Below are 115,343 nucleotides of genomic sequence, written 5' to 3'. Positions count from 1 at the left end.
ATATACGCTCCAAATAATCTTCCATACTGGGCGTTGGCATCTGCTTCCCTCTTTTCTCTCTGACCGGCCCCTATTCGTGCCTGGTCCCTATCTTATAATGATACATGTTATCAATACGCATTGGCAAGTCCTGCACAGTTCGCAGGAGCTGTTACACAAGTAATTGGCAGGCGTGACTTCTCCCCAATCGAGGCAAACTAATCAAAGTTCCGCATCGAAAGGAGTGATTTCGTGAGTACAAGTGTAGCCTCACCACCAGTTCGTAAAGCAAAAGGCACTAAACCCTTTATTCCCGATTTGGTGTATTTTGAACCCGGTGCGTTGGAATATGATAAAGGTAAACGAATTATGGAGTGGGTGACATCCAAAAACATCCCTTATCAGATGACCACATCCCATAACCGAATCACAAACCTGCCCGGTGAAACCGAACAGGAAAAGTACCGGATGGCAAAGCGTACTCTGGTCGTTGGTGTACGTAAAACACTCAAGTTTGACCAGTCGAAACCTTCAGCGGAATATGCCATTCCCATCTCAACTGGCTGTATGGGGCACTGCCATTATTGTTATCTTCAAACGACGCTTGGTGCAAAACCTTATGTCCGTGTCTATGTTAATACCGAGGAGATCATTCAGGCTGCAAAAGGATACATTGAAGAACGCGCGCCTGAAATCACACGATTTGAAGCTGCCTGTACGTCTGATCCCGTAGGACTCGAGCATATCACGGAGAATTTAAGTGACCTGATCCGTTTTATGGCGGAAGAAGAATATGGACGCTTGCGGTTTGTAACCAAATATCATCACGTTGATCCGTTGCTGAACATTAAGCATAACGGCCACACCCGTATCCGGTTTAGTGTCAATTCGGATTATGTCATCAAAAACTTTGAACCGGCTACCTCCAGATTTGAGGAACGCATTGAAGCTGCTGGCAAAATTGCACACGCCGGTTATCCCCTGGGATTCATTATCGCTCCTATTATGTGGTATGAAGGCTGGGAAGAAGGATACTCGGATCTGTTGCAGAAGCTGGCAGATACACTTCCAGAGGAAGCAACCAAGGATCTTACCTTTGAGATGATCCAGCACCGTTTTACCAAAACGGCCAAAGCAACCATTGAGAAACGTTATCCCAAGACCAAGCTGGAGATGGATATTGAGAAACGCAAGATGAAATGGGGCCGCTGGGGCCAGTACAAGTATGTGTATAAGGATGACCAGCAGGATGCGCTCCGCGAATTCATTACGGAACGGATCTTTGAACATTTTCCACTAGCCAATATTGATTACTTCACCTAAACGAAAAACAGAACTGTCCATAATGATATGCTGGTATAAGCATTCCTAACAAACGATTAAAAAGCAGGTTACATGACCCAGAATATCTCTGGTAACTCATGTAGCCTGCTATGCCATACATAATAATACTCGAATGCAGTCATCCGTTTAAATAATCATCCAGTCTGGTGTGATCTGCTGCAACCAGATGGTAATCTTCGTCATCTGATCTGTAAAAAGCAATACCCCAAGAAACAACATCAATGCTCCTCCGACTTTCATCATGACATTGGAATACCGTAAGATCCAGCGTGTCGAACCGATGAAAAAAGCCAGAATGAAAAACGGGATTGCAAACCCTGCTGTATAACCTGTAATCAGCGCCAGCCAGGTTGTGGGCTCACTTGCAGCCATAGCAATGATCGCTGTTAGAATGGGACCAATACAAGGCGACCACCCTGCTGAGAAACCAATACCAAATATAAAAGAGCCTAGATATCCTGCTGGCTTCCATTTCATATCCAGCTTGCGTTCCTTCATCAGAAACTGCGGCTTGAACACCCCAAGCAAAAATAACCCCATAAGCATAATCAAAATCGCAGACAATTGACGAATCAATTCACGGTTATCATTGAAAAATTGGCCAAACAGTCCGGCACCAAGACCAAGCGAATAAAATACAGCCGAGAAGCCTAAAATAAACGCCAGCGTATGCGTCATGGTCTTAAATCGCACTTCGCGCTGATTGCGGTCATCCTTTAATTGTTGCACCGTCATTCCTGTAATGTAAGAGAGGTATGATGGATACAGCGGAAGACAACATGGTGATATAAATGAGACTAAACCTGCTACAAAAGCCATCCATACATTAACATCAGGCATGAAGCGGATGTCTCCCTTCCCCGGGCTCACGTGCTTGCTCGTTCAGTCGTCAGGCTCGGAACCCTTTTTTTCCAATCATCGTCAGAATCAGCATCATGATCAGCAATAATACAATTGTTGCACCAGGAGCGAGGTTCCAGATGCCTGCTACGACCAGTCCAAGGACTACGGCAATTTCGCCGATAATCACAGACAAAATAATGGCGGATTTGAAACTTCGGGCCATCAACAGGCTGACCGCTACCGGAATGGTCAATAGCGCTGACACCAGAAGCGCACCAACAATCTTGATCGCCGTGCTAATGACAAGTGCTGTCATTACCGTGATTAACATGTTCAGAATTCTCACAGGCAACCCCGTAACCGCTGCCGCATCTTCCTCAAAGCTCAGCAGGAAAAATTCCTTATGTAACAATGCCACTACAATCACCACGATCAGCGTAACCACACCTACGAGCTTCAGATCCGTAGCGTCTAATGTATATATACTGCCGAACAGATAACTCATGACATCTGCATTATATCCTTTGCCCAGCGTGAAGAACAAGGAAGCAAGAGCCACGCCACCGGACATGATAATGGCAATTGATAATTCGGCGTAACTCTTGTACGCTTTGCGCAATTTCTCTATTGCAAATGAAGCAAGCACGGCAAATATCAAGCCCACCGCAATCGGATACACTTCAATCAGAAATCCAAGTGCAACGCCGGCAATGGTCACATGAGACAAGGTGTCTCCGATCATGGATAACCGCCGTAAGACCAGGAACAGTCCGATTAACGGAGCGGTAATACCAATTAGCAACCCACCCGCCAGCGCACGCTGGAAAAAATCACTCATTAATATTTCCAAAACAAACACGACTCCTTCGGCCTTACTCTAATCTATTGGGCCATAAATACAGCTAGCGTACCTGTGCAGTGGTATGTTGCAGATTGGTCTCAGCACAATCCTGTACCTCATGCGAATGACGGACATGAAAATTAATTTTGCCATTCGTTACCACAGCTTCAGAACCCAGATAACTCTCCATCCGATCCATATCATGCGACACCATTAGAAAAGTCATGCGATGATGTTCATGCATATGAGTAATCAGTTCAAAGAAACTGGCCTGTGATTCAGCATCAATACCTACGGTAGGTTCATCCAGAATCAACAGATCCGGGTGATTGATAAGCGCTCGTGCCAAAAATACACGTTGCTGCTGTCCGCCGGACAATTGACCAATACGTTTGTTCGCCAGATCCTCGATCCGCATGACCTGCATCGCATCCGTGCACTGTTGCTGGCATTTGCGAGACATACGACGGAACATGTTTTTGTTATTATACAAGCCTGACATGACCACTTCACGAACGGTCGCAGGGAACAACGGGTTAAATGCATTCTTTTGCGGCACATAACCGATTCGGTCCCAGTCCTTGAACCTGCGGATCGACTGTCCAAATAGTTTGATATCTCCCTGCGCAGGAGGAAGAAGTCCTACCAGCATGCGCAGCAATGTCGTTTTACCCGCCCCATTGGAACCGATAATCCCGACAAAGTCCCGTTCCTGAGCCATAAAATCGAGATTCTCAATCACTCGTTGGTCCCCATAGGAAAATGATAGTTTCTCGATCTCTATAATTGGATCATGACATAGTGGCATGATTTGCTGCATGGCAAAGCCGCCCTTCATTATATATAAGGATCTTCATAGCGTCATAAAAGCCTTCACCGTGAACGGTAAAGACTCTTCGATCTGAATCCTTCATTCTATCTTATTTTAATGCGATCAGCAGATTTTGCAAATTTTTCTCCATGAGGGTGAAATAATCATCCCCGTTTGTTGCCTGCTCCTTGGTCAATCCCTCAACCGGATTAAGGACCATGGTCTCCACGCCTGCTTCATTTGCCAGTGTTTTCGCCAATTTGTCAGATACCAGCTCTTCGAAGAAAATGTACTTAATGCCTTCATCTTTAACCAATTTCGCAAGCTTCACAATATCCTGTCCTGTCGGTTCAGCATCCGGGGAAAGTCCCATAATGGCATGCTGAGTTAATCCATAATCACGTGCAAGGTAACCAAACGCTTGGTGCGAGACTACAATTTCGTTGTTCGGTACGTTGGCCAATTCATTTGTAAAACGCTGATCCAGCGTCTCAAGCTTCGTACGAAGCTCTTCATAACGTTGTTCGTAACCTGCTTTGTGATCAGGATCTGCCTCGACCAGACTATTTTTGATGTTTTCAGCCATGATCATGGCCGATTTCGGACTAACCCACGTATGTGGATCAATATGATGATCAGCGACATCTTCACTGGTAGCCTCATCTGTGTGTTCATCTGCATGCTCGTCTTCATGCTCTTCGCCGTGACCGTGCCCATCATCACCCTCAGCGGTTAACAGCTTAACACCTTCGCTGACGGCAACAGACTTCACCTGTGTATCGCTATTCAGCGACTTCAGGAAATTCGGCACCCATCCTTCCAATCCAGCTCCATTATAGAGAAACAGCTGTGCCTTGGACGTATTAACGATATCCTGACTCTTCGGAGTCCAGTCATGTGGCTCTACTCCCGTTGGCAGCAGGTTAATGACATTGGCATCCTCACCACCGATTGCAGTCGTAAAAGCATATACAGGATAAAATGTCGTCACAACGTTTACCTTGCCTTCCACTATCTTCGCACTATTGGAACTATCCTGCCCACACGCTGACAATACCAGCAAAGTGAGAATAAGCAAACCCGTCCACAGTAACTTCATGCTGCCTCTTTTGCTCGTCTTCCCTGTCCGGTTATCCTGAGCTTGATGTTGCACTTTATAAAATGTCATTATGATTCACTCCGCATCTCTTAATCGTAAACATTACTGAAAGAATTATAGGTAACCTGAACCTTCTTGTCAAGCCATCCCGTCCTATTCATTCTTTCCTGAAGTACGGAGTTCATAACCGTATATGCTTGTTCTCTTCCCTTAAGATGCGATTTATATTAACAAAAAAAGGGACCCGAATTAATCGGGCCACCTTGAGTCATAGTTACGACAGAATATATTCTTATTTTACTTGTGCGCCATTAGGCATGTTGTCTGGTACTGTAGCAAGTGTAAGCTGGTCGCCATGCGATGCTGCAAGGATCATACCCTGAGACAGTTCACCACGAAGTTTCACCGGTTTGAGGTTCGTCACACAGATGACTTTGCGTCCAACCATCTCTTCTGGCGAATAGAACTTCGCGATTCCAGATACGACCTGACGCTGCTCATAACCCAGATCGAGCTGTAATTTCAGCAATTTATCCGCTTTTTTGACAGGTTCGCAGGCAATGACTTGAGCCACACGCAGTTCAACTTTGGCAAAATCATCAATACCGATCTCTTCTGTACCCTCAGGCGCAGTTACAGGTTCAACAGCTGCCGAGGCTCCTGTATCTGCTTGACTTGCTTCAGGCTGTGCTGCTTTTTGGCCACCAGTCATTGCTTCTGAGATATAAGCAATCTCCTGTTCGGAATCCAGACGCGGGAAGATTGGATCACCTTTTTGCAAGGCGTTTCCAGTTGGAACCAGACCCCATTGCTTGGCTGTATCCCAAGCCGTAAGTTCACCTTCCTGAATGCCGAGCTGTGCCCAGATTTTATGAGGAGCACGTGTCAGGAACGGTTGCAACAGAATGGAAGCAATTCGCAAGCTTTCGATCAGGTGAGCCATAACGGATGCCAATTCATCGCGTTTCGCTTCATCACGAGCCAGCGCCCATGGCTGCGTCTCATCAATATATTTGTTGGTGCGGCTGACAAACTGGCTGATCGCTGTCAGTGCTACAGAAAACTGCAGGTTTTCCATCGCCTGTTCCACTTTTTCCACTGTAGCATGGCCCGCTTCTTCCAGCGAAGCATCAAATTCCGTTACATTCGATGCAAACGCCGGGGCTTTGCCTTCAAAATATTTATCTACCATCGCAACGGTACGGTTCAACAGGTTACCCAGATCGTTTGCGAGGTCGGAGTTAACACGTTCTACGAAGCTCTCCGGTGTAAACGTACCATCGGAACCAAACGGTACTTCACGCAGCAGGTAATAACGCAGTGCATCGAGACCGTAACGGTCAATCAGGGTAACCGGATCAACAACATTACCTTTTGATTTGGACATCTTGCCATCCTTCATCAACAACCAGCCGTGTGCAAACACTTTCTTCGGCAAAGGCAAGTCCAGCGCCATCAACATAATTGGCCAGTAGATCGTATGAAAACGAACAATTTCTTTCCCTACCAGATGAACATCCGCAGGCCAGAACTTGTTATACAGGGATGCATCGGATGAACCGTAGCCCAGTGCTGTAATATAGTTGGACAACGCATCAATCCACACGTAAACCACGTGTTTTGGATCGCCTTTAACTTTGACGCCCCATTCAAATGTAGTCCGCGATACGGCCAAATCTTCAAGACCTGGCTTGATGAAGTTGTTGATCATCTCGTTCTTACGGGATTCCGGCTGAATAAAGCCCGGGTTCTCTTCATAATATTGGAGCAGACGATCTGCATATTTGCTCATACGGAAGAAGTAAGATTCTTCTTTGACCAATTCAACCGGGTGTCCGCTATCCGGGCTCTTGGCCGAGATAATCTCACCCTTCTCATTCTTCTCTACATCCACCAGTTGAGTCTCTGTGTAATACGTCTCATCCGGAATGCTGTACCAGCCTTCGTACTCACCTTTGTAGATATCTCCCTGTTTCAGCAAACGGTCAAAGATATCCTGAACAACGGTTTTGTGACGTTCTTCGGTTGTACGGATAAAGTCGTCATTGGAAATGTCCAGCTTGTTCCACAGTTCCTTGATCCCCACAACGATATCGTCGATAAAAGCTTGCGGTGTCTGTCCTTTCTCTTGTGCCTTGCGCTCAATCTTCTGGCCATGCTCATCCGTGCCTGTCAGATAATGAGCATCATAACCGCGTAGACGCTTGTAACGAACCATCGCATCTCCCGCAACAGTTGTATACGCATGCCCAATATGCAATTTGTCACTCGGATAATAAATCGGGGTTGTCAGATAAAATGTTTTTTGGTCAGCCATGAATGACTTCTCCTCCTTCAAATGTTCCTGCTTCATGTGATCCCTTCGTCCAAAACAACTAAAAAAGAACACAAAAAACTCCCGCCCCTATGGGACGAGAGTTGCTCTCACGTGTTACCACCCAAATTCCCCATGTTTTTCGCAAAACACAGGCTCTGTCGGTCCTTCGACCGCCCATTAACGCTGGATCACGCCTCAGCCTTACGACAGCAGCTCTGTAATCACTGTCTGCACGCTCGAAAGAGGTTCCTCCGGGACCATATTCCATCCTCCTCCCAGACCGGTTCTCAGCTCATCCGGCTCTCTGCACTAGGGGTGTGTCTGTACTTATCCCTTCACTGGAAAATCATATAGGAAAAATATACTGAAATGCGGACCCCTTTGTCAAGGGGACAGCATCCTCAAGTCAATCCTGGCCTGCTTCAAGCTCATCCGAATACTTCAATCTACATCGTTACTCTGATACCATCATGGATTTCTCCGCCTTTGGTGGTACCAGATCTACACCACCTGGATGAAACGGGTGACATTTGGCAATACGTTTCGCTGTTAACAACGAGCCTTTGAGCGCACCGTGCACTTCAATCGCCTCCATGGCGTAAGCCGAACAGCTCGGATAGAACCGACATGTTGGCGGTGTTAATGGAGAGATATAGTTGCGGTACACCCGAATGGGTGCCTGAGCAATTCTGCGCGATAACTTCATGGTCAGTGCTTCCCATGAGCGTGTTGATGTCCCGACACTGCTTTGGCCGGAGCATGCTCAGCACAGTCCTTGCAATACCCAAATACCTCGAACTTGTGGTCCACAACCTGAAATTGCTCAGGCGCATCCGCAAGCTGCATCGGGCAAAAAATAATAGGATATGTCTTCTGACACTTCAGACAGATCATATGATGGTGATGATGATCTTCACTACAGTGCGCTTTGAATTTAACGCCATCTTCGAAGATGACCTGTTCCAATACACCCAGTTCCTGCATCACCCGCAAATTACGATATACTGTGTCAAAACTCAGTCCGCTGTAAGTCTTACCCATATATTCATAGACGTCCTTGGGTGTAAGATACCCCGGAGACTCGGCAAATAACCGGGCCAGTGTTTTCCGCTGATCGGTAATGCGAAGCCCCTGTGAGGACATGGTCGAAATAATCTGTTCTGTCGACAGCATGATCTAAAGCACCTCCTGTCATACGAGCATTTTGCATCATTCATAGAGCGACAGTTTATTCAGCAAAAGCGAAAACTTTTGCTTTCTTGTATACCTCTAATAATGCATCAAATTACGATTAGAGTCAACGAAGACACCGGGTTAGGTCATTCCAACATCACATAAAAAGGACTCCATGCACATGCATTGCCATTAGTCTAGCTTGAGCTAATGACATTACATTTTGATGGAGTCCCTTCCTGACGGTTCAGATGATCAATCGTTCGGGCGACTTTTGGGGTGAACGGGTATATATGATATAAGCTTTCACTCCAAACCGTCCGTGCAGGTTCATGATATTACTTTTCAACCGGAAGCGGCGTGAACAGCAGGTTAACAGGCAGGTTACTCCCTGGTGCCGCCGAGAAGAGAATGGTTACACTCTCGCCGTACGAACCTGTGCGATACATAACGCTTTGCTCATTAGGTGCAGTTACAGATTTACCAGTGGAAATCTGAACGACCTGTCCATTCACGAGTGCCACACCTGAATATCTGCCTCCACGAGGGTTGAATGAAATCAACGTGCGCGGAGCAACATTATTCAATGTAATTTTGTACAATACACCGAAGTTACCTGCGTTGGAAGCTTCCGTGTAAGCCATAGGGTCCGTTCCCACAAGGTTTGGATCACTTGCATTGTCTCCAAGTGGAAGACGTACAGGCTTCGAGCCTATTTCTTGGTCATACGTAATGATCCGTGTTGCATTTGGGTACGTTCCGCGGTTGTGAACCCCATCACGATCCAGAACTGGCAGGCTCGACAACACTTCCATCGGGTCCTTGTTTTCTTCAATCATGATTATGTTGTAATCCAGTTCATAGTCACTGAATACATCCGAATACAAGGAAATGACTTGTCCCTGTTGCATCGGGAGAACGCTCAGATCATTGAGAATCAGCTTGCTTTCTCCTGGCTGGATGTACACTTTCTTTTGTCCGGTACCATTCTGCATGGACTGGAACCAGCGGTCAATCGACAGCTTTCCAGCTACCGTTGCAAAAGGAGACGGTCCTGCAAAGCCCATGTTTTGCTGTTCAATGGATGCCGTGTAAGCATTGTTATTTGTCGCTACAACATACATTTTTACGTTTTTGCCCGTGTTGTTCACATGGTGAATCATGAAGCGTGTCTGTCCAAAGGAAGATTCCTTGTACACAATACCTTCTGTATTCACGGTTTCCGGGCTGTTACTGCGGATCAGCAGACTTGGTTCATCATAATAAGTGAAAGGTACTTTCTCCAATGCCGGTACTCCACCACCGTCAAAAGTGAACTTCTCACCGACTGGTGTGAACAATTGATTGAAGTCAGTCACACTATAAAGTGTTTCTCCTGTAATACTGATTATCTTGGTGTAGCTATCGGTAGCACCATGTTTATCGGTAACTGTAATCGTTACGGTCTTCGGTCCTGGAACAAAGAATGCAAGTGCATTGTTATCCCATTCTGTTTTTACAATTGCATTCTCATCATCTGTACTTTGATCAATATAAGTGATTTTCTCACCCATTTTGTATTCTTCTTTATCTGTCGTAAACATTGCGACAGGAGGCAGATTAGGTCTTTCAACCTTAATCGTAACCGAATACGGATCACTCCATTGACCACTTGAATCCTGGACAGCATAGGTTACTGTGTATACACCTGGTTGGTCGAATGAATCCTGACGGCCTGTCCAACGCTCATCTACAATGCTGAGTCCCTTGGGAGAGCTGGATCTGGTTGTGTAGGTTACCTGGTCTCCGGCAAAAACCTCTTTTTGTACCGTGAAGCTCGCCACCGGTTTGGTACTCAGATTCAATACAACCGTTTTGGCAGACTGATTTACTTTATACGTAATGTCCAGAGCCTGTGTAATTGAAGTCAACGGCACCATGAACGTATTTTTTTGTTGATAAGCCGCGCCCTTCATCGTTCTGGACACACCATTAACGGTATAGATCTTGCTGTTTGTTTTGAAACGCAGCTCATCTTCACCACTAATAATAATCGTTTCTTTAGTTGTGTTATCATATTTGACATCATAGCCAACCCGATCAACGAGAGCACGGATCGCTACATAGGATACACCATTTTTAACAGCCATTGGCTGTCCGGCAAGATATGTTTTGCCATCTTGCATCATTTTATTACTGTTCATATAAAGAGTGAGGTCTCCACCGCGGCCTCCAGCAACAGATGAACCGCCTGTAGATGGTTGCTCCACTTTTACTGGTGCAGGTGCTGGTGTTTCCTCAGCTGTACCTTCTTCTTCCGTCGGTTCCGTTACCGGATCAACTGGAGTAACTTCTGTTCCTGCAGGAACATTGGTTTCGGAATTCACTTCTTCAGTTGTTTCATTATTTGATGTTGGAGTGTTTGTTCCGGATTTCACTTCGGATTCCGCGATGGTTTGTTCTTTCTTCACAACCTCCACGGATTTAACTTTGGCTGTATTCACTGATGTAGTATCGCTCTGATCTGCTGACTGTGCATTCACAGGAATCACTGCAAACGCCTGAAACACAGCAAAAGCGGTAAGTATGGACAATTTCTTCTTCAAATTCATTCTTTGTCTTTGGCTCCTTCTGCTCCCATTTTATAAATATCCCCCTCAAAAAGTCATATTATTAGACGCTTGGGACCGGGAAAAGTTGCTAAAAAGTTAAGAGGAGAATTGTAAACTTTTAATAGAAGGAAAATACTATGAAAATAGTTATCTATCAATTATCTTTTTGGCATCAAAACCCAAAATTACCCAATAGAAAATACCAACAAAAAAATCTCTCTGCGATATGGTCAATCAGCACCATATCGCAGAGAGATTTAAGGATTGAATAGGTCTATCGCAAACGGACAGGAAGACTTCCTGTTGGCTGCAGTCCACCGGTTAACACATGGGACAGTGCCCGGACAACTGCAGGTGTATTCTCATACGTACACACATAACTTCCCGGCCTCGAAATCTCCAGCAGGTCATATGGATTGCGCAGAGCAATGACAATCAGGGGATGATTCTTACTAAGCTTTTCAACCAAATACTGTTGCCCTTTCGGAAGATGACCTGCCGATGTGTAAGTACATACGATAACTTGTTCACTATCCCACACATCCGCCAATATCCGATCTGCTTCATCATAAGTGGGCTGAGTGGTAATGATGTGCTCACGAACTCTGCCTCGCAGCTGCGATAGCGCAATACCCAGCGATTCTGTATGAGACCATGGTTCATCCACCTCTGTCCGTTGCGCAACCTCAGGCCAGATGACATACACATCCTTCTCTGGGTCCAACGGCAGCAGCCCATCATTATGAACGATGGTAATACTGCTTGAAGCAATCTTGAACAGCGTTAATTCGTTTGGTTCACTGGGATCACTGGGTTCAGTGAATTCATTGTTTTTAACAGGTTCAACATCTGCTCCTTCGACCGTTTCACTCGCTTTCGGCGAAACAAGATGATTATTCTGCTGCCCGCAGCGCTTTTTTTTCCATGTCATAATGCGTTCAACCGCCTGATGAATCACCTCTTCCGAAATGCGCCCCGTTCGAACTGCTTCCACAATGGCTTCAAGCGCAGCAACCTGATCTTGCAAGGTATGACTCACCAGAATCAGATCTGCTCCTGCTTCCACAGCACGAATGGCAGCTTCAGCTACTCCATAGGGTTTGGATATCGCATGCATTTCAAGACAGTCAGTAATAATAATGCCTTCAAAACCCATTTCCTCACGTAGCAGGCCCGTTAACACCTTATGAGACAACGTTGCCGGAATGGGCTCGGGCTCAATCGAAGGGAACATCACATGAGCTGTCATAATAGCATCAACCCCGGCCTCAATCGCCCGGCGGAACGGTAACAGCTCCATCTGTTCCAGCCTGTTTCGATCATGAGGTACTGTAACCATACCAAGATGAGAATCTACAGCGGTATCTCCGTGTCCCGGAAAATGTTTCGCAGTAGCAGCTAGGCCCTGTGATTGATATCCGGTGATGGCTGCTACGCCATGAGCGGCCACACTTTCAGCATGTTCACCATATGAACGCACTCCGATGACCGGGTTAAGCGGGTTGTTATTCACGTCGACTACTGGCGCAAGGTTCATATCAATACCGATGCTCTTTAACTCACGACCCAGAATTTGAGCACACTCCAGGGTATATTCCGGATTGCCTGTCGCACCAAGCGCCATATTACCCGGCACTTGGGTCATTCCCTCTTTGTCAATCCGTGCAACCATGCCACCTTCCTGGTCCACCGAAATCATGAGTGGTAAGCCCCCCGCTTCAGCAGCCATATCTTGCAGTTCGGCGGACAGCCGTGTCAATTGATCTACACTTTCGACATTGCGCCGGAAATAAATGACGCCCCCAATATGATAGTCACGAATTAAGTGAGTAATCTGTTCATCTACGTGCTGACTGTGAAATCCACACATCAACAATTGACCTACCTTTTGCTCCAATGTCAGATCATTCAAGGATTTCATATTCGACCTCTCCTCCCGTTTCCCTTGCCACTACGAACCCAATCGTTTACTCTGCCTGTACTCCGAGGGTTTCATGTGAAAGTGTTTATGAAACACCTTGGAGAAGTAACGGCGCTCCTTGAAACCTGTTGCTTCCCCAATCGCTGTAATACTCCATTCGGTTGTACTCAACAATAAAGCGGCACTTTCCATCCGTTTCTGCGTCATGTATTCTACAAAAGTAACACCCATTTGGGTTTTAAATAGCTGGCAGAAGTAGCCTGGGCTGATTCCGAGCCAATCTGAGACTTCATCTATTCCCAAGTCCTGTTGCAGCCGTGCGTCCATATACTCACATGCAGACAGGATCAGTTCCGATACGGAAGGACGTGGCTGCGTTTGTTTGCCCTGACAGGCATGGGTAACGACCTCTGCAAGTTCAAGGAGTTCCCTCATGGATACAGCCCCTTGCAGTGCATTCCAATAATTCACTTCGTGCTCTTCAGCGATCGACTGTACTTCACGAAGTTCCCGAAGCATGTGTACAAGCATAAACCGAAGATTGGTTTCATCTATCTTGCTGAAGGATTGTCCTGAATTCCCCATTCGCTGTTTAAGCCGCTCCAATACATCACATAACCCCTGCTTGTTCCCTTGACGAATCCACCGAGTAACAAGCTCCAAATCTTCTCTTGTAATCCATGAGTTAGCCCCTTTGGAGACCGTATGATCAACCGATAAGGTGGTTTCGGGACAACTCGCCTTCAGCACTCTGTCTTCACTCTCCGAATGGGACATCAGTATTTTTTGACAATGCCGGTATCGCTCCTGAATTTGACTTTCCAGACTCACGGGCACAACATCCTGAACAACCCTGACCTTCACACATGAATCAAGGGACAGTATCGCATTTAATTCGAGACACAGTTGATGAGCGAGTTCCTCTGAGCGACGTTTCCACTCACCCGACGCCTCCAGCAGGATACACCACTCACCCTTGCGGGTCGAAAGAATCTGACAATCCACCGCAATTCGATCTGCCACATCCCTAAGTCTGGAACTTACGGTCTCATGCCATCGCTCATGCTGAAGCTCGGACCAGCCGATAGAATGGCGAAAATAACCGACTGCATCCACCAGCAGCAACGTATACGGTACAGCAGATGTTATGAATTCAGGAACAGAGGCAGGATAAGCAATCTTCAACGGTTTTTCTCCTCGTAACAGGTCAATCAACTGTTTGTGTCTGATCCAGCTTTCCATCTCTTGGCTGCGATAACGTTGCGATTCGTTTTCCAGACGTCTCTTCTGGATCTGCCCGGCAAGCTCACGCAGTTTATGCTCCAGATTCAAATAATCAATTGGTTTGCATATGTATTCATGTACATTATATTTTATAGCGGTCCGAGCATACTCAAACTGCTGATACCCGGTCAACAAAATAATTTCACACGTTTCACCCTGCTCTCGCAGCAAACGAATAAGTTCCAATCCATCCATAGACGGCATCCGAATATCGCACAAGAGAATGTCTGGATGACTTTCTGTTACTTTCCCCAGCGCTTCTGCCCCGCTTCTAGCTGTACCTGTAATATCAATCCCCATCTCTTTCCAGGGTAAAATGTAGTTCAGATTCTCCAGAATCGGCAGCTCATCGTCAACCAACATTGCAGTCAGATTCATCCGGCTTCCTCCTGCTCATATAATGGAATGATGCATCGAATAATTGTGCCATACCCCCGTGCTGAACATATAAATATGCCATACCCGGCCCCGTATTGAATACGAATTCGATCTGCCACACTTCGTAATCCCAATCCCCGGCGTTCCGTTATGGACGATAATGATTCCGTCCCTTTCACCAGCATATCTTCCGGCGGATCTGCTGCCATATACTCAAATCGTGCGAGCATTTCCTGGGGAATACCGATCCCATTATCCTCAACACATAACACCAGATGACCCCGTTCTGCATACGCGCTTATTCGAAGTACACCTGGATAGGTGATCCCCTCAAACCCATGTTGAATGCTATTTTCCACCAGAGGCTGGAGGGTCAGCTTGAGCAGGATTGAGCTGTATAGATGGGGTGGAATGTCAATCTCATAGGTGAACAAATCACTGAACCTGTACTGTTGAATCTCCAGATAACTCTGCAAATGCCTTATTTCCTCACCCAGCGGAATCTCCTCCTGATCCTGAATGCTGATACGAAGCATATTGCCAAGTCTGGTTACCATCTCGCTTACTTTGCGGCCCTCCCCACGCAGCGCTAATCCATTAATGGATTCCAATGTGTTGAACAAAAAATGGGGTTTGATCTGAGCTTGTAGTACACGTAGTTCCGCTTGGGCCTTCTGCTCTTGCTCTGCCCGAACACGACGGAATAATCCCCCGATACGATCCAATAGCTCATTGAACCCTTGCGCAAGCAGCTGCATTTCATCGAATCCTTTTCCTTCCACCCTCGCATTAAAATCACCATCATCCACACGACGCATAAACCTTACAAGTACAGCAATGTTACCCGTGATGCGATTCATGAAAAAAAGATTAAAGATCATCGCTGCGAGCAGGCATAACAGAATAATGATGACAGACCAGCCTGCAAAGGCATTGGTTTCTGCAGATAAGGCTTCCCATGAAGTCACACTGACAAGGCTCCAGTTATAGTTCTTCAGATGATATTGCGAAATAATGCTCTCCTTGCCGTCAAAGACCGTTCTGACGCTGCTAAAGCCAGGACCGTAACTGCCGGATTCAGCACCAAGATTTTGCATGTTCTCACCGTTATAGATACCTGCAGGATCATAGACGATCAGCCCTTCTTCATTAATTAACAGGAATGATGTATCCTGTGCAGAATCGCTGATTTGCAGGTGACGGAAGATCCGGTCAATCTCACCTTTTTTGATCTGAACAACAAGCACACCGATATTTTGAAAATAACTGAGTTCTTTGACCAGTCTGATCTGGGTGAAGACAGGTTCTACCCCGGTTAATTCGGGGTATTCCAGAGGTGCGAGCCATTTAGGCACGCCATTGAGTTGCTGAATTTCGTTGAATAACGGATGCACTTTGAATTGCTGAAAAGGAAGGGCTTGAAAGTTTTCTTTGGTGAAAATGGAGACAATCTGGTTGTTCTCGGACGAACGCAAATCATATAAAAAGGCATAACTGATGAACGGATAATTATATAGAAGGGAACGGAAATTGCGCTGGCTGGCATTCAGGGATAACTGATTACCGGTTCCCAGATCCTGCTTGGTCGGATCTTTGGCGTTCAACGCCATTTGAAAAACCGATGTCGCTATCCCGTTGTCGGTCACATTGTTAATCTGCTGAAATACATTCTCGATATTGTAACTGATAGCCTGAAGCGCATACTCGGCCTGTTGATTGTATTTTTTCTCAATCGTATGTGATGTGACCAGAAACATGCCTATGCCCAGTGCACACATCGGTACAATAATCAGCAGCAGAAATGCCAAGGCCAGCTTCATTCGCAAGTTCATATCCCGTTCTCCCTATCAACTGGTTCTTGGTATTAACCTTTGACACCACCTGCAGTTACTCCTTCTATAATTTTCTCCTGGAGTATAGCGTAGATCACAAGTACAGGTACAACGCTGTATACAATACCTGCCGACATCTGGGCATAGTTCATCTGATATTGATCCCGAAACTGGACCATGCCCACTGGCAGCGTACGCAATTTATCGGTGGATAAGAAATAGTTGGCAAGTAAAAATTCGTTCCAGTTGCCGAGGAAATTAACGATAAAAACGGTAACAATAGCCGGAACCGTAAGAGGTATCACTATTTTAGCAAAGATACCTGGGGCCCTCAAGCCGTCCATGACCGCCGCTTCCTCAATTTCTCCAGGCAGAGAACGCATAAAAGCCGCCAGTATAATAATGGTAAACGGGATCGCATTGGCCACATAGGGCACGATTAATGCCAGATGCGTATCCAATATGCCCATTTTGCGTACAAGCAGATAGATCGGCAGCATGAGTGCATTGTTGGGAATAAGCATACCTGCCAGAATCAGACTGTACAGAAACAGACTCCATTTCCGGTGTCTCATCCGGGTTACGGCAAAAGCAAACATGGCACCGAGCACAATCGTACACGCCGACGATAAAACCGAAATGTACAGGCTGTTCCAGAAATACGTGCCAATCTTGGCATTCACCCAAGCCTCCACGTAATTGTTAAACTCCCATGTTGTAGGCAAACTGAATGGATTCAGGGCGATTTCATTGTTATCTTGCTTGAAGGAAGAGAAAATGACAAATAAAAAGGGAAACAAAATCGCGATCAAGTACAACATTAACAACACATGAGGTATACTGCTTTTTAAGCTTTTTGCCATCAATATTCCACCTTCTCGCTCCGCCTCGCTACCAGCAGTTGATACACCGCAGTGAGCACAAGCGTCAGAGCAAAGATCAGTACTGCAATCGTATTGCCATAACCATATTTGAAATTGGTAATCGCGTATTTGATCATGTAAGTCGCCAGAACCTCAGTGGACCCAGCGGGCCCACCTTTGGTCATGACAATCACGATGTCGGCTGCTTTCATGGCACCTGCAATGGACAACATGATCACCACTGAAATGATCGGCCGGATCAGCGGCAACGTAATTCGCATTGCACGTTGTACCGCCGTTGCCCCATCGATTGCGGCCGCTTCATCCAGATCACGGGGAATCGCCAGTATGGCCGCCAGCACCATGACAATGTAAAATCCCGTCCACTGCCAGGCGTTGGTCACCAAGATGGACAACATGGCAAATCGGTTATCCGATAACCAGTAGATTGGATCGATGCCCAGCACATGAAGCATTTTGTTTAATAGTCCGATATTGGGCTCATAGATGAACCCCCACAAGATACCGATAACGGCTGTCGACATGATGGATGGTAAAAAAACAGCGGTTTTATACAGACCTTTCAGCCTTTTCACATTGGCAATCAGAAGCGAAAACAGGACGATCAGGGGTACCTGAATCAGTACCGAAAATCCGATGAAAAAGCCGTTATTCCTTGTGGAAATCCAAAAACGTTCATCGGTCAGTGCCTTCATATAGTTGGATAAACCCACAAAACGTGGCTCAGCCGATACCCCATTCCAACTCGTCAGACTGTAATACAGGGAGCTACCAATAGGATATAGAAAGAACATCACAAACAGAATTAGGGCTGGCATTACAAACAACGTATAGATTAACGGGCTGCGGAGTGAAGTATTCATGGTCAGCCTCCTTCAGTCACTTCAACGATCGCAGTTTCGACTTGAATTGGTTTATTCCACTGAAGCGTTTGCTTCCTCTTGCACCTTTTGCAACTCTTCTGCCATTTTCTCTGGCGTGGTCTGCCCACCAATCAACTTCTGGATTTGCAGATTGCTGATCTCTGTCGTCACATCGGCCTGAACGAGTGCATCAAATGCCGGGAATGACGTCTTGGACGCATTGAGCACAGCCACGATTTCTTTCATCAGATCATCGGTAATGCTATCGGTCAGTACTTTCTCATCCAGCTTCATGGCAGGCAAAACACCATCTTCCACAAGGCCGCGAACCTGCATATCTTCATTATAGAAATTTTTGATAAAAGCTTTCACTGCTTCCAGCTTCTGCGGGTCATCCGCCACTGCTGCCGAGAATCCGTATCCATTGTTCACATCACGCATCAAAGACGTCTGATCCCCTGCTCCGTTCTCTACCGGAGGCATATTGAAGAATCCAACCTTGCCAATGAGCGATTCACCGCTCTGACCTTCCTTAAATACAGATGATTTCCATGTTCCGTCATACATTAATATCGCTTCGCCGCTTGTAAATTGCGTAGTATATTCGGCATACTCAAATCCCAGTTCACCTTTTTTGAAATAACCCTTATCCACCCATTCCTTATGTTTGGCAAAACCTTGCACAACACCCGGATCGGTCCACTTCGCTTCACCTGTTGCAAACTTTGCGGTAATCTCCGGCCCGGCATACCGGGACCACAGGTGGTTGGTTAACATAAGCGGTACCCAGCCCGCCTTGGATGCGGAAGCAAGCGGCACTTTGCCATCGGCCTTGATCTCGGCCAGTATATTGTCCAGTTCAGCCATGGTGGTTGGGGCTTTCCATCCTTTTTGTTCAAAGTACTCTTTATTATAGAAAAAACCTTCGCCTGAACCGCCAATCGGCAGTCCATATACTTTGCCTTCATACGTAAATGGTTCAAGGGATGTAAACTGGTCCTGAATACCCAGCTCTTGCAGGATCGGGGTCAGATCAAGCAGCATACCTTCCTTGGCATAAACTTTGGAATCCGGGCTACCGAACAGTTCAAATATATCCGGCGGGTTGCCGGCAGCCATCTCTCCGCGAAGCTTTTCCTTACGATTCACATCGGATTCGACGCCATCCAGCGTAAAGGTCAGATTGGGTACTTCACTCTCAACTTTGTCCACAACATCCTGCAGAATGGCCAGTCTTTTCTGTTTGTCGGCTCCCACCTGCGTGTGGCGGAGAAGCATTTCAACCGGTTCCTTACTTGTTTCCTCCACAGGTGTATTGCCTGCGCCTTGCTGTGGCTCGTTACTTGAGCTTGCACATCCCGCCAAAGTCCATGAAGTGATAAGCAATAATGAAAGCAGCAATGTCATTCTTTTTTTCATCGGGTTGACCCTCCTCAAGATATTGAGCATTTGGCTTTACACTCTGATTATAAAAAGCCGGAGCTTACATCGTAAGGATGACAATTCATCAATGGAGGGATAAAATCCTTCACTGAACAAAAAACAGCCCCTGCGAAGTATATTCGCAAGGGCTGCTTAAGCTCTTGGTTTCTACGTTATTTATAACTGTAGTTTACTTACCTGAACAAGCCATGCCAGCCGTTTCCTGGCGACCTTGTTCAATCAGGCGATACGCTCGCTCCACTTCTTCTTCACTTGGTGAAGGAACTCCATCCAGTGGATATGCTTTGCCGAGTGCTTCCCATTTGTAGATCCCCATCTGATGGTATGGAAGAATTTCGAACTTCTCGACGCCATTTAATGTTCCGATAAACCGTCCGAGGTTAAGCAGATCCTCTTCCTCGTTATGAATGCCAGGCACATACACGTGGCGTATCCACATTTTCCGGCCTTGATCCGATAACCACTGGGCCGTTTTCAACGTTCTCTCATTGGATTTGCCTGTCAGCTTGATGTGTTTCTCGTCATCAATATGCTTGAGGTCCAGCAGAACCAGGTCTGTGTGATCCAGCAGATCGTGAATCCGTTCCGGTTCGTTAAATCCGTTGCTGTCCAGTGTTGTATGCAATCCCCAGCGGCGCTTCACTTCTTTGAAGATTTCGCCTACAAAGTGGGCCTGTAACGTTGGTTCTCCACCAGATATCGTGAGTCCGCCTCCAGAGCTGCGGTAGTAGGATAGATACGGCTCAATTTCAGCCAGTACCTCCTCAATCGTCATTTCTTTTCCACCATCCAGCGCCCAGGTATCAGGGTTGTGGCAATACTGACACTTGAGTAGACATCCTTGCATAAAAAGCACAAAGCGGATGCCTGGGCCGTCAACCGTCCCGAAAGTTTCGAGTGAATGAATATGTCCGTTAACCATGCTGCCTCTTCCTTTCTGTATCCGCATCCGCTGTGCGTTTAATATGATTTGGAATGCCTTGCTCTAGCGGTCTTCTACTTGCAAATTACTTACATGGAGCCATGGAACGTACGGTTGATTACATCCAACTGTTGTTCACGAGTCAGTTTAATGAAGTTCACCGCATATCCGGATACCCGTACAGTCAGTTGCGGATAGTTTTCCGGGTGATCCATCGCATCAATCAATTGCTGACGATCAAATACGTTAACGTTCAGGTGATGAGCGTTTTGACCGAAGTACCCATCCATCATCGCAGTCAGATTGGATTTACGTGTAGTCTCCTCTTTACCCAATGCTTTTGGCACGATGGAGAAGGTATTAGAGATCCCGTCAAGACTGTGTTCATAAGGCAATTTGGCTACAGAGCCAAGGGATGCCAGTGCACCTTTTTTATCACGACCATGCATTGGGTTCGCACCTGGAGCAAATGGTTCACCTGCTTTACGACCATCCGGTGTAGTCCCTGTTTTCTTACCATATACCACATTGGATGTGATCGTCAGAACCGATTGTGTTGGCACTGCGTTACGGTAAGCTTTGTGCTTGCGAATCATGCCCATGAAGTTCTCAACCAGTTCAACAGCAATGCTGTCTACGCTATCTTCATTGTTACCGTAACAAGGGAAGTCCCCTTCGATTTCGAAATCAACAGCGATGCCTTGTTCGTTACGAATTGGTTTTACTTTGGCATATTTGATAGCACTCAGTGAATCTGCTGTAACCGAGAGACCGGCGATACCACAAGCCATCGTACGTACAATGTCACGGTCATGCAATGCCATTTCGATCCGCTCATAGCTGTATTTATCGTGCATGTAGTGAATGACGTTGAGAGTGTTCATATACAGCTTCGCCAGCCACTCCATCATTGGTTTGAAGCGTTTCATAACCTCATTGTAATCCAGCACTTCGCTTGTAATGGCAGGATACTCAGGTCCGACCTGTGCTCCAGATTTCTCGTCACGACCACCGTTGATCGCATACAGGAGAGCTTTTGCCAGGTTGGCACGAGCACCGAAGAATTGCATTTGTTTACCGATCTTCATCGCCGACACACAGCAAGCAATACCGTAATCGTCACCGTAGATCGGGCGCATCAGATCATCATTCTCATACTGAATTGAACTTGTTTCAATGGATACTTTACTGCAATAATCTTTGAAAGCTTCTGGAAGTTTCGTGGACCAGAGAACAGTCAGGTTCGGCTCTGGTGCAGGACCCAGATTGTGCAGTGTATGCAGGAAACGGAAGCTGTTTTTGGTTACGCGTGTTTCGCCATTCACGGACATACCACCGATGGACTCAGTCACCCATGTTGGATCTCCACTGAACAGTTCGTTGTAATCTGGTGTACGCAGGAATTTGACAATCCGCAGTTTCATGACGAAATGGTCTACCAATTCCTGAGCCTGTTCTTCGGACAAAATACCTTCTTGCAAGTCACGTTCAATGTAGATATCCAGGAAAGAAGATACACGTCCCAGGGACATCGCAGCACCGTTCTGTTCTTTGATCGCAGCGAGATAACCGAAGTACAACCATTGGAATGCTTCTTTGGCTGTAGTCGCTGGCAAGGAAATATCGAACCCGTGCATATCGCCCAATTGTTTCAATTCTTGCAATGCACGAATCTGCTCAGACAATTCTTCCCGCAGACGAATGACATCTTCATCAATGACATCAACTTCGAGTGCGTTCAATTCGCCTTTTTTGTTACGAATCAGGAAATCTACCCCGTACAAAGCTACACGACGATAGTCACCGATGATCCGGCCACGGCCGTAAGCATCTGGCAGACCTGTGATAATTCCTGCTTTACGCGCTGCACGCATGTCGGAAGTATAAGCATCGAAAACCCCTTGGTTATGCGTTTTGCGAATGTTTGTAAATATATCAATGACACCTTGTGGCATTTCAAAGCCATATGCCTCACATGCGTCAATCATCATGCGGATTCCGCCTGTTGGTTGAATGGAACGTTTGAACGGAGCATCGGTCTGAACGCCGACAATCTGCTCTTTGGATTGATCCAGATAACCGGGTTGGTGAGAGATAATAGTACCTGGTGTGTTCACGTCTACATCAAGGACACCGCCGTTATCACGTTCTTTTTTGGTCAGATCAGATACGATCTCCCACAATTCTTTGGTATTCTGGGTTGCACCTGCGAGAAATGCTTCATCACCGTAATACGGAGACAAGTTGTGTGCCAGAAAATCATTCACGTCTACGGATTTGGTCCATGTTCCTTTGGTAAAGTTTCTCCAGCCTGTTTGTTGTTTGACATCTTTTTCAATCACCGACATCTTAATCCCTCCACTAATTTGGATTTCTGGACATATAACATGTTTATTCATTCGTAGCATTGTGTGCCCAGAGCCGCGATTAATGTGAATTGTTTCACATAAACCGGAACATGTTCTCTCTACTTGGGAACCGGAACCGCGGGATGAATGTTTTTCTTACATTTTCAGTATACGTCTTAGGGCTTTCATTATCTGTGATTTTTGTCACAAAGCCAGTGAACTAACTCACTCCACCTGTGCTGTGTCTTATTAAACACCTGTGGTAATTCACACTTTTTCACTCCGTGGAGAGAATAACCTTCCGATCGCTGTTATCCCCGGATTTTTTGATTCACTTTTTCCAAGGTGAAAATCCGGGGATAAAGGCGAGCGCTTCGCTTCTTCAGGTTTTTTCTCTCCCCTCCGTTATCGTGTGAATGTTTGGCAGTTCAAACAGCCGCATCTCGCTTTCGTCTCACCTCCTTTAAGAAAAAGGCATTTGCATTTAGACCTCTACGTCTGGGGGCAAAACTTAATAAAGAGAGAAGACCATAACCTCTGAAAAGTGGTTGCTTGCTCTTCCCTTTTTCTGCCCTCACTGCCCTCTTCGTTCTGCTGTAAAAACATACGGCAATCGGGGCTCCCCTCTCGGGGAACCCTGAACATATTGCCTCAACCTCTAACCACTGATTTGCTATTTTGTACTATTCGTTATTCAAACTTTCCGTAGAAAGCGTTGCGGTACACGTCTGCCAGTTCAGTCACCAGCGGCATTTTTGGATTGGCTGTTGTACATTGGTCTTCAAAGGCACGATCTGCCAGATAATCGACATGTGCTTCAAAGTCTTTGGCATCAAATCCGATTTCCTGGAACGATTCTTCAATGCCCAGTGTTTTGTTCAGTTTACGGATCGCATTGATGAGACTGGTTACCCCTTCTTCTGTGGTGCGAGCAGGCAATCCCAAGATGCGGGCAATTTCTGCATAACGCTCATCCGCTACAAAGTGCGAATATTTCGGGAACGATGCAAATTTGGTCGGTTTTTTTGCATTGTAACGAATGACGTGTGGCATCAGGATTGCATTGGTGCGTCCGTGTGCGGTGTGATACTGACCGCCCCATTTGTGCGCCAAGCTGTGGTTAATGCCCAGGAATGCGTTGGCAAACGCCATACCGGCAATTGTGGAAGCATTATGCATTTTCTCACGTGCCAGTTTGTCACCTTGCAGCGCAGATTGCTCCAGATATTGGAACACCAGTTGGATTGCTTTGATCGCAAGTCCATCGGTATAATCATTCGCCATCACAGACACATAAGCTTCAATCGCATGAGTCAGTACGTCCATCCCTGTATCCGCTACAGCCGTTTTAGGCAGGGAGTATACGAATTCCGGATCGACAATCGCTACGTCTGGAGTCAGCTCATAGTCAGCCAATGGATATTTGGTGTTACCCTGTTCTTTGTCTGTAATAACCGCGAACGATGTAACTTCAGAACCTGTACCCGATGTGGTTGGAATCGCTACAAATTTCGCTTTTACGCCGAGACGTGGATATTTGTAGATCCGTTTGCGGATATCCATGAATTTTTGTTTCAGATCGTTGAAGTCCGTGTCCGGATATTCATAGAACAACCACATGGCTTTAGCAGCATCCATCGGTGATCCACCGCCGAGTGCGATAATGCAGTCCGGTTGGAAGCGGCGCATCATTTCGGTTCCGCGATCTACCGTTGTTGTGGATGGATCTGGCTCTACATCAGAGAATACTTCGATCGCTACCGGCATTTGGCGTTGACGCAGATAGTGTTCTACCTTTTCAACATATCCAAGCTTCACCATCATGGCATCCGTAATAATCGCCACACGTGTGATGTCAGGCATTTTGGCAAGATACTGCGTTGCCCCTTTTTCGAAGTAGACTTTGTTCGGCACTTTGAACCATTGCATATTCACGGTACGGCGAGCCACCCTTTTCACATTGATTAAGTTCACAGCGGTTACGTTGGAAGAAGTCGAGTTACGTCCATATGATCCGCATCCTAGTGTCAACGATGGCATGTTTGTGTTGTAGATATCCCCGATGGCACCGTGTGTGGATGGTGAGTTCACAATAATCCGTCCGGTTTGCAGACGATCTGCGAATTTGCCAATTACTTCTTCATTTGTTGAATGGATAACCGAAGAGTGACCCATGCCGCCAAAAGCAACCACTTCTGCTGCACGCTCAATTCCCTCTGCTGCCGTTTTAACTTTGTAACAAGCCAGTACCGGACTTAATTTCTCAGCCGACAATGGAAATTTGGTACCTACGCCTTCAATCTCGGCTACAAGAATTTTGGTGCCTGCAGGAACTTCAATACCGCACAACTTCGCAATGCTCACCGCAGATTGACCCACAATCGCCGGGTTCACCGCACATTTCTCGGCATTAATCGCACCTGCTGTCAATTTTGCTGCTTCATCTTTGTTAACAAAGTAACAGCCATTTGCAATCATTTTTTTCTTCACTTGATCAAAGATCGGTTCTTCAATAATTACCGCTTGTTCGGAAGCACAGATCATGCCGTTATCGAAAGACTTGGACAGAATCAAATCCGTTACTGCCTGATTGATATCCGCGCTTTTCTCGATAAAGCAAGGTACGTTACCCGGTCCTACGCCCAGTGCAGGTTTACCACAGCTGTACGCTGCACGTACCATGCCAGATCCGCCTGTTGCCAAAATGAGAGCCACATCATTGTGATTCATCAGTTCATTCGTACGATCCATGGAAGGATCATCAATCCACTGAATACAATCTGCTGGTGCACCATGTTTCACCGCTGCATCACGCAGGATTTTGGCAGCTTCCCGGCTACAATTCTGTGCAGATGGGTGGAAACCAAAGATAATCGGATTACGTGTCTTGATGGAGATCAGTGCTTTAAACATCGTTGTTGATGTTGGGTTCGTTACTGGGGTGATCCCCATGATGATCCCAACCGGCTCCGCAATTTTCTGGAAGCTTTCGTACTCATTATCTTCAATTACACCTACCGTTTTGTCATATTTAATGCTATGATACACATATTCTGTAGCAAATATATTCTTGGTGATTTTATCCTCATATACTCCGCGGCCTGTTTCTTCTACGGCCATCTTGGCGAGCATCATGTGTTTATCTAGCCCCGCAAGCGCCATTGCTTGCACAATCCGGTCAATCTGCTTCTGATCCATCTTCATGAATGCGGCGTGTGCTTTATTCGCTTTGTCAATTAACGTTTGAATATACTGACCTGCTGTCGGTTCTTTTGCTGGGGCGACTTCGTTCTTTACAGCCATCTCCCTCATCCTCCTAAAGGTTCGTATTGGTTTGTCTCTCTTCTTTACATTCACATCGTACCATGGGTAAAAGGTTAAATATGTGATTTTTTTCACAAAGTATAACAAATTTAATTTAAGTTTTGTAGTGTCCTTCATACGACCATTTTCACTTCATATTTAAAATATAGAGCTATACAATTCATCCTCTCCATCAAAAGTGAATTTAATCACAATGTTTGAAATTTCGTCATTTTTGCCCCCTTTCCTCCCCCCTCAAACGGTAAGATTAGGTATATACTGAACTTAAAAAATTGAACCACCGCAATTTGTACCGTCCTTCCTCCCGGCCGAGATGACCCTGATCAGGACGGCAACGGTTTGCGGCGAACCTCGGAGGCTACTGCTTACTACAGAAGGTCGTCCGATGGACATAAAGGGGAGATAGACTTATGAGAGAACTAACGACTGTACTGGAAAAACGCGGCAATACCAACTGTTTCTCGGAAGCGAATTTCAACCATCTGCTGGTTACCATGAAAGATAGAACCTATCCGGAAGGTACACATCTGTACTGGGAAGGTGACATCTCTGACAAACTTTATTATATGAAACGAGGTCGTGCCCAGATCACCAAATCCACGGATGAAGGCAAGGAACTGATCATGTACATGTATCAATCCGGTGATATGATTGGGCAGGCCGATCCCTTCTTTGGTTCTAAACACAGCTTCTCAGCGGAAGTATTAGAGGACAGTGAGATCGGTGTACTGGAACATAAAGACCTGGAGATGTTAATCTGCCAGCATTGTGACTTTGCGATCGACTTTATGAAATGGATGGGCATCCACCACCGGTTGACACAGACCAAGTTCCGGGATCTCATGTTATATGGCAAACCGGGTGCACTCTGCTCCACCCTCATTCGGTTGTCGAATTCGTATGGTGAGCCTCATGGAGAGCATGTCATTATTCACAAAAAAATTACCCACACGGACCTGTCCAATATGATTGGAGCCACTCGTGAAAGTGTGAACCGCATGTTAAGCGACCTGCGTAAGAAAGATGCAATTGAATATGACAATGGCATGATTGTTATCAAAGATCTGAAGATGCTGCAAGGGATCTGTCACTGTGAACTTTGCCCGAACGAGATCTGTCGTATTTAATCTTTGAGTATGCTATGCAGATGTTGGTTATATATTTAATGAAAAAAAAGCCCATTTCTCTGCAGAGAGATTGGGCTTTTTGGTATACTTAGGATGCATTGGTCAATTCAAGCTTTACCGCATCACGTGGATTCAATTTCATGTCCAGACCATTTTCCATTAATTCCTTGTCATTCACCATAATGACCCACCGCTCATTCATACGAGGTGTGACATTCTCGACCGAAACGACAAATTTGTTATTCTCCGACATTCTTACAATGCCGCTGGACTTCAACACATCCCGAACTGTGCACTCTTGAACGTAGACGCCGGCATATTGACGATTAAGGGTTGGCATAATGTTTCCACCGCTAACCTTGAGTAACGTTGTCTGATATGCAACGCCATCCCCCCCACTGTCAGCGGCTTTCACGTAAATGATCACTTCATCTTTGGCATGAAGCTCCATGTCCCAATCTTCTTGTTCAATATCCTTGCCATTCAATTTGACAGCCCAGCTAAGCGAAGAATCCAGAGAAACTTCACCGACGGATTGAATCCGTTTGCCATCTGCCGTAAAATCAACCAGTCCGCTATTGAGTAATGCCTTTTTGAGTGTCAAACCCTCACTGAAATCTCGCTTAATGGACTTTGTTGCATCAGGCAAAAATGTACTGCCATCTACAGCTACTGTGATCGTATTCGCTGTTTCTGTCTCTTTGACAATTGGCTGCTCAGAAGGCTGTGTCTCACTACAACCAGCCAAGATCGCCAGTAGGAGCACGCATACACCTATGTAACCGGGGATTTTCTTCATCATGTAGGTAACACCACCCTGCGTAAAATCATTCACCCTGTTGTCCATAACCTCTATTATGGCACAACCTTCGGCAAAAAAAAGTGTCAAAGCCGTTACTTTTATAGGGTACCGCCTCCAAATAAGGCTTGTACAAGAAAGAGAGCCTGCACACAGGCTCTCCAATCTAATTCATTTCCAAGTTAACATTGGTTACGTTATCACTGCACACTAGCCTGCATGTATGTCCGTCCTCCATCGCCATCTTTCAGATATGGATTAAGCCCGAAGAACTGCTCCTCAGATACATATACACCTGTCAGCAATCGCCCTTCAAGCAATCCACCGTCTACCTGCACGCAACATGAAGGTGCGTCTACATACTCCTGATATAGCGGAATCTGCCCATATTGTTGATGGACCTTGAATACCTTCCCTTGCTCATGCAAAGGCCGTTCCGAGAAATAGGTAGGCACAATATAACGGGCAATGACATCCAGTTCCTGCACGCTATAAAAGGGTTCATCACCAAGCCATGGTGCAAACATTCGAATCTTCTCATATTGAGACCAGACAACCGCTTGAATCAGCATTTCTGCCTGAACCAGCCGACCTTCTCCCATATCCAGAACCAACCGCTCACCATGGATGGTATCTTCCATCTGAGAAGTCGTTGAATCAGGTTGTCCCAGCTCACATCCGATGCACTTCCAGCCCCTGGACGTTTGAATCCATTTTTGCAGCACCGCCGGAGCTAATCTCGGACCATCGCTGTTCACAGAATGCGTGTTCAATTGGGCAAGGTCATTCTTAATCGATCGCGAATATGCTGTGCGCTTGAATAACTCTGCAGCTTTTTTGTAAATTAGATGGACCTGAATGGATGCGCTCTCAAGTTCTGCAATATCTTTCTTGCCGTAGCGTACTTCACGGGATAAGCTTTCTTCTCTCATGACAAGTGGGCCTCCTTCGCTCCGGCCGTCTGTGGCCATTTTCTATAGATTATACTACAACTCATGACAACATGTGCATAGCCCAAGAGAAAAACGCCGATCCACGTTATACTTAAGACAAAAACCCCTGATTTCCACAGAAATCAGGAGTCTATGTCATTCATGCAAAAAGTGGGTGATGTTATACGTTAATCAACCCACTTCTCAGCCCAGTCTTGAATTTGATTCATGACAGGCTGCAGCGCTCTACCTTTATCCGTCAGTTCATATTCAATACGAACCGGCGTCTCGGGATAGACATGACGAACCAGAATACCTTCACTCTCCAGATCTTTCATCCGTTCGGACAACATCTTGTCACTCATGGATGGAATCAGATTGGAGATATCCTTGAATCGCTTCGAACCACTCATCAACGTTTGAATAATTAAACCATTCCAGCGCTTGCCCAAAAAAGAAAACGCCGTCTCAAAACGCGGACACATCCGCAAGTCTTGACCTTCCACATTAATCACCTCTTTAGAGATCACTCAACTTACATTTTGTTAGTATATTTCATAATAACATATTTAAGCTTCAAAGAAAACGCCTGCAACTAAAAAGTTTGAATTTTAGAAGCGTAACATCCAAAATGGTTCATACATCCCAGTATACATTACATGCTGCGTCGTAACCATGGGAAATATCGTATAACTTCCCCACAGTACTATCTTACCCAAAAAGAACCCAACTGCCACAGTCATCATTGACTTGCGAAGGGTTCTTTTTTGAATATAGCTTATAATATCCATTTCACGAAGCAGTTAATGAATTAGACCAGCACGCCACCAAATGGTCTTACAGGTTCGCTCTTGCCAAATTCCGGCTTAAAGCTGCGGGCAGGATATGCCCATTTCACAGCGTTGCTGATCACTCTTAATATTTCCGGTTTGTAATAGGTCGGATACGTCTCATGACCTGGTCGGAAATAAAAGATTTTACCTTCACCACGCCGAAACGTGCATCCACTCCGGAATACTTCTCCACCCTGGAAGTTGCTCACAAACACCAGTTCATCCGGTACTGGAATATCGAAGAATTCACCGTACATCTCTTCTTTTTCCAATACAATCTTGCCCTCGATGCCATCCGCAATCGGATGAGATGGGTTAACACACCATACAATTTCCTGCTCGTCAGCTACACGCCACTTCAGATCACAGCTGGTTCCCATCAGTGCTTTGAATGGTTTGGAGAAATGACCTGAATGGAGCACAATCATTCCCATCCCGTTCAGCACTCGCTGCGCGACCTTCTGTGAGATCTCATCGCTTACGCGATCATGTGCCATATGTCCCCACCATATAAGCACATCTGTGGAATTCAGCACTTCATCACTTAATCCGTGTTCAGGCTGATCCAGTGTAGCTGTACGAATAGCAAAGCCTTCGCCGCCAAGTCCGTCAGCCAGTGCTCGATGCAGACCATCCGGGTAGACTTCCCTTACTTCATCGTGAATTTTCTCATGGACAAATTCATTCCAAATGGTGACGTTGATCATATTCAATTTCCCCCTAGTGTAGCTCTAAACCCACCACATATCGCCCAGCGGCTCTTCGATCAATACTTGCTGGAGATTTTGCACGGCTTTAGAGAATCCTTCTTCAACCGACATCAGACCGTCTTCGTGCTCAATACTTACTACATAATCATATCCGACCAGACGCAAGGCACTCATAATGTCTGCCCATGTCTTGTTATCATGTCCATAACCGACCGAGCGGAACTGCCAAGCCCGATCCAGCATATTTGTATAATCTTGCATATCCGTCACACCGTGTTTGTTCACGTTTACCGGATCAATCGTTGTATCTTTTGCATGGAAGTGATGGATGGCTCCTTCACGTCCCAAGATGTGAATGGCCTGAACCGGATCAATGCCTTGCCACCACATGTGACTTGGGTCCAGATTGGCTCCGATCACTTCACCTGCTGCTTCACGCAATCTCAGCAAGGTTGCTGGAGTATGAACGGAGAATCCACCGTGCAGTTCCAATCCAACTTTTACGTTACGATCTGCTGCAAATTTACCCCACTCTGTCCAGTAAGGGATAACTTTGTTCTCCCACTGCCACTTCAGGATCTCCTGGAAGTCATTTGGCCATGGTGCAACAGGCCAGTTCGGATATTTGGCATCCTCATGGTCCCCTGGACAACCGGAGAATGTATTCACTACAGGTACTTCCAGCTTCTCAGCCAGTTCTACCGATTTAACAAAATCATCGTGAAATCCTTTGGCGATATCCTTTTGCGGATGCAGCGGGTTACCGTGACAGCTCAGTGCACTGATCGTCAAACCACGTGATTCCACTGCATTTTTGAAGTTTTTCAATGCTGTAGGATTGCTTAACAACTCATCTGGCTTACAATGTGCATTGCCTGGATGTCCGCCTGTTCCGATCTCTACTGCTTTTAATCCCTTGGATGCTACATAATCAAGAGCATCCTCCAATTTACGTCCTCCGAATAGTACCAAAAATACGCCGAGTTTCAAGTGCGATTCCTCCCTGGATTAGATATCGTATGATTGCTGAATTCATGAATATTGAACTGTATACAATTACCGTTCAGATCACATGCCTGTTTGATTAGTGTGGAAAATCGAGAGTGTTTCTATCCTGAAATTGAACGTAAGAATACTGGTTATTCTGCTTCACTCGTAGGAGCATCAAGCTTCGAACACTTTTTACTCAGACTAGTGTGATTCCACGGTTTCAATCTCAGTTTGAACTGAGTGAGTTACTGCAAAAGAATCATAGCTGCTCTCCAGATGTATGTGCTTGCCTTCAAGTGAAGAACGCTGGAATGAATGCATGGCTTCCAGTACGTGATATGCAAGCTTGCCACTGGCTTTGTGTTCCCGTCCGGCACGAATGGATCCAACCATTTCCGTTACGCCGATGCCTCGTTCGTTTTGTCCACTTTCGAAGACTGGTTTGACCGTCTCCCACGTGTCTTGACCGTATCTGCGAACCTTCACTTCCCCGTTAAAATAATTGGGGTCCGGTACACTAAGCGTACCTTCTGTACCATAGATTTCAATACGTGGCAGATCCGAAGCTCCGCGAATATCGAAACTGGTGATCATGGTTGCAATGGCACCTTCCGCAAAATCAATGGTTCCTGCCAAGTGGGTAGGCGTCTCTACTTGCAGCGCTGTCCCTTCCTTCGGCCCGGAGCCAATCTTGCGATCTGCAATCTGTATCCCTGCCGAGGCGCTGATTCTGCGTATCGGTCCAAGCAGCGTAATCAGAGCGGTCAGGTAGTAAGGTCCCATATCAAACATGGGTCCGCCGCCTGCAACATAAAAGAACTCCGGATTAGGATGCCAAGCTTCTGGTCCTCCACCCATGAAGAATGAAGTCGCTGCAATCGGCTTGCCAATCAGCCCATCCTCAATGGCTTTACGAGCTGTCTGTATGCCTGAACCAAGGAAGGTATCCGGTGCAGAACCCACATACAATCCCTTTTCCTCAGCCAGCTCAACAACCTTGCGACCATCCTCGAGAGAAATTGCCAGCGGCTTCTCGGCATACACATGTTTGCCTGCTTCAAGTGCAGCCAGATCGGTCATGGCGTGACTGCCAGGAACCGTAAGGTTCAACACAAGTTCAATTTCGTTATTTTGCAGCAACTCATCTACATTGTAAACGTTTGCGATATTAAATTCATCTGCCCGTTCCTGAGCGCGTTCACGAATCAAATCCGCAACAGCCACGACTTCAATGACCGGGTTGTTTTTGAGATTTTCCAAGTAGATGGCGCTGATGTTACCACACCCGATGATGCCTGCTTTCATTTTCTCCACTGTGACGTTCATCTCCTTAGCATGGTGAAAATCTGCGTTTGAATGGTTGAGAATTATATGTTTAGTTGGATGTTTCCTGTTCCTTAATCTAATACTATGGTATTCCCTTTCAGCTTCAATTAAAATGAATAATATGATTAAAACATGAACTATCTGGTCATAATTTTCAAATTGCAAGGAGTATGCCCATGCCGACAGATCAATCCTGCCAAGTTCTTACAGCAGGCTTTTCATTTCATCGTAAACCCTACGCTATGGTGCAGCCTGAAGGTGTGAAGAACTACCTGTTAAGACTGCAAACAGACGGACGTTGCCGTGCACGCATTGACGGGGACATGTCCCTGGTGGATGCGGGTGATCTGCTTCTTTTTGATCCTGACGAGCCTTATGAGCTGAGAATAGACAATGAAACCAACCCGATGGGAGAACGACTGGTGGAGAGTGGCGACTATCACATCTTCTTTAATGGCTCCTGGGTGGATGAATGGTGGAAGCGTCACAAACGGCCGACCCGGATCAAAGTCGAACTGACGGAAAGCCTCTTGGTCCTGTTTCGACAGCTCGTACTGGAGCAGCGCCGCATCTCCAATCCTTATCCGGAAATTTCAAGTTATTATATGCGAATTTTATGCCTTGAAGTGGATCGTCTGCTCGCGGAGCATCCCACGATAACCAACACCAATTATGTGGCTTATGAGATCAAGAACTACATTGAAGAAAACGCTTCCTCTTTATTCAAGCTGGATGATGTGGCAACACATATTGGCATCAGTGTCTCACGGGGTGTTCATCTCTTCAAAGAAGCGTTTGGCAAAAGCATCATGCAATACACGCTTGACGTACGGCTTAACATGGCCAGGGAACGGATTATTTTCAGTCTAATGACCCTGGAGCAAGTGTCTGAGTCTTCCGGCTTTAACAACTATACCTATTTCCATCGGGTATTCCGTTCCCGATTCGGCATGTCCCCGAAGGAATTCCGCGTCATTCACCGGGAACAGATGTAATCATACCAGTATACGTAAGTTGAACTTATTTGCGCGCGGCTATGGCCTCGGATACAACCATCGCCAGGTCTTCATTGCCAAACATGGACAACACGCCAAGTACCGTATCATCCGGGATCTCACCGGCTTCCTCCTTGGATACAATCAGCTTCTGCACCTGCTGCAAACGCTCGTTGCTCTGCTGATCCGGGTAGGCTTGCCGGTACAACTCTTCCGGGTCCAAACCATTATTAACACACCACTGGGCGAATACGAGGATCATCATCTCTTCTTCCTGTTTATAAGTTTCAATAACGGCTTCCTCGATCTGTTTATTACGTTCCTTTTCATATTCATCCATGACTTGTATTCCTCCGTATGTGTATTCTGCAATTATTTGCGAATCAATTGTTCCGCCAGTTCATGACTGTCCATAACATGACTTGCACTGATCAGGCAATCATCAGGTGAGTCCAGACAAGCCAGGAAATTGTCCACTGCTCCGCTAAAACCTCTGCGTGCTAACACGGTGTCCCAGCTACCGAACGTTTCTTTGGTTTCCAGACTCCCCTGTTCCATGCAGCTGATCGTGTCCATGTTCACCACTTCAACAGATCGTCCACCACCATGCAATTCGATCTTCTCCAGATCTGCCCCAGCTTCACGCACCATATCGAATCGACCGTAGGCTGTTCTGCCCAGCTTGGCCGTTCCGGTTGCATGCAGCAGTCTGTCCAGATCATTCTTCCGAATCCATTGATGAAGCAACTCCACATTATGATTCGAGTACCACAACATCAGATCCAGCATATGGATGAGATCATCATAGATGGTTTCTGCCGCAGGACGCTCCTGAATACCTGTACGATGTTTGGTCACTGTCAGGGATTCAAAACCCTTTCCACCCTGCATCCATTCTTTCGCTTTTTGGTACATCGGTGCGAATCTGCGGTTGAAGCCCACTGCCAGTAACAGCCCTTGCGCCTCGGCAAAAGCAGTCATCTCTTCCGACTCCCGAATCGTATAGGATAACGGCTTGTCTACGTACACGGCTAATCCCTGTTCCAGACATTGCATGACAATGTCAAAGTGCGCTTCCGTTGCTGTATGTACAAACACCGCATCCAGATCCCAGGACAACAGTTCTTTCAGATCCGTTGTTCCCCGTTCTAATCGATACGCCTCCTGAACGGCTTTGACCGGCTCCGGAGATCGGTTCATAATGCCTACAATCTCCACGTTGGGATGAGCTGTTAACAGCGGCAAATATACTTTACGTGCAATATCGCCGAGGCCGATAATTGCAACTCGTTTACGTTGGGTTGTTTCCATGATGATCATTCCACCTTCAGTTCGGTTCTATATTTCCACGTCCTATAGTGTAACCCTTCGGACAGCAACTTGCCAATGATTGCAGCAGACTTCGATCGAATTGTTCAGACAATGGGCGAACGTGGTAAACTTAGGAGGAACAGCAGTACAGATCGGGACACGACTAGACCTGCCTGATCTGAAAGGAGCGTTTGGGATTTTGCGAAAATGGTTATGGCTTCTGTTATATGTTTTACTTGCAGGAGTCACGTTTATTTACAGATATGATCTGCTGGCCTGGACCGATCTTCATCAGTCCATTCCGCTGTTACTCGCCATGGCAACATTGTTTGCTCTTGTGCCTGTAATTCCTTATAAGTTTGTTATTATCGCCTTTGGCTTCAGTTACGGTACCACCACGGCAGCCTGGATATGCTGGCTTGGCACCACAATGGCAGCCATGCTCGTTTATGGCGGAGCAAGAACAATCTTCAGACATCAGGCGAGATCGTACCTCGAACGCATTCGGGGTTTGAACCGTTTTACGACATGGATGGAAGCACATCCGTTCATGGGTGTCATGTCGATGCGGCTGCTTCCGATCGTGCCTCAGATGGCCGTTAATATCTATGCAGGTATAACGTATACACCATTCTGGGTTTTCATGGTCGCTACAGCCATTGGCAAAATGCCAGCGATTTTTGTTTTTGCCTATGCAGGTGCACAGGCTGAAACCTCCATCTGGCTGAGCCTGACCATCCTTGCCGGATATCTGGTGTTCATGGCCATTGTATTGCTCTTATTTCGCTTTCGGTCACGCAACAAAGCCTGAATTCAGAATTCGCAAACCGTTCAGATTCAGCTTGTTTTCATTCCGGCTTGGTTGGCTTGCCAATTCAGGATATAATAGAAGAGCAAGCCTAATGCTTGTGTAACAAGTTTTAATAAAACGGTAGATTGTTGGAGCTCGAACACGAGCGCTAAATCTTCATCAGAAATGGAGTGACTATAGCATGGAACAACATTCAAGTGAGTTAGCAACTTTTGCAGGCGGATGCTTCTGGTGTATGGTATCCCCCTTTGAAGAACTGCCCGGTATTCATAAGATCGTATCGGGTTATACAGGAGGACATACCGAGAATCCAACATATGAAGAGGTCTGCTCGGAGACAACAGGACATGTAGAGGCTGTGCAAATAACATTCGACCCTGCCATCTTCCCTTATAAGAAACTGGTTGAACTGTTCTGGCAGCAGATTGATCCTACGGATACAGGCGGGCAATTCCATGACCGTGGATCTTCGTATCAGACCGCCATCTTCTATCACAGTGAAGAGCAGCGCCAGATTGCGGAAGCTTCCAAAGCGGAGCTGGGACAAAGCGGGCGTTTTGACAAACCAATCTTCACGCCGATCTTGCCAGCCAAACCGTTCTATGAAGCGGAAGAACATCACCAGAATTATCACCGGAAGAACCCAGCCCACTACAAACGCTACAGCAAAGGTTCTGGACGCGTAGACTTCATCGAACGCAACTGGTCCGGTAACGTGGATAAAGACGGGCTGAAAGAGCGTCTGACGCCGCTTCAATATGAAGTTACCCAGAACAGCGCGACCGAGCCTGCATTCCATAACGAATTCTGGGATCACCACGGTGACGGTATCTATGTGGACATCGTATCCGGCGAGCCATTGTTCAGTTCTACCGACAAATACGATTCCGGTTGCGGCTGGCCGAGCTTCACACGTCCATTGCGTGACCACAACGTGAAGGAAAAAACCGATCTCAGCCACTTCATGATTCGTACCGAAGTGAGAAGTCGTGAGGGTGATTCCCATTTGGGTCACCTGTTCAACGATGGTCCTGCCGAAGCAGGTGGAATGCGTTATTGCATCAACTCTGCGGCACTTCGTTTTGTACCCAAAGAAGACTTGCAAAAGGAAGGATACGGTGAGTACGCCGTCCTTTTCCAATAAGTTATAATACAAAAAGAGCAGTGGGATGATCCCGCTGCTTTTTTTGTTGTACATTCCTTTTTTAAATAAACATGTAGGAGTCTCAATAGTCAAAGACTCACGTTACAGGGACCCTACTTGATCATGCTTTTTGTTATTTATAGGGATTGAGTTAAGGTCTATAATACTGCAACTTGCCCAACCGATAAGCTTACGCTCTCGTCATACATGATACTCACTCAGTACACGGGCGATCTGCTCCGTGATCCGGTTATACTGCTGATGAATGAAGAAGTGGTCACCCGGATAGACACTTACTGTACAACTCCCTTTCGTTACTTGGTTCCATGCATGCATGTGTTCCATGGGAATCAGGTCATCAGCCCCCGCAAGAACAGTTATATCTGTATTTAAAGGCTCTCTGGACCCTGCCCACTGGTAGCTCTCAACGATCTGCAGATCTGATCTGAGCAAGGGAACGAAGATCTCAGCTAATTCTTTATTCTTAAATACTTCTGGTGACATGCCGCCAAGTTGAAGCATTTCCTGTATAAACTTATCGTGAGGCAATGCATGTATCGCTTTTTTATGATTTTTTATATGTGGAGCCTTTCTCGCAGCCACAAAAAGATGCGCTGGATCTCTGCCCTGTTTATCCTTGATGTAATGAGCCAGTTCATAAGCAATAAGACTTCCCATGCTATATCCAAATAGAACAATCTTCTCCTCGAACAAGTGGGACGGAATAGATAAATAGGCATCCTCGACAGCCTGTTCCATGGATGTGTACAGGGGTTCGTTCATTCTTCGACCTCTCCCGGACAATTCAACCAGATGTAACTGAATATGAGAAGGAAGGTTATTACGCCAGCGATAATATACCATGGATGAACCTCCAGCATAAGGAAAGCAGATGAGATGTATGCAATTCATGACCTTCCTCCAATTTCCTAGTCTGCGGCCTGATGAGCAACTTCCGGATTCAATGTGTTCACTGGAGCAGTCTGCTCATTGCGAAATTGAATTCTCATACCTGGAAGGATACTCAAGATCATCACGGTAACCGAGATGATATAGACGATAAATAAGGATGTGTTATTCATGAGTACACCTGCCATGGAAGATCCGAGAAGCATGGCCCCCATGAATAATGGTGTGATGGTACCATTGACTCTCCCAATCAAGTGTTCATCAATCTGGGTAACTAAGTACGTCGAGATAATGACGTTGATAAAAGCCAGACTGATAGAGCTCAGGAAACTTATCACAAGAGTCAGCCAGAACCAACTGGATAACACTTCCCCCATCGTGGTTACAGCCAGACACAGCACCCCTACCATTAGAGTCAACGTTTGATTCAACTTGCCACTCAAAGCAGCAGCGATTCCCCCACCGATCAACAGACCTAATCCAGATACACCAGACAGGAACTGTAATGACGTCTGCTCAAGTCCCAAACGTTCAGTGATCAGAAATATTTCAAGTGGGCTGATCAGACCTGAAGAGAGTCCCACACAGACGAATACCAAACTAAGCATTTTTAATGAACGGGATTGCCCGACATACTGCCATCCCTCCTTGATATCCGCCAGTAATGAGGTGTCTGTTTCCCGCTGGGCGGAATCCTTCGGCAAAAACGTAAGAAGAATAGCGGAGGTTATGAACAGAATAAGTAAAGCATACATCGAAGTTTGAATCCCCATAACGGTATATATAAAAGTTCCGACGATAGGCCCGAGTATTAAGAAAAGAGATTGACCACTCTGTGTAATGGCAATTGCAGACTGCACATGCTCCTCCTCTACATTTCGCTTCACAATTTTCACGGATGATGGCTGTGAAAACTGACTAACGATAGAGGATACAAAAGTGGCGACATATAAAATCTGCCAATAACCAGAAGACAAGACAGCAATAATCATTACAATGGATAATGCACTGAGCATATCGCCCAGTATCATTGTACGTTTGGGATTCCAGCGATCAGCAAGTGCACCGCCAATAACGGAGAAAACGAAAATCGGAGCGTACTCAAGGACCGTTATAAGCGAGACCGCTATGGGATTGCCCTGAGTTTGATCCATCACATAATAGAGGATCGCCATATTCCGTATCCATATAGCCAGATTTTGCAGTAGATCAGACCCAGTGACGATAAGAAAAGCTTTATTCCTGAACAATGTGCTCATTCTCCATCTCCCTTTAAACCGACTGTCCGGTTTATTAATTTTCAAAAGAAAAACTGATTATACATCAGCTTTTCATTGTTGAAGTTGTTGGATGCCCACTAGCATACTGGCAATACCTTTTTTGTAGAGTCGTCTGATATCGGTCAGATCCTTTTCATAATAAAGTGTGCTTAATCCGTTAAAAAGACCGTTAATAATGTGCATTAAGTCCTGTGGATCTTCCGGTTTCAATTCGCCATCCTCAATCCCTCTAGAGATGATCCGCTCATAAGTCATATAAGGAATTCGGATCAGGGAAAGCATCTCATCCAGCATCTCTTGACTGACCACCTGACCTGAGACAAACTCGTTAATCGAATGATTGAGCGGATTCGCCAAATCATCAACATAATGATCTGCAAGACCATATAGTTTATCTACAGACGTCTCGTACTGATGTTCCTTTTCCAGCCATGAATCCATCCACTCTTCGTTATTGAGTTTGATGAGATACATGAAGAGTTCTTCCTTACTTTTGAAATGATAATATATACTGCCTTTACTTCGATTGTTGATTGTACATATGTCCTCCATGGAGGTTGCACTATATCCCTTTTGGGCAAATAACTCTTTGGTATTACGAGCAATATCTTTCTTGATCTGAGCAACATCTTTTCTCCGTTTGACTTCGATTGAAGACCCCTCCATCAAAAGACTGACCATTCAGTCTAATAGTATCACACCCAATTTTTTCCGTCAATGCACTTTATGTATGTACCCTCTTACATATCTCATATTTTCCTGAGATTTGCAAGAGGGTACATTATGAAAACTTAAATTATTATCAATTTATTTATTTTTATCTTCATCTTCTTCTTCTTTGAAAGCGTCGCTTAATTCCTGTCTAATCGTCTCGGGCAGTTTCTCTGTTTCTTCCACCAATTCATTGATCTCTTCGGGTACTTCCTCGTCCCTTACAACTCCGAATTTGAAAAATTTGCTCATGTTTTTCTCCTCCTATGAATGGTTTATACTAGTGTATCACAGAATCTTTCCAATGGTTCATCTGATTCAGATGATCAATAAGAATATGAGGCTCCTCCACAATATGTTCGAATAACCTCAGATACTGATTGGTAAACTGCTCCATTTCCTCCCGGGTGAAACTTGCCACCCGATAGTCAAAGTGGATACTGAAATGTTCTCCAACTTTCTGAGCTGTAACATAGATCTCATACTCACTGAACTTCCATTCATACTTGAATGGAGTAATCTGAATTTCAGAATTTTCTACAGAGCGCTGAGCAAAATTGTTGAGGTTAAACATGGTATCAAACAGCAAATCCCCATCGGGTGCAGAAGAGAAACCTGCATCTTCCATCATTTTTTCAAATGGATAATCCTGATGATCAAATGCATCTATTTGGTTAGCCTGGAGCTTAAGAAGATATTGGTGATACGTATCACCTGTTGATATTATATTTCGCAAGGGAATTGAATTAATAAACAAACCAACCATGTCCTGCAATTCAGGTCTTCTTCTGCCAAATGCATACGTTCCTACAATCAGGTCCGTTCTCTCCGTCTTCTGATGCAACGTAAGCAAATATACCGAAAATAAAATAGCGTAGTCCGTTAAGCTTGAATCATGGAGCTTTTCTCTAAGTTGCACGAGATGGCTTGCAGGCAGCTTCACAACTATCTGATCGCCCACATAAGAAATGATGTCCTTGTCACTTACACGTTCGCTACTTATCGTAAAAGGTTGGTAGCCGCGAAGTACTTCCTTCCAGAAGATTTGGGATTCTGCATATCCTCCCCGAGCAAGCCTGTCTTTTTGCCAAACAGCATAATCTTTATATTGTAACTGGACAAGCGGAAGCGTTATCCCCTGATAAAGCTGAATCAACTCGTGCATCAGAATGCCTACGGATGTACCATCCGATATGGCGTGATGCATATCCATCAGAAGCACATGCTCCTCTTCTCCCATATGGAGAAGCTTCGCACGAAGAAGTGGTGCCCGTGCTGTATTGAACGGTTGAATAAAAGATTCCATGATACGTATTCTGTCTGACTCTGACTCAACGTTCTCTTGAATCAGGTCAAAAGGAGTCCTTTGGTGAATACACTGAACCACTTGTCCTCCCTCGTTGTGCAATGAGGTACGCAGAGCTTCATGGCGTTCAATTAAGGCCCTAAAACTATTCTCCAGCTGCTTCGCCTGAAGTCTTCCCTTGATATGGAATGCCATTGGCATATTCCAATGATTATTGCCCTCGCTTGCTTCGTAACCGTAAGCTTGATAAGGCGTTGCAGGATAGGTGCTCTGTTCAAGTGCAGGCTGAATAGGTTCATATTCGTCATGATAAAGGGCTGCTCCTTGCTGCTGGATATAAGCGGCCAACAACTTTATCGTCGGATACTTAAATACATCCTGCAGATCTATCCGGATATGAAGCTGCTCTTGGATAAGTGTATTTAACATCATGGCTTTCAGTGAATGTCCACCGTGTTCAAAGAAATGATCCTCTGTACCTGCACGTTCAATGCCAAGTACCTCTGCCCAGATCAATGCCAAATCCTGTTCAAGCGTATTTTTGGGGGCACAATAGCCACTCGTCAGTTGATTGACTGGCTCTGGCAGGGCTCTTCGATCTATTTTTCCATTGGAGTTGCGCGGCAGATTATTCAGAAACTCAAATCTAGACGGGATCATATACTGTGGAAGCATTGAACTTAACTCTTGCCTGATATGAGCCAGCTGTTCCTGTGCAGCCTGTTCTTCCCATTGCAGTACAACATAGGCTACAAGATAGGAATGGCCTTGTTTGTCCCGTTTGGGAACAACTACAGCCTCCCTCACTTCAGTTAGGGATATCAAGTGATCCTCGATTTCTGGAAGTTCAATGCGATTGCCACGAATTTTGAATTGCTGATCCAGGCGATCCAAATATTCCAGATTTCCATCAGGCAACCATCTGACCAAATCGCCAGTGCGATAAATGATCTCTCCAGGTGTAATAACACTTTCAATGAATCGTTCTGATGTCTGCGCAGGCTGATTGAGATATCCCAAGGCCAGGCCATCTCCACCAACATAGAGTTCCCCTGGAACACCAATCGGCTGTCTTTGTCCCCAACGGTTAAGCACGTAGACTTTGGTATTGTGAACCGGACGCCCAATAGGTACATTCCGTCTATCTCTCAGCGTTTCATCCACAGTATAGGTTGCAGCAAAAACGGTCGTCTCTGTAGGTCCGTAGCCGTTAGCCAATCGGTGTGGACCCAGATAATCCAGAGCCTTTAGAACATGACTTCGAGAGGCTGCTTCGCCGCCAAAAAACAGTTTGCGAACATGTGTCAGACTGGTCACATCATAATCCACAAGGGTATTGAACAGTGCAGCCGTCATAAAAGCAGAGGAAATCCGCTCTTCTTTCAGCGTTCTGGCAAGTTCAGCTGTGTGTACAACGTCCTCCCTGGGAATCAGCACCAGAACAGCCCCATTAAGCAATGCGCCAAATATTTCATAGGTTGATCCATCGAATGCATAGTTGGACAACTGCAAAACCCGATCTTCCGGCCCCATATCCATGAACCCATTATTCACACTTGTTCTCATGATATTCCGATGCGTGGTGACGACTCCTTTGGGTGCACCAGTTGATCCAGAAGTGTACATGACATAGGCAGGTGAATCAGCCGTCCACGTTTGAACCCGGTTAGATACAACCTCTTCCTTGGCCATCTCATCCCATAAGCGTTCGTCTAGCAATATCGTTTGACCCTGAAAATCATGTACGCCCAGATTAACTTCAGATATCAATAGTTGGGCTTGGCTATCTCTCAGCATGTAGGCTAACCTGTCTTCCGGGAAAGTCGGATCAAGCGGTACATATGCAGCTCCCACCTTCAAAATCCCCATAATGGATACGATCATGCCTATAGAGCGATTAGCCAGTAACCCTACCACTCCACCCGATGCGATTCCCTTCAGTCGGAGTATCTCTGCAAGCTGATTGGCCCTTATCTCCAACTCTCCATAGGTTATCTCCTCCGTACCCATCACAACGGATGGTCGATCCCCATATTGCAGCACTTGCTTTTCAAACCTTTGTGATATCGTTTCTTCCCTCGGGTAATCTACGATCTCTCCTTCGAGACTCGCCAGGTGCAGCCTTTCCTCCGGAGTACACAACTCAATCTTCATGATTTGCTCATAAGGGCGAATCACCATTTGCTGCAAAATATGTTCATAATGATGCATCATGCGTTCAATCGTTTCCGAAGAGAACAGATTTTCATTATATTCAACGGTTAGGCTCAAGCCTTCAGCGTGTTCAACACTTCCCCATGTCATATCAAACTTGGGCTCACTCGAGCCAGAAGGTATCTGACGTATGGAGATCGAACTCGCTTCAGGTGATGAGTGCTCCATGTTCTGCAACACAAACATCGTATCAAATAGCGGATGACGGTTCAGTTCTCTGGGCAATGCCAATTGTTCAATTAACTCCTCAAGAGCATACATCCCATGTTCGTATCCCTGCAGCAACAGGTTGTGAACCTGTTGAATGTATCTCTGTACTTCGATCTCTCCCTCGGGCCTCAATCTCAATGCCAAAGTATTCACGAACATGCCAACCACGGATGCAGTATCTGCATGTTCCCGCCCGGCTGTAGGTACACCGATGACGATATCCTCCTGTCCGGCATATTTGGACAACAGGATGGAATAGCCCGCCATCATTACCGTATACAATGTTGTTTTGTTCTCTTCTGCCTGCATCTGCAGCTGTTCAGTCAGCTCTGCTTCAAGCCGCATCTCTACTCGCGCCCCAGTTGGTCTATCCGTTCTGCCATAAGAATTGTCATAAGGAAGATTTAGCACCGAGAGTTCACCTTGGAATTGATTCAGCCAGTACTCCCCACTGCTTCGATAGCTTTCCGCGTGCTTCTGTTCCTGTTCCCAGACAGCATACTCCTTGTACTGAACAGGAAGCGGCTCAAACTTTTGTTGTTCATACAACTGAAACAGTTCACTGAAGATAATACCGGTCGATGTACCATCAGAAACAATATGGTGAGTATCCACAACCAGAATATGTTTATTTGCTGAAGTACTTAACAAGCCTGCACGAATAAGCGACTTGTGATCTCTCAGATCAAAGGGGCGAATGAACGAATGAACGTACGTCTTTGTATCAGCAATAGCTGTTTCCTTCCGTTCAACCAATGTACGCTCCATCCTCCACTCCAAGTCTTCTGCAGGCCATATACGCTGTCTGAGATCCCCTTGAACAAGTTCAAAAGACGTACGCAAAGATTCATGTCTATGGATCAGGGAGACAAAAGCTTCCTCGAGTCGCTCAGTAGAGAGTTCACCTTCAATTTCAAATATCATTGGCATATTGTAGCTGGTACTTTGCTGATCCATATGCTGAAGGAAAAATAGTCTCTTCTGAGCCGACGAAGCAGGATAGGTATCTTGAACCGTCACAGGTTGCAGCGATGCATAACGATGGGTCCCTCTAGCTTTTTGAATAAACTTGGATTGATCCAGCACGGAAGTGTAGGTAAACACATCCTGTACCGTCAACTTTACATCAAAAGCTTTATGGATCTGGGCAATAAGAGACATAGCCTTGAGAGAATGTCCTCCAAGTTCAAAGAAATGATCGTAAATGCCTACTCTTGATAACCCCAGAACATTGGTCCAAATTTCGGCCAGTTCAGCTTCGAGCGGATTGGTTGGTGCAACATAACTCTCGGTTAACAGGGGTTGTGGATTCGGAAGCATTCTCTTATCCACTTTGCCATTGCTGGTGAGCGGAAAAGAGTCAAGCAAGGTGTATGTGGAAGGCACCATATAATCTGGAAGATCGTGAACCAACTGTTCCCGAATAATACCCGCCAGCCTAGGCTCAGATGTCGAATGAGGAACGATATATGCTGAGAGAAAGGAGTGCCCTTGCTCATCCCGTCCAGATGTTACCATCGCCTCTTTAACTTCCGGTAATACAAGAAGCCTGCTTTCGACCTCTGTCAGCTCCACTCGATTGCCACGAATTTTGACCTGCTGATCCAAACGATCCAGGAATTCCAAGTTTCCATCAGGTAACCACTTCACCAAATCTCCTGTACGATAGAGTCTTGTTCCTGACTTCAGCGGATTCTTACCAAATCGCTCTTCCGTCAATGCTGGTTGATTCAAATAACCTAGTGCCAGTCCTTCTCCCCCGATATAGAGTTCTCCGGGTACCCCAATCGGCTGTCTCTTTCCCCACGGATTAAGCACATATACCTGTGTATTGTGAACTGGGCAGCCTATAGGCACATTGCTTCTGTCCTGCATACTCTCGTCCACAGAGAATGTTGTTGCAAAAACAGTCGTTTCCGTTGGGCCGTAACAATTAATAATGCGATGGGGACCAAGATAACCCAGTGCCTTCAGGACATGTTTTCTGGAACCGGGCTCCCCACCAAAAAACAGTCTTCGCACATGTTTCAGACAACTCAAGTCGTAATCTACCAGCGTATTAAACAGAGCCGTCGTCATAAAGACAGTTGTAATCCGCTGTTCATCCAATGTACGGGCCAGTTCTGTAATATGCAGCATGTCCTCTCTGGAAATCAAGATAAGCGCGGAACCATTCAGCAAAGCACCGAAAATGTCATAAGTCGATCCGTCAAAAGCATAATTGGACAACTGCAGCACCCGGTCCGCAGGCATCATGTCAATGAACCCATTCCGGATACTGGTCTTCATAATGTTACGATGTGTGGTTACAACTCCTTTTGGCTTCCCGGTTGAACCCGATGTATACATCACATAAGCTGCATGATCCGGTTGGGATTTTTGATCCCGCTCGAACTCTTCATTAAAAGGTCCACTCCAGCTCTGTTCATTCAACACCATTGTTTTCCCAGAAAATCCGTGAACAGCATGACCTTGTTCAGCAATGAGCAATTGTGCCTGGCTATCTTCAAGCATGAAGGCCATGCGCTCTTGTGGAAAGCCCGGATCAAGTGGAACGTATGTGGCTCCGGATTTTAGAATGCCGAGAATGGACACGATCATTCCCATGGAGCGATCCGTTAACAATCCGACTCTGTCTCCCGGACGAACCCCTTCCTGTTTTAACGTTTCAGCCATCCGTTTAACATTCATCCCCAACTCACTATAAGTCATGCTCATGGATCCCATGATCAACGCAGCACGATCTCCGTGCTGTCTCACTTGTTTTTCAAACCGCACTGGTATTGTTTCTTCCCTTGGATATTCAACAACCTGTCCTTCATGCTTCTCCAAGTACAAGCTTTCCTCCAATGTACATAATTCAATGTCTTTTAGACTCAGATTGGGATCATTGACCATCTGTTCAAGAATGTGTGCATAATGGGAAGACAATTGTAGGATCCTGGCATGGGAAAATAAGTCGGTATTGTATTCAATCGTCATGGAGATGTCTTCTTTCAACTCATGTCCAGCCCAAGTCATCTCAAACTTGGATCGCCCTGTTGTTGTCTCCATCTGATCAATAGTTAGCTGATTCGCCTTTAGCTGAGCCATGTTCATGTTCTGTAGTACAAATAACGTTTCAAATAGGGGATGGCGACTCGGCTCCCTGACCATTTGCAGATGATCCAGCAGCTCTTCAAGTGGGTACAGCGCATAATTGGAGCAATCCAGTACACGTTGCTTCAATGAAGCCATGTACCCTGCAACCGTAAGTTCCGGCTTGATTTCGCTGCGCAAGGGCAACGTTTTAACAAACATCCCTACCATGGAAGCCGTTTCGGCATGATCTCTGCCTGCGATCGGTGTACCCACAATGATATCTTCCTGTCCGCTATATTTGGATAGCAGAATGTAATATGCGGCTAACAGCAGTACATACAAGGTTGTATCCTGGCTCGCCGCGAGATCGGTCAGGCGCTTGGCAAGAACGTCACCCAGCAGGAATGTATGCTGCGCTCCTTCATAGCGTTGTACTCGTGGACGCACATTCTCCAGAGGGAAGTCCAATATTGGCAGCTCTCCCTCATACAATCGATGCCAATAATCACGAGCAGCACTGTAGGCTTCTGTTGATTGCTGTAGCTGCTCATAGGCAGCGTAATCTTTATACTGTTTTTGCAGAAGTGGCAGCTCTTCATCTTCATATATTCTGAATAATTCATCGTACATTATCGCTGTTGATATTCCATCCGAAACGATATGGTGAACATCCAGCAATAATAGATGCTGCATATCCGATTGCTTGCGGACATAAGCTCTAAACAAGCTTGGAGCTGACAAATCAAAAGGAATAATACATGACGCAACCCATGACGCCTCGTCATGATCTATAGCCCCGTATTGCGATGTGGCATCATTTACTTCTGTCATATCAAGTTTCCAGTCCAGTTCGTCCAGCGCGTGTACCTGTTGTCTAACCTCATCATCTTCCACCAAGAAAGAGGTTCGTAAGGACTCATGGCGCTCAATCAGCTGAATTAGAGCGTTTTCGAGTCGTTCAATATTCAGATGACCTTCGATTCGTAATACCATGGGCATATTATAACTGGTACCCATATTTTCATTTTGCTGAATGATATACAATCTTCTCTGAGCAGAAGTCACATTATAACTTGTATCCTGATTCACAGTTGGCAGGGAAACATGCCTGTGAAGCTTGTAATTGCCCTGGATAAGCATCGCCTGCTCCCGGATGGTAGGATGGCTGAAGATATCCTGAAGGCTTAGTTTAACATCAAACATCTGGTGTATTTTGGCTACCATGGTCATCGCTTTAAGCGAGTGTCCTCCAAGATCCAGAAATGATTCCAGCATGCCCGGAGAATCCTTCCCGAGAACTTCGGACCAGATATGCTGCAACTGCTCTTCATACGGATTCTCAGGCTGTATGACTTCCGCCGTATTCCATTTAGACGAAGGCTTGGGAAGAGCAGCATGATCCACCTTACCATTGGATGTCATCGGTATGGTGTCCACAATAAGAATAAAAGCAGGAATCATATATTCCGGAAGTGACTGTCTTAATTCATCCTTCCACTTAGAAACCAGATCGGAGCTGTCCATCTGCTTCGTAGCAAGATCTTCGGGCACTACATATGCACATAGGAGGGAACCTTCGCCGCGCTCCTCTTTGCGTGCAATTAACACTGCTTCATTCACGGTGGGAATTTCTTTCAATCTGGTTTCAATCTCACCAAGTTCTATCCGGTTGCCCCGAATTTTGATCTGATTGTCCATTCTTGCCAAGTACTCCAGTTGGCCATCCTCTCTCCAAACCACCAAATCTCCTGTCCGATATATCGTTTCTCCAGGGATAAATGGATCTGGAACAAAGCGTTCTTCCGTCAAACCAGGCTGGTTCAGATATCCCTTCGATACACCTTCGCCCCCGATGTACAGCTCGCCTGGAACCCCTATCGGCTGCAGTTGGTTCCAGCGATTAAGCACATATAGTCGTGTATTGTGTATCGGCCTTCCGATGGGAACCCGAACATGTTGACGCAAACTGCTTTCAACCGAATATGTGGCAGCAAAAACAGTGGTTTCTGTCGGTCCGTACCCATTCACAACACGATGCTCACCCAAGTAATCCAGTGCTTTCAGTACATGTTTAATCGATGCGCTCTCTCCACCAAAGAATAGTTTTCTCACATGCTTGAAGCATGTAACGTCATAGTCGACCATCGTATTGAACAATGTCGTCGTCATAAAGGCCGACGTAATTCGTTGTTCATCCATCGTTCTGGCCAGTTCGGCAGCATCGAGTAAAGTATGTTTGGCGATTAATATGAGTGATGCACCATTTAATAGTGCCCCAAAAATCTCATAGGTTGAGCCATCGAATGCATAATTGGATACTTGAAGTACCCGATCGGCAGGGGATAGTTCACTGAAGCCATTGTGAATGACTGTCTTAATAATATTTCGATGACTGGTTATAACCCCTTTGGGCTTACCGGTCGAGCCCGAAGTGTACATCATATACGCTGTTGCTTCCGGTGGGATTGCTGGCAACTTCCAATTTCCGAACTGTTGCTTCGTCCTTGCTGCCTCTTGAAGTATTGCATCAAGTGACAACTGATGTGTTGTACATCCAGCCATAGTTAATTCATTGGCTGTGATCAGCCAATTGGCCTTGCTGTCTTCCATAATGAAACGCTTGCGTTCTTCGGGAAAGGAAGGATCAATAGGAATATACATAGCACCTGTCTTGAGAATCCCAAAAATAGCTATGATCATTCCCAGAGAACGATCGGTCAACAGACCTGCAACATCTCCTTGCTTCATTCCTTTTTCCATCAGTACCCGTGCAAATTGATCTGTCACTTCGTTGAATTCCTTGTATGTCAAGCTCTGATATTTATCCATGACCGCAATCTGATCAGGAGTTCGGGCAGCCTGCTCCTCAATTGCTGACGAAATACTGGATTGACGTGGATATTCTGCCTGAGTTTCATTGCAAGCAAGCATAGCGGATTGCTCATCGTTCGTTAACAAATGGATTTCCTTCAGCCTCATGTAGCGGGCATCACCCATTTGTACAAGTATGTTTTTGAAGTGATCAATCATCTTCTGAATGGTTGACTTTTTGTAGATGGAGGAAGCATACTCCACTGTCCAGTTCAATCCATGGCGATCCTCTTGGCATCCCCATGTCATATCAAATTTGGCATGATTCCAGTCCCACTCTGCTACAGTAAATGTAGTTCCCGTCAGTTGGATTGGGTGAATATCCATATTTTGCAGTACAAAAAGGGTATCGAACAACGGATGCCGGCTAAGATCCCTTGACAGTTGAAGATGCTCAAGCAGGTCCTCCAGTGGGAACTCTCCATGCTCTTGCGCCTCAACAAAATTGGACTTCACCCGACCTATGAATTCATCCACTGTGAGTTCACCTGGCACCTGATTACGCAGGGCCAGCGTATTGACGAACATGCCCACCATAGGCTGAACATCTTCGTGATATCTTCCGGCAGTGGGTGAACCGACCACAATATCCTCTTCTCCGGTATATTTGGATAACATGATATTATAGGCGGCCAGCAAGACAACATATAGTGTGGTTTTATGCTTAGCAGCAAGACTTTTTAGGCGATCGGCGAGCTCAGATTCAAGTTGAAATGAGATCGAATGCCCCTCATAAGATCGAACGGAAGGCCTGATATAATCAGGTACAATCTCTGTACTCGGAAGTTCACCTTCGAATTGAGCACACCAGTATTTCCGATTATCCTCATATCTCTGACTTGTTCGCTCATTCTGTTCGTATACGGAGTAGTCTTTATAGTGTAGGTTTACGGGTGATAGCTCTTCGCCCTCGTATAATTGGGTCAATTCTTTATAAATGATTCCGGTGGATACACCATCAGATACGATGTGATGAATATCAATGAACAAGAGACTTCGATCGGATGTTATTTCAGCAAGGGCTGCACGGATCAACGGACCGGTTGAAAGATCAAATGGCTGTACAAATGTCTCAAGACGTGAGGCAATCATCGTTTTTTGGTCATACAGATTATCGGTGCTGAGATACGCACCCTCTTGTTGCTCTTGCATCTCATAGTTGATTAGACCCCAGGTTAGTTCCGCGGGTTCCAGAATATGTTGCCGCAAGTGTTCACCAGACCAGATGAAACGCGTTCTTAGAACCTCGTGCCGTTGTATAAGCTGTATGAAGGCCTTCTCAAGCTTATCCCGGTTAAGCTTACCTTCAATCTCCAGGACCATCGGCATATTGTAGCTGGTCTCCATTGGAGCCAGCTGTTGTGCAATGTAGACTCTTTTTTGCGATGCGGATACCGGGTACGATTCTTGTACTCCCGCGGCAGGGATAGCCTTATATACACTTTTGCGAGAATTTTCAATGCATACAGACATGTCCCGCAGTACTGCTGCACGGAACACTTCATGCAAGGAAAGTTTTACGTCCATCTCCTTATGTATTTTGGCTACCAGCATCATAGCTTTTAACGAGTGCCCCCCAAGTTCAAAAAAGTGATCCCCGGCACCTGGTTTAATGCCCAATACATCTTCCCAGATCTGAGCCAGCTTCTGTTCGGTATCTCCAGACAGTGGCTGATTTTTGGGTTGACCCATCACCTTTGGAATAGGAAGGTTTTTCCGATCGATTTTGCCATTAGAATTAAGCGGAAATGCACGAAGAATCTGGAATTCAGCAGGAATCATATATTCTGGTAAGCGGGCTTTCAACGCCAACTTCCAATCCTGAATTTGCTGATTCTGCTCCACATGAGCATCTGCATATTGAACAGGGATGATATATGCACTTAAGTTGGAACTCCCCTGCCCATCCCGCCATGTTGTAACAAGAACATCTTCCACTCCGGAAAGAGCCCTCATCTTCTCCTGCACCTCTCCCAGCTCAATGCGGTGACCCCTGATTTTGACCTGATGATCCTTACGGTCTACAAACTCCAAATTTCCATCAGGCAGACGTTTAACCAAATCCCCAGTTTTATACATTTTCTCATTCGGAGCATATGGGTTATCCACAAAGCGTTCCAGCATCAATTCTGGAGCATTCAGGTAACTGGCCAACCCTTCACCGCCAATGTATAATTCTCCAGTCACACCAATAGGCATCGGATTACGTTTGGAGTTCATGACATAAGCAGTTGTGTTGTGGATTGGTTTGCCTATGGGTACGAGATCAGGCTGCGTAATCGGATAATATGTCGCATACACCGTCGTTTCTGTCGGCCCATACATGTGCAATAATCGTTCTGGTCCCAAGACAGCAAATGCTTTGTTCAGATGCCTGATTGAAGCTTTCTCACCGCCAAACAAAAGATGCCTTACCTTGCTGAAACAGCTCGGGTTCCAATCCACCATCGTGTTAAATAGCGCAGTTGTCATAAAAGCGACCGTAACCTTTTCCTTGATGAACATATCGGCAAGCGAAGCTACATTCTGCATCTGTTCTTCAGTAGTCAGTACAAGCGTCGAGCCATTCAACAATGCCCCGTATATATCGAAGGTAGCCCCATCAAAAGCATAATTCGAAATTTGCAGAATCCGGTCTTTGGAGTTCAGTTCCACATAACCATTATTTCGCACAGTCTTGATGATATTTTGATGAGTTGCAACCACACCCTTAGGTTTTCCAGTCGAACCTGAAGTATAGATAATGTACGCGGCATCCCGTGGACCCGAAAGAAAATCAATCTCATGGTGATTGTTCGGTTTGAATGAACGTTCATGCATCATCAACATATCCAAGGTTAAGATATGTCCCTCATAGTTGGGCAATTCTAATTCAGTGAAACGAAGCAGGGATCGTGCGCCACTATCGTGAAGCATATGGGTCAATCTATCGGCCGGAAATGTGGGGTCAAGTGGAATATAGGCAGCGCCAGCCCGAATAATAGCCAACATGCCTGCAATCATCTCCATGGATTTCCGGGCAACCAGACCTACCTTGTCTCCTGGCTTTATGCCATGCCATTGTATAGCTTTGGCCCAATCTTCAACCAGAGCATGGAGTTCTGCATAAGTCCACGTCTGGTAAGCTAATTGAATCGCTGGATGATCAGGATATAACTCCACCTGTCGAATAAATAATTCTGAAATGGACTGGTTCCTCGGATAGTCTGCTGTGGTCTCGTTCCCTATCGCCAACATATTGTTTTCTTCCGGGGTCAGGATACGAATATCTGAAACACCTATCTCAGGTTCTCGCGCGATTATTAGACAGGCTTGTTTCAGGTGTATAAACAATCGCTCGATAAAAGAACCCGAATATACCTGCTGGTTGTAATTGATCTTGACCCGAATCTCCTCACCTGGACCTATGGAAATGTTCAGATCATAATTGGTATGTTCATAGGCTTCAATGGAAGTAATATCAAATCCCAGTTCGAACTGTTTGGTATCAAACATGCTGGCACTGGACGGGTAGTTTTCATACACCATGATATGATTAAAAAGCTGACCATTCTGACCCGCTTCCGCCTGCACTTCAGCGAGAGACAGATAGCTAAACTCCTCGGACAAAATGGCATTTTGATGTGTCTCTTTCAGTAATTGGGCAAATGACTGTTTCTCATTCTTCGACGTTATTCTTACGGGTACAGCGTTAATGAACAAACCTACAATTTTCTCCACATTCGGTATGGCAGCCGACCTTCCAGACACTACGGTTCCAAATACCACATCGTCAGAATTGCTGTAGTATTGAAGTACTACTCCCCATAATGTCTGAAAAAGACTGCTCATCGTGACCTGATATTTACGGCTAACATCCATTAATTGATCTGTCAGCCCCTTGCCCAAATTAAACGTAATCTCCTGAATCGACGGTGGTTCCGCTGAATCCGAAGCTATTTCCGCAGGGAAGTCCGCTCCGATCTCATAACCAGCGAGATAATTCTTCCAATAGGTTCTGGCTTCCGACTCCTGCTGTTCACCCAACCATTTAATATACCGTTTATAGGGAATAACACGATCAAGTTGTGCAGGTGTTCCGTGAATCTCCTGTTTGTAGAGGGAGAACCATTCCTGAAAAATGATACCCAGGCACCATCCATCAATAAGAATATGATGATTGCTCCAGATCAGCGTATATGCCGCCGGGCCGGTTTGGATCATTTGCAAGCGTAGCAGGATATCTTTGGACAAATCAAAAGACCGCTGGCGATCTTCTTCCGCTATCTGCCGGATCATCTTCCGTTGCTCGATAGGATCAGGCTCAGTCAATTGAATGTATTCCAATTTAACTTTTCTGTTTCGCAACACGATTTGTCTCGGCTTGTTGATTTTGTCGTGAATAAAGATCGTCCGCAGCGTATCATATCTCTCGATAACTTTGTTCATGGAGCGTTCCAATGCCTTAACATCGACGAACCCATCAATCGTAAAAGTCATTTGCTCGAAATATACGTCTCCCTGGTCGTAAAGCGAATGAAACAGCAGTGCTTCTTGCATTGGAGATAATGGATAAATATCAGCAATTTCCGGTTTGTTCATCATCCCTTATGTCCTCCCCTTAAATCTATAGATAGCCGAAGGAGCCCCGGAGATCCCCTGTTCATTCTCAGGAATCACCGGAATGCTCACAGCTTGCCAATGATATCCGAGATATCATCAAGTTCATCCAACGTGAGATCTGCATCGCTAAAGTCGCTGGGTGTAAATTCCTCGGCTTCACGAGTCAGGCAGTGTACAATCAATCTCTCCAGATTCGAGCCATAGCGGGTAACTTGCTCCATAGCCTCTCTCTCATCCATTCTTGAAGGATCATAGCGAAGGATCAATTGGAATTTCCCCTGATCGACAACACAGTTCCACTCTTCAAAATGGGACATTCGGTTAAGTGGACTGATCAACTCCCCCATAGGCAAGGGTGACATGGCGAACGACTCGCCTTGTGTATCTCCTCCAAATTGCCCCAGATAATTAAAGACAATGTCGGGATCACACGCCGCCCCCTCAAAAGCGAACCCGGTAGTCAGATATTTCAGGATTGAATACCCGGTTCCCTTGCCAGGAATGCCACGAAGCATTTCTTTCGTATGACGCAGCGCTTCACCAAGTTCTTCATGAGTTGTAAGGAGAAGCACAGGATAGATCGTGGTAAACCAGCCTACGGTCCTTGTGGTATCCACATGGTCCAGTATGCCTTCTCTACCGTGTCCTTCAAGATCGATAACAATGTCTTTTGCATACGTCATGGAGAGGGCTGTCAAAAGAATATCCATAACTTCGGTGTGATACGCACGATGAACTTCAGTCAATAGCTGTCGCGTTCTGTAAGGTTCCACTTCCAAAGTCACTATTTTGCTATGCTTGAGCAAACCAGGTTTATCGTGATGATCGCGAAGTTGTAGTGCTTTCTGATTTAGCTTGTGCCAGTATGCTTGTTGACGCTTCATCTCTTCCGCTGTGGCTACGTTCTGAAGTTCACGACTCCAGAAGGCATAAGAATCCGTCTTCTCAGGCAACTTCACCATCTTGTCACCCAGGAGAATAGCCTGATACATGCAGTGGAAATCTTCCAGCAGAATTCGCCACGATACACCGTCAATAATAAGGTGATGCATAGCAATAAGCAGATGGTCACCTTCAGGTGTTCTGAACACACCAAGCTGAATTAAGTCATGTCCCAGGTTCACCCTGGATTGAATCGCTGTTGCAAGACGTTCAAGGTGGGCATGATCCCCGTCAGCTTCCACTTCATGTATTTCCACAGGGAAATCCTTATCCTTGTCTATTGGGGAAACACGCTGTACCACACCATCCGGCTGGATATCGAATCGGATACGTAGCGCATCGTGGTGCTCACAAAGTTTATGGAACACCTCATTTACCGTGTACGTATCCCACCCTTCTCGGTTGTATAGCATCATGGATTGATTCCAGTGATTCATGTTGCTGTACCCCTGTGCAAAGAACCATTGTTGTATTGGAGTGAGAGGGATGTCTCCTTCAATGATGTCTCGTTGCTCTTTCCTCGTTTCCATAGGTTCCAAAAACTCGGCACACTCCGCGATTGTCGGATACAACATCAAATGCTTGACCTGTAGTCGAATCTGATGACGAGTGAGTCTTGAAGCAATCTGTATGGATTTAATGGAATCCCCTCCGAGGACAAAGTAGTTGTCGTCGATTCCCACACGTTCCACACCCAGTACTTCTGACCAGACTTGGGCCAATATTTCTTCTTCTTGAGTTACAGGTGCACGGTAATCCCCTTTTATGATGTTCAGATCCGGTGCCGGGAGAACTCCTCGATCCAGCTTGCCGTTACGCGTTACCGGGAGCTTGGCGATCGATACAAAATACGACGGCACCATGTATTCGGGCAAACTCTGCTGAACGTACTTTCTGAGCTCTTGTTCTTGGAATCCTTCCGATGAAACGATATAAGCACACAGATAATGTCCTGTATTGTCCTGACGGGGAACAACGACCGCTTCCTGTACGTCAGAATGTTGTATCAGCCTAGACTCAATCTCTCCCGGTTCAATTCGGTGTCCGCGAATTTTGACCTGATGATCGATCCGTGTAAGAAATTCTATACAGCCATCAGACATCCAGCGGACTCTGTCCCCTGTCCGGTACATTCGTTGACCGGGACAGAATGGATCTTCCAGAAACTTGTTCAGCGTCAGATCCGGATCCCCAACATATTTCTCTGCTACACCCTCACCGGAAATGTACAGTTCACCGGCTACACCCACAGGTAAAAGATGGCCTTGCGCATTGAGAATATAGGCTTTCGTATTATGAATGGGTCTTCCAATAGGAACTGAACTGTGACCTGCCAGATTACGCCTAACATTATATGTCGTTGCAAAAACAGTTGTTTCGGTCGGACCATACCCATTCGCGATCCGGTCGTCTCCCAGATATTGATGAGCTTGCATGACATGAGATTTGGAAAGTGCCTCTCCTCCAACGAATAATCGATGCACATGTTGCAGACAGGTTACATCATGATCGACCAGCGCATTAAACAGTACACTAGTTACAAAGGCAGATGTGATCCGTTGCCCCTTCATAATTGAGGAAAGCTTGTTGATATCCAGCATGTCCTCTCTGCTGATCAGTACAAGCGTTGCCCCGTTCAATAATGAACCGAAGATCTCATAAGTTGATCCGTCAAAGGCATAGTTGGAGAGCTGTAACATCCGATCCTGTTCACGGATATGGATAAATCCATTATTCATCGCTGTCTTTATGACATTTCGGTGTGTAGTGACCACACCTTTCGGTAATCCGGTCGATCCTGAAGTATACATAATGTACGCTGGCATGGTCGCTTCATCCGGTAATGTCGTTGGATTATCATCGTATTGAACGGATAATGTGTTTTTCTCTAATAGAGTTCGACTGGACTCTTCCAATGGAACCACGAACCCTTTGAACCCAGGGAGAGGTCTATCCGATGGAGCAACGAGCATACTTGCATTACAGTGTTCGAGCATGTAGATCATTCTCTCTTGTGGATAGGATGGATCCAGCGGAACATATACGCCTCCTGCTCGCAAGATTCCCAAGATCGACACAATCATGTCAATCGAACGGTCTGCCAACAAGCCGACAGCATCTCCACGGCTTAAGCCGCTCTGCTCAAGATAGCTGGCAAGCTGACAAGCCTTCTGGTGAAGCTCCTGGTAAGATAGCGTCTCCCCATAAAAGTGCAACGCCGTATGATGGGGACGAAGCGATGCTTGGGTTTCAAACAGCTGGCTAATCGTACGATCACGCGGATACTCTGCGTAAGTGTCGTTGAACTGTTCCAGGATCTCCTGCTCTTCCGAGGGAGTGATCAGCCTGATCTCGTCCAGTAATATGTCCGGAGAGGTGGATATTTGTCTTAACACATGCTCATAATGAAGCGCCATATTTTCCATCTGAGAATGTTCGTAAAGGTCTGTCGCATATTCTATGGTCAGTTTAAGAGATTCCTGATTCTCGTGAACTACCCAAGTCATATCGAATTTAGAAGTGTTACTCGTCCAATCCAGAGGTTCAATATGCAACTCTTGCAGTTCTACCGTCCGGGGTTTGGCATCCTGTAGAACAAACATGGTGTCAAATAACGGATTGCGCTCTGGATCTCTTGCGATTTGCAGCTTCTCAATAAGTTCATTCAATGGGTACTCTCCATGTTCATAAGCCAGCAACGTGTCCCTGCGCACATGACCGATCCACTCGTGAATCCGGAGATCACCACACAATTCTTGTCTCAGCGCCAATGTGTTAACGAACATACCTGCAACGGAAGAGATATCCGTATGAGTCCTCCCCGCAAACGGAATGCCCACAACAATATCTTTTTCCCCCGTGTACTTGGACAAAAGAATGTTATACGCTGCCAACATCACCATGAAGAGTGTTGCATCTGTCTGTTGTGCCAACTGTTTCACTGCGCCACTCAGCTGAGGACTCAGTTCAAACGTATGGGAAGAACCTGTGAATTGTCGCCGGCTTGGGCGACGACCCTCTGTGAGGATGTCCAATACAGTGATGTCTTTCTCGTACCGTTTAAGCCAGTAATCTTCACTCGTCAGGTAGGCCGACTTGTTCTTCTGTTCACTCATCCACACTGTGTAATCCCTATATTGAACTGTCATCTCATCAAGAGGATGTCCCTGATAGAGCTGAATAAAATCCTGATACAGAATTCCGGTCGTCACTCCGTCCGAAACAATGTGATGCATGTCCAAGACCAACACATATTCTATGTCTGAAAGTACACATAACCCTGCTCTCATAAGGGGAGCACATCCAAGATCGAAGGGCCGGACAAATGTGCCCATATACCGAGCCAGCTGTTCATTCCTCTCAAGACCAGCAAGCGTTTCAGGTTCGGCTCTAAGTTCCAGTTTCCAATGCATGTCCTTCAGGTCATGAATGTGCTGTCGTAGCTCACCATCAACCATTCTAAAGGAGGTTCTTAGTGATTCATGCCGATGAATAAGTCCTTTCAGCGCAAGCTCCAGACGGATCACATCGGGTTTCCCGTTTATCCTCAGTACCATGGGCATATTGTAACTTGTCCCGGTATCCTCGAACTGTTCCACCAGATATAGTCTCTTCTGTGCCGACGACACGGGATAATCGTCTTGTTCTTTGACACGCGGGATACGAGTATGATTCTGCTTATCCCCTTGGTCAATCAAGGAGGCCATCTGTTGCAGCGTTGGAGCATTAAACAAATCCGGCATGCTTAATTTGATGGCCCATTTCTCCTGAAGCTTCGCTAAGAGAACCATTGCTTTTAGTGAATGCCCGCCCATTTCGAAGAAATGATCATGCAAGCCCGCTTGGGTGAGATCCAGAACTTCAGTCCATAATTGTGCCAGTTCCTTCTCCGTATGTGTTGAAGGAGCCACATAATTTGAAGACAGTCTAGCAAGGTCAGGTTTTGGCAGAGCTTTTCGGTCCAGCTTCCCGTTCCGTGTAAGCGGTAAGGATGAGAGCTCGATGAATATGGATGGAATCATATACTCAGGAAGTGTTTCTTTTAAGATTCTTCTCCAGTTCTCCGCTTGATGCTCATTCTTCGTTTCATTCAAGGCAAGTACACTTGCAGGGTCAATTACAACATACGCCGCCAACATGGAATGCCCTTGGTCATCACGATGTGCAGTAACTACAGTTTCGTTGACCCCTTTTAGAGCAAGGATGTGCTCCTCGATCTCTGCCAGCTCAATCCGATTTCCACGGATTTTCACTTGCTGATCCAATCTACCCAAGTACTCAATGGTGCCATCCTTCAACCATCTTACGAGGTCTCCTGTACGATAGACCCTGTCTTCCCCTTCCATGTGCCAGGCCAGAAATCTCTCTTCTGTCAGCTCCGGTTGTCCCAGATATCCGGCAGCCAGACCCTCGCCTCCGATGTACAATTCTCCAGGAACTCCCACAGGTTGGAGCTTGCCCCATGTATTCAATACATAGAGCCTTGTATTATGAATGGCTCGGCCAATGGGAACACGCCCGGTTTCCCTTACTCTCTCATCAATGGAATACGTTGCTGCAAAAACGGTCGTCTCGGTTGGGCCATAACCATTTACAATCCGATGTTCTCCCAGTACATCCAACGCTTTAATCACATGATTCACCGAGGCAGCTTCGCCGCCAATAAACAGCTTCCTCATACTACGCAGACTGTGTACGTCATAATCAACTACCGTGTTAAACAGGGAAGTTGTCATGAAGAGGCTCGTGATCCTCTCTTGTCTCAATGTGCTTGTAAGATACGACACATCATGAACATGTTGATTAGGCATAAGCACGAGTGTTGCGCCATTAAGAAGTGCTCCAAAAATTTCATATGTGGCGCCATCAAATGCATAATTGGACAACTGTAACATTCGATCCTCTCGCCCAATTTCAACAAATCCGTTATTGATACAGGTTTTCACTACATTGCGGTGACTCGTTATCACACCTTTGGGCATCCCGGTAGATCCTGAGGTATACATGACATAGACAGGCTGCTCTGCTGAATAGGAGATTGGTGTCTGTATTGAACTCTCTTCTGCATAAACTTGTGGTTCGAGCAGGGGGATGATTGTTCCCGTGTAGGAATCAAGGGTCTGATTCTGCTCCATGATGAGCCACTGCGCTCCACTGTCCCGTAAAATGTATGTTAGTCGGTCTTCAGGGAATTTGGGATCGAGAGGGACATACGTTCCTCCTGCTTTTAATATCGCCAGGATGGCAATGATCATCTCCGGTTTACGATGTGTTAACAGTCCGACGTAGTCACCAGGCTTAATTCCACGTCGCTTGAGTAATGCCGTCATCCGGTTTACGTGTTCGTTCAGTTGTCCATAAGTCACACTCTCTGTGCCGTACAGGAGTGCCTCGTGTTCTGGTTGTTCTGATACCATGGATTCAAATGCATCCGTAACAGTCCAATCTCTTGGATATTCAGCATCGGTTTTATTAAGCTCTCTAAAATACTTTTGTTCTAGCGGGGTAAGCAGCTCCAGCTCACGCAGTTTCGTATCCATGCTATTCAATAGTTGTTCCAGCAAATAAACATAATGACGAGTCATTTGTTCGACGGTAACCCGGTCCCATAAATCTGAACTGTATTCAACCTCAGCCACGAGTTCATCCCCATCTTCATGCCATACCCAGGACATATCGAATTTGGCCTGCTGTCCATGCCAATCCAACTTGCGAACAGATATATCTTGAAGTGTTTTGACGGGAAGCGTCATATCCTGCAGTACAAACAGTGTGTCAAATAAGGGGTTGCGGTTCGGCTGAAAAGAAAAATGAAGTTTGTCTAATAGATCACTGAGAGAATACATACCACGTTCATGTACTGCCATCATATATTTTTTGACATGCTGGATATATTCACCAACCGTCAGATCAGCAGCTGGATTAAGCTTCAAAGGCAGCGTGTTTACAAACATCCCCACAGTCGGCTCTACATCTACATGTTCTCGTCCGGCAATCGGTGCCCCTATGGTGATGTTCTCATCACCCGTATATTTAGACAACATCAGGCCATACACCGATAAAAGAAGGATGAATGGAGTAGCCCCGTAACCGGCAGCTGCTCTTTTCAACTCCTGTACCTTCTTACTTGGCAAACCAAATGTATAGGATGCCCCCCGGTACGATCTGATGGCAGGACGTGCACGATCCATTGGAAGTTCTGCGGAACTCTCAAATCCCGAGTACTGATCCAACCAGAACTGCTGTGCTTCCTCATAGGTACGGCTCATCTGCTGTTTCTGCTTCCACATCACATAATCCTTGTATTGAACACGGATCGGATCAAGTGCCCGTACCTGATAAAGATTAAACAGTTCATCATATATCAGATGAGTAGATACTCCGTCAGACACGATGTGATGTGTATCCAGCGCCAGTACATACCGTTCCCTATCGAATTCAATTACACTTGCCCTGATCAGCGGTGCTTCTGCCAAATCAAACGGCTTAACAAAAGTGGACATCACGCCAGACATTGGATCTGTTTCAGTTCCATCAGATTCCTGGATCGAGGCTTCCAATGAATCCATAGTCCACCTTTCAAGCTTCCACTTCACTTCATCTATCGAATGAATGCGTTGAATCAATTCGCTATATTCCATATTGAATGATGTCCGCAGGGCTTCATGGCGTGCGATGATCCGTCTAAAACATGCTTCCAGACGAGCCGTGTCTAATGCTCCTGAGATTTCAAATAACATCGGCATGTTATAACTTGTTCCACTGTTTTCATATTGTTGGGCGTAATAAATCTGTTTCTGAACCGAAGTAACAGGATATGATTGCATCACTGGAGCCGGCTCAATGGCTCTGTATTGATTCCGAGCGGCCTTCAGAATCCATCCAGCCATGTCCCGAAGAATTGGGGTCTGGAATATATCCAGCAAGGTAAGTCTGACATCAAATTCCTGATGAATCTTGCCTACTAGCAACATGGCTTTCAGTGAGTGTCCGCCCAATTCAAAGAAATGATCCTGTATTCCTATCTTCTTAATGCCTAGAACACTTTCCCATATCTCAATCAAGCTCTTTTGGACCGGATTCTCTGCTGGAACATATTGCTGCCCTCGTACAATCGTCGGCTTCGGAAGTTTCTTCCGATCAATCTTTCCATTCGCAGTAAGCGGTATCTCACTCAAAATGGAAAAGACAGTTGGAACCATATATTCCGGCATTTGTTGCTTGAGTTCCTGCTTCCACATCGTTACCAGATCTTGAAAGGACTGCTTGGCTTCTCCATCCTGAAGTAGAGTGTACGCACATAGATAGGAGTGACCCTGATCGTCACGATCGGCCATCACTATTGCTTCATGGATACCTGACAGCTTACGCAGGCGTCCCTCTACTTCCCCTAGTTCGATCCGATTGCCACGAATCTTCACTTGATGGTCTATTCGATCAATGAATTCCAGATTTCCATCCGGCAGCCATTTAACCAGATCTCCAGTCCGATATAGACGTTCTCCCGGAATAAATGGGCTAGCTATAAATTTGTCACGGGTGAGCTCCGGTTGTCCCAAATATCCTTGGGCAAGTCCTTGTCCACCTATATGCAACTCGCCGGGAATACCAACAGGCAATCGCTTGCCTTCATGGTTCAGCACATACACTTTTGTGTTATTCGTTGGCTGACCAATTGGAATGTATTCACCAGAAACGATGGAGTAAAATGTGGCAAATACCGTCGTTTCTGTCGGGCCATATACATGTACAAGTCTATGCTTTCCAAGCAGATCAACAGCCTTTTTGACATGTGTCGCTGATACTTTCTCACCGCCAAAGAGAATTTTCCTAGTCCCGTTCAAGGATGCTGGATCCAGATCTACCAGTGTGTTAAATAGTGCCGTTGTCATGAAGGCGATCGTGATATGTTGTTCGCGAATGGCCTTGGCGAGCGCACTCCCATCCAGCACCTCTTCGCGTTTCAAAAGAACAAGTTCAGCACCGTGTAACAGGGCACCATAGATGTCGAAAGTCGATCCGTCAAAAGCATAATTAGATATCTGTAGCAGGCGGTCGTCAGGGGTGATATCCACGTAACCATTATGAATTACCGTCTTGATCACATTGCGGTGTGTCGTAATTACCCCTTTTGGGGTTCCGGTGGAACCAGAGGTGTACATGACATATAAGGGATCTTCCGGTCCAGAAGACTCGGCATATGCGCTGTTATTCACATTATTACGGATGAAAACCGGGTTCTGATTGGATTCGTGTGCCCAGACATTTTCATTAAAAATCAGAGCTTCACCCTTATAGTTGGGGATCTGATCAGGATGGTCTGCAATCAGCCATCTTGCCCCGCTATCCATCAGCATGTATGTCTTCCTGTCCGCTGGAAAGCTCGGGTCAATAGGGACGTATGCCCCCCCGCTCTTGACAATGGCAAGCATTGCAACAATGACCTCAATGGAGCGATCCATGATGAGCCCGACACGTTGCCCAGGCTGAACGCCCTGTGAAATAAGGTGTCGTGCAAGACGATTCACGCGATGATTTAACTCCTGATACGTAACCCGGTCCCCGTCCATCACGACAGCCGGATTCGCGCTGCCGAGCTCAACCTGCTGCTCAAACAACTCAGCCACAGAAGCATCTTGAGGATAATCAGCATCGCTGTTATTCCATTCATTTATCTGTGCAATGTCAGATTCGGTTACAAGCTCCAGCTCCCCAATTTTCAGTTCCGGGACAGTTACGATCTGCTGCAGCAAATGTACATAATGTTGTAACATCCGTTTTACGGTATGTGACTCCCACAGATCAGTTCGATATTCAACCGATAACGTCATATCATCTTCGGATAATGTGCAGACCCATGTCATGTCAAATTTTGATGCATGATGATCCCACTCTGCATACTCGATCTCAAGTCCCGGTATATGCATCTGTGCTGTTGCCGAATCCTGTAGCATAAACATCGTGTCGAACAATGGATGTCGGCTTGAATCAAACGGCAGTGACAAGCGATCTATCAAGTCTTCCAGTGGGTATCGGCCGTATTGATAGGCTGCCAGCGTAATTTCTCTCATCTTCTCCAGATATACACTTACCGTCAGTTCTGCCTTGGGTTCACTTCGAAGTGCCAGCGTGTTGGCGAACATGCCTACCATTTGTTCATGCTGGATGGTATCTCTGCATGTGAAAGGAGTGCCCACTATAACATCTTCTGCCGCCGCATATTTGGACAACAGAATCTGATAGGATGCCATCATAAGCATAAATAAGGTCTGTTGATTGGTCATTGCTGCATCTTTTAATTGACTCACGAGAGCAGACTCTAACGTTAAGTTCACACGACTTCCCTCAAAACGGCGGATCGGCGAGCGCAGATGATCTGTTGGTATTTCAAGAACAGGGACTTCGATTTTGTACAAGGACAACCAGTACTCCTGACTTTTGTTATATGCCTCTTGTTGAAGATATTTCTCCTGTTCCCAGACAGCATAATCCTTGTACTGCACACTCAGGTCCGAAAGGTACTGCCCCTGATATAACCGAACCCAGTCGGATATCAGGATCTCTATGGATCGTCCATCCGAAATAATATGGTGCAGGTCAAGCAGTAGCACATGACACTCCTCGTTAAGCCGAAGTAAACCTCTTCGGAACAAAGGAGCTTCTCCCAGATCAAATGGCTGGATGAATTGTTCAGCAAACGTCTGGATAGCCGATTCTTCCGTCTCTGCTAATGGGGCTTTTTCGAGGCGCAACGGTTCAAGAGATATCTGATCAGGTCCGTGAATACGCTGCCGCAGTTCACCATGGTGTAACTCGAATGAAGTTCTCAATGCCTCATGTCTCTGAATCAGCATCTGCATTGATCTCTCCAAGGCATTCACATCCAGCTTGCCATTTAACCGAAGCAGGAAAGGCATATTGTAGCTTACACCTGCATTTTCCATTTGCTGAACAATGTACATCCGTTGTTGGATAGAAGACGCCGGGTACGTGTCCCTGTAGGGTATGGGCACAAGTTCTTCTCCAGGGTGGTCTGTCGAGCGTGCTGCCATGATCCACATGGCCATCTCCCGAATCGTAGGCATGATGAATACATCCTGTAGTGAAACCTTTACGCCGGTTTCCTTCTGCACTCTGGCCACAAGCATCATAGCTTTAAGTGAATGCCCTCCAATTTCGAAGAAATGCTCCTCTACTCCGACGCTCTGTATATCCAGAATCTCTTCCCAGATACGTGCTAATTTCTCTTCAAACACATTAGCCGGAGCAACGAAATGGTTGGTCTGTCTTCTCGTGGGCTTGGGAAGTGCCTTCCGGTCGAGCTTACCGTTCAGTGTCATGGGGAAGGCTTCCAGTGTAACGAACGTATTGGGAACCATATATTCAGGCAGGCTCTGCCTCAGCTCTTTTTTCCAATCCAACACAGGAGTTTTGTTATCACTCGGGACGATATACGCGCATAAATAGGTATGTCCCTGCTCATCCTTCTCTGTCATGACCACAGCATCCTGAATCGATTCAATCCTGGATAGCCTGCTCTCAATTTCGCCAAGTTCAATCCGATTTCCACGAATCTTCACTTGCTGATCCAACCTTCCCATGTACTCGAGGTTTCCATCCGGCAGCCAGCGAACGAGGTCGCCTGTTCTGTACATTCTTTCTCCAGCAGAGCCGATTACAAAACGTTCTTCGGTCAACTCAGCCTGATGCAGGTAACCTTGCGCAAGCCCATCTCCGGAAATATACAACTCGCCAGGTACTCCAACAGGTTGAAGTTGTCCTTTTCGATTCATTACATGAGCCTGGGTATTGTGAACAGGTCTTCCGATGGGAACAGTGTTATAATCCAGCAAACGATGATTGACCAGATAAGTCGCTGCAAAAACGGTCGTTTCCGTCGGACCATATCCGTTAGCAATCCGATCATTCCCCAGAACCTGCAGAGCCTTCTCCACATGCTTTTTGGATCCAGCCTCTCCGCCAAAGAAAAGCCTTCTCACATGTTTCAAACATTGAACATCCCACTCGACAACGGCATTGAACAGTACAGCAGTCATAAAAGCCGAAGTGATTCGTTCACGCTCCAGCGTATCAGCAAGCTCCGACACATTGAGGACGGTTTCCTTGGGAATCAGCACTAGCGTAGCTCCATTGAGTAAAGCACCGAATATTTCATATGTTGAACCATCAAATGCATAGTTGGAGAGTTGCAACATCCGGTCTGTTTCATGAATATCCATAAAACCGTTATTGATTACGGTTTTCACAATGTTACGGTGTGTCGTTTGTACACCCTTCGGTTTACCTGTAGACCCCGATGTATACATGATATAGGCCACATCTTCAGCGGATCTGTGGCATTTCGTGAACATGTCCACAGCTTGCCGCTCGCCGTCACTCTGCATCTGTTCTTGCTTGACCAGATTAATCTGCTTGCCTTCATAGCCGCTGATGAACAGATCTTTCTCAGCAATAAGTACAGCCACATCACTATCTACAAGTATGGTACGAATTCGCTCAGTCGGGAACTCCGGATCCAGCGGAATATAGGTACATCCTGCTTTCAAAATGGCGAAAATGGCCGTTATCATTTCTATGGACCGCCTTGAAATAAGTCCAATATTCTGTCCAGGTTCAACACCGGATTCGAGCAACTGAATTGCAAACTGATCAACTCGCATACCGAATTCTCGGTATGATAACTGCTCCTCCCTCATGACAATTGCGGTTCGCTCAGATTGCTGTATAACCTGCTGCTCCAGCAGTTCTACAACGGTTGCCTCATAAGGGTATTCGGCTGTTGAATCATTGTAAGTTCCCAGTAACGTGTATTCTTCCTCCGTGATAATATCGACTGTATCGATCTTCTGTTCAGGTTTGGCAATCAAGCAACCAAGAACCCTCAGATATACGTCAAGCAGCCGATCTGTGAAAGCTGTTGGATAAGATGACACCATCTTGACGGACAACTCACCAAGAGTTACTGAAATACTAAAATCAAGGAGAGTGTTTGTTTTCTCATAGCTGTAAGATTTAAATTCAAACATTCCTTTTTCCACAGACTCATACACATGAAAATCAATATAGTTAAAGGCGATATCAAATAGCGGATTTTCTCGGCTGCTTTGCTCCCCAATTGCATTTAGAATCTGAACAAGGGACAACCGGCCATACTTTTTGAGTGCGGCTTGTTTATGATATACATTTTGAGTAATGTCCCCCCAGTTCACCAGAGAGTCAAATTGCATGCGCATAGGAACGGTATTTAGGAAACAGCCCAATATGCGTGCTCCATCCTCATGGACAGGACGTCCATTCTCGACAAGCCCGATCAGGATATCATCCTCATAGGACAACATATATAATGAAGTGACGAATGCAGACAGACACAAGGATTTAACCGTAACACGCTGATTACGTGCCGCTTCTTTTAACTGGGTGTACAGTTCCGATGGGAGGAGAGTCACTGTTGAGTTGGCTACTGAATTGCCATGATGAATCTCGGACTGTTCCGGGAATGAATATTTTCGATAATCCGCCAGTTCTTCACGCCAATACTCTATAATGGACGAATTTCTAGATTGGGCCATCTGATCTATAACATAATCTTTGTAGCTCGTTTTTAACGGATCAGGCACTGACTTCCCCTCCTTTGAGAGCACCGTACAAATTCAGTAATTCCGACATAAAGACGGCAACGCTCCATCCATCCAGAATGGCATGATGAAAGATCCACCCCACATATGACTCCTCCTGGGAGGTGAAAATCACCAGACGCCAGAGGGGAGCATGCTGGATATCAAATGGCCGCTTCCGGTCAAGCTCCATGTATTTCCGAATTTCCTGTTCTATCGATTCGCTATCCAGACTATCCAGTAGGACCTCCTGAATATCAAAATGTATACGTTCACAACTATATTGGACAGGTACGGGAAAATCAGAAATATTGAAACCGGTACGCAGAATCGGATGCCTGTTTATAAGTTCCATCATGACTTTGCGAAGATTCAGCGCCTGAATTCGATGCTCATGAATCTGATATATAAACTGATCGTGATATACACCCAGACCTTCATTTTTCATGTAATGGAACACCATTCCCTGCTGAATATCGCTCATGGGATACACGTCTTCCACATTGGAGGGTAACAAGGCTCGTAATGTCGGGTTCGCCAGCCACTCTGTACGCATCTGTAATAACTCCATCTCAATCTCGTTCCGGACGTTATCGGGTGCATGAAGAGAAGTACGATGTTTAGCCAGTTCGCGAATCGTTGGATAATCGTACATATCAGCAATTTGGATATGAAGTCCAAGCTCTCTGTTCATTCGGCTGATCAGTTCAATTACACGAATGGAGTCTCCGCCAAGCTCAAAGTAATCACACTCTACCCCCATATTGCGGTTATCCAACATCTCCTGCCAAATGTTCAGCATCTGCCATTCCAGTTCATGGCTTGGCATAACCAAATCGGTAACATCCATTGGAGTCACACTGTCGATAGGAGCGGGAAGCGCTCTGATATCGACTTTGTTGCTCAGTGTCATTGGCAAGGCCTTCATTTGAATATAGTGAGCAGGCAGCATATACTGCGGCAGATGGTGAGACAGCTTTGTTCGTAAATCTTTACTCTGCTGAAGTCGTTCAGAGACATAATATGCACAAAGAACGCTCTCTCCTGCATCCCCTTCCCTCACCGTAACAACTGCTTGCTGTATTCCACCTATCTCCAAAAGTCTGGTTTCGATTTCACCAAGCTCAATTCGGAAACCTCTGATCTTCACTTGGTGATCGATCCTTCCCAAATATTCAAGTTCACCGTTCATCTGCCAGCGGGCGAGATCTCCAGTTCGATATAACCGCTGCGAGGGGGCAAAGGGATGGGGAACAAACCGTTCGGCGGTCAGTTCTTCTCGGTTCAGGTATCCCCTAGCCAAGCCTTCACCGCCAACATAAATCTCCCCTTCCACACCGATCGGAACCAATTCCCGCTGTTCATCGAGAATATAAATTTGAAGCGTAGGGATGGGTTTCCCGATGTTGCTTGTTTTACCTTGGATATCATCCCATTCCATTTCCTTATATGTCACATGTACCGTGGTTTCCGTAATTCCATACATATTAATTAGTTGAGCTTGAGGATATTTCTTCTTCCATTCCAGTAGTTGTATAGGTTGAAGAGCTTCTCCACCGAAGATCACCTTTCGAACAGCCAGCGGTGTATCCAAGTCTGACTGTACTTCCAATCTAGCCATTCGGTAAAAGGCAGTCGGAGTTTGGTTCAAAATGGTGACCTGTTCCTTCTGTAGTAATGATAAGAATTGTGCTGGCTCTCTTGTCACATTCAGAGGAACTATAATTAATCTGGCACCATACAATAACGCCCCATACATCTCCCATACCGAAAAATCAAAACAGAATGAATGGAACAGTGTCCACACATCTTCTTCACTGAAGTCAAACAAGTTTCGGTCATTAAAAAGCAGCCTGACCACATTGGAATGTTCAATCATGACCCCTTTTGGTTTGCCCGTTGATCCTGATGTGTAGATGATGTAAGCCAAATCCGATGGTCGATTCACTTGTTTCGGATTTGTAGCGAAGTTGCCCTCTATCCCATCGTCATCCAGCAGGTCTGGAACGATTGCCTTAATCGACATTTCTTCAGGCAGATACTCCTGCTCTTCCGTAATACAGAATTGCGCTTTGCTATCTTCAAGCATGTATTGAATACGTTCCTTCGGGTACTCGGGATCAATCGGCATATAAGCTCCACCTGCTTTAAGTACGGCAAGAATGCTGATAACCATACCGGGTGAACGTGAAAACAAAATGCCTACAACCTGATTTGGTTTCACGCCTTGCTGTCGAAGATATAACGCCAAGCGGTTGGCCTTACTATTTAATGATGCATACGTCATCTCCGTATGTTCATAACGCAAGGCAACCCGTTCACTGGATCGTTTCGTCTGCTCCTCAAACAAACTGATCAGTGTTGCTTCTCGCGGGTATGTGGTCTTCGTATCATTGAATTGCTCCAGAAGTATACGCCTCTCGGTATCAGGCAATGTATTCAGACTCGACAGCTTAATGCTCAACAACCCCTTCCAGCATGGTGATATAGAATTGAAGAAGCCTTTCGATGGTTTCCATTCTGTACAAATCCGTGTTGTATTCCATACGCAGCCTAAGAATATCGGACTCTTCATATACATGTAGAATCAAGTCATACTTGGAAGTACTTCCTGCTTCAATCATCAACTGTACAGATACGTCCTGAAGCTGATATTGGTGTGTAAATTCATTTTGCAGTGTGAACATGACTTGAAAACCCGGTGTTGATCCCGGTGCCGTATGATACGAAAGGTCAGGTAGCAGCATTTCTATAGGTACTTCCTGATGTTGATAGGCATCCAGGGACATTCCTTTAACTTGTTCCAGCAGATCATCAAACGTCATATCTTCACTAAACTCGACGGATAAAATAACGGTATTCGCGACAAATCCAATGAGACCCTCCACCTCGGCACGGGTCCTGTTGGACATTACGGTACCAATGGGAATATAGGGCTGTCTGCTAAAACGATGGATTAGGTAGCCATACACCGCGAATAAGAGCATAAAGAGCGTAACCCCTGACCGGTTTGCCTTCGCTAATGTCCTGGAAGTCAACTGGGAATCTACGATACGTTCGATCGTATTTCCGTTGTACGCTCTGGCCTCAGGATATGGAAAATCACAGGGTACCTGTATAATAGGTAATGTTCGGTTTAGCTTATTGATCCAGTACTCTTTTAGTTCCCACAGGGGAGAATCACTGCCCTGCTCCATGGAGGATTGCCACAGCACATAATCCGAGTAGGAGACAGAAAGTGGTGATAACATTCGCTGCGAATCTCCCAACTCCGAGTTATACAATTGCACCAATTCGTTGGTAAAAATCTCCACTGACCAGCCATCAGATATAATGTGATGCATGGACACAACCAGGATATGCTTGTCCGGGCTGCAATCAATCAGGCACATACGAAGACATGCATCGTTCACAAGGTCAAACCGCAAGTTTGCTTCCCGATCAATCTCCATCCTGATTCCAACATGCCTTTCATTCTCCTGAAGCTGGGTAAGATCTATCCGTCTAATTTCTATTTCAGATCCTAGCTCCGTAACATATTGATAAGGTTCCCCATCTTGAATACCGTAGCGAACACGCAAGGCCTCATGCCGCATAATCAGTGCTTGTACAGCATTCTGAAGTCTGTATATATGAAAAACACCGGTAAAGTGAATTGAAAAAGTATTGGTATAAAAGGCGCTCTCTGGAGCAATCGTGTGCAGAACCCATTGGCTTTTTTGTTTCAATGTAAGCGGAAGTTTCTCTGTTCGTTGCTGCTGTACCGGGATAGGAATATGATTCTTCAACGGTTCCGCATTCTGCAATTCCTGAAGAATTCCATTGATCGTTGCTTGTCTGAAAAAACGCTGTACCGGAATACGCACCTTATACTCTGAAGCAATCATGGCGAGCAGACGAGTCATGCGAAGGGAGTCCCCACCGAGTTGAAAAAAATCATCATGGTTGGTCACTTGGGTTACTCCCAAGACCGATTGAAATGCTTTTTCAAGAAATGGATAGTGCTCAGAAGAGACCGATGCTCCTTCACCCACATGAGGTTGTCTGTACACTTCAATTCGGTCAAGAAGAACATTGTGTTCCTTTACATATTCACGTACTTTGGTGTACACCAAAGCCTCATGGCAATCATCCTGCTCTGATGTGTAGTGAATAATGCACAGCTTGCCCTGCTGGATCTGTGCTCCCCCGGAACCCTCTTCTTCCACCTGTACCCGAGTTGCCTGTTCAACAGAAGCTGCTGCAACCTCTTCTTCCATCATCATCTGAGCCTGCTGACGTTCATGCAGCATACATTCTATTCGGTTGAGTGTTTCATCAAATTGGCCATCAAGAAGTAAATCTACAAGTTGTAGCCGCTGGATTTTACCTGTAGGTGTACGAGGGAATTCCCTTTTGCTAACCGGTACGATAAACCTCGGATTGACGCCAAATTGTCTTGATATGTTACCTCTCATCTCCTGAATGACGAACAGATCTAAGCCTTCGTCGTCATTCTGGGGTGTATAAAATAACAACAGCTGATCATTGCCGGATTCTCCACCAGATATTCCTGCTGCTGCCACGTAGTCAGCATCAACACCGTATACTTGCTTCATCACGGCTTCAATCTCATAGTTGTATAGATTTTTTCCGTTCATGATCAGCACATCTTTTTCTCTTCCTGTTAATGTCAACTTTCCACCTTTAACAAAACCGAGATCACCTGATTCGAACCATCCATCGTCTGTCAATACGTTGTTAGTTGCTTCCTTGTTCTTGAAGTATTCCGTTATGATTGAATCTCCCTTGAGTTGAACTCTCCCTACATGAGCTTCTGGAAGCGGAACATTGCAATCATTTACTATACGCAGACTTATGCCGGGAATCACCTCTCCAATCTCGACAAAGACTATTGTGTCGTCAGTATTGGAGGAGTCTGCAAAGATCACTTTGCTATCCAACGACCCCTTAACAATATGCTGAATTCCACCTGTCTCGGAATGATCAAACGTTCTGCTGAAGCAGAGACTGCCCGAAAACTCAGTCATGCCATATGCAGGAACAACGCTATCAGCTCTAAGCCCAAACGGAACTAATTGATGAAGGAATTCTTTGCCTGTCTGAGCTGAGATTGGCTGACCTACATTCAATATGGTTCGAATAGATGACAAGTCCCATTGCCTGGCATGGACGGTTTCATGCCGATTCATCTGTGCATAGGCAAAATTAGGGGCCCAGGTGAATGTGACTTGATGCTCCTCTATATCTTCCAACCACGAAGTGGGGGAATCCAAAAAACGCTCAACGGAACTTAGCACTTGTTCACTGCCCAACACAACTCCGAGGATATGATTGGTTAACAATCCACCAGCATGATAGAGAGGCATCCAATTCAAGGTAATCTCTTCAGAAGTCAGGCCTAGATGTTGTTTGATGCCTATAATATTCGCAAGGATCTGGCGATTCTGATACCGGACACACTTCGGAGTACCTGTTGTCCCTGATGTAAAGAGGGTAAGGACAGGCGCATGCGGGTCACTACTGTGCCTTTCCTGAGAACAGTTATGCCGCAGCAGCTCATTTACCGAAATCACCGCTTCTTCACGTTTGCCCTCCCCTTCGAAAGTACCTGCGGAATCTCCTACAATGAGTGGACAATTCAATAACTTCCACACCTGTTTCAGCTTGTGGTGATCCACGTGATCGGATGGCAAATGAAGGGCTGGCTTCAGTGGTGCTGGGTTCATACCGCCAAGTATACAAGCCCAGAGTACAGCTACTAAGTGGTCTATGCGTTCAATTTGCAAAATGACGGATTCTCCTGGCCGGACACCTTGTTGATTCAGTCCTTGAAGGATGCGTTCAGCATTCTGAGACAATTCCATATAATCTGATATTCGGACTTCCCCATTTTCCATCTTATAATGCAATTTCTTCTTTGGATGATTCCTGACGGTCAGATCAAAAGCCTCAATGAGTGTCTTAGGATGTCCTGCATAATCAAGTGGTTTGCCTATCAGAATTGCTGGTTCCCCCGCCGAAAGAATTGGTTGTGAATCCCACAACTTCGCTCTCTGACCATATTTGAAATGTTCCTGTTTTTTCAATACGCTGGAAGCAGTCGGTTGGGTCCAATGTTCATTCCAAGTCCCGGAAGTGGTCATTGCCCGCATGGATATTGAAAGTTGTTGAACCGGGAGCTCATGTCTTATAAAACGTTGGAGGCTAGTATGAAATGACATTCGAACGGTTTCTCCTTTCACTGCCCTGAGGTAATGGTGAGTTCATGTAACGAATGGTCCAGACTTTCCTGTGAAACTTCAACGCGGATCCACCCACGGACACTATTGATGAGCCATATATTTGTTGCTTCGATGATGTCTCTGTATGTTAATACCTTTTCCTCAAGAACTCCGTCATACAGGAGTTGATTTCGTAATGTGCCTGCTAATAATCCCCTATCTCTAGGTGGAGTATATTTTTCACCCTGTTGCTCAATGACAACATTTCCTGTAGTGAATTCAGTAAGCTCCCTCTGCTCATTCCACAGCAGAACATCATAGCCATTTCCACACGCCATACGATGAACGTCGTACATGTCCCGATACGTTGTCTTGTGATATAAAAAACGCTCACTGGAAGAGATCGGTGATTTCGCGAGAGCTACCGTCTGGGTTTCTTTTGTTTCAGTAAGAGGCGTACTCTCAACCGAAATTTGTCCTAATGGAGATAACAAAACTCTGACCTTATGCAGGCCGGTTGAATGTTTGCTGGCATAAGCAGTCAGTTGATTATGAATATCCTCTCTAATCGCCTCAAAGTTAAAATAGGATGCAGAATCCATCATCCGGTCAAGGTGCCTCTCCAAGAGAAAATACTGCCCGTTCTCTAATCGAAGCGATTCCAACAATTCAAAATATGGCTTTTGTTCCGTTAGCATCAACGCTTTTGTTTTGGCCTCTGCATATTCATCCGAAGCTGTCGAATCCCAGGTGATGCCCCCACCCACACCATATTCAGCCTGATTACGCTGATGATCAATCCACACCGTCCGAATCGCTACATTAAAAATGGATGAACCATCCGGACTCAACATGCCGATCGATCCGCAATAAATCTCCCTTGGCGTATCTTCCAGTTCATATATTAAGTCCATTGTGCTGATTTTAGGTGCTCCAGTGATGGAACCACAGGGAAAAAGTGCTGCGAACATATCCTCCAACTGTATGTTTGTCCTGGTATTTGCTGTAACGGTAGAGGTCATTTGAAACAGAGTATAATATTTCTCAATATCGAAAAGTCTCGGTACATGCACACTTCCCGTCTCGGCAATTACACTAAGATCATTCCGAAGTAAATCCGTAATCATCACATTTTCAGCCCGATTTTTGGGGGATTGATACAGCCAGTCAGCTAATTCGTCGTCCTGTTCCTGGTAGAACCCCCGTTTCACTGTTCCTTTCATCGGACGAGTCTCCAGTTGATTTCCATTCTTTTTGAAAAACAATTCAGGTGAAGCACTTAAAATACTAATATCACCGAGTTGCAGCATGGCTGAGTAATCCGCCTGTTGTGCATCACATAGCTTTGTATAGAAAGCGTAAGGGTCACCCTCATATTCCGACCGAAGACGCATCGTATAATTGACCTGATAGGTGTCTCCCCGCGCGATGGCCTCGTGAATTTTATGTATATTCTGATGATAGGTCTTCTCTGTAACCGTTGGTTCCCATCCTGAGATCCGATATTCATCAGATGAAGATGCATAATCTGTATCATACCCTTCAAAAATACCAAACCATATGAGCGGTAAAGCCACATCTGAATGAACTCGAAAAGCGGGATCGAAAGCCGGCGCAGCTTCATAGGACACATAACCTACTGCATAATATCCCTTATCAACAGCATCCTGAATCTGCCGCAACGCTGGTTTTACCTCTTCAATGGATGTAGCTTTAATGACTTCAACAGGATTCCTGAAGATTTTGCGCTGTTTACAACGATCCTCGCCTACAAAATCAAATAAGATATACGGATGGACATCTGATTGATTCATTCAAAGAATACCTCCTTGAGAAGTTAGTTTAGAGCGTAACGTAACTTGAGTCGGAACCTGTCTTTTGATAAGAACAGTTCTGCAGAAAGTTAGCCAGAATCTGTTTGCCGGATGGTGTAATAATGGATTCCGGATGGAACTGAACCCCTTCTATACTCCATTTCTTATGACGAAGTCCCATCACTTCCCCATCGCTGGACCATGCGGTGACTTCCAATTCTTCCGGGAGATCCGGATTGACAATAAGCGAGTGATATCTTGCCACGTTCAGCACGGCAGGCATACCTTGAAATAACATTTTGCCATCATGCGTGATATCCGAGGTTTTGCCATGCATAAGATGCTTTGCTGATTCCACTTTGCCTCCAAATGCCTGAGCAATAGCCTGATGGCCAAGACATACACCAAGAATTGGAATCTTTCCAGCAAAATATCGAATCACTTCAAGAGAAACTCCGGCGTTAGACGGATTAGATGGACCTGGAGAAATCACGATATAATTCGGCGATATCTCTTCCAATTCTTTTACCGTAATAGCATCATTACGATACACGTTTACGCTCTCACCCAAATCAGCGAAGTACTGCACAAGGTTATACGTGAAAGAATCAAAGTTATCAATCATGACGATCATAAGCAGGTATCCCTCCAATATTGAATTAAAATCCAGAAAAGGATGACTTACGAGCTGGGAGACTGACTATTCGGTCTACAACGCATTATAAATAGCCGTTCTGATCTTAGTTATGTTAAGAAGAATACAGGTCCTGAAGACCCAAAAAAACAGACTGTTCGGTTTAATGAAGTTCATTGTTTTGTGTTATACGCAAATGATATTCACTATAGCGTTAGTGAAATCTGATCAGAGGGTTGATTTCCGGAAAAAGTGACTTGTAAAGGAGAAGCAAAGAGAACGACGTCTGGTTGCCTTTTTGTGGTAAAAAATGGAAGTTATCTGAAGCGTAACATTATGTATCATGTAATATTCTCAATTGTTGGGAATTAAAGTGAAAACCAATCCCTATTTCATAATAACCCATATTAAACAAGTATACCACTGTTGTTTTAAATATTTTGCAGTTTGATAACCTATTATGTAAATTTTCAATATAAAATAAGTTTTTTTGTCTTTTTTATGATTCACTTTGAGCCGGAATCATAAAAAACTGGCCCTCAGGATGTATGAATACATTCCTGATAAGGCCAGCCTCTATCACATCATACTTACAATCCAACCGATCCAATACGCAAATGGAATTAATAACAACTGTGCTAAAACTGTACCGAACAGACGGGATACGAGCATACAGCCGTAGATCTGATTCATCCGATCCAAACGAATCTCGCCACGTAATGATTTGTCACTGAGCAGGGAAATCCGTGGATCAATCAGGATGGTTAATAAAATAGTCGCTATTCCGTTAATTAACCCTGTTGATTGGGATGCAGCTACAGCTTGCGCTGGATAAAGGTAAGCTGCGTACAAGCTGGACAGAACACCCGTGGTGTAGATTGCGGTTACAGCTACATTCAGCAACATTAACCTTCTTGGCATCCCATGCCTTACCAATCGTTTGGCCATCTTCCACGATGGCGGGGTGATGTAATACATTGCATTTCTAATCTTGCTTCGTTTCAGCATACCGCGGACCATTGCAGGGATGGAACCGGCTGCTTCAAAATGTACGACCATTCTCGAAGAGAGCTTCACCATGGTTGGGAAACATAATATGGCTAATGCTGTTCCTATTGTTGCCGCACCCATTAACCAATGCAGTTGTGCTGCAAAGTGTGGATTGGCTCCACGTGTCGCGGTATCCACCAGATTACCTACCATTGGACCCTGGGCCATATTCGAGGTTCGAGAGACCAGCAGCAAGATACCTGCCAATGAAATGGCCAGCGCGATTCTGCGGGTGCGTAAACCACCAAGGCGGAGCGCGTATGACAAGCTATCTGCGGCATGAATCAGCATGGTAAACAGCATAGGGATTGCCAGGCTAAGACTAAACATATGTATGTACTCCTTTATCTTCCTGTTATTGAACTTATTTCTTTCATGGACAGCATTATACTCCTCCGGCTTGCAAAAGTATAGAAACGAGACGCTTCTGGATCATCCTTAATCACATACACTGACCGTCCCGTTTATCGTTTATCCCTCCCCTCACAGGGTAATATACAACTAATCCATTATTGTACAGGAGGGGTTCATATGCCTTGGAACAAACAGGATTATCCGGTATCCATGAAGAACCTGGAACCACGTGTCAGACATAAAGCCATTGAGATTGCCAATGCTCTGCTCGATGACGGGTATGAGGAAGGGCGCTCGATTGCTATAGCGACAGCTAAAGCGGAAGAATGGGATGAAAACCATCCCGTGCCGGAAAGTTCGAAATCGGACTCCACATCTTCTTCCGAACATTCCAACCCCAATAAGTCGTCTTCCACGGATCGTCGTCATTCTGAGCCCGTTTCTTCGTCCAAAAGTCATGATAACATCCATGTCGTGCCTACCGACTCAGGCTGGGCGATCAAGGAAGAAGGAAAGTCTACCTATCTGTCCACATTTGATACTAAGGCAGAAGCTGTGGATAAGGCCAAAGAACTCAGTAGCAAACAAAACATTCGGGCCATTATTCATAATCAGGATGGTCAGATTGCTTCTTCGATCAAGCCCTGAATAAATCGGATGACCTCGGAAAATGGTTGTATTCACAGTGGGCTGTCATCCACAGTTCAGCGAATATAAATCATTCCATAAGCGAAAACAATAAAATCCCCTTTTGCTACTGAAGAGCAGACAAAGGGGATTTTATATGAACTTTAACTAATCAAGGCCTGAATATGATGCATACAGGTTATGGTTGTTCTGAAACGTATGGTTAATGGGATACCCCTCTAGCCACCGTAGTCCGTTGTGAAACAGCAGCAGCGTTAACTGCCTTGGCTGCAACGGATGGTATCGGCATTTTCACAGCGGAAGTCGTAACAAAGGTTCCCCGCGCCGGAACACTAACAACGTACGTAATGACCTTGCTGGCAATCCAGACGGCCAGAATCGTATATAAAGTTTCTTTTACCGGAAGAAAGAAAAGTGACAATCCCAATACAAAAGCATCACTGACAAAGAAAACTGTTCCCAGCTTCCATCCCTTCCAGCGGCTAACCAGCACGGCGAGTATATCATCTCCGCCTGTCGCTCCGCCGAATCGAAGCACGATTCCAGCCCCTACCCCGGTCAATACACCGGATAAAAGTGCAGGAATCCACAGATTACCGTTAAACGAAATCACCAGTGTGGAATATCGTTCGAAGCCGTCATAGAATAGGGAAAATGCACCGACGCCAAGCAATGCCTGAATCATGAATTTCCAGCCTTTGAGGAACCAGGCCAGGATCATGACCGGAATGTCCAGTAACAACATACCGATGGCAGGTGATAAGCCGGTTGCGTATTTCCCCAGTAAGGCCAGACCGACAAATCCGCCCTCCGATAAATGATTCTGAAAGTTAATGTGATAATAGGCAAATGCCAAAATAAATGTACCAAGTAGCATAATAGCGAATTTGATCGCCTCTGTTTTAACGTGTTGTAAGGTTAACGATGTTCTCTTCATTCAGGTTCCCTCGCAGTTTGTAGGTTGGTTTTTTAGACCGACCGTGCCCTGCAAAAGGCAAGCCTGGAAAAAATCATCGTGTACGTCCTTCGAATATTCATTCCAATCCCCTCTTTCGCAGAGTCAGCCGTTTTTTTGAAATCGGTTGGTGTACTCTACAAGGGGCGCTATGTGTATGAGAGATCGTAACGTTTCCAGATTGTCCTTGGGGAGATTGTCCTTCGGGGACTCATGGTATCCTGATCCTTTCTGTTCTGTTGTGTTAGCTGTGCTTAGTTAAACTGAAAAATAACTACATTGCAGAAGCTTGAACATTTAATTTTACACTTACCACTTCGATTACAGTTCCCTCTTTCGAACGCTGTTATCCCCGGATTTTTTGAATTTCATTTTCCCTTTTGGGAAAAATCCTGTGATAGCTTATGCTTCCGAAGCAGCTTTCTTTTCGGATAGCTTATAGACGAACGCCGGGTTTCTGTACTCTTCGTTCTTGTGTAATTTATAAGTCCAACATACAGCAGTTGCAAGCTCATTCAGTTTAAACACCAGAGCTAACTTGCTTTTTCTATTATATAACACCAACGTGACCGGGTCTAAACAGCAGACCTTTCAAAAACAGGCATAAAGCAGCCTTTGGACTACTCCAGCAGTCATACGGCAACACCAGGGTAAGCAATGCTTCCTAATGGTGCAACCTGCTCCTTTATTCTATGACTAAAGCTTCCAAAAATAACTGTCAGTCACCCAACTGTGACAAATTGAGGCCTTTTTTTATTTTCTTATGCTTTTTAAAGGAATCATTTTCCTTTCGCACATACACTATAGCAAACGTAATCGGCTTATTCTTTGTCCAGTTCAGACGTTTCCAGACTCACTCTGCTTTTTATGGTATAATATAACAATTGAATCCCACTATGGTTTAAGCGAGGCGGACTGATGAAAACGTTAAAGCCAAGAGTCTTTATTGGCTGCTCGCTGGAAGCGAAGCCGATTGCAGCCGCAGTACACGAAAACTTACGTTTTTCAGCTGAAGTTACCCCTTGGTACTCCGGGGTTTTTAATCCAAGCAGCTATACCATGGACGATCTGGAAGTAGAGGTCCGTACGACTGACTTCGCCATTTTTATTTTTCATCCGGATGATATATCCAAAATTCGCGGAAAGTACTACGCGTCGGTCCGGGATAATACAATGCTGGAGATGGGTCTGTTTATGGGCCGTCTGGGGCGAAAACGTATTTTTTTCATTCTTCCTGAGGATATTACGGACATCAAGGACACGACCAAGGTCGAAGGATTGCGTATGCCCACAGATCTGCTGGGATTAAATCCACTCGTATATGAAATTCGTTCTGACGGAAAGTGGGCACCAGCCGTGTCCGTGGCATGTTCCAAAATCGCAGACAGTATTGAGGAGCAAGGACCCTGGAGTGATCCAGAATTAGAAAACATCATTGAGAAGCATAAACGCACTGAGGGAGAAGCAAGGTTACAACTGCTTAAGTTACTGCGGTTCTTTAGGGAATTGCTGCGTATCCGCAAAGCAGATGCCAAGATGCTGGAGCGAATGAGCGATGCCCTGCGTACCGCCTTTGTCTCTCATCCTCCATTCACTGTACGTGGCACAGCCATATACCGTACAGATGACAGTGGTTATATTGAGCAATTATGTGGTAATGTTGGAGAACCGGGAAGAAAGTATGACTTGTCCGCTAACGACGACAAACAACCGGATGATCCCAAGCGGATCCTGGTAATTGATTCTTACCGGGAAAACAAGATCAAGATCAACCTGTATGATGATTACCTTGAGAAAGAGTATCTGCTATGCTATCCTGTAGCCAAGAGGTATGTAATTACCGTTCACATTATTGGACATATTGAAGCGGATGAGGCGGTATTTCAGCAGATTGACCTACAGAATCGTCAACTGTTCAACGCCATCAACGATTTGTTAGGAGGCGAACCGGAATGAAACCGGAAACGAAAAAAATAAGCAAGCGCTGGGGCAGCGAAAAAAAGGTACGCCTCAGTTCTGCGCCCGAATCATCACGACCGGTTCCGGAACCCAAGGAAGAAGATCGTTTCCACAAGCCGGCCGTACCGCTAACTACCATTGGGCCCTCCCTGAAGGGCAAGGAAAGACCTTATAAGGTCATCCTTGAAAAAGAGGCGTTCTACGAAAAGCCTCAATATCTTGCTTGATTTCTGAACACATCATCAAGCCTGCCGCTGAATCGGCAGTATTCCATAGGCCCCGCCGCCCAAGGCAGGGGCTTTTTTGTTGCTCATTTTGCCAACTGCTTCTTCTCGTTGACCTGGCGTTATCGTGTTAAGGCGAGACATCCTTGAATCATTATTGCAATTCATTGCTTTAATTCATTGCTTGTAATGACTTCTGTAGCAGACTGGGCTTATTTGGTTTATGGCCTTAGGTTTCCTGCAATACCCATAAATTATACCTTATTTTGGAGCAGGCTTGTCCTTAAATCCTTAGCCTCATTCACGATCTGTATCTTTAGGAAAACACGTTAGAGGTTTCTTCCAATATTTCTCGGTTGTATTGTGTATCTCGATTACATATATTGATTATAATATAGGAACACATGTTCTGTAAATATATAATTCCAATTAAAGGTTAAGGAAGTGAACATATGTCATCCTCCCCTTCCGCCCCATCCCCTGCGGATGAAGACCATCGTCTGATTAAAAGCATGGTTGTACGCACCCTCCTGCTGGATGTGCTTGAACGGGATATTCGCACGTTGGATACGTTGCAGCTCAAAATGCCCGAAGTCTACATCCTGTCCCTGACCCGTATTCAGAATAATGTACTCAAGGAAATGCTTGCACTTCGCAAACAGATGAGAAGCCGTGGTGTCAAGGTTCTGGAGGAGAAGCGGGAAACGGATGGTATCGAAACACAGTATTTGTGCAGAGGATATATGCAGCGTTTCTATATGCTGTGGACATTTGCGCGGAATGAAGTGAAAAAAGAGCTTAGTCGGCATCTACAGATGGATCTGACACAAACTTGATGAACTCGACAGTTGAGTGTAGGCAGACGCGCTCAATGCAGGTATCTCCTGACGCGCAGTATAATGAGTTTGGTTATCATGCTGATCAACTGTGCGGCTAAGCCTACTTGCTCCTTGCTGTGAACACTGAGTAAATCTCTTCAAACATTTCTAAGAGTGATTCATTCGGTGGTTCTTTAAATGTTCCTTTGTTGTTTCTTTGATGTGTTTTATCTCTTCAGGAACCTCTATCAGCGCGCTTACCTTCTGCGTTTACTGGAAGAAGTCACAACTCCGGACGATTTTTCAGACCATACAGGTTGACCATAGCAGGCTGCGTTCTTTAAGATGGAGTAGACATATCCAACCATTCCAATCTGGGAAAGGGATATGCTCTCCACGTCTTATCAATCAAGGAGCTGTACATCATGGATACAAGTTCACATGCTCATTCACCTTCAAAAAATCATACACATCGCCATCCGCTCGTTGCCTCAGATGTCACCCAGCTGATCGGCCAGACCCCCGCCGTTAAACTGAACCGACTCACGGGCAGCGACTCCGCTGACGTGTACGTCAAGCTGGAATATTTCAACCCAAGCGGTAGCGTCAAGGACCGTGCGGCCTACAACCTGATCGTTCAGGCTGAACGTGCAGGACACCTGCTCCCCGGAGCAACGATTATCGAACCCACCAGCGGCAATACGGGCATCGGTCTGGCGATGAATGCCGCTGCCAAAGGATATAAAGCCATTCTGATCATGCCGGACAATATGTCTAAGGAGCGCATCAACATTCTGAAAGCCTACGGCGCAGATGTCGTGCTTACCCCTGCTGCGGAGCGGATGCCTGGTGCGATTCGCAAAGCGAAAGGGCTTCAGGCCGACATTCCAGGCAGCTTCATTCCCCAGCAATTCGAGAATCAGGCGAACCCGGATATTCACCGGATCACGACGGCTCCCGAGATTATGCAGCAGATGGATGGCAGGCTGGACGCCTTCATCGCTACGGCGGGAACCGGCGGAACCATTACCGGCACCGGGGAAGAGCTGCGCAAGCAGCTACCCGGTATTCGCATCTATGCGGTGGAGCCCAAAGGTTCTCCGGTGCTGTCCGGCGGCGAGCCCGGACCGCACAAGCTCGTCGGTACAAGTCCGGGGTTCATTCCGGACATTCTGAATACCGACGTATGGGATGCCATCATCCAGGTGTCCGATGAGGACGCACTGGATACGATGCGGCAGCTTGCTGCCCGGGAAGGGCTGCTGCTCGGCCCTTCCTCTGGGGCTTCGGTGTGGGCCGCCCTTCGCATCGCGAAGGAACTGGGGCCGGGACACCGGGTGCTCTGCATTGCGCCGGATACCGGGGAACGGTATTTGAGCATGGATATTTTTTAACACAGCTAAAATCTGGGCACATCAAAAAGAGGCTATCCCCCGTCCCATAAGTCATGAGCATGACAAGAGGAAGCTCCTTATTAGCGTTCATTTAGCATTATTGGTTCTAATGAACCTTACACATGCTATTCGGTCCTATTTGCGCAGGTTTGACGGCTAATGAATCACAGCGACGTTATTTCTCCAAATTCGCTCGATTTCTAGGCTGAAAAGCCATTTTTGGCGGGTTAAACGTTACTGAGGTTCGTTAGAATTTTGGAGCGATTGGAAGTGAGGAGAAATCCCTCGAAAAAAAGGGAAGAGAAATCCAGAGGAACCATCAGAATAAAAAAATAAGCTCTTGCTCACATACGGATGGTGAATCCGCAGAGAACAAGAACTAGAACTTATATGGTAAGAAGCCGTATCATCATAAGAAACCTTATCATCAAATAAAGCAAAAACATGTAACGTAAGCTGGTCAGTGTGTCAGGGTTGTCCATTCCACACCTTCAGGAAGCAGAGCCGCAATGCGGTCTTTGGCTTCCTTTTTGGTATGCAGTGATTCATCGAGAATGACCGCAGAACCCGAATCCGTGCTTGTCCGAATCAGACGTCCGAGACCTTGCTTCACACGCAGGAGCATATACGGAAGATCGATCTCTTCGTATGGTGCTGCCGATGCACTGCGTTTTGCATTGAACACAGGGTCCTGCGGCGGATACGGAAGCGACCAGATCATGACGTTGGACAACGATGGTCCTGGAACGTCGAGTCCTTCCCACAGATTAACGGAGCACAGCACACTCTCCTCATCCTGCTGGAACGCTGCAATCAGGTCACTGATCTCCCGGTCGCCCTCATACATAAAGCGCAACCCTTCTGCTTCAGGCACATGAACAATATCCTGTTTGAACGCACGCAGTTCCTCCATCGTACGGAACAGGATCAGCGCACGTCCTCCACTCTCCTGAAGCATCGACACCGCGTCACGCAACCGATGTTCGTTCTCCGGGTGACCCGGTGTAGCTTCATCTGTAATCTTCATCTTCATTTTATCCGCATAATCATACGGGGAAGCCACCGAGAACGATACAAAATCCTCAATACCCAGGCTGTCCGCTACATAACGGAATGAACTGTCCACAGATAACGTTGCGGAGGAGAACACGATGGGAATGCCTGTGTTGAACACACGCTCGTTCAGCATTTCCTTCACGGTACGCGGCATGATCGATAAGGTCGTCTCATCCTCGCTCTCTTCCGCCCAGCAGATGTAACCATCTTCCTTACGGAACAACGCAAGTGCAGACTGAATCATGTCCAGATGTTCTTCCACGACACGCATCTGATAACCATCCAGCGAGAACAATCCACTCTCAAATACCAGTTCTTCGCCAATCGCATCCAGCACGTTGGTCAACCGTTCAATCTCATGCAGCAACGGTGCTTCTACCCGAACTTCTTTGCGTACCGATCCGGGAATTGCCACCGTATACGTATCCAGCAACGCAAACAGTCGCTCACTGCTCTCAATGGCTTCATCCACACGCTCCGCGAGCGATTCACGAATCTCTCCTTCAAGCAGGCGAGTCACGAGTTCCTCGAAGATACGGTGTTTCAGTTTGTAGCTCAGTGCGTTCAGGGCTGCTTCTTCCAGCAAATGTCCTTCATCAAATACAACCGAGCTGTGATCGGGCAGCAGGGGCAGTTGGCCCTCGCGTTTGCGCGCATCATAGCTCCAGACATGCTCCATGTAATAATCATGGGAACAGATGATGATGTCCTTGGAACGACGGTAGTGGTCACGCGACAGCGTCAGGCCGCAGCGTTGTCTTTTTGGACAAACAAAACAATCCTGGAACGGGTCCCAGTTGATTTTGTTCCACTGACGATCATTCAGATGCGGATACTGTTTGCGGTCACCATACGGATGGAAGGCCTGAAGTGTACCCGGCGTGTTCACAAAATCCGGCAGACTCTCATGTACTTCTTCAATAACAGGCGCATCCTCATCCGCAAATCGCATCGCACTTAATTTGTTCAGACAGACGTATTGGTCCGGGGATTTGCCCAGACGTGCGTCCACTTCCAAGTCCAGATGTGCAGCCAGCTTCGCAATATCTCCGCCGGGCTTCACGAGTTGTTCAATCAAGGACTCATCGGCACAGGCGATCACCGCCGGTTTGCCTGTATAACGTGCATAACAGACCGCGTAGAGCAGATAGACTAACGTCTTGCCTGTCCCTACTCCGGCCTCAGCCATAATCGTCTTTTTATCTCCATAGGCCCGTTCGAGCTGGTACGCCATAAAAATCTGTTCATCCCGTACCTCGAAGCCGGACTCTGGCAAAATATCGTAAAAAACATCGGCAACCCATTCTCCCAGACGGGATACAAAGGGTTCTGCCGGATCATATGCAAAAGGATAACGTTGTGTAGACAATCCTAGGTCAGCCTCCATTCTTAGACGCGGTCCTCTTTTATTTTCCGTTCAAAAAAGGCCGCAGGGCAAAATTTAATTATCGCACGCAGTTAGGCTCGTGACAAGCTTTTTTTGCGAGGTTAATTGCGGGGTTCAATGTATAGAACAGATGCACAGGGAAAATATATACAGGAATCCACTTTAAGGAAAGGCGGTGCTCTCTCCATGAATAACCATTCTTCACAATCTGAGCATTCCTCAGACACGACTCCCGAGACATTAACGGACCGACAGGGTCACCCTATCACGGACAATCAGAATGTTCGAACCGTTGGCAGCCGGGGACCAACGACGCTGGAGAACTATCACTTTCTCGAAAAGATTACTCACTTCGACCGCGAACGCATTCCGGAACGGGTAGTGCATGCCCGCGGCGCTGGCGCTCATGGCATATTCGAAGCGTATGGAACGGCCGGGAATGAACCGGTATCCAAATATACACGGGCACGTCTGTTTCAGGAAAAAGGAAAAGAAACCCCCGTATTCGTTCGATTCTCAACGGTTATTCACGGTGGACATTCTCCCGAGACGCTGCGGGACCCGCGTGGCTTTGCCGTGAAATTTTATACCGAAGATGGCAACTGGGATCTCGTCGGTAACAACCTGAAAATCTTTTTCATTCGTGACCCGCTTAAATTCCCGGATATGGTACACGCCTTCAAGCCAGACCCGTTGACCAATGCACAGGATATGGAGCGTTTTTTCGACTTTGTATCACTAAGCCCTGAAGCTACCCATATGGTGACATTCCTCTTCTCTCCATGGGGCATTCCAGCGAATTATCGGCAGATGCAAGGGTCGGGTGTTAATACATACAAGTGGGTCAATCAGGAAGGCACAGGCGTACTCATCAAATACCACTGGGAACCGCTCAATCAAGGGATACGCAACCTGCTGCAAAAAGATGCCAGCGAGATTCAAGGGCAGAATTTCAACCATGCCACGCTGGATCTATATCATGCGATTGAACAAGGCAACTATCCCGAATGGGAGCTGTGCGTTCAAGTGATGGAAGACGGCGAGCATCCGGAGTTGGATTTCGACCCGCTGGACCCGACCAAGTTGTGGCCGCAGGAGCAGTTTCCTTTTCTACCTGTGGGCAAAATGACGCTGAATCGCAATCCCGAGGATTATTTCAATGAAGTGGAGCAAGCGGCATTTGGCACCGGTGTATTGGTGGACGGGCTCGATTTCTCAGATGACAAGCTGCTGCAAGGACGCACCTTCTCCTATTCGGATACCCAGCGTCACCGGGTCGGTGCGAACTACCTGCAACTACCTGTGAATGCGCCGAAGAACCGTGTTGCGACCAATCAGAGCGGCGGGCAGATGCAATATCAGGTGGATCGTGCACCTGGGCAGAATCCACATGTGAACTACGAGCCTTCCTCCCTTGGTGGATTAAAAGAAGCTACACCTCGCGGCCCGGAACATGAACCGTTGGTGGAAGGCAGGCTACTGCGTGAGAAGATCGAACGTACGAATGATTTTGGACAAGCCGGGGATACCTACCGGGCATTCGAAGATTGGGAGCGGGATGAGCTGATCAGCAACATGGTCGGCGCATTGGCACAATGCAAACCGGATATCCGGGAGCGCATGATCTCTTATTTTACCCAGGCGGATGCAGACTACGGTCGGCGTGTGGCGGAAGGATTGGCTTCTGTGCCAACAGATGATAGTGCGACAGTCCAACCGAAACATGAACCAAGTGTCGAGCAAGCGAAGAAGCGCAGTCGTGAGACGGACGGATATTAAGGTGGACAGCGTTGTAGAACTCTGGCCTATGCATGAGATTGTTCGGATCGATAAGTCCCAGCGCTGGTTTAATAGAGCACATCGCTTGATTCGATGAGCCTTGCCATGCAGGACAGTGCCTACAATGATCAGATAATGCCACTTCAACATCGCCCCAATAGTCTCGTTGCCTCTGGCAGCCGCTATGGGGCTTTTTGTTATGCGTTGATTGCCCCATCATTTCGATAGAGGGCACAGATTATGATTACGCTCCCCCTATTGAATGCGTGCTGCTCTTTTTTTGGAAAATGCGAAGTTCATTTGGGTGGATTGAGGGTGAGTCTCGTGCCTTTAGGGTTGTAAAAGCGTGCATCTCTAGGTTCATTTCAGATGATTCATCGTTAAATCAGGGCTACCAGCCAATGTCAGGATTACACGTAACCTGTGAAACTCCAGGCACTGGGAGCGACTACGCCTAACTGCCTGTGTCTAGACCCATCTGATCAAATGATTATTGAAGATAACGTTTACAACATTTACCATAAAACTATGCTGTACAGAGAGTAATCATCCCATCGCAATGAGCTCCTTCATTGATGCATCTGTACGGCATACCGCAACAGCTCACGCATTCTATTTTCCATTAACCAAGGAGGTCTATTAATGAAATTATTCCCATCCACATCTACTCATGTGTCTGCACGATCTGTACATTCCCTGAAGGAACGTTCCCTCAAATCAAAAATGGCCCTGATCTGTCTGAGTGCTGCGTTTCCTCTTTTATTGATTGGTGGTGGGTCGGTTGGTGCGGCAGAACTGATCGAGAGTAGCTTGCAAAATAACCCATCAGAAGCAGCTGCCACCTCAAGTGTGACACTTGCTGTGGGTGATCTCTATGTCGCGCCTAACGGCTCAGCCAGCAATCCGGGCACCATCAACAGCCCTACGTCACTCGCTAACGCATTAACCCAGATCGCACCGGGCAAAACGATCTATCTACGCGGCGGAACCTACAGCTTCTCGCAGACCATTACCATTGAACGTGGTAACAGCGGCACCTCCTCACAACGTAAAAATCTGGTGGCTTATGGATCGGAAAAACCGGTCCTTGATTTCTCCGCTCAAGCCTTCGCTTCCACCAATCGTGGACTGCAAATGTTCGGAGACTACTGGTTCGTCAAAGGTCTTGAGGTGAAAGGTGCGGGTGACAACGGAATCTTTATCGGTGGCAGCTACAACCGCCTGGAGCAGATCGAGGCTCATCACAATCGGGATACGGGGATTCAAATGGGACGTTATGCTTCCACCGCCGCCAAGACTGAATGGCCTGCTTATAACGAAGTCATTCGTTCCTACTCCCACAACAACTATGACCCGGATGACGGCGAGGATGCAGATGGTTTTGCGGCCAAACTGACCGTAGGCCCGGGCAACGTCTTCGATGGTTGTATTGCGGCCTATAACGTGGACGATGGCTGGGATCTCTATAGCAAAACGGATACAGGCGCCATCGGCGCGGTCACGATCCGTAACAGCATCGCCTACGCCAACGGTGCAACGTCAGACGGTACCTCCACCTCCAACAGCGATGGCAACGGCTTTAAGCTTGGCGGTGAGAAGATTGCAGTGAATCATATCGTTGAGAACAATATTGCTTTTAATAATAAAAAGCATGGCTTCACCTACAACAGCAATCCAGGTTCGATCCAGATGAAAAATAATACCTCCTGGAACAACGGGCAAAGCAACTTTGCCTTTGATGTAGGCACCCACATCTTCACCAACAACCTTTCCTTCCAAGGCGGCGCCAGTGACAAAACAAGCGGGACTGACGTCAGCAGCACTAACGTCTGGTGGAAAAACAAAAAAAGCGAGAACGCCAAAGGCCTGCTCGCCAGCGCAGCCGACTTTGTCTCCCTCGTGCCTTCGGTAACGCGTAGCGCGGACGGAACGCCTGTTTTGGGTAATTTCCTGAAGCTTGCGGGTGGTAGTGATCTGATTGGCTCAGGTACGCCATCGGGTACGAATATTGGGGCGCGGTAATATAATAGTTTAAGAAATCCCCTTCCCCACCACCGTCCTTAATGGCGGTTTTGGAGAAGGGGATTTTTGAGATTCGACGGAGGTGATTTGGGTCGAATTACGTTGTGTTCTGTTAAATTCGGCTGAGCTGAACAGTCTGCTGATATGGGTTCTAGATGGATAGACGCTCATGCTCAACCTTTGCGTAAAATCTCAATAATGAGTCTGCCACCTGTGCGAAAACCCTGCTCAAACGCCGCTTCCACGTACATGGATGTGGACCGTCCGATCAAATCGGTCAGTTGCTCCAAAGCATCGTATTCTGCGTCTGGAAGCATTGCTTTGTAATTTTGCATGATGTCCGATATTTGACTGTTAATTTCGCGATACTCGGCTTGTTTAGGTTGAATCGACTCGTCCAAACGCAAGTTTCCGTGAAACAAATCTTCGATCAGGTTTGACATATTATCCTTCATGCTATAGTCACCTCAGAAAGATTGTACATCAAGAGATGAGGCGGGATGAGAATTTAGCGGAAAATGCGCTAAATCGATTGTATGAGGTGAATTAATAGTTATAATTACCATATATCTGTAGAAGCTCTGTAGTGAAATTTACAATTAGCTAATAAAACAGAAATAGTTTGCACTGAAAACACACTAAAATATGCTCTTTATTCAAGCTTTAGGCTATAATTAGACAGTAAGGAATTTTTAAGAAATTAGAGTTAAATGTACATAATAAAAAAAGGGTGATGTTGTGTTTAATTATGCAAATCTAAACGATGTTGAATTCGAAGAACTGTGTAAAGATGTAATGGAGAAAAAACTCTCAACACGCTTGCGATTATTTTCCAAAGGTAGAGATGGCGGCATTGATCTAACAGATAATATTTATAACCATAACATTATTATACAGGTTAAACATTACATTGGAAGCAAGTTTCCTAACCTTCGTACTTCCTTAAAAAAGGAAATTGACAATGTCCATAAATGGAAACCTTCTCAGTACTATATCTGTTGTGGAATGCAACTTACTGAAGGAAATACCAGAGAAATATATAGTATGTTTTCTGATTTTATGCTAACGGATCAAAATATCATTACATTAAAAGAAATTGACGAATTTCTACAAAAACCAGAGAATTCCGATATTGTAAGAAAGCATTACAAGTTATGGTTGTACGCATCGAAAATTTTAGACGAGATTTATAACCAAAATATATTTATTGATTGTGAAACACTCCTTAGTGATATAGAAGAAGAATGTAATTTTTTTGTTCAAACTAAAGCTTATGAACACTGCATAGAACATTTGGATAAAAGTGGATTACTTATGATAACAGGAGGACCGGGGGTTGGTAAAACAATTACATCGAAAATGATTGTTTTGTACTATGCTACCCAAGGTTATAGGGTAAGATATACAACCAATGGAGACATTAATGATATAAAAAAATCACTATCGAGTGAAAAAACTTCCAAAGAAATTGTATTATTAGATGATTGCCTCGGCCAACATTATTTCAATATGAAGCAAACTCAAGAAAACGAATTACTTTCCTTAATAAAATTTGTAAAACTATCAAATAATAAAAAGCTTATTTTAAATTCAAGGATTACTATATTCAATGAAGCAAAAGAACGATCTATTGATTTCAACAATTTCTTTCAACAAAGAAAAATAAGGAATTTCACTATAAATATGGATGAAATAAGTCCTTTAGAGAAAGCAAAAATATTTTACAACCATTTAACCCACAAAAGTATTCCCGTTGATTACTATAATGACATTAAAGCTAATAAAAATTATCTAAAGATTGTTAATCACAACAATTACACACCTCGTATTATCGAGTATGTAACTTATCCTGATAATTATTTGAAATTAAATCCTCTGAAATATTTTGAATTTATTTATACTAATTTACAAAATCCAAATGATATATGGAAAAATGAATTTGACCGACGACTCCAAGAAGTCGATAGAGCTTTCTTAATTGTACTATATTCTTTAACCGATACCACTATCGAATATGACGTATTGAAGAAGTGCTTTGAGAATCGTTTGTTAAGAATGAAAAATATGGATTATACTAGAGATAACTTTGATCTTGTTTTATCACGTTTAAACCAGTCTATTATAAATGTTATTGATTATAAAGGGAAAAGATATATTGGAGTAATAAACCCTTCTGTTAATGATTATTTAAAACAAGTTTTCGTAAATAATAGATTGGAATTAAATGAAGTACGCAATTCAATTTGTAATTTTAAACAGTTTGAACGATGTTATTCAAAGGAAGATTTACCTGGTGTATATTCCCAACTTATCATTAATGAAAAAATAACGGAGATTGATTTTGTTACTGAAAAAGAGAAAAACTATTTTCTAACATCCTTTATTTGCCGATTTAAAATAAAAAATAATAACTACAAGCAAATCATTTTTAATTATTTAAGTAATTCCTACTGTTTTAATTATTCAGAAAAAGAATGGTTATCTCATCCAGAGGTATTAGAGTATTTGCTTGATGAAGAATTATATTCATACTACTGTGTCAATGAATTCATCGAAGAAGAAAATGATATTCGAAATTTATTACACCATTTAGATTTAGATGAGTCGATTTTTACAATAAACCTACTAAATAATTTTTATTCAAAAAACGATTTAGACTTATCATGGTCGGATTCTTTATTTGAAGAAACACTGATTGATGCAATACTATCATATGTAGAGGATATAGATGTATCAAGCTACTGCGATAATAGAGAAATTGAAAAGTTACTTGAGGAGAATACTAAAGTCTACTATTTTAGAGATCATGAAGAAGTAGATCTTGATAAAGATGCTATAGTGGCGACTCTAGAAAAAAAAATAACTGATGACATTGAAAAAGAGATACAAGAAAAACTATCCTTATTAGACAGCAGTATAACTGATCTTATTACCCTTCCGGCTTCATTTGATCTTAGCAACAATGATTTAGAAAGTGTAATTGATTCTTATTTTAAAGATGTAGATGATGAGTATAACTACAGTCGTTCAGGTGGGTTAACTTTCTCTGAGGTTGAAGCTATTTTTGAACGCGAAATTAAATAATATGATATTTTTTTCATGACGGATTATCAAATTAAATTAGATAATCCGTCATTTGCAATATCAATATTATTTTTTATTCTCGCCACCCGGCATATTCCCGCATATCCCCTGAAGATCCATGAACCTGACTTAGCTTGAGAGAAGCAAGCATTGTTTGAGCATACGAATTAGACTCAGGCTCGCTTGTGAATGGATCTGGAACTCAAAGTTATTTTCCCCCGGCAGTTCTGCATTCACTACTTGCATGCCATTTATATCCAGATTGCCTTTATCTCGCTTCTAAGCCTAAAGGGCAACCTGATCCATTGTTAAAACTTTCTCATTCACAGGCAACCAGCCACCGAGTACAGATTTATACGACATTCAATACCCCTTACCACCTGATTCTGCATCGACCTCCCCTGTCGACTTTACAGTTACAGCCATCACGCCAGCGACCATCGTTGCACTGCACTACTTAAACTAACCTAACGAGCACCGGCTTGCTCGAAACGGGTTGCGATATCCTTGAGTTCCTTGGAGGCGCCCACCATGCCCTCCAATCCTTTATCCAGTACAGGGCGCGACTGCTCAAACTCACAGTAAACTCGCTCCTGCGTCATCCACATCATCTGAATGAATATGATCTGTCGCGTCAGTTCAATGCAAATATGCTCCAACCGTTGTCTTGCCTGATCCAGCCGATTCGATGCATGATGTAGTTGATCAGGTGTAAATTTGATTGTGCTCATCCGTTTTAACCGCTCATCTAAGCTCAATAGATTATGTGATAACATTACAGCAATTTCTACCACTATTTAGTGTGGAATTCTAATTCTATTTTTTAATTACTCTGCAACCATCTTTTTGCCTTCTTAAATTAATAGTAAGCTGTTCATTTCTCTATTTTGTTTCAGATAACGTTCTTATCTACGAACTTGAAAGGATTAAGGCACGTACGCGCCGGGTCCGACGGACTTGCCTCACAGGGTTGTGAGATGATTCCACTTCTATGTTATTTGCATCTTGCGAACCAGGGCCTAGATTCTGGAACACCTTCTCCCTAGAGTTAAAACAGGACGTCGACCCATAATTTTAATGCTTCGGAATTTATTCAGACGTTTTAGATGTATTCATTGTCTCATTGACTTTCTCTATTATACTTTGATTAATGCTTAATTTTTTAATCGCTTCTTTCTCTTGAATGACATGTTTCATGACATACCCATCAAGTAATAATGAAGCAAAGCACTGTGCATCTACAGCTTGCTTCCTTTCAAGACCAAAGGGTATTGTTCCATAACTATGTGCTGCAGTGTTTCTAAGCTCAAATAAATAATAGTAAAAATCAATGTATGTTGTACCAGATTTTTGGTATAAATCCTCTGGATTTATACCAAACTGATCAACCCACATTTGTTTATGTTCTGAAAATCGACCTTTCTTTTCCTTATTTGGTGGTTTTCCAATTAAGGCCTCGACACATCTACACGCTTGGACGATTGCAGTTTCGTAAACAGAAATTACATTCGCTTGTTCCCATATATCAGGTTCATGACTTGCATGCTTCCTAAACGGATATTTTTCCAACTCACATATCAAACAACAATAATGAATTTTCATTGAAGAATAAAAAATACTCATAGCAGTAAATGCCTTATCATCTCTTAATAACAACTCCATAACTGGGGATAAATCACATAGTTCAGTAAGCTTCAAGATAGTACCATTTAATAGCCCAAATTTATCAGAGTCCCGAAATAATTCATGTTCATATAATGATTTATTAGGATTAAAATAATAGCACCATCTATATTTTAAATCCATTGTGTGCTCAAAGTCTCTTGAGTAAGAATAAGCAAGCTGAATAACAACTCCAATATTCTTCCAGAAGTTTTTATTCTTCACATTACTCGATACCATTGAGACTAACGCGGTGTCTGTATCTTTTGAATGAGTCCATATGAATAGCTCTTCATCATCACATTTCATTATCTGAACAAAGTCATAAACTTTAGGCGAGAAACTATTCTCAAACTTAATTCCTTGTATAAATGCATGATTACATAGATCATTAGGAATATCAGTAGGATAATATTTATTAAGATATTCTTGTTGGTCTCTATACTGTTCCAAAAAAAGTTGCGTTAAATTGTCTAGTTTCTTTTCCATCTCTTTATTCATACTAATATCTTCGCTCACATTAACACCTCATATATTATCTGCCTCAAATATTGAGAAGAAACACATTCCAATTATTACATATTTTTTTCAATAAACAGGACGTTGCGAATGAATTTCTTACAAAGCTTTAAGGCGTTCTTTCAGTTAACGTAATATGCTGTGTACACAGCTAATGAAATCAAAATTTAAAACTTCGCCATTTAACCTGATTGATCGCAATAGCAGTAATAAAGCAATTATTAAGTACATTGTAAAAATTGTAATCTCCCTGCATATAAATTAATCCAGTAGAATTTATTAATATGAAAATCACTATATAGATTAAGTTGATATGTGATACTAAAACCTCATAAGTGTATTCGTGTTTAATTTTTTTCTGACTCATAACAACAGAAATAAAAAACTGATTAACCCATACTCCTACTATGCGATATAAAATTAGAAATAATGTAATCAGAGTATAGAGTATACTATTAAGATTAATTGTGAAATTGGGGACAAATAAAAACAGCAATGCACTACTACTCATAACAAGTAACAAATATATGAAAGAGGTAACAATCATAGTGGTAATTGTCGAGTATACTTTAAACAATATAACTACTATAAAAAATATAATTGCATCTACAATCAATGTTATAAGTACAATTCTTGTAAGGCTATTATACACACTAACGCCTATTAAGATGCCCATTAACAAGAACAATATAAATTGATTGATTTTATTTTTGTAATTTAAATGACTCAAAATCATTATTACTCCTAATAAAGAACCCATAGCCGATATAAGAGTGACAAGGATTGCATAGTAAAGAATTCTCGGTTCTTTAATAAGGTTCAGATCAGGCGTGTACTTTTTTAGTGCAAAAATTGAGCCCCACAATATTATTATGCCAGCAATAGAAAAACTTATTTTAAATTTAGTTGAAGTATTGGATATAAAGAATGGATTGCTCATTTTTGTAATGGTCACCCCGAATAACAGAATTTTCTAAACATAGGCAAAAGATTAACTGTCTTATCGTACCACAAAATGGACAAATATGACAAACGGTGTTCTTGTATCCAAAATGAATAACTTCCATTAATACTATTAGCAGAAGCTTCTATAGAAATTGATTCACGCAAACATCTAATAAATAACAGAGTACGTGTGAATCAACAACTAGTTATATCAAATAAAAGAGAACAGTTTTGTTGGCGCTCTTTACGATAACAAAACTGTCTTCAGATCAAAATCAGTTCACCAGATTAGATTATGTGCGTTTTCAACACACACATGACTTTTTTGAGCTACTATGTGCTTATGGATCCTTCAACTAAGATACTTTCCCATTGAAGAATAAACTATCCACAATCAACAGACTTATAAAGCTTAATATTGTTCGTTTCTAATAAAAGATTAGCATGGTCAACAATCTTTTGCGATTATTGGCTCTCAATCTCACAGAGTTCAATATTTTTTTATTTATCCACTCTAATGCTACTTGCCCTTCTTCTTTCAAGATAACGCCTTGCTGGCTTTTATATTGAAAGTTCTCTTTTACCCATAACAATAGTATCTTTATATATTCTAACGTCTCAATTTCACATGTACTGTCCTCTTCATCTTCTTCTGCAAAGATATCTTCAAAAGTTGTAAAAGACTTGTTAGATTTTATTAAGTTCACATTCCCTCCTCCCTCGTATAACGTTATTTTCCCTATCAGTAATTCGATTAAGTTTCCGATCTCTTCCTGGATCGTGGCGAAGTCTCCAAATATATCTGATCCCAAAGAATTACTAATCAGATAACCATTCTTTAAAGATGAATCCCTACCTAAGTCAAGAATAACTTCGTTGAAATCTTCTTTATATTCGATGGTATATCTATACTTAATCATCTTCGTAGCTCCAATCTTCTTAATACAATGGACAGGCGGATGTAATCATATCAATATACCCCGCAATAATTTTTCCAGCACCCTTATTTGCTGGCCTCTCGCCTTCTTTGTTTATTTTCTGTATGCAAATAAAGCTCATTCCTCACAACATTTCAGGTGGGAAGAGCTTTCGGATTTTTATAACACCAATCGGGGTCATACGGTAACGTTTTTAGTGCTTGCATATCTTCCAAACTGTACACCCAATACTTGGACTATGAATACTATGGACGTATAAAATAAACGAACATTCGTTGTTCTTCGCAAATGATATATGATTCACAATTAGTAAGTTAAGAATGTAAACCCAATCTTTTTTTTACCACATCTAATAAATTATAAATATCCTGTTTAGCTTCTGGGTGCTCCTCCACGTACTTCTCACTGTAAATCATCAAATAGTTATAAAATTCATCATGCTCCATCACTGCCATTACATCTTCATCGTATGCTGGAGGCTCTCCAATAAAACACACTTTCTGATCACCAATATACTCTTCCTCTTCTGGCATATGATAGGATGAAAATTGTACCTCCAGTGGACCTGAACCATAACCATGTCTCTCATGATCTCCGAAGTATGTTAAAGCTCTCGGAAAATCAATAATCCAGAAATAAGATTCGACTAATCTATCTATTTCAGCTTTTGTTGCCAATATTTTATACATCATATCTCTCCTCCGATATTAATTAAAAAGCAGGATCAAAAAGCTTTATGTTCCCTTTGTCGTAATTTAGAAGTTAGTCTTTGGGTTTTTATAACACCAATCCGGGTCGTACGGTAAAGATTTCAGTTTTTGTATCTCCTCCCGGCTGTATACCCAATCATTGTCCGCAATCCAAAAATAATCATCAGGATTCAACTTGAGATATTCATAAATAAAATGAAGTATTAACTCTTGATTACCATAGATATCCTCCATGTGCCCGACTTGGCATAATAATAAATTAGTATCTAAACCTAAATCTTCGTGATAATAAAAGTCAGTACTTAGGCTATTGATGCTGTGAATATGGAATATCAATGAGAATTCATTGTCCCCTGTAAATGACTTATGATTAATATTCAGCGTTGTATATAAAAATTCTCCTTCATTTGTATACGTTTTGTTGTTATAGAAATAAAGAGCAGATTCCGAATGAAAAGCTGCAACAATCGTATAAGCAAGGAGTTGTTCTGGAGCATATTTATCTTTCTGCGTTAAAATAACAGCTGAAGTGCCCATGAGATTATAATCTCCTCCCTCAAACTGGAACCAATCAAAGTTTTAATAAACATTAAGATTCAAATGTGGTTCTATTAGGGAAAAATCCATTTTCTCTAATAAAACAAACGGATAACCTTTGTGCTGCTCTATCGAAACAAAATTTTGTTGCAATGTTTGGGTCAGGAATCGGGTCTAATTCTGTAAATTTCCGAATGAAGCCAATATGTATCTTCTCCTTATGTTACACGGACGACCTGATCTTTTGCAGTTGTTCGCAAGCTGGAGCAATTAAATAGTACTCCAATACCTCAGCCTTTCCTTATATTCCCATAGGGAACCACAATACGATCTAACTCAATCATCTCTAGAATTTGGTCCGTTGTTTCAACTAAGGGATAGTTCTCATTAAAAGCAATATCATAACCCAGTTCATATCGCGTTTGTTGATAATACTCTAAGAGTTTTTGTACGAAATTTTGCTGCAATTTATTCCAATTTTTCATTAAAAGAGTCTTCCTCAATTTTTTTGCAAATCCTCTAGGTTCACACGCCATACAATTGTATTCTCAGAGAAGTTAGTAGATTTGTTCTCACTGTAATGTTTTTGTTATCTGCCAACATGGCCAGAATAAAACGAAGATATGACAAACAGGTCAATCATCGTGGTACCTAACTAAGATCAACCTTTTTAAAGTAATGAAATAAGTATTTAAGATTCACATTTTTCTAAAAACCATTTCCTAGCTTCCTCTTTTTCTAACAACACTGGTTTTTCCGGTATGCCAATATTTATACTCTGAAAAAAAGCTTCTTCTATCCCTTTAATACTCTTTAGTGTTACTCCGTTTAACAACGTATCTTTAAATGTCGATACACTTATATCTACATTTTCTAGTCTTGCATTTCTAAAATCGGTTAAATGCAAAGATACATTAATCAGATTACAATCAACTAAACATGCGTTATTAAATGCTGCTTCCCAACAATCACCTTTACTAAATCTACTATTTCTAATGATGCAGTTGGAAAAATCCGTATACCTGAGATCTGATTTATAAAAATCACATTTATCTAAAGATGCTTTGATAAAAGTTGATGAGGCTAATAATGATGAATGAAAATCAACATTTTCCAGTTTGAGATCATCAAAAGTGCAATCTATTAAATAGGATTGTTCAAGTAATACATCAGATAAGTCAAAAACTCTTAAATCAACTTCATCTAACTTTAACTGCTCACCTTCATCACCAATTGTCTCAACCCACTTTTTATGCAAAGCAAACATATTAATAATATCTTTTCCTTCCATTTTTCCACTCCTTAGGGGAACCATAATATTCTATCTGCTATTCCTTCTTTATCAATTGCTTTCTTCAGTTGTTCAATATGCTCAGGCACCATTTTTTTCGTATCAATAATTACGTCATGCCCCTTAGCAAATTCTTCATGTATTTTTTGCATACCACTTTGAATAGTAAAAGCACCCTTTTTAGGATTGGTTATAGGTATTCCGTTCCTACCACTTGGATATGATTCAAAACTCTTCACGTCCCACTTTATGCCCGTAGTGGTATCAATGAACTCTGCGCCCTTATCTGCTTGTGGATCACGTATTATTCTTCCTAAATCACCTCTTGCTTCTAATTGTAATCCAACATCTCTTTCATTTATATTTTTTGGTTCTATTTTACCACCACCTGAAGGATCTCGAGCTAAATCATCCACCTCTTTGTGATTCCTGCCTCCAGTGTATGTCTCTTTACCCATCCTCTTAATATTACTACCTTTCTTCGCTTCAGCCGCTTCCAAATTCTTTTTAATCTTCGCCACAGCTGGATGAGAAGAAGGTACGCGAAACGGCCCTTTGCCACCCGGCATACTCCCGCGAACCATCTGAAATGCCATAAATAGCTGGCTGAACTTCAGGGAAGTTAGCATCATCTGAGCATACTTATCGGATACGGGCTCGCCTGTGAAGGGATGAATTCCATTTTCAAAAGCTTTGATCTGCATCGCAAAAACATCTTCCCCTGGCGGTTCAACATTTACAGCTTGCATTCGATTAAAATCCAAATGCCCCTGATCTCTCTCGTAAGCCTGGAGCGCAGCCTGATCCGTAACACCATTCTCGTTGACAGGCATCGACACCCATTTCCCAAAAACATTGACTTGTGCCATCCTATAGCCCTTATCGCCCGAACCGGTATCACTTCCTGAGGTCTTCATCATCGCTGCCGCACCCATCAGCCCCATAGTACTGCCCAGACCCACCGTTTCAGCATCTGCATTCTCGAATCGTGTGGCGATATCCTTCAGTTCCTTGGAGATGTTCACCATACTCTCCAGCGCTTTATCTAGTATGGGGCGTGATCGTTCAAACTCATCATAAAACCTCTCCTGCATCGCACCCATCCACATCGTCTGAATAAACCCGATCTGTCTTGTCAGCTCACCTCGTATATGCTCCATTTGTTGTCTCGCCTGATCCACTTGATTCGATACGTGATGTAACTGTTCAGGGGTAACTTTAATGGTATTCATCCATTTTCACCGCTCATCTAAGATATGATAGGACTATGTTAGCAGAAGTTTAATGGCAATTACATCCGCCTAACCTCCTGATTTCACTGCATGAATCCACGCTCAAAATGATATATATCCGTCCCTCAGCCCCATACGATCTCTATGTAGGTGTATACATGTTCCAGAGGGTTTTCCTTTTACGAATACAGGATACTGTGGCATTTTACTACGACAAGCCGAAAACTTTAACAAATCATAGTATTAATGAAGAAACTTGACTCGTGCGGATGATTAGGTGTACTATATGTTTGTATAAATGGAATATATTACAATTTAAATATTTATTTTTGAATCTTATATTTTTAAGATGGGTATCCGAGCCTAATATAACCAAGATATCAATGCTTTCAAATGAGTTTTACATTTTGTCTGCAACACATAATTATTGGCAGGCATTCATTTTACATATACATTCCTACTTCATAGAGTTTTCTAGCCTGTAGAGTTCTATCTCCTTTATTTCTGTTTTCAGTAAAGAAAAAGAGGGAAGAACCATTTTCATAAGAAAGGAGGGCAAGAGGCTTTAATCTGCAAGCAGGTCTATTTGTCGTTTCAATATTTTTGTAAAAGAATACCCATAACAAGAAAGGTGGAATTTATTGCTATGAGAAAATTGTTTAGTTTAGCTCTTATACTTGTTCTAGTACTTTCGTTTAATGTTGCTGCTTATGCAGATGGTGACGTGACTCAAGCCAAACCGTTGACAAAGGAAGAAATTATTAATTCCAAAGAATTCCGTGAAGCTGTGAAAGCAGCTAAGGCTGAATTTGAATCGCAGAAGGCTGATAATGCGGGTGGTCCAGTTCTGTTTGCGCCTGCTCCGAAAGTATCTCATATTAATGTATACGGTGTTGTATCTCCTAATGGCGGTCAAGAAATTTACGGCTTCAATAACAACCCGCTCTCTACGACCAATGATCATGGCGGGGCTTGGATTCAGTGTATTACGTTCCAGATTGGTTATGACAGCAGTCACTACGGCACACTCGCTGGCAGTACAATGAATAACAACTGGAGTGAGCCTATTGATTTGGACGGTGATCGTACCATAGATGCTTTCGCCCATTCTTGGGTTTATGAAGCCTCTAGTACAGGAGGACAATTTGTAGGTACAGTCTATTCCATTAATATTCCAACAAAGTGGACCGCTTGGATTAATGTTCGTTAACTCCTAAATGCCATATGCGAAGGTCATTGCACTGCATTCTACGATGGCACATGTTTTACAGAAGAAGGATCTGGTTCTATCATGAGGAATACGGGAAGTAAGCCCAAAAGCTTATCAGCTTTGGATACGAATTCAATCGCACCTAAATTTGAAGTGACAGCTCACTCTTCAGCTAACAATTGTGCTAGTATATTTGCTCAGGCGACCTTGAAGAATGCATTTCATGAAGTCCAGGATGCGTGGAACAAAGCAGAGGAAAAAAGAAGTGGCTTCAATCCCTTAACCGATGCTGATGGTAAAATTGCAGGTTCCTCCTTGTTGGCTGGATTGATAGACACAGATTTGATTCTTGATCAGGCGCAGGGATATACATCCCTGCGTCTTTTCTCATTGTGACCTTAAAGGGCCGACTTTGTATAGGAACCTACCGTTGTACAGTAGGCTACTTTCCCACTGCTTGTATGAATACATACGTGCTCTCGTCGGATCGTTCTTCTGAAAAAGCGAAGTTTAACCGATCAAAGTTTCTTACCTCCCTCACATCTGTAATCTTATGCTCTGCCATATATCGTACCATTTCACCCCTAGCCATTTTAGCCCAGGTTGCCTTTTCAACAAGCTTCCCATTGACCATTTGTCCAAATACACAAGTAATGAAACGGGTTTCCTCACTCAGAAAAGGTAGAATATTTTTGCTATACTCTTTGGAAGCCAGATTTAGGATGTAGTTGCTTTCTGATTGAAGCTGATCTGCGAGTTTGCTACCCCAGAATTGATAAAGCGTTTTGAAGCCCGGACCTTGCAACTTGCCCTGCATCTCCAACCGATAAGGGGTAACGCCATCCAAAGGACGCAACATGCCATAAAAACCGGATAATATACGTAAATGCTGCTGAAGATACGCCAGTTCCTCATTTTGAAAAACACCCGGTGCCATATATTGATACTGAATACCCTCATAGGCATATATTGCTGGTGTCAGATTATTCTTAACATTCATATTCTGAATCCGCTTCATATTCTGTTCGGCAATTGCATCGTTACACTTCCACAACGCTTTGAGCTCGTCATAGGATAACTTTTGAAGCACACTCAATAGCTGTTCTGATTCGTTTATAAAACGCGGCATCTGCGCGATAGTCATAAGATCGGTGTCGATCTTCATCTTTTTGGCGGGTGAAATAATAATTCGTATCATGCTGATCCATCCTTAATCTACCGTTGTTTTTGTCGTTATTCATTGTACAGGATTGATCAGGTGAATCCAATGTTAAAGCGCACTCGCCCCGTCACCTGTCATGGTCCTTTGAAAAGACTCAAACACGAACAAACCAGCCCGCTAATAGACTGGCTTATTCATTACATTTTGAAAATTTAATTTATTTGTACTTTAAATAAGAATCAAGGGTTAGTTGCACCCATTGTATAACCTTTGAAACGTGTGAGTACCTGAATTTAATCAATTCGCATTCTTCTATCAACTATAGACCAACTGTGTTTTTATGCTGATTCCTCTTTCAAAAAAGAATTTTAGGTAGTTGTTAAATTAACAATTGAATTGTATCTTCCCTCTGTCATAAAGACGCCAGTAATTCGTTCATTAATAAACCTGATTACATCTAGTGAGTCATAATCTTCGTAACATGTATCTTCCTTATAAATAAGTTTAACATTAGCCAATCCACTCTGAATTAATAGTTTTCCTCTATCCATTTCTCCATTTTGTAAATAATAGTTTCCTAAATCAACCCAATTCATTACAAGATAATCACATGTTTTAATTGATTGATCAACAAGAGTAACAAACTTATTTTTGTTTGTAGATTCGTAATGCCATGCCATCAAATACAATATAATGGCTTTCGTTTGTGTATCACTGGAGTTTTTCTTTAATTGCATTAATTTTTCAAGTTGGAAATCATTCATTCCACCCATAAACCATTCACTGAAAAAACTTGAAAGTATTGTGAAATATGAAACATTATCATTGTACTCCATTGCCGAATCTAACAATGATATAGCTCTTTGATAATCTCCAAAAGGAGGTAATGTTTGCAATAAGACTACTCTTGCCCATGCGTCTACGTCCTGAGGAAACTTATTTAAATAGTCAAGAATTAACTTCTCTGCTTCTTCCATGGACTCTCCAGTCGACTGATTCACTAACCCATTGACAATATTCTGAATGGATAAATCATTCATCAAAATCCTCATTTCTAATTAATTTGGTTACCAAGAAGGCGAGTAGTCTTGCCCATAAAGGCATCTACATTAATTATGGTGCCGTTCTTGTCAGCAAAAAACCTAATTGTTACATCATGACCGTTGATTTTTGTGAACATCTGGTTCGAACCTATTTTAATTTTACTAGGATCAACTTGACCTATCTTACTAGTTACACTGTTAAAAATAGACAATCTATCTTTCCCAAGTTTCATGATCCCTTTTTTAATGTGATCCTGAGAAAATACATGGGATTCATACCGTTTAAATAAATCTGATTTAAAACTAATTTTAGCCGTTGGACTGAGAGCTCCGCCTTGGCCTTTCCCTTTCTTGGATCCGGTAGCTTTGCCACCAACAAATCCCATTGCAAGTGCAGCTATATATTCTGCTTCTTTTCCTTTAATCAACGCACTTACTAACTGTTCAGTTGCCCAGCTAATATTACCTGCAGACTTAGTATAAGGGCTTTTACCCAATGCCATATCATACAAGTAATTATACCGATTCTTATCTAAAAAAGAGTTAAAACTGTAACGATCTCGAATCGTATTTTTATACAGATTATAATTCGAAGTATTTATTTTATAACCTTTCGCTTTAGCATCCTTCAACATATGTCTGAGTTCTTGAGCATAGTAAGGCTCTGCCATATTACCGCTAGGATCCACATACTTTAACGGGTTATTACTGACATACGAATACAGGTTCAAACTCAACGGATCATTCAGTTCACCTTCATACGTATCCTCGCCAATAAATCGTGCCATGCCTGGATCGTACCAACGAGCTCGTAGATACTGGAGTCCTACCGTCTCATCCCAATATTCACCAGCATAACGCAGAACATTTGGAACCGTTTCTTCCGTTGTGAGTGGTCCACCCCAGATGTCATACGTGTACTCGCTCAATACTTGACCAGCATCATCCACAAGTCCGACTACATCGCCATGACCATTGAACTGGTAGTATTCCAATTTTCCAGTTTGTTTCTCCTGGCGTGACCATAGTTGTCCATACAGATCATAGATGTAGGCGTAAGTCAGTTCAGCTTTCCCGGACGCCACTTGGGCTTCCGCCTTCGGTGCGTTCATACAGCAAACTATCCCCTGTTATAGCTATAGGTTATGGTCTTGCCTTCGCCTGTCGCTTTGATCAATCGATTCTGGCTGTCATACGTATATTCTGCATCTTTCAGATCGTATACCTTACCACTATCGGTACTGTAACGGTTGCCATTCGGATCATACGTGTGTGTTTACTGCTGAGAACCCGATTCCGTTTGAATGCGACTGAGCTCAGGTGCCGCACTTCATAATACAATCCGTCATAAAGAAAGGCCTTGAGGTTTTACATCCTCAAAGCCTAGTTAAAATATCCATTCAGTTGTAAATATCATATTCTTTAGCGACAATCCATCCATTAAAGCCATATGAAGCCGAAATTACATAATAGTTATAATTTTCATTCTGTAAATATTCAAGCAGATCCTCTATCGTTTCATAATGCATCGGCCACCCGTAATTCTTCTGTTTCTCTAACAATTCCTTGTTATGCTTAGAAAATCGGTCTATATCAAAGGTACTAATATCAAGGATAATACTTCCTTGTAGCTGTGTTTCAAACATATGAGCAAGTACATCAATAAACTCGATATAAGTGGTATCTGAATCTCCGCTACCACCTAATGTGTTCAATGTGATTTTAGACTTTTGAAAATCAACCTCATAGGAAATAATTTCATTGTCATGAATACTTATCATTTCTCAACCTCCGTAAAGAAAATAAATGTTCTATTTGCTTCTTTTTGGTGAACCGCTACTCCAATCCCAAGTATGATTATGCGGAAAAACATGGCTATTATCTCCATTTGAGTGCTCGTAATCTATGTCTTGTATTGCTCGCCCGTTTTCGTCATAATATCTTCTCTGCATCAGAGTGCCTTTCTCATCATAAAAGTCTACTGAGGTATTCGGTTTACCAGCGGTCGGTAAACTTCTCTGCTTATCGGTTTTCTTTACAATTGTATGATTTTCATATGGCTTGCCTTGAGAACGAAGAATGTCACAATTAGTATTATGAACCCATATCCCTAAATTCGTCACATAATACGTATGGAAGTCAGCAACTGTAAAGTTATACACCGTTACTGGCTCATCCAGTTTCACTAATACAACCTTATCAATCGTCAGGCTGCTTCCGTCAGCTTTTTGGAGTTTGTCGCCAACTTGAAGTTCATCTGCGAACATCCACCCTGTACCTTCAACCCAAAACGGATGGTTGTCGGTCGTCTCGATGATTTGCGCTTCAACATATAGTTTAATTATATCATCACGTTGATTGCGATAAAGGTTCGTCACTTCCTTGTAAGCCAATTCTCCATCAGGGTTATTCTCATCCTTGGCGAGAACCTTATCTCCGACCTCAATGTCTTCGATATTCTTATCCCCTTCGTCTGTTTGTACCTTAGTACCGGCTGTAAAGCAATTACACCCTTTCGAGATAACGGTAGACCCTTTACCTTTGGTTGTTCCTACAAGACCGGTCGCAGAATAAATTAGACTCTCTACAGACTGTGCTAGGGCCCAAGTTCGATCAGTGTACGTGTCCAAAGCTGTTAATAGCTCGCTTTTTGCCCACTCTGCGGTCCCTGCACTATTTTTATAAGGACTCGTTTGAGTTAATAAGTCATACAAATATTTGAATCTATTATTGTTTTTATCGCCATATACTTTTTGGAAAACAACCCCAAGTTGACTTCGATTGCTCCAATATTCAGTTGATTTTTTGTTCAGCGACATTGAATCTCTAAGCATAAGGTCCATCTCATAGTATGCCGTGTTTTTGATGTGTCCACTCGGATCCACATACTTCAACGGATTATTGCTCACATACGAATACAGATTCAAACTCAACGGATCATTCAGTTCACCTTCGTACGTGTCCTCGCCAATAAACCGGGCCATACCTGGATCGTACCAACGAGCTCGCAAGTATTGAAGCCCTACCGTCCCATCCCAGTACTCTCCTGCATAACGCAGAACATTCGGAACGGTTTCTTCTGTTGTGAGTGGTCCGCCCCAGATGTCATACGTATATTCGTTCAACACTTGGCCAGTATCATCTACAAGTCCAACTACATCGCCATGACCATTGAATTGATAATATTCCAATTTTCCAGTTTGCTTGTCCTGACGTGACCATAGTTGTCCATACAGATCATAGATGTAGGCGTAAGTCAGTTCAGCTTTCCCGGACGCCACTTGGGCTTCCGCGATCAGTTTAGCTTCTTCATCGTAATAATACCGGTTAGTTTGGTCGCCTTCGGTGCGTTGATACAGCAAACCATCCCCGTTGTAGCTATACGTTATGGTCTTACCTTCGCCAGTCGCTTTGATCAATCGATTCTGGCTGTCATACGTATATTCTGCATCTTTTAGCCCGTATACCTTACCGCTACCGGTACTGTAACGGTTGCCATTCGGATCGTACGTGTATGCTTCCTGCTGTGAACCCGATTCCGTTTGAATGCGGCTGAGTTCATCATACGTAAACTGATCGGTTGTCCCGTTCTGGGTTCGGGACGTAATGTTTTTGTTTCCATCGTATTCATAGTTGAATTGATGAATGGCGGTCGTTCCCTGGGAAACGGTGACTCCCGACAGATCATATCCGTCAAACTGGTAGCTTGTGCTAAGACCTTTGCCAAACGATACGTTTTCCAGCAAACTGTTTGATGCGTAGCTAAAGGTCATTCGATCTACAGGCGTCTGAGCGGATGCTGCGAGTACCGAAGCGCCCCCTGTTCCCGAAGTGATATCCATCGAAGTGACGCGGTTCATCGAGTCCAATTCACCGTGCACTCGCAAGGATTTTCCTTTCGCATCAGTCAAGGTATATCCCAACCGCTGCTGGGTATTGTTTTCATATTCCAGTTGGGTTCCATCCGGGAAGGCCAGCCCACTGAGCACACCGTCCGTATCACGGTATGAATAGGTCGTTTTGCCGTGATCATCTGTCATCGACGTTCTGCGGCCCATCTCGTCGTAAGTATACGAAACTAAAGTATCTGGACTTTTGAATCCTGTAAGCATGCTGTCGCTATTATACGTATACTCGGTGATCTTTCCGAGCCGATCTTGCTTTTTGATCAAATTGCTTTTTTTATCATAATAATACGTTATTGCAGAACCATCCAGCATCGGTGGGATCTGCTTGATGATCCGACCCAATTCATCATACTGTTTGGTCACGGTTTGACCGTTGGCAGATACAACTTGGGTTACCTGCCCCTGATAGCTGTAAAAATAACGGCTGGTTTCTTGTTTAGGCGTTGTTGCCGTCGCGATTTGACCAAGCGCATCGTACGTATAGGTTGTCCGCTCCCCATTACCATCAATTGAAGCAGTCACGTTTCCGCTAAGGTCATACTCGTTTTGTTGCAACGGTACAAATGCGCCGTCCCGATATTCTTCTACCGCTGTTGCACGTCCCAGCAAGTCTTTCTTCTCACGAGTTTGGTACCCAGAAGCATCCTGATAAGTCACGGTTTGCCCGACAGGATCAACCGTTGTTTTATACGTGGTTCCATCCGAATATTGGGTATCTGTCGTTTGTCCAAACGCGTTAACTACATACCTCGTCACATTCCCCTCGGCATCCTCCGAAGCCGTCACGTTTCCTTCGCCATCATAGACATATTTAAATGTCGCGTCCGCAGTTTGCTCTTCCACGAGCAATCCTAGCGGATTGTACCGTTGTGAAGTAACAATGCCATCTGCTGAAGTACTCGTAATAATGTTATTGGTATCATCGTATGCCGTCGTTGATTGTGTACCATCGGCATGGTTGATTTTAAGAAGACGCCCTGCCAGATCATATTGATTGGTTTCCTGTTCTCCGGCAGCATTCGTCGTTGTCTCTAGTTCACCTGCAGATGTATAACTATACGATTCCACAAGCGATTCCGCTTTGCCAGCAGCATCATGCACAGTCATCGATGTCGATTCCAACAAATGCCCTGCATTCGATGGGTAGCTAAATGTCGCCGTACGATCCTTGGCCAACGTCCCGCCTTTGTCCGTTGTACTAATGACGCGCCCTTTGTCATCCAGCGTCACTTCTGAATCGGAGAGCAATTGTCCACCGTACCCGTTTTTTGTGGTGGTTCGCAACATGTCACCTTGATTGTTGTATGTTATCTCAGTGTATCTTTCCAGTGCGCTGTTCACCTTTGTGGTAATGCGCACTGGTTTGATCCAATTGTAAGGCGCTTTGCCCACTTCGTACGAATAAGTTGATTCTTGACCTGTGCTTTGTTTCTCGGATGTCACCATGCCGTTTGTATCGTATGTGATAGTCGTTGTCAACTTCTCACTAGTTCGACCACCCTTGCTCACCCACTCTGTCGTTTGAGTCGGAAGGTTTCGCTTCGTTTGACTGTCGTACTGGAACTCCGTGGAAAAAGTTACGTCATCTCCAGTTAACGTGTGCTTATCTGCGTGAACCAAATCTGGATGCGCTGCAGCGCTAAACGTTTTGGAGAACGTCCAAGTATCTACAGTGTTCTCTGCTTTCACTTTTGTTGTCCATGTTGCAGATTGACCGTAAGTGTCCAGATCTTCTCCAGAGTACTCAAAGTTAACCTTATCCAGAACGCCTTCGCCTTCTGTTGTACTAAACTGACTCTTACGTTCTCTTATTTTGAATATAAAATGGGAGGAAGCTTCGCCGATCTGCTTCAGCTCCGGAATATATGCATAATCCGTTATAGCTGATGAAGGGCTTGTAATGCGCGATAGCAACGCTGTATGCATCACACCTTGAGCATTTTGGTTGCTTTGCAACTCAGGTAAAAAGTTGAATTTGGATTCTGGATAATAGTACGTATACGTCGTTGTCCGATCGAGAGCATCCGTGTATTCTCGCAAAATGCGAATGCCTTCGTCCTCGCGTTGCGTGTACGATGCTTTCCGATCCGTTCCGGCAAGCTGTACAGTAACCTTCAGGTTGTCATAAGCAAATGTCAACGCCTGACCTTCACTGTTTTCAATTCTTGCAATGGCTTGGTTTCCGTTCAATGTCGTATAGTGAAAGTTCACCGTATTTCGGTAGCCATCTGTAATTTGCAACAGTTCTCCGGCTTCATTAAATAGATAATCGTAGCCGTTACGGATGGATAAACGATAAGTGCTAGATACGCCATTAACAGTCACAGTGGCATCTTGCTTAATGGTTAAGTCATTCCATACGTAACCTTCCAGTTCCAGATTCGCGTTTAAGCGGTAATAGCCCACGCCCGGAATCTGAATATACTGATGATCGCCACGCTTTTCCATGAAAGGAATGTCCCAGCGCCAGCCTTGTCCCAATCCAGCAGAGAGTTCTTCCTTGCGTGGCGTAACCTTATTGGAATACGTTTGTGTCGTTTCGTCATATTCAACGCCAAGTTGCCCAGTGGCTCTAGCGCTGTCATAGACACGTGTCAGATCAAACGGAATGAGTCCAGGTAGAGAAAGGTCAGTACTCTGAATCATCATTTCCCCTGTAGCAGTAGAGATGGATTCTGCTCCATAAGATGTCATGTACAGCGATGCATCGTCCCGGATATCGACATGGTTAAGTCCAGTTTCGTCCACGGTCGTTCCCGTACCTGGAGTATCCTCATTAAGAGCATTAATCGAGAAGTTGTTTTGCTGTGATGAACCGGAAGGGCGTAGCTCCTCCATTTGAATTGGTTCGCTTATTTCTTGTGCTTCTAGCCATTTTTCAGCAGCCTCGCCGCCTGTGCGATCTGTCTGTAAAGCTTTATATAACTGGTACAGCGAGTATCCTTGATCTAGTTTTTTCTCAATCCAATCTTCCTTAATACCAAACTGCTCTTTTAAACTATGGATAGTAATGTAGGTAGCGGAAGGGAGGGAATCCCTACCTTCTGCCGCCGCTGCTGCTTGTCCTCCATATCCAAAAGAACCGAACCCACTAAGAACCAATATGACGCACAACCAAATAATCGTTATTTTCTTAAACACTCCATCACCTCAACCTAGATTTAGACAATCCTTAATTAAATGGGAAAATCTTTTTCGTTCGTTTCGTTAAATTACCGTTGCGATCATACTCAAATACAATTTGATCTCCTGTAAATAGAACGACTTTAAGCAATTGATTGCCATAGCCGTACTCATAGCTATTGTCATTACGAATGTTCATCCATGCTGCTTTTATGGCTCCCTGAATCGGTTTTCCTTCTTTTTCACTTAGCTTGAGATAATAATTCTGTCCACCTTCAAGCTCCCATTCAAGAACGGTATATTGCTCACCATATACCTGTTCTTGCTCTATTGAAGCAGCTACCGGAATGCTCAATTCCTTATCTGAATACAATTCGATCCGAGGTTCGATGGAAAAATCACCTGATTCCTTTATGGCAATCCGATACTTATCAGAGCTATAAGGACTAAAACGGTAGTATACATTCCCTTGCTGAACTGTCGGAAGCGCCGTCTCTGTGTTTTCATACAAAGTCAGAAACTCCACTTCCACTTCCTTGACCGTAAAGTGCCGATAAGCACCTACAAATTTCAGCGTTTGGGCTGACACATTATGCACCTGAATGTCAGACTTTCCAGGTACAAATTGTCCTCCTGTAGCGTTCTTTCCTTCCTTAACAACCACTTGACTCTGATTTCGAATAACGTAATCATAGGTTCCTCCTTCTGAAGGAGAACCAACGAGTATAGCCTCATAAGGTGAGGTATTTGAGAACAACACCGTGTTATTTGGCGCTAAATCTCGCTTGATAAGTGCAGGCTCCTGACTTGAGATGGCTGTCACAGGAACGGCATATTGAATTGTTACAGGTTCCGAAGATACTACAGTAACGACAAGCGTTGCACCGGCTGGAATATCCCATGTTGCATGACTTTTACCTTCCACGAAATACAGTGCTTTATTGGATGTATCGTAGACCGTATAATCCACAACGGAATTTACTCCTGCGATTCGTTCAAGTTGAGCAGGTTTTGAATCCGGATTCGTAAATACTGCACTCTGTCCTTGATTGACAGTGATTTCTGTTTCTGGTGAAGGGACTTGATCATCTTGTCCACGGAAAACGCGGTAAATTCCACCATACGTTATGGGTTGATCCGAGATGTTGGTAACAACAACTTTTTTACCATCCAAGACATACGCCTCAATCGCTGTTGCCGTTCTACTGCTTGACACTGTTCCATCTACGTTGTAAATCGTGTAATCATACACCCGCCCCGCGCTGCTGGAAGCATCATTTCGGAGCCTTTCCGAATCCGAACTTGTATTGGTGAAGGCATAGCTTTCACCTTTGTTCAATGTCACGCGCAGATAAGCCGGTTCCTGGCTGTCCACGACAGAGAAATCATCCGTGTATTCAAATAATACAGGTGTACTTCCCCCTACGGTAACGATAGCTTCACCACCAGAAGGAATGGTAGCGAGACTACCATTGCTATTGAATTTGTCACTATGTGCTCTGCCGTCTGCCTTATACACAACAATATCAAACAACGCACCTATTTTTTTGGCGTTACTCCGTATTGGATTGCTGAGTGAGCCTCCATTATGGAATTTGACCGATTGGCCCGGTGATACGGTAATCTTATTTAGTGCTTCATTTGGTCGGTCCTCTACATCAAAAATGGTGAAAATCGCACCTATGGTTACAGGCTCCGCAGATACACCTGTGATTACTGCTTTATTTCCATAGTAAACAACTGGTTCAACCGTGGTTGCTTTTCTTGTACTCCGTTCTGTACCATCTGGATAATAGGTGACGTAATCAAAAATCCGCCCTTGGGTGGTGGATGCATCACTGTCTAGATATTCCCGATCGGTGCTGTTATTCCAAAATGTCACGCTTTCTCCCTGTTTAAGTGTTACGCGATGGTATGCCGGCTCCATACTTTCTTCAACCGAGAAATCATCCGTGTAACTAAACTCAATCGGGACTTGCCCGGCTACGGTCACGACTGCGTACCCCTGTGAGCGAATGATCGGATTGGTATTTTTGTTGAATCCATCCGAATGAACGACGTTTTCTGCTGTATAAAGAACATAGTCAAAAACGGCTCCATTAGTACTGCTTGCATTGTTTTTTATCGGATTGGCCAACGAACCATTATTACTGAAAATCATAGATTCTCCAGGATATACAGTGATTCGAGTAATTGCATCACCACCGGCTTTTTGGACATCAAATGTCCGATAGGGCACACCATATGTTACAGGCGTTGCTGTAACCAAGGTTACAACGGCCGTTCTTCCGGCTGCTACAGTAGGTTTAGTGGTCGTATTCGTCCCTGTAGAACTTTCCGTTCCATCCGGAAGATAAACAACGTAATCATGTTTGTCTTTGGTGGAACCATCACTTTGGAGCGCATCTGATTTGGAACTGATGTTGGTGAACTGGTAGCTCTCGCCCTGATGTAGAGTCGTACGCGTATAGGCCGGCTCATCGCTCCATTCACCGCTATAGACTTCATAAGGAAATCCAACACTAACAGGCTGTGAGCCCGCTCCAGTAATAATAATTTCGTTCCCTTCTGCAAGTGAAGGTTTCCCCGTCGTTTCAAAATTGGAAGCTACAAGACTACCATCTTCTCTGTAAGAAGCGTAATCTATCCTCCTGTCCTGAGCTGTGGAAGTATCGGCACTTAGAACTCTTGACTGTGTCCCTTCATTAAAGTATCGATAGCTCTCTCCTTTGGATAACGTAACCCTAAGCATGGCTGGGTTAGCTGATACACTGTAGGAAAATTCTGAACGAATTGTCACTGTAAACGGATTTTGACCCGTGGATGTCACCACGGCTGTATACCCCGAACCTACTGACAAACTGCTAATAGAGTTCATGTTCTCGCTCATGATGCTGCCATCTGGTCTATAAATAACGTAATCGTATGCACTGCTTCTTGAAGTCGCGGCATTGGTACTTAACGATCTTGAGGCACTTCCGTTATTCGTGAATGTATAGGAATCTCCGGGACTCATGGTCAAAGTTCCGTCTGCCATAGCCATAGCTTGAGGAGAGAAAGAGTTTCCCCCGTATGTATCATCAGTTACCGTCGCTTCATCTTCTGCTTCTTCGATAACTTCATCTACACCTTCTGGTTCTTCGTAGACATCCGGATCAATAACATCCAGATTCTCGCCGTCTGTTAAAACTGATTCCTCCATAGAAACATCAACATTCTCCGCGCTACTTTCAGTTGTTATTATGGCATCCGAATGATCCGAAAGCGCATAACCGCTAGTCGGATACATGGTTCCAATCAACAACAAAGCCATCAGAAAAACAATAAAACCTTTTCTTAAACTCATGGAATTCATATTCCTCCTTTATGTTTTTTCTCCATTTCCTCCCTCAACAGATGTATAAATGGAGTCCGATGAATCATTATCGTCATTTTCCTTATTTTAGGACATAGTAAATTAGTCCCTAAATTCAGGGACTTTTTTCCTTTTATATCTCAGATAACAATTTAAAATATAATCCGCAATTATCCTGATACAAAATAGAATAATAGATTAGATGCAGTTCAAATGCTATTTCAACTGAGTTAATCGTCTTTCCTATTTTGATTAGTACTTAGATTTAATATCTGAAAAATAAAAAAGCCGCCAGTTGGCGACTTTGAACCGCTCCCTGTAAAGTAGACAGTTAAAAAAACAAAAATTAGTTCATTGAGATACCTTAGCC

The 115,343-nt window shown here is 44.5% G+C and carries 69 protein-coding genes and 1 pseudogene (1 of these 70 running past the window's edge); 15 read left to right on the top strand and 55 right to left on the bottom strand.

Going from position 1 to position 115,343, the window contains the following annotated elements; all coding sequences use genetic code 11:
• Positions 1-40: the start of a transcriptional regulator MntR gene (gene mntR, locus J7E78_RS09035; RefSeq protein ID WP_062835284.1), read on the bottom strand. The gene continues 389 nt to the left of window position 1, outside the view; only the first 40 of its 429 coding nucleotides appear in the window; it begins with the start codon at positions 38-40; its stop codon lies off the left edge, out of view.
• 191 nt (positions 41-231) lie between these two features.
• Here mntR and splB point away from each other — a divergent pair, with 191 nt between their 5' ends.
• Positions 232-1,302 carry a spore photoproduct lyase gene (splB, locus tag J7E78_RS09030; protein ID WP_062835285.1) on the top strand — a complete coding sequence of 357 codons (1,071 nt, stop codon included), beginning with the start codon at positions 232-234 and terminating at the stop codon, positions 1,300-1,302.
• A gap of 147 nt (positions 1,303-1,449) precedes the next feature.
• Here the strand turns inward: splB and J7E78_RS09025 are convergent, their stop codons facing one another.
• From J7E78_RS09025 to adhE, 17 genes are all read right to left on the bottom strand, one after another.
• Complete coding sequence (locus J7E78_RS09025; protein ID WP_036614418.1) at positions 1,450-2,163, bottom strand: cytochrome c biogenesis CcdA family protein; 714 nt, start codon at positions 2,161-2,163, stop codon at positions 1,450-1,452.
• Positions 2,164-2,212: 49 nt separating this feature from the next.
• Entirely contained in the window at positions 2,213-3,016 is an 804-nt protein-coding gene (locus J7E78_RS09020) for a metal ABC transporter permease (protein ID WP_047843633.1), read from the bottom strand.
• Positions 3,017-3,068: 52 nt separating this feature from the next.
• Positions 3,069-3,827, bottom strand: a complete 759-nt coding sequence (locus tag J7E78_RS09015) for a metal ABC transporter ATP-binding protein (RefSeq protein WP_036614907.1) — start codon at positions 3,825-3,827, stop codon at positions 3,069-3,071.
• Between the two features lie 100 nt (positions 3,828-3,927).
• Entirely contained in the window at positions 3,928-4,986 is a 1,059-nt protein-coding gene (locus J7E78_RS09010; protein ID WP_397330525.1) for a metal ABC transporter solute-binding protein, Zn/Mn family, read from the bottom strand.
• A gap of 223 nt (positions 4,987-5,209) precedes the next feature.
• Positions 5,210-7,270, bottom strand: coding sequence for a methionine--tRNA ligase (gene metG, locus J7E78_RS09005; RefSeq protein ID WP_215075892.1), 2,061 nt, complete (start codon positions 7,268-7,270; stop codon positions 5,210-5,212).
• A gap of 418 nt (positions 7,271-7,688) precedes the next feature.
• Positions 7,689-7,940, bottom strand: a complete 252-nt coding sequence (gene yidD, locus J7E78_RS09000) for a membrane protein insertion efficiency factor YidD (RefSeq protein ID WP_017687565.1) — start codon at positions 7,938-7,940, stop codon at positions 7,689-7,691.
• 2 nt (positions 7,941-7,942) lie between these two features.
• On the bottom strand, positions 7,943-8,407 hold the full coding sequence (locus J7E78_RS08995) for a Fur family transcriptional regulator (protein WP_215075891.1): 465 nt from the start codon (positions 8,405-8,407) through the stop codon (positions 7,943-7,945).
• Positions 8,408-8,745: 338 nt separating this feature from the next.
• The gene (locus J7E78_RS08990) at positions 8,746-10,998 is read right to left on the bottom strand and encodes a stalk domain-containing protein (protein WP_215075890.1); all 2,253 of its coding nucleotides are present in this window, start codon (positions 10,996-10,998) and stop codon (positions 8,746-8,748) included.
• 274 nt (positions 10,999-11,272) lie between these two features.
• On the bottom strand, positions 11,273-12,919 hold the full coding sequence (nagZ, locus tag J7E78_RS08985) for a beta-N-acetylhexosaminidase (protein ID WP_215075889.1): 1,647 nt from the start codon (positions 12,917-12,919) through the stop codon (positions 11,273-11,275).
• A 30-nt stretch (positions 12,920-12,949) separates the two neighbouring features.
• Positions 12,950-14,581 carry a response regulator transcription factor gene (locus tag J7E78_RS08980; protein ID WP_215075888.1) on the bottom strand — a complete coding sequence of 544 codons (1,632 nt, stop codon included), beginning with the start codon at positions 14,579-14,581 and terminating at the stop codon, positions 12,950-12,952.
• On the bottom strand, positions 14,578-16,413 hold the full coding sequence (locus J7E78_RS08975) for a cache domain-containing sensor histidine kinase (protein WP_215075887.1): 1,836 nt from the start codon (positions 16,411-16,413) through the stop codon (positions 14,578-14,580). The genes J7E78_RS08980 and J7E78_RS08975 overlap by 4 nt, the downstream gene beginning before the upstream one ends.
• Positions 16,414-16,445: 32 nt before the next feature.
• A complete protein-coding gene (locus tag J7E78_RS08970; RefSeq protein WP_215075886.1) occupies positions 16,446-17,276 on the bottom strand; it encodes a carbohydrate ABC transporter permease in 831 nt (276 codons plus the stop codon).
• Complete coding sequence (locus tag J7E78_RS08965; RefSeq protein ID WP_127551294.1) at positions 17,276-18,160, bottom strand: carbohydrate ABC transporter permease; 885 nt, start codon at positions 18,158-18,160, stop codon at positions 17,276-17,278. Before J7E78_RS08965 ends, J7E78_RS08970 begins: the two co-directional genes overlap by 1 nt.
• A 51-nt stretch (positions 18,161-18,211) precedes the next feature.
• Positions 18,212-19,579, bottom strand: coding sequence for an ABC transporter substrate-binding protein (locus J7E78_RS08960; protein ID WP_215075885.1), 1,368 nt, complete (start codon positions 19,577-19,579; stop codon positions 18,212-18,214).
• Between the two features lie 193 nt (positions 19,580-19,772).
• The gene (gene pflA, locus J7E78_RS08955) at positions 19,773-20,525 is read right to left on the bottom strand and encodes a pyruvate formate-lyase-activating protein (protein WP_215075884.1); all 753 of its coding nucleotides are present in this window, start codon (positions 20,523-20,525) and stop codon (positions 19,773-19,775) included.
• An 89-nt stretch (positions 20,526-20,614) separates the two neighbouring features.
• Positions 20,615-22,873 (bottom strand): formate C-acetyltransferase, encoded by a 2,259-nt coding sequence (gene pflB, locus J7E78_RS08950; protein WP_047843639.1) that lies wholly within the window; start codon positions 22,871-22,873, stop codon positions 20,615-20,617.
• A 690-nt stretch (positions 22,874-23,563) separates the two neighbouring features.
• On the bottom strand, positions 23,564-26,176 hold the full coding sequence (adhE, locus tag J7E78_RS08945) for a bifunctional acetaldehyde-CoA/alcohol dehydrogenase (protein ID WP_215075883.1): 2,613 nt from the start codon (positions 26,174-26,176) through the stop codon (positions 23,564-23,566).
• Between the two features lie 431 nt (positions 26,177-26,607).
• On the opposite strand from adhE, the gene J7E78_RS08940 reads away from it, so the two are divergent.
• On the top strand, positions 26,608-27,324 hold the full coding sequence (locus tag J7E78_RS08940; protein ID WP_076333276.1) for a Crp/Fnr family transcriptional regulator: 717 nt from the start codon (positions 26,608-26,610) through the stop codon (positions 27,322-27,324).
• 88 nt (positions 27,325-27,412) lie between these two features.
• Here the strand turns inward: J7E78_RS08940 and J7E78_RS08935 are convergent, their stop codons facing one another.
• The 6 genes from J7E78_RS08935 to J7E78_RS08910 all read right to left on the bottom strand — a co-directional run bounded on the left by J7E78_RS08935 (position 27,413) and on the right by J7E78_RS08910 (position 32,902).
• Positions 27,413-28,126, bottom strand: coding sequence for a hypothetical protein (locus J7E78_RS08935; RefSeq protein ID WP_215075882.1), 714 nt, complete (start codon positions 28,124-28,126; stop codon positions 27,413-27,415).
• Positions 28,127-28,323: 197 nt separating this feature from the next.
• A complete protein-coding gene (locus tag J7E78_RS08930; RefSeq protein WP_215075881.1) occupies positions 28,324-29,055 on the bottom strand; it encodes a hypothetical protein in 732 nt (243 codons plus the stop codon).
• Positions 29,056-29,243: 188 nt separating this feature from the next.
• A complete protein-coding gene (locus J7E78_RS08925) occupies positions 29,244-29,540 on the bottom strand; it encodes a winged helix-turn-helix transcriptional regulator (protein ID WP_076333333.1) in 297 nt (98 codons plus the stop codon).
• A gap of 326 nt (positions 29,541-29,866) precedes the next feature.
• Positions 29,867-30,595 (bottom strand): ThuA domain-containing protein, encoded by a 729-nt coding sequence (locus J7E78_RS08920; RefSeq protein WP_017687549.1) that lies wholly within the window; start codon positions 30,593-30,595, stop codon positions 29,867-29,869.
• A 24-nt stretch (positions 30,596-30,619) separates the two neighbouring features.
• The gene (locus J7E78_RS08915; RefSeq protein ID WP_017687548.1) at positions 30,620-31,588 is read right to left on the bottom strand and encodes a sugar phosphate isomerase/epimerase family protein; all 969 of its coding nucleotides are present in this window, start codon (positions 31,586-31,588) and stop codon (positions 30,620-30,622) included.
• Positions 31,589-31,789: 201 nt separating this feature from the next.
• A complete protein-coding gene (locus J7E78_RS08910) occupies positions 31,790-32,902 on the bottom strand; it encodes a Gfo/Idh/MocA family protein (protein ID WP_215075880.1) in 1,113 nt (370 codons plus the stop codon).
• Positions 32,903-33,090: 188 nt separating this feature from the next.
• Here J7E78_RS08910 and J7E78_RS08905 point away from each other — a divergent pair, with 188 nt between their 5' ends.
• Positions 33,091-33,909 carry an AraC family transcriptional regulator gene (locus J7E78_RS08905; protein WP_215075879.1) on the top strand — a complete coding sequence of 273 codons (819 nt, stop codon included), beginning with the start codon at positions 33,091-33,093 and terminating at the stop codon, positions 33,907-33,909.
• A gap of 25 nt (positions 33,910-33,934) precedes the next feature.
• On the opposite strand, the gene J7E78_RS08900 is transcribed toward J7E78_RS08905, so the two are convergent.
• Both J7E78_RS08900 and J7E78_RS08895 read right to left on the bottom strand, forming a co-directional pair.
• Positions 33,935-34,249, bottom strand: a complete 315-nt coding sequence (locus J7E78_RS08900) for a hypothetical protein (protein WP_215075878.1) — start codon at positions 34,247-34,249, stop codon at positions 33,935-33,937.
• A 32-nt stretch (positions 34,250-34,281) separates the two neighbouring features.
• Positions 34,282-35,220 carry a Gfo/Idh/MocA family protein gene (locus J7E78_RS08895; RefSeq protein ID WP_215075877.1) on the bottom strand — a complete coding sequence of 313 codons (939 nt, stop codon included), beginning with the start codon at positions 35,218-35,220 and terminating at the stop codon, positions 34,282-34,284.
• Positions 35,221-35,419: 199 nt separating this feature from the next.
• Between J7E78_RS08895 and J7E78_RS08890 the strand changes: the two genes are divergently transcribed.
• Together J7E78_RS08890 and msrA are read left to right on the top strand one after the other, a co-directional pair.
• Positions 35,420-36,031 carry a TVP38/TMEM64 family protein gene (locus tag J7E78_RS08890; RefSeq protein ID WP_215075876.1) on the top strand — a complete coding sequence of 204 codons (612 nt, stop codon included), beginning with the start codon at positions 35,420-35,422 and terminating at the stop codon, positions 36,029-36,031.
• Positions 36,032-36,212: 181 nt separating this feature from the next.
• Positions 36,213-37,175 carry a peptide-methionine (S)-S-oxide reductase MsrA gene (gene msrA, locus J7E78_RS08885; protein ID WP_091028748.1) on the top strand — a complete coding sequence of 321 codons (963 nt, stop codon included), beginning with the start codon at positions 36,213-36,215 and terminating at the stop codon, positions 37,173-37,175.
• A 201-nt stretch (positions 37,176-37,376) separates the two neighbouring features.
• Here msrA and J7E78_RS08880 read toward each other — a convergent pair whose 3' ends face one another.
• The 11 genes from J7E78_RS08880 to J7E78_RS08830 form a co-directional block, all read right to left on the bottom strand.
• Positions 37,377-38,087, bottom strand: coding sequence for a thioesterase II family protein (locus J7E78_RS08880; RefSeq protein WP_215075875.1), 711 nt, complete (start codon positions 38,085-38,087; stop codon positions 37,377-37,379).
• A 17-nt stretch (positions 38,088-38,104) separates the two neighbouring features.
• Positions 38,105-39,343: an MFS transporter gene (locus J7E78_RS08875; RefSeq protein WP_215075874.1), complete on the bottom strand. Its 1,239-nt coding sequence runs from the start codon at positions 39,341-39,343 to the stop codon at positions 38,105-38,107.
• 72 nt (positions 39,344-39,415) lie between these two features.
• Positions 39,416-40,030 carry a TetR/AcrR family transcriptional regulator gene (locus J7E78_RS08870; RefSeq protein WP_215075873.1) on the bottom strand — a complete coding sequence of 205 codons (615 nt, stop codon included), beginning with the start codon at positions 40,028-40,030 and terminating at the stop codon, positions 39,416-39,418.
• Between the two features lie 141 nt (positions 40,031-40,171).
• A complete protein-coding gene (locus tag J7E78_RS08865) occupies positions 40,172-40,327 on the bottom strand; it encodes a hypothetical protein (protein WP_215075872.1) in 156 nt (51 codons plus the stop codon).
• 28 nt (positions 40,328-40,355) lie between these two features.
• The gene (locus J7E78_RS08860) at positions 40,356-54,341 is read right to left on the bottom strand and encodes a non-ribosomal peptide synthetase (protein WP_215075871.1); all 13,986 of its coding nucleotides are present in this window, start codon (positions 54,339-54,341) and stop codon (positions 40,356-40,358) included.
• A gap of 83 nt (positions 54,342-54,424) precedes the next feature.
• Complete coding sequence (locus J7E78_RS08855; protein WP_215075870.1) at positions 54,425-67,939, bottom strand: non-ribosomal peptide synthetase; 13,515 nt, start codon at positions 67,937-67,939, stop codon at positions 54,425-54,427.
• Positions 67,932-70,400, bottom strand: coding sequence for a non-ribosomal peptide synthetase (locus J7E78_RS08850; RefSeq protein WP_215075869.1), 2,469 nt, complete (start codon positions 70,398-70,400; stop codon positions 67,932-67,934). The genes J7E78_RS08855 and J7E78_RS08850 overlap by 8 nt, the downstream gene beginning before the upstream one ends.
• Positions 70,390-74,160 carry a condensation domain-containing protein gene (locus tag J7E78_RS08845; RefSeq protein ID WP_215075868.1) on the bottom strand — a complete coding sequence of 1,257 codons (3,771 nt, stop codon included), beginning with the start codon at positions 74,158-74,160 and terminating at the stop codon, positions 70,390-70,392. Before J7E78_RS08845 ends, J7E78_RS08850 begins: the two co-directional genes overlap by 11 nt.
• Positions 74,161-74,177: 17 nt before the next feature.
• The gene (pabB, locus tag J7E78_RS08840) at positions 74,178-75,974 is read right to left on the bottom strand and encodes an aminodeoxychorismate synthase component I (RefSeq protein WP_215075867.1); all 1,797 of its coding nucleotides are present in this window, start codon (positions 75,972-75,974) and stop codon (positions 74,178-74,180) included.
• A gap of 28 nt (positions 75,975-76,002) precedes the next feature.
• Positions 76,003-76,608 carry an anthranilate synthase component II gene (locus J7E78_RS08835; protein ID WP_215075866.1) on the bottom strand — a complete coding sequence of 202 codons (606 nt, stop codon included), beginning with the start codon at positions 76,606-76,608 and terminating at the stop codon, positions 76,003-76,005.
• A 579-nt stretch (positions 76,609-77,187) separates the two neighbouring features.
• Positions 77,188-77,988: a lipid II flippase Amj family protein gene (locus J7E78_RS08830; protein WP_215075865.1), complete on the bottom strand. Its 801-nt coding sequence runs from the start codon at positions 77,986-77,988 to the stop codon at positions 77,188-77,190.
• 201 nt (positions 77,989-78,189) lie between these two features.
• Here J7E78_RS08830 and J7E78_RS08825 point away from each other — a divergent pair, with 201 nt between their 5' ends.
• Entirely contained in the window at positions 78,190-78,660 is a 471-nt protein-coding gene (locus tag J7E78_RS08825; RefSeq protein ID WP_215075864.1) for a DUF2188 domain-containing protein, read from the top strand.
• A 202-nt stretch (positions 78,661-78,862) separates the two neighbouring features.
• On the opposite strand, the gene J7E78_RS08820 is transcribed toward J7E78_RS08825, so the two are convergent.
• Positions 78,863-79,597, bottom strand: coding sequence for a YitT family protein (locus tag J7E78_RS08820; RefSeq protein WP_215075863.1), 735 nt, complete (start codon positions 79,595-79,597; stop codon positions 78,863-78,865).
• Positions 79,598-80,533: 936 nt separating this feature from the next.
• On the opposite strand from J7E78_RS08820, the gene J7E78_RS08815 reads away from it, so the two are divergent.
• Positions 80,534-81,571 (top strand): nucleotide-binding protein, encoded by a 1,038-nt coding sequence (locus J7E78_RS08815; protein WP_215075862.1) that lies wholly within the window; start codon positions 80,534-80,536, stop codon positions 81,569-81,571.
• Positions 81,568-81,801 (top strand): hypothetical protein, encoded by a 234-nt coding sequence (locus J7E78_RS08810; RefSeq protein WP_017687536.1) that lies wholly within the window; start codon positions 81,568-81,570, stop codon positions 81,799-81,801. The genes J7E78_RS08815 and J7E78_RS08810 overlap by 4 nt, the downstream gene beginning before the upstream one ends.
• Before the next feature lie 15 nt (positions 81,802-81,816).
• On the opposite strand, the gene J7E78_RS08805 is transcribed toward J7E78_RS08810, so the two are convergent.
• Positions 81,817-81,966, bottom strand: a complete 150-nt coding sequence (locus J7E78_RS08805; protein ID WP_215075861.1) for a hypothetical protein — start codon at positions 81,964-81,966, stop codon at positions 81,817-81,819.
• A 284-nt stretch (positions 81,967-82,250) separates the two neighbouring features.
• On the opposite strand from J7E78_RS08805, the gene J7E78_RS08800 reads away from it, so the two are divergent.
• Both J7E78_RS08800 and cysK read left to right on the top strand, forming a co-directional pair.
• Positions 82,251-82,634, top strand: coding sequence for a hypothetical protein (locus tag J7E78_RS08800; protein ID WP_215075860.1), 384 nt, complete (start codon positions 82,251-82,253; stop codon positions 82,632-82,634).
• A gap of 407 nt (positions 82,635-83,041) precedes the next feature.
• Entirely contained in the window at positions 83,042-84,010 is a 969-nt protein-coding gene (cysK, locus tag J7E78_RS08795) for a cysteine synthase A (RefSeq protein WP_215075859.1), read from the top strand.
• A gap of 460 nt (positions 84,011-84,470) precedes the next feature.
• Here cysK and J7E78_RS08790 read toward each other — a convergent pair whose 3' ends face one another.
• Complete coding sequence (locus tag J7E78_RS08790; protein WP_215075858.1) at positions 84,471-86,453, bottom strand: ATP-dependent DNA helicase; 1,983 nt, start codon at positions 86,451-86,453, stop codon at positions 84,471-84,473.
• A gap of 186 nt (positions 86,454-86,639) precedes the next feature.
• On the opposite strand from J7E78_RS08790, the gene J7E78_RS08785 reads away from it, so the two are divergent.
• Positions 86,640-88,232 carry a catalase gene (locus J7E78_RS08785; RefSeq protein WP_215075857.1) on the top strand — a complete coding sequence of 531 codons (1,593 nt, stop codon included), beginning with the start codon at positions 86,640-86,642 and terminating at the stop codon, positions 88,230-88,232.
• 642 nt (positions 88,233-88,874) lie between these two features.
• Positions 88,875-90,254: a right-handed parallel beta-helix repeat-containing protein gene (locus J7E78_RS08780; RefSeq protein WP_215075856.1), complete on the top strand. Its 1,380-nt coding sequence runs from the start codon at positions 88,875-88,877 to the stop codon at positions 90,252-90,254.
• Positions 90,255-90,427: 173 nt separating this feature from the next.
• Here the strand turns inward: J7E78_RS08780 and J7E78_RS08775 are convergent, their stop codons facing one another.
• The gene (locus J7E78_RS08775) at positions 90,428-90,709 is read right to left on the bottom strand and encodes a DUF6809 family protein (RefSeq protein ID WP_215075855.1); all 282 of its coding nucleotides are present in this window, start codon (positions 90,707-90,709) and stop codon (positions 90,428-90,430) included.
• A gap of 283 nt (positions 90,710-90,992) precedes the next feature.
• Between J7E78_RS08775 and J7E78_RS08770 the strand changes: the two genes are divergently transcribed.
• Positions 90,993-93,338, top strand: coding sequence for an nSTAND3 domain-containing NTPase (locus J7E78_RS08770; protein ID WP_215075854.1), 2,346 nt, complete (start codon positions 90,993-90,995; stop codon positions 93,336-93,338).
• A 467-nt stretch (positions 93,339-93,805) separates the two neighbouring features.
• On the opposite strand, the gene J7E78_RS08765 is transcribed toward J7E78_RS08770, so the two are convergent.
• From J7E78_RS08765 to J7E78_RS08730, 8 genes and pseudogenes are all read right to left on the bottom strand, one after another.
• Positions 93,806-94,069, bottom strand: a complete 264-nt coding sequence (locus J7E78_RS08765; protein ID WP_215075853.1) for a WXG100 family type VII secretion target — start codon at positions 94,067-94,069, stop codon at positions 93,806-93,808.
• A gap of 358 nt (positions 94,070-94,427) precedes the next feature.
• Positions 94,428-95,519 carry a hypothetical protein gene (locus J7E78_RS08760; RefSeq protein WP_215075852.1) on the bottom strand — a complete coding sequence of 364 codons (1,092 nt, stop codon included), beginning with the start codon at positions 95,517-95,519 and terminating at the stop codon, positions 94,428-94,430.
• Positions 95,520-96,892: 1,373 nt separating this feature from the next.
• Positions 96,893-97,384, bottom strand: a complete 492-nt coding sequence (locus tag J7E78_RS08755) for a hypothetical protein (RefSeq protein ID WP_251034926.1) — start codon at positions 97,382-97,384, stop codon at positions 96,893-96,895.
• Positions 97,385-97,716: 332 nt separating this feature from the next.
• Complete coding sequence (cdiI, locus tag J7E78_RS08750; protein ID WP_215075851.1) at positions 97,717-98,094, bottom strand: ribonuclease toxin immunity protein CdiI; 378 nt, start codon at positions 98,092-98,094, stop codon at positions 97,717-97,719.
• Positions 98,095-98,157: 63 nt separating this feature from the next.
• Positions 98,158-98,649 (bottom strand): hypothetical protein, encoded by a 492-nt coding sequence (locus J7E78_RS08745; RefSeq protein ID WP_215075850.1) that lies wholly within the window; start codon positions 98,647-98,649, stop codon positions 98,158-98,160.
• 293 nt (positions 98,650-98,942) lie between these two features.
• Positions 98,943-99,137: pseudogene (locus J7E78_RS08740) on the bottom strand (DUF6985 domain-containing protein); the annotation flags it as partial.
• Positions 99,138-99,340: 203 nt separating this feature from the next.
• Positions 99,341-99,940 (bottom strand): pentapeptide repeat-containing protein, encoded by a 600-nt coding sequence (locus J7E78_RS08735; protein WP_215075848.1) that lies wholly within the window; start codon positions 99,938-99,940, stop codon positions 99,341-99,343.
• A gap of 11 nt (positions 99,941-99,951) precedes the next feature.
• Positions 99,952-101,172 carry a WXG100 family type VII secretion target gene (locus tag J7E78_RS08730; protein WP_215075847.1) on the bottom strand — a complete coding sequence of 407 codons (1,221 nt, stop codon included), beginning with the start codon at positions 101,170-101,172 and terminating at the stop codon, positions 99,952-99,954.
• Positions 101,173-101,818: 646 nt separating this feature from the next.
• Between J7E78_RS08730 and J7E78_RS08725 the strand changes: the two genes are divergently transcribed.
• Together J7E78_RS08725 and J7E78_RS08720 are read left to right on the top strand one after the other, a co-directional pair.
• Positions 101,819-102,382: a DUF4879 domain-containing protein gene (locus tag J7E78_RS08725; protein ID WP_215075846.1), complete on the top strand. Its 564-nt coding sequence runs from the start codon at positions 101,819-101,821 to the stop codon at positions 102,380-102,382.
• A gap of 81 nt (positions 102,383-102,463) precedes the next feature.
• On the top strand, positions 102,464-102,778 hold the full coding sequence (locus J7E78_RS08720) for a hypothetical protein (RefSeq protein ID WP_215075845.1): 315 nt from the start codon (positions 102,464-102,466) through the stop codon (positions 102,776-102,778).
• 46 nt (positions 102,779-102,824) lie between these two features.
• Here the strand turns inward: J7E78_RS08720 and yaaA are convergent, their stop codons facing one another.
• The 6 genes from yaaA to J7E78_RS08690 all read right to left on the bottom strand — a co-directional run bounded on the left by yaaA (position 102,825) and on the right by J7E78_RS08690 (position 114,964).
• The gene (yaaA, locus tag J7E78_RS08715; protein WP_251034925.1) at positions 102,825-103,580 is read right to left on the bottom strand and encodes a peroxide stress protein YaaA; all 756 of its coding nucleotides are present in this window, start codon (positions 103,578-103,580) and stop codon (positions 102,825-102,827) included.
• Between the two features lie 332 nt (positions 103,581-103,912).
• Positions 103,913-104,584 (bottom strand): tetratricopeptide repeat protein, encoded by a 672-nt coding sequence (locus tag J7E78_RS08710; protein ID WP_215075844.1) that lies wholly within the window; start codon positions 104,582-104,584, stop codon positions 103,913-103,915.
• Positions 104,585-104,598: 14 nt separating this feature from the next.
• Complete coding sequence (locus J7E78_RS08705; RefSeq protein WP_251034924.1) at positions 104,599-105,699, bottom strand: RHS repeat domain-containing protein; 1,101 nt, start codon at positions 105,697-105,699, stop codon at positions 104,599-104,601.
• A 288-nt stretch (positions 105,700-105,987) separates the two neighbouring features.
• Positions 105,988-106,368: a hypothetical protein gene (locus tag J7E78_RS08700; protein ID WP_215075843.1), complete on the bottom strand. Its 381-nt coding sequence runs from the start codon at positions 106,366-106,368 to the stop codon at positions 105,988-105,990.
• 30 nt (positions 106,369-106,398) lie between these two features.
• Positions 106,399-111,636 (bottom strand): polymorphic toxin-type HINT domain-containing protein, encoded by a 5,238-nt coding sequence (locus J7E78_RS08695; RefSeq protein WP_215075842.1) that lies wholly within the window; start codon positions 111,634-111,636, stop codon positions 106,399-106,401.
• A 31-nt stretch (positions 111,637-111,667) separates the two neighbouring features.
• On the bottom strand, positions 111,668-114,964 hold the full coding sequence (locus J7E78_RS08690) for an RHS repeat domain-containing protein (RefSeq protein ID WP_215075841.1): 3,297 nt from the start codon (positions 114,962-114,964) through the stop codon (positions 111,668-111,670).
• Positions 114,965-115,343 lie beyond the last annotated feature (379 nt).

The sequence above is a fragment of the Paenibacillus polymyxa genome, from assembly GCF_018614975.1.
GTDB lineage: Bacteria > Bacillota > Bacilli > Paenibacillales > Paenibacillaceae > Paenibacillus > Paenibacillus polymyxa_E.
The sequence above is the reverse complement of the archived record's forward strand: the minus strand, read 5'-3'. Positions and strand labels throughout refer to the sequence as shown.

Excerpts from the sequence above, each read along its gene's own strand:
- J7E78_RS08780 (WP_215075856.1), top strand. The coding sequence starts at position 88,875 with ATGAAATTATTCCCATCCACATCTACTCATGTGTCTGCACGATCTGTA.
- J7E78_RS08995 (WP_215075891.1), bottom strand. The coding sequence starts at position 8,407 with ATGCTGTCGACAGAACAGATTATTTCGACCATGTCCTCACAGGGGCTT.
- J7E78_RS08965 (WP_127551294.1), bottom strand. The coding sequence starts at position 18,160 with ATGAATACTTCACTCCGCAGCCCGTTAATCTATACGTTGTTTGTAATG.
- J7E78_RS08860 (WP_215075871.1), bottom strand. The coding sequence starts at position 54,341 with ATGATGAACAAACCGGAAATTGCTGATATTTATCCATTATCTCCAATG.
- J7E78_RS08800 (WP_215075860.1), top strand. The coding sequence starts at position 82,251 with ATGTCATCCTCCCCTTCCGCCCCATCCCCTGCGGATGAAGACCATCGT.
- J7E78_RS08935 (WP_215075882.1), bottom strand. The coding sequence starts at position 28,126 with ATGATGAAGAAAATCCCCGGTTACATAGGTGTATGCGTGCTCCTACTG.
- adhE (WP_215075883.1), bottom strand. The coding sequence starts at position 26,176 with ATGGCTGTAAAGAACGAAGTCGCCCCAGCAAAAGAACCGACAGCAGGT.
- J7E78_RS08810 (WP_017687536.1), top strand. The coding sequence starts at position 81,568 with ATGAAACCGGAAACGAAAAAAATAAGCAAGCGCTGGGGCAGCGAAAAA.
- J7E78_RS08875 (WP_215075874.1), bottom strand. The coding sequence starts at position 39,343 with ATGAGCACATTGTTCAGGAATAAAGCTTTTCTTATCGTCACTGGGTCT.
- J7E78_RS08980 (WP_215075888.1), bottom strand. The coding sequence starts at position 14,581 with ATGAATCTGACTGCAATGTTGGTTGACGATGAGCTGCCGATTCTGGAG.
- J7E78_RS08725 (WP_215075846.1), top strand. The coding sequence starts at position 101,819 with ATGAGAAAATTGTTTAGTTTAGCTCTTATACTTGTTCTAGTACTTTCG.
- J7E78_RS08735 (WP_215075848.1), bottom strand. The coding sequence starts at position 99,940 with ATGGAAGGAAAAGATATTATTAATATGTTTGCTTTGCATAAAAAGTGG.
- J7E78_RS08720 (WP_215075845.1), top strand. The coding sequence starts at position 102,464 with ATGAGGAATACGGGAAGTAAGCCCAAAAGCTTATCAGCTTTGGATACG.
- J7E78_RS08790 (WP_215075858.1), bottom strand. The coding sequence starts at position 86,453 with ATGGAGGCTGACCTAGGATTGTCTACACAACGTTATCCTTTTGCATAT.
- J7E78_RS08830 (WP_215075865.1), bottom strand. The coding sequence starts at position 77,988 with ATGTTTAGTCTTAGCCTGGCAATCCCTATGCTGTTTACCATGCTGATT.
- msrA (WP_091028748.1), top strand. The coding sequence starts at position 36,213 with ATGGAACAACATTCAAGTGAGTTAGCAACTTTTGCAGGCGGATGCTTC.
- J7E78_RS08765 (WP_215075853.1), bottom strand. The coding sequence starts at position 94,069 with ATGAGCACAATCAAATTTACACCTGATCAACTACATCATGCATCGAAT.
- pflA (WP_215075884.1), bottom strand. The coding sequence starts at position 20,525 with ATGGTTAACGGACATATTCATTCACTCGAAACTTTCGGGACGGTTGAC.
- J7E78_RS09010 (WP_397330525.1), bottom strand. The coding sequence starts at position 4,986 with ATGACATTTTATAAAGTGCAACATCAAGCTCAGGATAACCGGACAGGG.
- J7E78_RS08975 (WP_215075887.1), bottom strand. The coding sequence starts at position 16,413 with ATGAACTTGCGAATGAAGCTGGCCTTGGCATTTCTGCTGCTGATTATT.
- J7E78_RS08990 (WP_215075890.1), bottom strand. The coding sequence starts at position 10,998 with ATGAATTTGAAGAAGAAATTGTCCATACTTACCGCTTTTGCTGTGTTT.
- metG (WP_215075892.1), bottom strand. The coding sequence starts at position 7,270 with ATGAAGCAGGAACATTTGAAGGAGGAGAAGTCATTCATGGCTGACCAA.
- J7E78_RS08880 (WP_215075875.1), bottom strand. The coding sequence starts at position 38,087 with ATGAATTGCATACATCTCATCTGCTTTCCTTATGCTGGAGGTTCATCC.
- J7E78_RS08730 (WP_215075847.1), bottom strand. The coding sequence starts at position 101,172 with ATGAATACCATTAAAGTTACCCCTGAACAGTTACATCACGTATCGAAT.
- J7E78_RS08745 (WP_215075850.1), bottom strand. The coding sequence starts at position 98,649 with ATGGGCACTTCAGCTGTTATTTTAACGCAGAAAGATAAATATGCTCCA.
- J7E78_RS08925 (WP_076333333.1), bottom strand. The coding sequence starts at position 29,540 with ATGTGTCCGCGTTTTGAGACGGCGTTTTCTTTTTTGGGCAAGCGCTGG.
- pabB (WP_215075867.1), bottom strand. The coding sequence starts at position 75,974 with ATGAATCAATCAGATGTCCATCCGTATATCTTATTTGATTTTGTAGGC.
- nagZ (WP_215075889.1), bottom strand. The coding sequence starts at position 12,919 with ATGAAATCCTTGAATGATCTGACATTGGAGCAAAAGGTAGGTCAATTG.
- J7E78_RS08905 (WP_215075879.1), top strand. The coding sequence starts at position 33,091 with ATGCCGACAGATCAATCCTGCCAAGTTCTTACAGCAGGCTTTTCATTT.
- J7E78_RS08900 (WP_215075878.1), bottom strand. The coding sequence starts at position 34,249 with ATGGATGAATATGAAAAGGAACGTAATAAACAGATCGAGGAAGCCGTT.
- J7E78_RS08895 (WP_215075877.1), bottom strand. The coding sequence starts at position 35,220 with ATGGAAACAACCCAACGTAAACGAGTTGCAATTATCGGCCTCGGCGAT.
- J7E78_RS08825 (WP_215075864.1), top strand. The coding sequence starts at position 78,190 with ATGCCTTGGAACAAACAGGATTATCCGGTATCCATGAAGAACCTGGAA.
- J7E78_RS08940 (WP_076333276.1), top strand. The coding sequence starts at position 26,608 with ATGAGAGAACTAACGACTGTACTGGAAAAACGCGGCAATACCAACTGT.
- J7E78_RS08755 (WP_251034926.1), bottom strand. The coding sequence starts at position 97,384 with ATGATTAAGTATAGATATACCATCGAATATAAAGAAGATTTCAACGAA.
- J7E78_RS08820 (WP_215075863.1), bottom strand. The coding sequence starts at position 79,597 with ATGAAGAGAACATCGTTAACCTTACAACACGTTAAAACAGAGGCGATC.
- J7E78_RS08815 (WP_215075862.1), top strand. The coding sequence starts at position 80,534 with ATGAAAACGTTAAAGCCAAGAGTCTTTATTGGCTGCTCGCTGGAAGCG.
- J7E78_RS08710 (WP_215075844.1), bottom strand. The coding sequence starts at position 104,584 with ATGAATGATTTATCCATTCAGAATATTGTCAATGGGTTAGTGAATCAG.
- J7E78_RS09015 (WP_036614907.1), bottom strand. The coding sequence starts at position 3,827 with ATGCAGCAAATCATGCCACTATGTCATGATCCAATTATAGAGATCGAG.
- J7E78_RS08835 (WP_215075866.1), bottom strand. The coding sequence starts at position 76,608 with ATGATCGTCATGATTGATAACTTTGATTCTTTCACGTATAACCTTGTG.
- J7E78_RS08960 (WP_215075885.1), bottom strand. The coding sequence starts at position 19,579 with ATGAAAAAAAGAATGACATTGCTGCTTTCATTATTGCTTATCACTTCA.
- J7E78_RS08700 (WP_215075843.1), bottom strand. The coding sequence starts at position 106,368 with ATGATAAGTATTCATGACAATGAAATTATTTCCTATGAGGTTGATTTT.
- J7E78_RS08690 (WP_215075841.1), bottom strand. The coding sequence starts at position 114,964 with ATGAGTTTAAGAAAAGGTTTTATTGTTTTTCTGATGGCTTTGTTGTTG.
- J7E78_RS08805 (WP_215075861.1), bottom strand. The coding sequence starts at position 81,966 with ATGAATTGCAATAATGATTCAAGGATGTCTCGCCTTAACACGATAACG.
- J7E78_RS08930 (WP_215075881.1), bottom strand. The coding sequence starts at position 29,055 with ATGAGAGAAGAAAGCTTATCCCGTGAAGTACGCTACGGCAAGAAAGAT.
- J7E78_RS08785 (WP_215075857.1), top strand. The coding sequence starts at position 86,640 with ATGAATAACCATTCTTCACAATCTGAGCATTCCTCAGACACGACTCCC.
- J7E78_RS08970 (WP_215075886.1), bottom strand. The coding sequence starts at position 17,276 with ATGGCAAAAAGCTTAAAAAGCAGTATACCTCATGTGTTGTTAATGTTG.
- J7E78_RS08870 (WP_215075873.1), bottom strand. The coding sequence starts at position 40,030 with ATGGAGGGGTCTTCAATCGAAGTCAAACGGAGAAAAGATGTTGCTCAG.
- pflB (WP_047843639.1), bottom strand. The coding sequence starts at position 22,873 with ATGTCGGTGATTGAAAAAGATGTCAAACAACAAACAGGCTGGAGAAAC.
- J7E78_RS08845 (WP_215075868.1), bottom strand. The coding sequence starts at position 74,160 with ATGTCATTTCATACTAGCCTCCAACGTTTTATAAGACATGAGCTCCCG.
- yaaA (WP_251034925.1), bottom strand. The coding sequence starts at position 103,580 with ATGATACGAATTATTATTTCACCCGCCAAAAAGATGAAGATCGACACC.
- yidD (WP_017687565.1), bottom strand. The coding sequence starts at position 7,940 with ATGAAGTTATCGCGCAGAATTGCTCAGGCACCCATTCGGGTGTACCGC.
- J7E78_RS08775 (WP_215075855.1), bottom strand. The coding sequence starts at position 90,709 with ATGAAGGATAATATGTCAAACCTGATCGAAGATTTGTTTCACGGAAAC.
- cysK (WP_215075859.1), top strand. The coding sequence starts at position 83,042 with ATGGATACAAGTTCACATGCTCATTCACCTTCAAAAAATCATACACAT.
- cdiI (WP_215075851.1), bottom strand. The coding sequence starts at position 98,094 with ATGATGTATAAAATATTGGCAACAAAAGCTGAAATAGATAGATTAGTC.
- J7E78_RS08920 (WP_017687549.1), bottom strand. The coding sequence starts at position 30,595 with ATGATCAACGTCACCATTTGGAATGAATTTGTCCATGAGAAAATTCAC.
- J7E78_RS08865 (WP_215075872.1), bottom strand. The coding sequence starts at position 40,327 with ATGAGCAAATTTTTCAAATTCGGAGTTGTAAGGGACGAGGAAGTACCC.
- J7E78_RS09025 (WP_036614418.1), bottom strand. The coding sequence starts at position 2,163 with ATGCCTGATGTTAATGTATGGATGGCTTTTGTAGCAGGTTTAGTCTCA.
- J7E78_RS08705 (WP_251034924.1), bottom strand. The coding sequence starts at position 105,699 with ATGAACGCACCGAAGGCGGAAGCCCAAGTGGCGTCCGGGAAAGCTGAA.